At 38.4% G+C, this 87,203-nt stretch carries 87 protein-coding genes, 8 pseudogenes and 1 riboswitch (1 of these 96 running past the window's edge); of the genes and pseudogenes, 63 read left to right on the forward strand and 32 right to left on the reverse strand.

Annotated elements, in window-relative coordinates; all coding sequences use genetic code 11:
- On the forward strand, positions 1 to 4,647 hold the 3' portion of the coding sequence (locus IPU53_RS07365) for a GH92 family glycosyl hydrolase (protein WP_207449406.1). 576 nt of this gene lie to the left of the window's left edge; the window shows 4,647 of its 5,223 coding nt (coding positions 577–5,223); the start codon falls outside the window, past its left edge; the stop codon is at positions 4,645 to 4,647.
- 247 nt (positions 4,648 to 4,894) lie between these two features.
- Here IPU53_RS07365 and IPU53_RS07370 read toward each other — a convergent pair whose 3' ends face one another.
- Together IPU53_RS07370 and IPU53_RS07375 are read right to left on the reverse strand one after the other, a co-directional pair.
- Positions 4,895 to 5,332, reverse strand: coding sequence for a DUF6508 domain-containing protein (locus tag IPU53_RS07370; protein ID WP_207449408.1), 438 nt, complete (start codon positions 5,330 to 5,332; stop codon positions 4,895 to 4,897).
- A 108-nt stretch (positions 5,333 to 5,440) separates the two neighbouring features.
- Positions 5,441 to 6,306: pseudogene (locus IPU53_RS07375) on the reverse strand (SDR family oxidoreductase).
- A gap of 676 nt (positions 6,307 to 6,982) precedes the next feature.
- Here IPU53_RS07375 and IPU53_RS07380 point away from each other — a divergent pair.
- Complete coding sequence (locus tag IPU53_RS07380; RefSeq protein ID WP_207449410.1) at positions 6,983 to 7,516, forward strand: DinB family protein; 534 nt, start codon at positions 6,983 to 6,985, stop codon at positions 7,514 to 7,516.
- A gap of 135 nt (positions 7,517 to 7,651) precedes the next feature.
- The gene (locus IPU53_RS07385; protein ID WP_207449412.1) at positions 7,652 to 8,392 is read left to right on the forward strand and encodes an SDR family NAD(P)-dependent oxidoreductase; all 741 of its coding nucleotides are present in this window, start codon (positions 7,652 to 7,654) and stop codon (positions 8,390 to 8,392) included.
- A 232-nt stretch (positions 8,393 to 8,624) separates the two neighbouring features.
- Here IPU53_RS07385 and IPU53_RS07390 read toward each other — a convergent pair whose 3' ends face one another.
- Entirely contained in the window at positions 8,625 to 9,227 is a 603-nt protein-coding gene (locus tag IPU53_RS07390; protein ID WP_207449414.1) for a TetR/AcrR family transcriptional regulator, read from the reverse strand.
- Between the two features lie 147 nt (positions 9,228 to 9,374).
- Between IPU53_RS07390 and IPU53_RS07395 the strand changes: the two genes are divergently transcribed.
- The 3 genes from IPU53_RS07395 to IPU53_RS07405 all read left to right on the forward strand — a co-directional run bounded on the left by IPU53_RS07395 (position 9,375) and on the right by IPU53_RS07405 (position 12,699).
- Positions 9,375 to 10,283 (forward strand): ABC transporter ATP-binding protein, encoded by a 909-nt coding sequence (locus IPU53_RS07395; RefSeq protein WP_207449416.1) that lies wholly within the window; start codon positions 9,375 to 9,377, stop codon positions 10,281 to 10,283.
- Positions 10,283 to 11,881, forward strand: a complete 1,599-nt coding sequence (locus tag IPU53_RS07400; protein ID WP_207449418.1) for an ABC transporter permease — start codon at positions 10,283 to 10,285, stop codon at positions 11,879 to 11,881. The genes IPU53_RS07395 and IPU53_RS07400 overlap by 1 nt, the downstream gene beginning before the upstream one ends.
- 239 nt (positions 11,882 to 12,120) lie before the next feature.
- Positions 12,121 to 12,699 carry a hypothetical protein gene (locus IPU53_RS07405; RefSeq protein WP_207449420.1) on the forward strand — a complete coding sequence of 193 codons (579 nt, stop codon included), beginning with the start codon at positions 12,121 to 12,123 and terminating at the stop codon, positions 12,697 to 12,699.
- A 175-nt stretch (positions 12,700 to 12,874) separates the two neighbouring features.
- Here IPU53_RS07405 and IPU53_RS07410 read toward each other — a convergent pair whose 3' ends face one another.
- Entirely contained in the window at positions 12,875 to 14,359 is a 1,485-nt protein-coding gene (locus IPU53_RS07410; RefSeq protein WP_207449422.1) for an MDR family MFS transporter, read from the reverse strand.
- 452 nt (positions 14,360 to 14,811) lie between these two features.
- On the opposite strand from IPU53_RS07410, the gene IPU53_RS07415 reads away from it, so the two are divergent.
- The 3 genes from IPU53_RS07415 to IPU53_RS07425 all read left to right on the forward strand — a co-directional run bounded on the left by IPU53_RS07415 (position 14,812) and on the right by IPU53_RS07425 (position 17,486).
- Complete coding sequence (locus IPU53_RS07415; RefSeq protein WP_207449424.1) at positions 14,812 to 15,504, forward strand: AIM24 family protein; 693 nt, start codon at positions 14,812 to 14,814, stop codon at positions 15,502 to 15,504.
- A 497-nt stretch (positions 15,505 to 16,001) separates the two neighbouring features.
- Positions 16,002 to 16,178: an aspartyl-phosphate phosphatase Spo0E family protein gene (locus IPU53_RS07420; protein WP_313886455.1), complete on the forward strand. Its 177-nt coding sequence runs from the start codon at positions 16,002 to 16,004 to the stop codon at positions 16,176 to 16,178.
- Between the two features lie 126 nt (positions 16,179 to 16,304).
- Positions 16,305 to 17,486, forward strand: a complete 1,182-nt coding sequence (locus IPU53_RS07425; protein WP_207449426.1) for a Gfo/Idh/MocA family protein — start codon at positions 16,305 to 16,307, stop codon at positions 17,484 to 17,486.
- Positions 17,487 to 17,528: 42 nt separating this feature from the next.
- Here the strand turns inward: IPU53_RS07425 and IPU53_RS07430 are convergent, their stop codons facing one another.
- The 5 genes from IPU53_RS07430 to IPU53_RS07450 all read right to left on the reverse strand — a co-directional run bounded on the left by IPU53_RS07430 (position 17,529) and on the right by IPU53_RS07450 (position 23,204).
- Positions 17,529 to 18,371, reverse strand: coding sequence for an aldo/keto reductase (locus IPU53_RS07430; RefSeq protein ID WP_207449429.1), 843 nt, complete (start codon positions 18,369 to 18,371; stop codon positions 17,529 to 17,531).
- Positions 18,372 to 19,089: 718 nt separating this feature from the next.
- Complete coding sequence (locus tag IPU53_RS07435) at positions 19,090 to 19,905, reverse strand: nuclease-related domain-containing protein (protein ID WP_207449431.1); 816 nt, start codon at positions 19,903 to 19,905, stop codon at positions 19,090 to 19,092.
- A 236-nt stretch (positions 19,906 to 20,141) separates the two neighbouring features.
- The gene (locus IPU53_RS07440) at positions 20,142 to 21,155 is read right to left on the reverse strand and encodes an NAD(P)/FAD-dependent oxidoreductase (RefSeq protein WP_207449433.1); all 1,014 of its coding nucleotides are present in this window, start codon (positions 21,153 to 21,155) and stop codon (positions 20,142 to 20,144) included.
- A 16-nt stretch (positions 21,156 to 21,171) separates the two neighbouring features.
- Entirely contained in the window at positions 21,172 to 22,194 is a 1,023-nt protein-coding gene (locus tag IPU53_RS07445; protein WP_207449435.1) for a FecCD family ABC transporter permease, read from the reverse strand.
- Positions 22,191 to 23,204 carry a FecCD family ABC transporter permease gene (locus IPU53_RS07450; RefSeq protein WP_207449437.1) on the reverse strand — a complete coding sequence of 338 codons (1,014 nt, stop codon included), beginning with the start codon at positions 23,202 to 23,204 and terminating at the stop codon, positions 22,191 to 22,193. Before IPU53_RS07450 ends, IPU53_RS07445 begins: the two co-directional genes overlap by 4 nt.
- Before the next feature lie 108 nt (positions 23,205 to 23,312).
- Between IPU53_RS07450 and IPU53_RS07455 the strand changes: the two genes are divergently transcribed.
- The 5 genes from IPU53_RS07455 (at position 23,313) to IPU53_RS07475 (ending at position 27,301) form a co-directional block, all read left to right on the forward strand.
- Positions 23,313 to 24,287, forward strand: a complete 975-nt coding sequence (locus tag IPU53_RS07455) for an iron-hydroxamate ABC transporter substrate-binding protein (protein ID WP_207449439.1) — start codon at positions 23,313 to 23,315, stop codon at positions 24,285 to 24,287.
- Between the two features lie 109 nt (positions 24,288 to 24,396).
- Positions 24,397 to 25,215, forward strand: a complete 819-nt coding sequence (locus tag IPU53_RS07460) for an ABC transporter ATP-binding protein (RefSeq protein WP_207449441.1) — start codon at positions 24,397 to 24,399, stop codon at positions 25,213 to 25,215.
- A 186-nt stretch (positions 25,216 to 25,401) separates the two neighbouring features.
- Entirely contained in the window at positions 25,402 to 25,815 is a 414-nt protein-coding gene (locus IPU53_RS07465; RefSeq protein ID WP_207449443.1) for a DUF6157 family protein, read from the forward strand.
- A gap of 50 nt (positions 25,816 to 25,865) precedes the next feature.
- Positions 25,866 to 26,429 carry a DUF1697 domain-containing protein gene (locus tag IPU53_RS07470; protein ID WP_207449445.1) on the forward strand — a complete coding sequence of 188 codons (564 nt, stop codon included), beginning with the start codon at positions 25,866 to 25,868 and terminating at the stop codon, positions 26,427 to 26,429.
- A 53-nt stretch (positions 26,430 to 26,482) separates the two neighbouring features.
- Positions 26,483 to 27,301 (forward strand): alpha/beta hydrolase, encoded by an 819-nt coding sequence (locus tag IPU53_RS07475; RefSeq protein ID WP_207449447.1) that lies wholly within the window; start codon positions 26,483 to 26,485, stop codon positions 27,299 to 27,301.
- 67 nt (positions 27,302 to 27,368) lie between these two features.
- Here IPU53_RS07475 and IPU53_RS07480 read toward each other — a convergent pair whose 3' ends face one another.
- Complete coding sequence (locus tag IPU53_RS07480) at positions 27,369 to 28,217, reverse strand: alpha/beta hydrolase (protein WP_207449449.1); 849 nt, start codon at positions 28,215 to 28,217, stop codon at positions 27,369 to 27,371.
- A gap of 114 nt (positions 28,218 to 28,331) precedes the next feature.
- Between IPU53_RS07480 and IPU53_RS07485 the strand changes: the two genes are divergently transcribed.
- Complete coding sequence (locus IPU53_RS07485; RefSeq protein WP_242698123.1) at positions 28,332 to 28,841, forward strand: GNAT family N-acetyltransferase; 510 nt, start codon at positions 28,332 to 28,334, stop codon at positions 28,839 to 28,841.
- A 17-nt stretch (positions 28,842 to 28,858) separates the two neighbouring features.
- On the forward strand, positions 28,859 to 29,641 hold the full coding sequence (locus IPU53_RS07490; RefSeq protein ID WP_207449454.1) for a Cof-type HAD-IIB family hydrolase: 783 nt from the start codon (positions 28,859 to 28,861) through the stop codon (positions 29,639 to 29,641).
- 251 nt (positions 29,642 to 29,892) lie between these two features.
- Here the strand turns inward: IPU53_RS07490 and IPU53_RS07495 are convergent, their stop codons facing one another.
- From IPU53_RS07495 to IPU53_RS07500, 3 genes are read right to left on the reverse strand one after another with little or no spacing between them, the layout of a single operon-like run.
- The gene (locus tag IPU53_RS07495) at positions 29,893 to 30,360 is read right to left on the reverse strand and encodes a GyrI-like domain-containing protein (RefSeq protein WP_207449455.1); all 468 of its coding nucleotides are present in this window, start codon (positions 30,358 to 30,360) and stop codon (positions 29,893 to 29,895) included.
- Positions 30,361 to 30,413: 53 nt separating this feature from the next.
- Positions 30,414 to 30,650, reverse strand: coding sequence for a WYL domain-containing protein (locus IPU53_RS24855; RefSeq protein WP_396019920.1), 237 nt, complete (start codon positions 30,648 to 30,650; stop codon positions 30,414 to 30,416).
- A gap of 34 nt (positions 30,651 to 30,684) precedes the next feature.
- Positions 30,685 to 31,317 carry a helix-turn-helix transcriptional regulator gene (locus tag IPU53_RS07500; RefSeq protein WP_242698124.1) on the reverse strand — a complete coding sequence of 211 codons (633 nt, stop codon included), beginning with the start codon at positions 31,315 to 31,317 and terminating at the stop codon, positions 30,685 to 30,687.
- An 811-nt stretch (positions 31,318 to 32,128) separates the two neighbouring features.
- Here IPU53_RS07500 and IPU53_RS25595 point away from each other — a divergent pair.
- The 5 genes and pseudogenes from IPU53_RS25595 to IPU53_RS07520 all read left to right on the forward strand — a co-directional run.
- Positions 32,129 to 32,492 (forward strand): annotated as a pseudogene (locus IPU53_RS25595) (response regulator); the annotation flags it as partial.
- Positions 32,493 to 32,557: 65 nt separating this feature from the next.
- A pseudogene (locus IPU53_RS25600) lies at positions 32,558 to 32,812 on the forward strand (winged helix-turn-helix domain-containing protein); the annotation flags it as partial.
- Complete coding sequence (locus IPU53_RS07510) at positions 32,809 to 34,788, forward strand: sensor histidine kinase (protein WP_207449459.1); 1,980 nt, start codon at positions 32,809 to 32,811, stop codon at positions 34,786 to 34,788. The pseudogene IPU53_RS25600 and the gene IPU53_RS07510, both read left to right, overlap by 4 nt.
- Positions 34,789 to 34,936: 148 nt before the next feature.
- Positions 34,937 to 35,827: a polysaccharide deacetylase family protein gene (locus IPU53_RS07515; protein ID WP_396019921.1), complete on the forward strand. Its 891-nt coding sequence runs from the start codon at positions 34,937 to 34,939 to the stop codon at positions 35,825 to 35,827.
- 29 nt (positions 35,828 to 35,856) lie between these two features.
- Positions 35,857 to 36,540: an N-acetylmuramoyl-L-alanine amidase family protein gene (locus tag IPU53_RS07520; RefSeq protein WP_242698125.1), complete on the forward strand. Its 684-nt coding sequence runs from the start codon at positions 35,857 to 35,859 to the stop codon at positions 36,538 to 36,540.
- A 646-nt stretch (positions 36,541 to 37,186) separates the two neighbouring features.
- On the opposite strand, the gene IPU53_RS07525 is transcribed toward IPU53_RS07520, so the two are convergent.
- The 3 genes from IPU53_RS07525 to IPU53_RS07535 form a co-directional block, all read right to left on the reverse strand.
- Positions 37,187 to 37,672, reverse strand: a complete 486-nt coding sequence (locus tag IPU53_RS07525; protein ID WP_242698126.1) for an alpha/beta fold hydrolase — start codon at positions 37,670 to 37,672, stop codon at positions 37,187 to 37,189.
- A 231-nt stretch (positions 37,673 to 37,903) separates the two neighbouring features.
- Positions 37,904 to 38,191, reverse strand: coding sequence for a hypothetical protein (locus tag IPU53_RS07530; RefSeq protein WP_207449463.1), 288 nt, complete (start codon positions 38,189 to 38,191; stop codon positions 37,904 to 37,906).
- Complete coding sequence (locus IPU53_RS07535; protein ID WP_207449465.1) at positions 38,188 to 38,418, reverse strand: helix-turn-helix transcriptional regulator; 231 nt, start codon at positions 38,416 to 38,418, stop codon at positions 38,188 to 38,190. The genes IPU53_RS07530 and IPU53_RS07535 overlap by 4 nt, the downstream gene beginning before the upstream one ends.
- 99 nt (positions 38,419 to 38,517) lie before the next feature.
- Between IPU53_RS07535 and IPU53_RS07540 the strand changes: the two genes are divergently transcribed.
- Positions 38,518 to 39,777, forward strand: coding sequence for a serine hydrolase (locus IPU53_RS07540; protein WP_207449467.1), 1,260 nt, complete (start codon positions 38,518 to 38,520; stop codon positions 39,775 to 39,777).
- Between the two features lie 201 nt (positions 39,778 to 39,978).
- The gene (locus IPU53_RS07545) at positions 39,979 to 40,581 is read left to right on the forward strand and encodes a YdhK family protein (RefSeq protein WP_207449575.1); all 603 of its coding nucleotides are present in this window, start codon (positions 39,979 to 39,981) and stop codon (positions 40,579 to 40,581) included.
- A 367-nt stretch (positions 40,582 to 40,948) separates the two neighbouring features.
- Here the strand turns inward: IPU53_RS07545 and IPU53_RS07550 are convergent, their stop codons facing one another.
- Positions 40,949 to 41,932: a ketoacyl-ACP synthase III gene (locus IPU53_RS07550; RefSeq protein WP_207449469.1), complete on the reverse strand. Its 984-nt coding sequence runs from the start codon at positions 41,930 to 41,932 to the stop codon at positions 40,949 to 40,951.
- A 142-nt stretch (positions 41,933 to 42,074) separates the two neighbouring features.
- Between IPU53_RS07550 and IPU53_RS07555 the strand changes: the two genes are divergently transcribed.
- The 7 genes from IPU53_RS07555 to IPU53_RS07585 all read left to right on the forward strand — a co-directional run bounded on the left by IPU53_RS07555 (position 42,075) and on the right by IPU53_RS07585 (position 46,230).
- Complete coding sequence (locus IPU53_RS07555; protein ID WP_207449471.1) at positions 42,075 to 42,527, forward strand: GNAT family N-acetyltransferase; 453 nt, start codon at positions 42,075 to 42,077, stop codon at positions 42,525 to 42,527.
- A gap of 331 nt (positions 42,528 to 42,858) precedes the next feature.
- Positions 42,859 to 43,149: a CD3324 family protein gene (locus tag IPU53_RS07560; protein ID WP_207449473.1), complete on the forward strand. Its 291-nt coding sequence runs from the start codon at positions 42,859 to 42,861 to the stop codon at positions 43,147 to 43,149.
- 175 nt (positions 43,150 to 43,324) lie between these two features.
- Entirely contained in the window at positions 43,325 to 43,747 is a 423-nt protein-coding gene (gene fosM, locus IPU53_RS07565; RefSeq protein ID WP_207449475.1) for a FosM family fosfomycin resistance protein, read from the forward strand.
- An 85-nt stretch (positions 43,748 to 43,832) separates the two neighbouring features.
- A complete protein-coding gene (locus tag IPU53_RS07570) occupies positions 43,833 to 44,210 on the forward strand; it encodes a VOC family protein (RefSeq protein WP_207449477.1) in 378 nt (125 codons plus the stop codon).
- A gap of 189 nt (positions 44,211 to 44,399) precedes the next feature.
- Positions 44,400 to 44,951, forward strand: coding sequence for a GNAT family N-acetyltransferase (locus IPU53_RS25255; protein ID WP_313886456.1), 552 nt, complete (start codon positions 44,400 to 44,402; stop codon positions 44,949 to 44,951).
- Positions 44,952 to 45,130: 179 nt separating this feature from the next.
- The gene (locus IPU53_RS07580) at positions 45,131 to 45,661 is read left to right on the forward strand and encodes a hypothetical protein (protein ID WP_207449481.1); all 531 of its coding nucleotides are present in this window, start codon (positions 45,131 to 45,133) and stop codon (positions 45,659 to 45,661) included.
- A 158-nt stretch (positions 45,662 to 45,819) separates the two neighbouring features.
- Positions 45,820 to 46,230 (forward strand): GNAT family N-acetyltransferase, encoded by a 411-nt coding sequence (locus IPU53_RS07585; protein WP_207449483.1) that lies wholly within the window; start codon positions 45,820 to 45,822, stop codon positions 46,228 to 46,230.
- Positions 46,231 to 46,403: 173 nt separating this feature from the next.
- On the opposite strand, the gene IPU53_RS07590 is transcribed toward IPU53_RS07585, so the two are convergent.
- Positions 46,404 to 47,819 (reverse strand): PQQ-dependent sugar dehydrogenase, encoded by a 1,416-nt coding sequence (locus IPU53_RS07590; RefSeq protein WP_207449485.1) that lies wholly within the window; start codon positions 47,817 to 47,819, stop codon positions 46,404 to 46,406.
- Between the two features lie 222 nt (positions 47,820 to 48,041).
- Between IPU53_RS07590 and IPU53_RS07595 the strand changes: the two genes are divergently transcribed.
- From IPU53_RS07595 to IPU53_RS07620, 6 genes are all read left to right on the forward strand, one after another.
- Positions 48,042 to 48,620 (forward strand): hypothetical protein, encoded by a 579-nt coding sequence (locus IPU53_RS07595; RefSeq protein ID WP_207449487.1) that lies wholly within the window; start codon positions 48,042 to 48,044, stop codon positions 48,618 to 48,620.
- Positions 48,621 to 48,727: 107 nt separating this feature from the next.
- Entirely contained in the window at positions 48,728 to 49,111 is a 384-nt protein-coding gene (locus IPU53_RS07600) for a GNAT family N-acetyltransferase (RefSeq protein WP_207449489.1), read from the forward strand.
- Between the two features lie 103 nt (positions 49,112 to 49,214).
- Positions 49,215 to 49,673 (forward strand): GNAT family N-acetyltransferase, encoded by a 459-nt coding sequence (locus IPU53_RS07605; RefSeq protein WP_207449491.1) that lies wholly within the window; start codon positions 49,215 to 49,217, stop codon positions 49,671 to 49,673.
- Between the two features lie 34 nt (positions 49,674 to 49,707).
- Positions 49,708 to 50,583 (forward strand): phosphotransferase family protein, encoded by an 876-nt coding sequence (locus tag IPU53_RS07610; protein ID WP_207449493.1) that lies wholly within the window; start codon positions 49,708 to 49,710, stop codon positions 50,581 to 50,583.
- A 70-nt stretch (positions 50,584 to 50,653) separates the two neighbouring features.
- Positions 50,654 to 50,980 (forward strand): NUDIX hydrolase, encoded by a 327-nt coding sequence (locus tag IPU53_RS07615; RefSeq protein WP_207449495.1) that lies wholly within the window; start codon positions 50,654 to 50,656, stop codon positions 50,978 to 50,980.
- Positions 50,981 to 51,085: 105 nt separating this feature from the next.
- The gene (locus IPU53_RS07620; RefSeq protein ID WP_207449497.1) at positions 51,086 to 51,535 is read left to right on the forward strand and encodes a VOC family protein; all 450 of its coding nucleotides are present in this window, start codon (positions 51,086 to 51,088) and stop codon (positions 51,533 to 51,535) included.
- Positions 51,536 to 51,848: 313 nt separating this feature from the next.
- Here IPU53_RS07620 and IPU53_RS07625 read toward each other — a convergent pair whose 3' ends face one another.
- A complete protein-coding gene (locus IPU53_RS07625; RefSeq protein ID WP_207449499.1) occupies positions 51,849 to 52,490 on the reverse strand; it encodes a histidine phosphatase family protein in 642 nt (213 codons plus the stop codon).
- A 25-nt stretch (positions 52,491 to 52,515) separates the two neighbouring features.
- A complete protein-coding gene (locus tag IPU53_RS07630; protein ID WP_207449501.1) occupies positions 52,516 to 54,267 on the reverse strand; it encodes an alpha-glycosidase in 1,752 nt (583 codons plus the stop codon).
- Between the two features lie 302 nt (positions 54,268 to 54,569).
- Here IPU53_RS07630 and IPU53_RS07635 point away from each other — a divergent pair, with 302 nt between their 5' ends.
- Positions 54,570 to 55,874 carry an ABC transporter substrate-binding protein gene (locus IPU53_RS07635; protein WP_207449502.1) on the forward strand — a complete coding sequence of 435 codons (1,305 nt, stop codon included), beginning with the start codon at positions 54,570 to 54,572 and terminating at the stop codon, positions 55,872 to 55,874.
- 20 nt (positions 55,875 to 55,894) lie between these two features.
- Entirely contained in the window at positions 55,895 to 56,914 is a 1,020-nt protein-coding gene (locus tag IPU53_RS07640; protein WP_207449503.1) for a LacI family DNA-binding transcriptional regulator, read from the forward strand.
- A 273-nt stretch (positions 56,915 to 57,187) separates the two neighbouring features.
- Here IPU53_RS07640 and IPU53_RS07645 read toward each other — a convergent pair whose 3' ends face one another.
- Positions 57,188 to 59,818 carry a transglutaminase domain-containing protein gene (locus tag IPU53_RS07645; protein ID WP_207449504.1) on the reverse strand — a complete coding sequence of 877 codons (2,631 nt, stop codon included), beginning with the start codon at positions 59,816 to 59,818 and terminating at the stop codon, positions 57,188 to 57,190.
- Positions 59,815 to 60,825 (reverse strand): carbohydrate-binding family 9-like protein, encoded by a 1,011-nt coding sequence (locus tag IPU53_RS07650; RefSeq protein WP_207449577.1) that lies wholly within the window; start codon positions 60,823 to 60,825, stop codon positions 59,815 to 59,817. Before IPU53_RS07650 ends, IPU53_RS07645 begins: the two co-directional genes overlap by 4 nt.
- 377 nt (positions 60,826 to 61,202) lie before the next feature.
- On the opposite strand from IPU53_RS07650, the gene IPU53_RS07655 reads away from it, so the two are divergent.
- The 15 genes and pseudogenes from IPU53_RS07655 to IPU53_RS07720 all read left to right on the forward strand — a co-directional run bounded on the left by IPU53_RS07655 (position 61,203) and on the right by IPU53_RS07720 (position 70,698).
- Positions 61,203 to 61,895 (forward strand): class I SAM-dependent methyltransferase, encoded by a 693-nt coding sequence (locus tag IPU53_RS07655; RefSeq protein WP_207449505.1) that lies wholly within the window; start codon positions 61,203 to 61,205, stop codon positions 61,893 to 61,895.
- A gap of 51 nt (positions 61,896 to 61,946) precedes the next feature.
- Positions 61,947 to 62,144, forward strand: a pseudogene (locus IPU53_RS07660) (hypothetical protein); the annotation flags it as partial.
- 21 nt (positions 62,145 to 62,165) lie between these two features.
- Positions 62,166 to 62,624, forward strand: coding sequence for an NUDIX domain-containing protein (locus IPU53_RS07665; RefSeq protein ID WP_207449506.1), 459 nt, complete (start codon positions 62,166 to 62,168; stop codon positions 62,622 to 62,624).
- 85 nt (positions 62,625 to 62,709) lie between these two features.
- Positions 62,710 to 63,534, forward strand: a complete 825-nt coding sequence (locus IPU53_RS07670) for a metallophosphoesterase family protein (RefSeq protein WP_207449507.1) — start codon at positions 62,710 to 62,712, stop codon at positions 63,532 to 63,534.
- Between the two features lie 84 nt (positions 63,535 to 63,618).
- The gene (locus tag IPU53_RS07675) at positions 63,619 to 64,275 is read left to right on the forward strand and encodes a nucleotidyltransferase domain-containing protein (RefSeq protein WP_207449509.1); all 657 of its coding nucleotides are present in this window, start codon (positions 63,619 to 63,621) and stop codon (positions 64,273 to 64,275) included.
- 41 nt (positions 64,276 to 64,316) lie between these two features.
- Positions 64,317 to 64,454 (forward strand): hypothetical protein, encoded by a 138-nt coding sequence (locus IPU53_RS24865; protein WP_242698128.1) that lies wholly within the window; start codon positions 64,317 to 64,319, stop codon positions 64,452 to 64,454.
- Between the two features lies 1 nt (position 64,455).
- A complete protein-coding gene (locus IPU53_RS24870; RefSeq protein WP_242698129.1) occupies positions 64,456 to 64,647 on the forward strand; it encodes a GNAT family N-acetyltransferase in 192 nt (63 codons plus the stop codon).
- A 97-nt stretch (positions 64,648 to 64,744) separates the two neighbouring features.
- Positions 64,745 to 65,089 carry an ASCH domain-containing protein gene (locus IPU53_RS07685; RefSeq protein ID WP_207449511.1) on the forward strand — a complete coding sequence of 115 codons (345 nt, stop codon included), beginning with the start codon at positions 64,745 to 64,747 and terminating at the stop codon, positions 65,087 to 65,089.
- Positions 65,090 to 65,111: 22 nt separating this feature from the next.
- The gene (locus tag IPU53_RS07690) at positions 65,112 to 65,552 is read left to right on the forward strand and encodes a GNAT family N-acetyltransferase (protein WP_207449513.1); all 441 of its coding nucleotides are present in this window, start codon (positions 65,112 to 65,114) and stop codon (positions 65,550 to 65,552) included.
- 544 nt (positions 65,553 to 66,096) lie between these two features.
- The gene (locus IPU53_RS07695; RefSeq protein WP_207449515.1) at positions 66,097 to 66,432 is read left to right on the forward strand and encodes a hypothetical protein; all 336 of its coding nucleotides are present in this window, start codon (positions 66,097 to 66,099) and stop codon (positions 66,430 to 66,432) included.
- 205 nt (positions 66,433 to 66,637) lie between these two features.
- Positions 66,638 to 66,902, forward strand: a pseudogene (locus tag IPU53_RS07700) (dihydrofolate reductase); the annotation flags it as partial.
- Positions 66,903 to 67,029: 127 nt separating this feature from the next.
- A complete protein-coding gene (locus IPU53_RS07705) occupies positions 67,030 to 67,776 on the forward strand; it encodes a class I SAM-dependent methyltransferase (RefSeq protein ID WP_207449517.1) in 747 nt (248 codons plus the stop codon).
- 104 nt (positions 67,777 to 67,880) lie between these two features.
- Positions 67,881 to 69,257: a VanZ family protein gene (locus IPU53_RS07710; RefSeq protein WP_207449518.1), complete on the forward strand. Its 1,377-nt coding sequence runs from the start codon at positions 67,881 to 67,883 to the stop codon at positions 69,255 to 69,257.
- Between the two features lie 27 nt (positions 69,258 to 69,284).
- A complete protein-coding gene (locus tag IPU53_RS07715; RefSeq protein WP_207449519.1) occupies positions 69,285 to 70,118 on the forward strand; it encodes a class I SAM-dependent methyltransferase in 834 nt (277 codons plus the stop codon).
- A 22-nt stretch (positions 70,119 to 70,140) separates the two neighbouring features.
- Positions 70,141 to 70,698 carry an AAA family ATPase gene (locus tag IPU53_RS07720; RefSeq protein ID WP_207449520.1) on the forward strand — a complete coding sequence of 186 codons (558 nt, stop codon included), beginning with the start codon at positions 70,141 to 70,143 and terminating at the stop codon, positions 70,696 to 70,698.
- A 239-nt stretch (positions 70,699 to 70,937) separates the two neighbouring features.
- Here IPU53_RS07720 and IPU53_RS07725 read toward each other — a convergent pair whose 3' ends face one another.
- Complete coding sequence (locus IPU53_RS07725; RefSeq protein WP_313886457.1) at positions 70,938 to 71,642, reverse strand: class I SAM-dependent methyltransferase; 705 nt, start codon at positions 71,640 to 71,642, stop codon at positions 70,938 to 70,940.
- Between the two features lie 247 nt (positions 71,643 to 71,889).
- On the opposite strand from IPU53_RS07725, the gene IPU53_RS07730 reads away from it, so the two are divergent.
- Together IPU53_RS07730 and IPU53_RS07735 are read left to right on the forward strand one after the other, a co-directional pair.
- On the forward strand, positions 71,890 to 72,873 hold the full coding sequence (locus tag IPU53_RS07730; protein WP_207449521.1) for a nuclease-related domain-containing protein: 984 nt from the start codon (positions 71,890 to 71,892) through the stop codon (positions 72,871 to 72,873).
- Between the two features lie 320 nt (positions 72,874 to 73,193).
- Positions 73,194 to 74,306 carry an AbrB family transcriptional regulator gene (locus tag IPU53_RS07735; protein WP_207449522.1) on the forward strand — a complete coding sequence of 371 codons (1,113 nt, stop codon included), beginning with the start codon at positions 73,194 to 73,196 and terminating at the stop codon, positions 74,304 to 74,306.
- Between the two features lie 188 nt (positions 74,307 to 74,494).
- Here the strand turns inward: IPU53_RS07735 and IPU53_RS07740 are convergent, their stop codons facing one another.
- Positions 74,495 to 74,767, reverse strand: coding sequence for a DUF2277 domain-containing protein (locus IPU53_RS07740; RefSeq protein WP_207449523.1), 273 nt, complete (start codon positions 74,765 to 74,767; stop codon positions 74,495 to 74,497).
- 125 nt (positions 74,768 to 74,892) lie between these two features.
- Here IPU53_RS07740 and IPU53_RS07745 point away from each other — a divergent pair.
- A pseudogene (locus IPU53_RS07745) lies at positions 74,893 to 75,707 on the forward strand (class I tRNA ligase family protein); the annotation flags it as partial.
- A 42-nt stretch (positions 75,708 to 75,749) separates the two neighbouring features.
- Here IPU53_RS07745 and crcB (IPU53_RS07750) read toward each other — a convergent pair.
- From crcB (IPU53_RS07750) to IPU53_RS07760, 3 genes are all read right to left on the reverse strand, one after another.
- A complete protein-coding gene (gene crcB, locus IPU53_RS07750; RefSeq protein ID WP_242698130.1) occupies positions 75,750 to 76,109 on the reverse strand; it encodes a fluoride efflux transporter CrcB in 360 nt (119 codons plus the stop codon).
- Complete coding sequence (gene crcB / locus IPU53_RS07755) at positions 76,106 to 76,492, reverse strand: fluoride efflux transporter CrcB (RefSeq protein WP_207449527.1); 387 nt, start codon at positions 76,490 to 76,492, stop codon at positions 76,106 to 76,108. The genes crcB (IPU53_RS07750) and crcB (IPU53_RS07755) overlap by 4 nt, the downstream gene beginning before the upstream one ends.
- 57 nt (positions 76,493 to 76,549) lie before the next feature.
- Positions 76,550 to 76,608: riboswitch (Fluoride riboswitch) on the reverse strand.
- Between the two features lie 76 nt (positions 76,609 to 76,684).
- Positions 76,685 to 77,173: a hypothetical protein gene (locus IPU53_RS07760; RefSeq protein WP_207449529.1), complete on the reverse strand. Its 489-nt coding sequence runs from the start codon at positions 77,171 to 77,173 to the stop codon at positions 76,685 to 76,687.
- Between the two features lie 206 nt (positions 77,174 to 77,379).
- Here IPU53_RS07760 and IPU53_RS07765 point away from each other — a divergent pair, with 206 nt between their 5' ends.
- Positions 77,380 to 78,228 (forward strand): DUF72 domain-containing protein, encoded by an 849-nt coding sequence (locus IPU53_RS07765; RefSeq protein WP_207449531.1) that lies wholly within the window; start codon positions 77,380 to 77,382, stop codon positions 78,226 to 78,228.
- A 36-nt stretch (positions 78,229 to 78,264) separates the two neighbouring features.
- Here the strand turns inward: IPU53_RS07765 and IPU53_RS07770 are convergent, their stop codons facing one another.
- Together IPU53_RS07770 and IPU53_RS07775 are read right to left on the reverse strand one after the other, a co-directional pair.
- On the reverse strand, positions 78,265 to 78,744 hold the full coding sequence (locus IPU53_RS07770) for a GNAT family N-acetyltransferase (protein WP_242698131.1): 480 nt from the start codon (positions 78,742 to 78,744) through the stop codon (positions 78,265 to 78,267).
- A gap of 244 nt (positions 78,745 to 78,988) precedes the next feature.
- Complete coding sequence (locus tag IPU53_RS07775; protein ID WP_207449533.1) at positions 78,989 to 80,221, reverse strand: Bcr/CflA family efflux MFS transporter; 1,233 nt, start codon at positions 80,219 to 80,221, stop codon at positions 78,989 to 78,991.
- 191 nt (positions 80,222 to 80,412) lie between these two features.
- Here IPU53_RS07775 and IPU53_RS07780 point away from each other — a divergent pair.
- From IPU53_RS07780 to IPU53_RS07790, 3 genes and pseudogenes are all read left to right on the forward strand, one after another.
- Positions 80,413 to 81,202: pseudogene (locus IPU53_RS07780) on the forward strand (helix-turn-helix domain-containing protein).
- Positions 81,203 to 81,493: 291 nt separating this feature from the next.
- Positions 81,494 to 81,646 (forward strand): hypothetical protein, encoded by a 153-nt coding sequence (locus IPU53_RS07785; protein ID WP_207449535.1) that lies wholly within the window; start codon positions 81,494 to 81,496, stop codon positions 81,644 to 81,646.
- Positions 81,631 to 81,804 (forward strand): annotated as a pseudogene (locus IPU53_RS07790) (type I glutamate--ammonia ligase); the annotation flags it as partial. The gene IPU53_RS07785 and the pseudogene IPU53_RS07790, both read left to right, overlap by 16 nt.
- A gap of 161 nt (positions 81,805 to 81,965) precedes the next feature.
- On the opposite strand, the gene hisF reads toward IPU53_RS07790, so the two are convergent.
- From hisF to IPU53_RS07805, 3 genes are all read right to left on the reverse strand, one after another.
- The gene (gene hisF, locus IPU53_RS07795; protein ID WP_207449539.1) at positions 81,966 to 82,739 is read right to left on the reverse strand and encodes an imidazole glycerol phosphate synthase subunit HisF; all 774 of its coding nucleotides are present in this window, start codon (positions 82,737 to 82,739) and stop codon (positions 81,966 to 81,968) included.
- Between the two features lie 15 nt (positions 82,740 to 82,754).
- The gene (gene hisH, locus IPU53_RS07800; RefSeq protein ID WP_207449541.1) at positions 82,755 to 83,354 is read right to left on the reverse strand and encodes an imidazole glycerol phosphate synthase subunit HisH; all 600 of its coding nucleotides are present in this window, start codon (positions 83,352 to 83,354) and stop codon (positions 82,755 to 82,757) included.
- A 185-nt stretch (positions 83,355 to 83,539) separates the two neighbouring features.
- Entirely contained in the window at positions 83,540 to 84,310 is a 771-nt protein-coding gene (locus tag IPU53_RS07805; protein ID WP_207449543.1) for a MerR family transcriptional regulator, read from the reverse strand.
- Positions 84,311 to 84,435: 125 nt separating this feature from the next.
- Here IPU53_RS07805 and mutM point away from each other — a divergent pair, with 125 nt between their 5' ends.
- Genes mutM through IPU53_RS07820 form a run of 3 tightly spaced genes read left to right on the forward strand, consistent with a single transcriptional unit; the run spans position 84,436 to position 87,038 of the window.
- Entirely contained in the window at positions 84,436 to 85,245 is an 810-nt protein-coding gene (mutM, locus tag IPU53_RS07810; RefSeq protein WP_207449545.1) for a bifunctional DNA-formamidopyrimidine glycosylase/DNA-(apurinic or apyrimidinic site) lyase, read from the forward strand.
- A 17-nt stretch (positions 85,246 to 85,262) separates the two neighbouring features.
- Positions 85,263 to 86,105 (forward strand): deoxyribonuclease IV, encoded by an 843-nt coding sequence (locus tag IPU53_RS07815; protein ID WP_207449547.1) that lies wholly within the window; start codon positions 85,263 to 85,265, stop codon positions 86,103 to 86,105.
- Positions 86,106 to 86,159: 54 nt separating this feature from the next.
- Positions 86,160 to 87,038 carry a putative RNA methyltransferase gene (locus IPU53_RS07820; protein ID WP_242698132.1) on the forward strand — a complete coding sequence of 293 codons (879 nt, stop codon included), beginning with the start codon at positions 86,160 to 86,162 and terminating at the stop codon, positions 87,036 to 87,038.
- Positions 87,039 to 87,203 lie beyond the last annotated feature (165 nt).

Here is an 87,203-nt window from a genome sequence, read left to right on the forward strand (position 1 = left end):
CGACCTGAAGCACAAGGCAAGTCTAATACCTTATTTCCGAATCAGTGGAATTATCGTTTGTCAGACATCGGGAAGGTCGCATCTGGAAAAACAATTAAAAGAATTTTGGTGGCTTATGATAATCCGAACGGTCCAGGGGAATTTAAAGGTAGCATTGATGATATTAGCATCATAGGCCAACCAGAACAAAAAAACTACTCAAGCCCGATTGATTATGTAAATATCTTTAGGGGGACAAACAATAATAGAGAGTTTTCACGAGGTAACAACATCCCGGCAGTTGCGGTACCACATGGATTTAATTTCTGGATTCCAGTGACGGACGCAGGTGATAGGCGATGGATGTACAAATATCAGCAGGACAATAATGAAGATAATTTTCCCGAAATTCAAAGCTTTTTGCTTAGTCACTCTCCGAGTCCATGGGTAGGTGATGGTGATCGTCAGACATTTCAAATCATGCCTTCTGCTTCGGAAGCAGATCTGCCACCCTTAAATCGTGACAAACGAGCACTGCCCTTCAAGCATGAGAATGAAATCGCAAAACCTAATTATTACAGTGTGACCTTTGAAAATGGTATTCAAACGGAGATTACACCGACCAACCATGCAGCGATGTTCCATTTTACATTCAAGGAAGATGTTTCTGACTTGATTTTTGACAACTTCAACAATGATGGCGGCTTGACACTTGAAGCGGATAAACAACACATCCAAGGATACACAGATGTGGGTACGAAAACCCCAGGAGCAACGAGAATGTTCTTCTATGCAACATTTGATAAACCAGTCACGAAAAGTGGGAAATTAACTGGTGAAGATCGTGACAATGTTGCTGGTTACTTCCGTTTTGATACTTCAGGGAGTGATAAAACCATCACGATGAAAATTGGCACATCACTTATCAGCATGGATCAAGCGAAGAAAAACTTAAATCAAGAAATTCATCAGAACGACACGTTTGCATCAGTCAAAGAAAGAGCAAAGGAAGACTGGAACAGCCTATTGCAAAAAGTTGAAGTCGAAGGGGCGACAGATCAGGAACTCGTTACGTTGTACTCCAATTTGTATCGACTCTATCTCTATCCAAATATGTTGTATGAAAATACAGGAACAATGGAAAAACCTGTATATGAATACGCAAGCCCTTTCTCTGATCTGGATGGAAAACCAACGGAAACCAAAACCGGCGCGAAAATAGTCAAAGGAAAACCATATGTTAATAATGGTTTTTGGGATACGTATAGAACCGCATGGCCAGCCTATAGTTTATTGTCACCGGAAAAAACAGGTGAAATGATTGACGGTTTTCTTCAAGCATATGAACAAGGTGGTTGGATTCCAAGATGGTCTAGTCCTGGTCATGGAGGAGGAATGACGGGGACAAGTGCGGATGTCGCCTTTACGGATGCATATCTTAAAGGTGTTAGTAATTTTGATGTATCAAGCTTTTACGAAGCGGCAATCAAAGACGGATCCGTTGTAAGTCATAATCAGAAAACAGGAAGAAATGGTCTCGCGACATCGATTTTTAATGGTTACACAAGTACCGATATCGGTGAAGGGATGTCTTGGGCGATAGAAGGCTACCTTAATGATTTTGCGATCGCGTCTATTTCTAAGGAACTTGCTGAACAGACGGATGAAAATGATCCGAAATATGATCAATATATTACCAATTACAAGTACTTTATCAATCGAGCGCAAAACTATGTGAATATATTCAATCCGGAAGTGGAGTTTTTCATGGGGAAAGACTCTACGGGAAAGTGGAGAACGACTGCCGACAAATTTGACCCGAAAGATTGGTTAGGGGCAGATTATGTCGAAACGAACGCATGGGGCACGGCTTTCTCCGTTCCACAGGATGGGCAAGGGTTAGCTAATCTTTACGGTGGAAAAAAGGAGCTGGCGAAAAAGCTGGATACTTTTTTTGCGACTGAAGAGACAGCTTTACATCTCGGCGGGCGTGATAATCCCATTCACGAAATGAGAGAAGCCCGAGATGTACGAATGGGAATGTATGGTCATAGTAACCAAGGCGCTTATCACATCATCTATATGTATGATTATGCGGGTCAGCCTTGGAAAGCCCAGGCAAAGATTCGGGAAGTATTATCTCGGCTTTATGTTGGAAGTGAAATCGGTCAGGGGTATGTTGGTGATGATGACAACGGAGCAGCGTCTTCTTGGTATATCTTGAGTGCGGCGGGTTTTTATCCACTTCGTGCAGGTACATCTTCTTATGCAATCGGTGCTCCTTATTTTGAAAAAATGACGATTCATTTGGAAAATGGAAAAGACATTGTGATCAATGCACCTGAAGTCAGTGACACGAACAAATATATTCAAAGTTTGAAAGTGAATGGGAAACCATACAATTCATTGAGCATTGATCATAAGGATCTTGCCAATGGTGCAATATTAGAGTTTGAAATGGGACCTGAGCCATCTAAATGGGGTACTGGTAAAGATGCAGTTCCATCATCGATTACCCCAACGGCAGCGGATGGGTCGTCATTGCTGCCTGATCCAATGGTTGATTTGACTGATAGAGGGAGTGGGCAATCCTATGATAGTAGTGGAACGATAGCCAAAGCGCTTTTTGACAATTCATCCGATACATCACTAACTTTGAAGGGAAAGGATCCCTGGGTCCAATACAATTTTACAGATGAAGCCCAAAAGGCGTTAATGTACACGATTACTAGCTCTGCTGATGACTCGTCACAAGATCCGAAAAATTGGATATTAATCGGATCCAAAGACGGGGAAAGTTGGAGCATTCTTGATAAAAGAAACGATGAAAGCTTCAAATGGCGGCAGTATACCAAGCCGTTTACAATTCAGAACCCGGGTAATTATGCTTTTTACAGATTGATTATCAAGGGAAATGGCGGAGCAACGTCCACCACTGTAGCGGAACTTGAACTGCTTGGCCATAGGGATCTCGAAGCAAAATTTGCTCAAGTAGAGAAGGGTTATCAGGGATATGTAGAGTCCGGAGATATTAAAGGATCTGCTGAAAAACAGTTGTCCCAATCGTTGCACGAAGCACAAGACAATTTTAAAAATGATAAAAATAAGGAGGCTATCCAGCAATTAAAGGATTTTCTAAAACAAATGAAGGAAGCTAAAACTGGGGAAATCTCTGAAAAGGCGAAAACTCAATTAACGCCAGATATTCACGCATTGATCGAGTTGATATCAAATGTGACCATTCAACCACCTGAAGGTGATTGGGAGTATCATGAAGAGGTTGAAAAGATAACGGTATTCGAGATTTCCGACCTTGAAAGCGATGCAATTGAGCCCGGCGAGGATGCTATCGTAACCGCTTCTGTGAAAAATATCGGTTTAGTTGCAGGTGATGAGGAGATAAATTTTTATTTTGATGATAAGCTTGTCGATTCTGAGACAGTCAGCCTGAAACCAGGAGAGAGCAAAAAGGTGACGTTTACAGTTCACGATGTGTCACCAGGCGTGCATCAGATAAAAATGAATAATCAAACGACTACGCTAAAAGCTTTATACGCCGAAAACCCCGTATTGTCATTACATTTTGACGAGGACGGAGATACTGTTAAAGATTCCTCCCCATACGGATTAGAGGGTAAATTACATGGGAATATCTCACGAGTTCAAGGCCAATTCGGCAAGGCAGTGAAGCTTGATGGGGGATGGATTGAAATTCCCGACAATAGTTTATTAAATGGTGAGGATGCTTTTACCATCACTGCTTGGGTGAATCTGGAAAATCCCGAAGCCAACCAAAAGATTTTGGGTAAAACCACCACAAATGATGGGTATATGTTGGGCGTACAGGGTGGAAAGCTTTATCCAGAATTATGGGACGCTGGTGGTCATCATCATACCTTTGAAGATGGATCTATTCCAGCTAACCAATGGGTTCATATTGCCCTTACATGGGAAGCAGGTGGAAGATTCATAGGGTATGTTAACGGTGAAGAGGTTAAGAATGTGTCCGCAAGTTCCGATCCTGTTAAAGACAACAACAATCCGTTCATTATCGGCGGCGCACCGTGGGATACGGAAGCATTCCAGATGAAAGGGTTGATTGATGAAGTCCATATCTACAAAAGAGTGCTAGAATCGGATGAAATTCAACCGAATTTAAAAATTAATGTAATGATGAACGGTAAAACTCTTGAAAACGGAATAAAAGTACCCGATAGCACAACCGCAACATTCAGCTGGGAAGCACAAGATGATTTGGCTAAGGTATCTGCAACCTTTGATGGTGAGGTATATGAGGAAGGAGCTTCCATAGATTTGGCAGGAAAGACTGGAGAGCATACATTGGTTGTGACCGCTATTAACTCAGGAGGAATTAAGCAAAAAACCTATGTACTGAACGTGACGACAAGCGTATCCGACATGCAGACACTTGTTGAAAGATATGAAAAATCAGGGGCGATCAAAAATAAAGACGCTGCTCACGCATTGGATTTGCAATTGACAACAATAGAACAATTCGAGAAAAACGAGGCCACAGACAAAGTGCTGAAACACTTAAAAGGTTTTGAAGTATTAGTGGATGATCAGAAAAAGAACAAAGTGATTTCTGAAGATGCATACACCGCATTGAAGGCAGATGCTAATTATTTGAAGAAGAAATGGCAATAAAAAGATCAATACAAAGGAGCGCCTAAAACATTAAGAGGAGAAAAAATGTGGAATCATGATGAATGGTGATACGGATTTTCTTTGTTGGGTAGGAATTTTTAAATCGTAGCCTGTGGATAAATTGCAGGATGTTGTGGCTGATGCCTAGCCCATAAGTTGTAAGTTCATCGGCGAAGATATACGAACGCAGCTGATATTTTACGAAACAATCTAAGCCAATAAAAGTCAAAACTGGACTTTTATTGGCTTAGAATATTTGCTTGTCGTCATACCATATGACCAATGCATTTAAAATCGCTTCTAGCAAACCATTCTCGTACGCCTTTGCAATAGTTCCATCGCTAAATCGCTCGCTGCGCACGACAAATGTAGCTGCTCGGATCGCATCTGCGGTGCTCAGCTTGTTATTTGGCGAATAGCTTGGAAGCCCATGTTCCATCCAAAAGTACAAAGGGGTCACAGCGCCAATAGTAGATAATAGACTAATTGCTTTCTCCACTCGCTCACTATAAGCCGGATAGCTTAATGAATATGTTTGTTCAGAGAGAGACTTCGCACTAATCCATTTTACATCATGATCCTCAGCTTCCATCTCTTCTATAACAGAACGCAGCTGCTCCCAGGCATCAGTTTGGGTTCTATCTAGCTGGTTAATAAGTTGAATATCGTCGGGATTACCTTCCATAATTAGTCTCCTTTGTCAAAGAAAGTATGCTAGTTTGGTCTAGCACAGTATGCTAGGGGAGATCGGCATGGCGATTATTTAAGCTTCTTTAGCCCTCTTCCCAGCTGCTTAGGAATTAGTAGATTCCCCGCCATCTACATGTAATACTTGACCCGTTACTAATTGAGAATCGTCTGAAGCTAGATAGACAAATGTCGGTGCTAATTCGAATGGTTGGCCGATCCGATTAAATAGATTAGGTCCATGTAAGGAGTTAATATCAGAAGAAAAGCTTGCGGGAATAAGCGGTGTCCATATTCTCCCTGGCGCGATCGCATTTACACGAATATTTTGATTGGCAAGGCTTTTGGCTAGTGAACGTGTCCAGCCCACGATCGCTCCTTTGGTTGCCGAATAATCAATTAATAACGGTTCCCCTGCATATGTGACGACGGAAGTTGTGCCGATAATAGAGCTTCCTGGTTTTAAATAAGGCAAAGCCGCCTTGGTCATATAAAAATGAGAGTAAATATTTACTTTAAACGTTTCATCGAATTGCTCATCTGTAATATCAAGTAAACTATTTTGTTGAAATTGGACGCCTACATGATTACAGAGTATATCTAATTTGCCGAATGTACGAATCGTTTCTGTTACGACAGCCTTACAATGTTGCTTTTCCTTTAAATCTCCAGGCAGTAACAGACAGCGTTGACCAAGCTTCTCTATCCGTGCTTTTGTTCGATTGGCATCGTCATGTTCATCGAGATAGGCAATGGACACATCTGCCCCTTCTTTCGCAAAGGCGATAGCGGCTCAGCGCCCATCCCACTATCTCCCCCCGTTATTAAAGCAACCTTGTGCTTTAACTTTCCGCTTCCTTTATAATGTGGGTTTTCGATAATTGGTTTGGGGACCATTAAATCCTCATGTCCAGGTTGTCTAAGTTGTCGTTGTTCGGGATGACTTAACGGGACCTCTTCATATTTTGTTATTTTACCATAGTTTGGATAAAGGGGATAAGGGTCTGTTAGTTGATTGTCCGCAAACCACTTTTGATAAGCACGTAATTCTTGTAATTCTTCCTCTGTGATCCTATGTTTTTCGTTATCTCCATCCGTCCGCTTGTTAGGCAATTGTATAACCTCCCATTCATCTTTATCTTATGTACTGTATGATTGGGCGAACGTTTAGTGCGTGTCTAGATTTTCTCACATAGACTTGCTCCAATACATCCATTGATACGTAAGATACGAAAAAGGGGGTGACACCATTGCGTGTCATGTTCAATCCTGTCATAAAATGGCTGTTAGTCAATCAATCTAATGAAAAAGTAAGGATGGAGTATCTCCAATATAGCTGGCCGACGTCAGTGATAGCCAGAAGGCCACCTTATTACACAAATCCTCAGTATGAACCTTACTATCCGCTTGTTAAAGGGTGATTGCCTGGAAGATCCCCACTTCAAGTAAAAATATAAGTGGGGAACAACCTCTTAAAATACCGCTTGCTTAGAACATTTAGATGGAAGAATGGGAAGTAATTTTAAATGTACATAGTTTGTGTTTTACCTTACGGGTGTATAAAGCTTGCGTAAGCTTAATTAATGCTTAATAATTGAATGAGTGGTATTTTTTTCCAATAATATATTTCAAAAAAGTTGGTGAAGACATGACAGCAGAATTAAATAGTTTATTTTTAATTGATCAAGTGGATGACTTAAGCTTAGAGTTTAGTAAATTACTTTCAATGATGAATTATACGAGAGTTACAACACTCGAAGAAGTAAAACAATTGTCCAAAGAAGAACTAGATTTCCTTTATATGGATGATGCCAATTCGATTGGAATGCTATTGGCACATATGGTGGCTGTAGAAAAAGCGTATCAGATTGAAACATTTCATAACCGAGAAGTGACAGAGGAAGAAATTGCTGACTTAAATCCAGCTCTAGAATTAGGGGAAAAAGCTCGCGAACAGATTCATGGTAACAACATTAATTATTATATGAAGGAATTAACGGATACTCGAAAGCAAACAATTGAAACCTTTAAAACACTCCCAGACGAATGGCTATTTCAACAAACCCCATTTTGGTTTGATCAGCCAGCAAACAACTATTTTAAATGGTTCCATGTCTTCGAAGATGAATTGAACCATAGAGGACAAATAAGAATAATCAAAAAAATGATGGTAAAGCAATAAAAGTCCGGGGCCTGTCCCCCGCTGCGTTAATCATTTAACGCAGCGGGGGACAGGCCCCTTTACTTATTTGGAGAATTATAGTAAAATTCAATTGTGAAATATTTCACAATATGATCAAAGAGGGAGATGGTATAAATGGGGAAGCTTGTTGGAAAAGTAGCTATAATTACAGGTGGAGCTCGCGGAATGGGAGCTTCGCATGTTCGGCAATTTGTCAAAGAAGGGGCAAAAGTCGTTTTTACTGATATTTTAGTAGAAGAGGGAGAGGCATTAGCGAAAGAATTAGGGGATAATGCCAAGTTTATTAGACAAGATGTTACGAAAGCAAAAGATTGGGATCAAGTTGTAGCTGAAACGGAAGAGGCATTTGGTCCGATCAATATTCTTGTAAATAATGCTGGTATTGCTTTTCATAAATTGATTGAACAGATGACAGAAGAGGAATATAGAAAAGTGATGGACATTAACCAAGTATCTGTCTTTTTAGGAATGAAAGCAGTACTATCATCTATGCGCAAAACAGAAAATGGCTCGATTGTTAATATTTCCTCGATCAATGGTCTAAAAGGATCGGTTGCCGCTGTTGCTTATAGTGCTTCGAAGTTTGCGGTTCGAGGAATGAATAAATCAGCGGCTTTAGAATTTGCGCCATATGGCATCCGTGTTAACTCTGTTCACCCAGGGGCCATTGCCACACCGATGATTGTCCAAGAAGATAATAAAGAAATGGTTGAAGAATTCGCCCAAACCATTCCATTGAAACGAATTGCTAAACCAGAAGAAGTGACGAATATGGTTTTATTCTTGGCTTCTGATGATTCAAGTTATTGCACAGGATCAGAATTCGTTGTCGATGGTGGATCAACAACATTATAATTTTTACCCCGCATTAACAGGCCCCACTGATTAAAGTTTCACTATATAAATTCTAGAGAGGCTGATCAATTAGCTTTTCAATATAAGACAGGTGAAAAAATGAGCCATTTTCTTCACCTGTCTGTTGTTTTTCGCTAGCTATTCTCTCTCAAGCCAGAGAGTAAACTTTTCCAGGAACACAGCGAACTCTCTCTGTGTTTAGACACACCAGCGATTTTACTGACTGCGTCCTTCAATTTTCATCGTCCGGTTCAATTTGTTTTCCTACGATTCCATAGAAGAATAGTTTTGTTAGTTCTTCTGTCATGGGTAGAATATCTTTCGTTGTATCTTTGCGGCGTAGATAGTCTGTAAACATTTGGATATAAAGCAGGATGGCCTCATTTGAGATCGTTGGGTCGATGTAGCCTTGCTCCTTTCCTTCGCGGAATAGCCCGATAAAACGTGGCAATGCCTTTTCTGTAAACAGCTTTTCAATATAATTACTTCCATCCGTATATTCAGCCATAAAATGCTCAAAAAAATCTTCATTTAAATGGCTGGCTTCCTTTTTTTTACCAAAAATAATTTTTGTGATTTTTTCTTGGAAAGGAGCGTTGCTATAAAATAATTCTTCATATTCTGCCCAAACTTGATCGACATAAAAAATAATCACTTCGTGGATGAGCTGGTCCTTATTGCCAAAATAATTATAAATTGTGACTTGAGATACATTTGCCTTGCTCGCGATTTTAGCTATCGACACTTTTTGTACCCCATAGTTTTTAAATAATGCGAGAGTGGCTTTTAAAATGTCTCGCTTTTTTTGTTGTTTTCGTCGTTCGAATCCGTTCATTTCATTCACCTCCATCTTAGTTTAATAAAAATTTTGTAATATCACAATGAAAATAGTTCATAAACTATTGATGAATGTTTTGTTTTTGTATATTATGAAATGAAAGGCAACAAATATTTCATAATTAATTCGAAGGGAAGATGAAATATGGCTATATTAAAGACAATGAATTTGAAGAAGCGATTTGGAAAGTTTACAGCACTGGATGGTATTAACATCGAATTAAACGAAGGAGAGGTTTATGGTTTTATAGGACCAAATGGTGCTGGTAAGTCGACAACGATCCGGATACTTCTGGGGATTTTAAAAGCGACTACAGGTGAAGCGGAAATTTTTGGTAAAAATGTCTGGTCAGATGCTGTTGAAATACACAAACGACTTGCCTATGTTCCTGGAGATGTGAATCTATGGCCAAATTTAACCGGCGGAGAAGTGATTGATCTGTTTATTCAATTACGTGGAGGAAAGCATAAGAATAAACGTGAAGAATTGGTAAAAAAATTTGATCTTGATCCAACGAAGAAGTGCCGAACGTATTCAAAGGGGAATCGGCAAAAAGTGGCATTGATTTCGGCGTTTTCTTCAGATGCGGATTTATATATTTTAGATGAGCCCACTTCTGGCTTAGATCCACTAATGGAGCAGATTTTTCAAGAGTGTGTGCTGGAGGCTAAACAAGCTGGAAAAACTGTCTTACTTTCCAGCCATATTTTATCGGAGGTTGAGAGGTTGTGTGATCGGATTGGGATTATTCGTCAAGGGCAAATCATTGAAACAGGTTCTTTAACAGAATTACGACATTTAACGCGAACGCATTTGCTTGTTGAAACGAAACAGCCTGTTCCTTCTATCCATCAGTTCGATGGTGTGTATGATGTAGAAGAAAAAGGTCAGGTGCTCTCGTTTCAAGTAGACGCAGAAGTATTGAATGATGTTCTCCAGCATCTTAGTCAGTTTGCGATCGTCAAGTTAGAAAGCGCGCCTCCTACTTTGGAGGAAATGTTTATGCGCCATTATGAAAATCAAGGGAACAGAGGAGAAAAGGGGGTATTTTAATGGAGGACATTTTTAAAAATACAATTTCTCTTGCTAGGCTAATGATAAGCTTGGACCGACTGCGACTTCCTATGTGGCTATTAATGATCGCCATTTTTACTTGGATTGTTCCTCTAGCCTTTGATGATATGTATGCAACACAACAAGAAAGAGATGTTATGGCAGAAACGATGCGAAACCCTGCAATGACAGCCATGGTAGGGCCTGGTAATTTAGATCAGTATACAACAGGAGCTATGACGACACATCAAATGCTCCTATTAACAGCGGTCGTGGTCGGATTGATGAATATTTTGATTGTGATTCGTCACACAAGGGCTGATGAAGAAGATGGAAGGATCGAGCTGATTCGTTCCTTACCTGTTGGACGGCTAGCAAACGTTACTGCTGTAATGATCATCTTAATTGTAACCAATGTGTTTTTGATGCTTCTTTCTAGCTTTGGTTTATATGCCTTACAGATTGATAGCATGGGGTTGCAAGGGTCGTTGCTATATGGAGCGGCTTTGGGGGGAATAGGGCTTGTATTTGCTGGAGTTGCAGCTGTCTTTGCACAACTTTGTGAAAGTTCACGAGGGGCAACGGGTTATTCGATTGCTTTGCTCTTGTTCGCCTATCTTATTCGAGCAATGGGGGATGTGAGCAATGAAACATTATCATTGTTTTCCCCATTAGGCTGGGCTACACGAACAGAGGCGTTTACGTCGAATCTTTGGTGGCCTGTGTTGTTCATGCTTGGGTTATCGATTATACTCTTTATCTTGGCTCATTATTTGCATGCAATTCGAGATGTAGAAGCTGGATTCTTTCCAGCAAAACCAGGTAGGAAGCATGCATCGATTTTTTTACAAAGTCCTGCTGGTTTAGCGTTAAGATTGCAGCGCACAGGTACCATTGCTTGGGCTGTTGGAATGCTTGTAATGGGTGTGTCTTATGGATCTGTTTTTGGTGATTTAGAATCTTTTTTTGAAGGAAATGAAGTTTTTGAGCAATTACTTGCTGAGAAAGAGGGATATACGCTGACAGAACAGTTTATCCCGATGCTTATGATCGTGATGAGCTTACTTTCAACTGTCCCCCCACTTATGGCAATGCTGAAACTCAATCGGGAAGAGAAAAAGAATCGCTTGGAACATTTACTTAGTAGAGCTGTTTCACGGACTAACGTGATGGCAAGCTATCTGATCATTGCTTTGGTGAATGGTTTTATAATGCTTTCGCTTACGGCTATTGGTCTTTGGGCTGCTGGGAATGCAGTCATGGAAGAAGGCTTTAAATTTGCAACAATTTACGGAGCCGCACTTGTATACTTTCCGGCGCTGTGTGTGATGATTGGCCTTTCCGTATTGCTGATCGGTTTTCTACCTAAACTGACTAGCTTTATTTGGGGATATGTCATTTACTCCTTTTTAATCCTATACCTAGGTGGCTTATTCGACTTACCTAACTGGCTTGGGAAATTGTCTCCATATGGGTATATTCCGCAGCTTCCTGTTGAAGAAATGAAATGGTGGCCGATCTGTATGTTAACATTACTGGCTCTGATCTTGATGTTTTGTGGATTGATTGGTTATAAGAAGCGAGATATGAAAGGATGATCTAATTAATTGAAAAAGCAATTGGGGAGGTGCCATTTGCGTATGTACAGATGTTGCGCCCCCCAATTATGCGATAGGCGTAAAAACCCCTTTAGTCTCCATCTACTCCCTCTATATTTCAGTAAACTAGATAAAAAAAATGAAATTTGATAGCATGAATATGTTATTTATGGAACTATTAAGCTGATTTTGTCGTATAATGATTATACCTATTATTTACAGGGGTCAAGGAGGATACTATGGGGGGCAAAAATGTCTATATTCTTTTAACAGATACGGGGACTATACTTAATAGACTAATAAAATTATATACAAGGCAACCTTATAATCATGCATCTATTGGTTTTGATTTTAACTTAACTGAGGTTTATAGCTTTGGTAGGAAAACAGCTAATAATCCTTTTATGGCGGGGTTTGCAAAAGAAGATGTAAAAGAGAGGTTGTTTCGGGAAGCGGATTGTGTCGTTTATTCTATGGTTGTAACTGAGGAACAATGGATGAGAATGAACCGCTTCATACGAGATATTGAAGAACGGAAGGAAGAGTACCGTTATAATTTATTTGGCTTAATAGGGGTTATGCTTCGTATGCCAATCAAAAGGCGGAATGCTTTCTTTTGTTCACAGTTTGTTGCCTATGTCCTGAAGGAGTGTGATATTCTTCATTTTGACCAACCTATATCACTCATCGCACCGAATGACTTTCAAGAAATACCGACACTTAAACTAGTGTATCAGGGAAAACTAAGAGATTATCTTACTATGTTAATGAATGAAAGAAGCGTTGAATCTGTTCCGTTCATGTCTATTGAAATTTGAACTCCTTCCACTGAAAAGTGCAAACGGCTGCGGAGAAACTGTAATGAGGCAGTCTGATTGAACTCCCCATGATAAAAAAGCGATCCTTCTATGTAAGAGTAGACTCAGTATGTTGTCCCGAAGCGAACTTTTCAAAAGAACGGCTCTGATCAAAATAGATCAGAGCCGTTCTTGATTATCCTTCTTTTTGTGTTTCAAGCGGTGTTTCTTCTGGTTTGGCACGATATACAAATAGTGCTAAAAGAACGGCGACGATCGACATGGCAAACGCGATGAAATAGACAAGCTCTACACCTGTTACCATCGCTTCGTTAATGGTTGCAGGATCATTGGGATTTGGTGCATCTTGCAAAAAGTGAAGCTGTTTTGCATTCATAATACTGACAAAAACGGAAACGCCAATGGCACCGCCAACAGGCTGTAAAGTAGACATAACCGCAGTTCCGTGCGGGTATAGTCGTTTAGGCAGTTGATTCAAGCCGTTTGTTTCAGCTGGCATCATAATCGCAGAGACTGTCAACATTAATAAAATATATCCGACGATCACAATCCATAAAGGGGTATCTGTCGATAAGCGGCTCATCATAAACATCGTACCACTTAAGATAATTGTAGCTGGAATCATCAAGAGACGGGGGCCAACCTTATCAAAAAGAGCGCCCATAAAAGGTGACATGATGCCATTTAAAATACTTCCTGGTAATAAAATTAAACCAGCTGTTGCGGCCGTTAAAGCCAAGGGACCCTGCATATAGATAGGCAAAATAATCTCTGATGCAAACATGGACATAATAATAATTAAGAACATAATAACGGCATGCGTGTACATAGGATATTTAAATACTCGTAAATCCATAACCGGTTCTGCTAATTTTAATTGTCGCCATGAAAAAAGGACGATCCCCACGATTCCCACAATAATGAACGTATAGACAATAGGGGTGAAAAATCCTGCTTCACTTTCTCCTGCTGCACTGAAACCATAAATGACAGCCCCAAAGCCAATGGTTGAGAAAACAATGGAGAGAATATCAATTTTAGGCTTGGTTACTTCGGACACATTAATCAAGAATTTATAAGCAAAGGCAATTGAAAAAAGTGCAAAAGGAATAACAGTGATAAATAAAAAACGCCAACCTAAATATTCAACAATCACACCGGATAACGTTGGACCGATTGCAGGAGCAAACATCATCACTAAGCCGACCATCCCCATGATTTTCCCACGCTTATGTGGTGGATAAATGAGTAAAAACACATTAAAGATAATCGGCATTAATAAGCCAGTACCAACCGCTTGTATTAATCGTCCAACTAGTAAAATGGAGAAGTTTGGAGCGACAGCACTGATTGCTGTACCAATCGTGAAAACGATCATTGTCCCTAAAAACAATTGTCTTGTAGTAAACCATTGTAACAAGATAGCAGAGACAGGAATTACAACTCCCATCACAAGCATAAACCCTGTTGCCATCCATTGGACAGTTGGTAATGTGATGCTAAATTCTTTCATCAAGGTCGTTAAAGCAATATTTAATAATGTTTCATTTAAAATTGCAAAAAACGCCCCAATGATCAGTGAAACCATAATAGGCAGTGTTTTCACATTAGGATCATCTGCTAAGTATTCATATTTATTTAAATGATTATTTTTTTCCATCAAAAAACTCCTTCGTTCTAATTTTTACGAACAACTGCTTATGTTCAGAAGCAGACGGAAGGAGTGTATAGAAATGGACTTTTCACCAATATTTGATCAGAGTCGAATGAAAAGTTCTCTTTATTCACTTTTAAAGTAGACAAACTCTTTCCGAATCCTCTACCCACAAGTAGAGTTCTTTTCTATTCAATTAGGTTAAGAAAAATCGGAATGATAAGATTGTCATTTGAAAAACGCCTCCGTACAAAATAGTAGAGTTATCGTACCATCTCTTCTTAAGAATAGCAAGAGTTTTTGATGAAGAAAGCGGCTGAAAGGGGAAAGACGACCGTATTTTCCAAAATGGATTCTAACGGATGGCATTTGAACGTGTCTGTATCGAAAACAAACTTGATTGAAACAAAATAAGTTGTTGCTTCGTATATACAAAATAAAGGAAGGCTGTGAACATAATGACAAAATATTCTATCGAGGAATTTTTGAAACAAACAGAACAGGAAGACAAGGGAGAAGGGCTATTCGAATTAGAAACCCCTCGGTTGTTGGAGGTAAATTTAGAAAAGCAAGTGTGGGCAAAAACTGGCTCTATGGTCGCCTATGAAGGGAAAATAAAGTTTGTCCGTGAAGGTATACTAGAACATGGGCTTGGAAAAACGTTCAAAAAGGCGTTAACGGGTGAGGGAGCTTCCTTAATGAAAGCAACTGGACAGGGAAAATTATATCTAGCAGATCGGGGTAAAAAAGTGATTATTTTACATCTGCAAAATGATATCATTTTCGTTAATGGGAATGATTTATTAGCCTTTGAACCAAGTGTAAAATGGGATATCAAATTGATGAAGCGGATAGCAGGCATGATGGCTGGGGGATTATTCAATGTTCGGTGTGAAGGGACTGGGATGATTGCTATTACAACTCATTATGAGCCATTGACATTAAGAGTTACACCTGGAAAGCCTGTAATTACAGATCCCAACGCGACTGTTGCTTGGTCAGGAAATTTGCAACCAACCATTCAAACAGATATTAACTTCAAAACTTTTTTCGGAAGAGGAAGCGGTGAATCAATCCAAATGAAGTTCGAAGGAGAAGGATTTGTCGTTGTCCAACCGTATGAAGAGGTATTGATGGATCCGAATAGTTAGTTTGATGTAGAACTGGACTTGCCAGAAGAATAGTTATGAGAGAGCTTTTTAAAGATTAAATAGCTCTCTTTCCAGGGGGAGAAAATAAAAACGATTTTATGATATTCTGGTCATTATCAGCAAATCTCTATGATCGAGAGCAATCGTTCAACTAAAGAGCTTTATTCATAAATGTATGAGTACGAAAAATATTGGCTTAATAGGTCTAGTCTCAGTAAAATAGAATTATGGAGAAGTATTCATCTATAAATGAATTTCCATTTTGATAAAGAAAAACTTCATTCAGTGGAGTTTTTTCTCATCCTCATTGAACGAAGTTTACAGACTAGAAACCTTTTGCTTGAGCTTTTTTGTCTTTGTAACCTACGTCCTACGTGCCTGAACGAATCTGAGATTTGGCTACATTTGAGATCGTCACTATTATTATTCTTGTTTCCTCGAATTTTGAAGTGGAGATCTTATTACCAGTTCATTCAGGATAAAGTCTTTTTAAAAGAGTGGGGGGGTTTTTTATTAATCAGTTATATGAAGAAATAGAATTATTAAGGAGAAAGATGTATCAAAAATATGAGCAGGATCCAAATGACCCAGAAATTTTAATGATCTCGCAAATGCTGGACAAGCTTTTAAATGATTTACAGTCAAGACAAAACAGGGAGGAGCGGTCGTCCTGAGCATTTTCCTAGCTCGGCAGTTGCCTTTGTATTGTATGAAATGTTGAGAATTTATTTAAAAAATGAAATAATCGGTAAAATAATGACTGATCTATAGTAGAATGTATAGAAAGGAGGTTGATTTTTGTGAATCGAAAGGTTTCGATTGTGCTAGTTGGAGTAAGTGGGTATGGTCATACGTATTTGCGGGAGCTTTTGCAAAAGGAAAATAAGCAGATGTTTCTAGCAGGGGTGGTTGACATCTCTCCCGAAAGATCAAATTACTATCAAGAAATACAGGAAATGAGGATACCAATCTATACGTCTTTAGAAGAATTTTATGAAGACAATAAAGCAGATTTGGCGATCATTTCTACACCGATTCATTTACATAAAGAGCAATCTTGTTTGGCGATGGAGAATGGAAGCGATGTCTTATGTGAGAAACCGATTTCGACTAGTCTTGCCGATATTCAAAAAATGAAGGAAACCTCGGAAAAAACCGAGCGTTTTTTAGCCGTAGGCTTTAATTGGTCGTTTACGGATGTTGTACAACAATTAAAAAAGCAGATCTTGGACGGGGAATTTGGAGGAGCGAAAAGGTTTAAAAGCCTTACTTTATGGCCGCGGAATCAAGACTATTATAATCGTTCAGCTTGGGCGGGGAAAAAATGTAGTCCTAAAGGCAAAATCATTTTAGATAGTATTGCCAGTAATGCCACTGCGCATCATTTGCATCATATGCTATATTTAGCTGGGAATTCAATAGATCAGAGTGCTGATATAACTGAATTAACGGCTGAGCTTTATAGGGCGAATGAGATTGAAACATTTGATACATGTGCTGTAAAAATGAAGACGAAGGATGATATCGATATATTTTACTATGCTTCTCATGCAGTGAAGGAGGCGAAAGGGCCAAAATATGTATTAGAATTTGAAAGGGCTACCATTAGTTTTGATCAGGGAGGAGAAACAAGCGACATTGTTGTGCAATGGAATGATGGGAGAAAAATATCTTATGAGGATCCCTCTCATACACTAGCGAAACTAAAGGTATGCGTACAAGCAATCTTGAAGGGAGATCATAACATATTATGCGGAATTGAGGCTGCCACCCCACATGCAGAAGCGATTCAAGCGATGCATAAATCCGTTCCGGACATTCCCGAATTTCCTCCAGCCATAGTGCAATATAGCGAAAGCGAGAAGCTTATATCAGTTGAAGGGTTAGCAGATATATTAATAGAATGTTATGAAAAATGCAGCTTGCCTGTTGATTTGGATGTAAAATGGAGTCAACGAGGGAAGAGCATTCAAGTAGAATAGTAAAAAAGGCGATTTGCGGTGACAAATCGCCTAATTTATACGTTATTTTTCTTCATATACGACGGGATCTTGCCCATTTAACCTTCCATCCTCTTGAGTTAATGAAGCAATCAGTCTCATTTCTTCTTCATCTAAAGCAAAATCAAAAATCGAGATATTTTCCAATTGTCTGCTTGGAGAAGCGGATTTTGGAATTGGAATCGTCCCAAGCTGGTAATGCCAGCGTAAAATCACCTGTGACACCGTTTTGTCATGCTGGCCAGCGATTTTTTGTAAGATATGATTGTCCATGATATCTATTACACGCGCTAAAGGGCTCCATGATTCTGTTTGAATCGTTTGTTCTTGGTGCCAAGCCCGTTGTTTCTCTTGATTGAAAAAGGGATGTAGTTCAATTTGGTTAAGAGAAGGCTTCACACCTGTTTCTTGTTCTAATCGCTCGATATGATCAGGTAAGAAATTTGAGACTCCGATAGAACGAATAAGCCCCCATTTTTGCGCATCAATCAAGGCCTGCCACGCTTCTACATACTGATTCTGTTGTGGATTAGGCCAGTGAATCAAATACAAATCATAATAATCGAGTTGGGCACGATATAGAGATTCTTGGATTGCCTTCACAGCAGTATCATATGTATGATAACGGCCAGGCAGTTTGGAGGTAATGCGCAATTCTTCTCTCGAAATATCACTACGGCGAACAGCTTCCCCTACGGTACCCTCATTCTCATAATTGTACGCGCTGTCAATCAGGCGATAGCCACACTTGATCGCACTTTGGATTGCACGAACCCCTTCCGCGCCTTTCAAGTTATACGTCCCGAATCCAATAACTGGCAGTGTAATACCATCATGAAGCGTGACCTCTGGAATAAATTGACTCATATCAACACACTCCTGTCTATTTGTAGTTTAAGAGTAACATAGATGATGATTGATTTCATAAAGGAAGCCTCCTGTGCGAAATGGTAGTATCGTAAAAATGTCACAAGTGAGAAACCAGAATTCTTCATGTGCTTGATAAAATGCATACCACGAACATTAATGCAAAGTCCGACACCGCCCAATGAAACTTATAAACCGAGTTGCAAAGAGAGATTCTACGCACCAAAAGCAAATAATCAAAAAAAGTGGTTCATAGAAGGGGCTACGCACCAAAAAGCAGAGAAAATCCACTAGAATCGGTTCGTAGGAGGTTCTACGCACCAAAAAGTGAAGAAGATCCTCCGGAATCGGTTCATAGGGGGTTCTATGCACCAAAAAGTGAAGAAAACCCTCCGAAATCGGTTCATAGAAGGTTCTATGCACCAAAAAGCAGAGAAAATCCCCCAGAATCGGTGCATAGAAAGATTCTACGCACCCTGCTCCACTGTAAAATGAGTTCCTAAGATAATTCCATACCCAAACTCTAGTGGATCTTGCAAATGCGTTCATTGTAACTAAAGTTAGATGCATATACAAATGAGAGGCATCTCATGAAAACTCATACGATGATCTAGGATTCCTTTTTGTCAATATAGTATGCATGTCTTCCATATCCTTGCACACCAAGGTTTTTCCTGAGTGTCCTGCTTATAATTCTTTTTTCTGCAATTACCTGACACTACTCATAAATAATATGAGTAGTGATCTTTTTATCCGGAAAAACCAGCTTGAATTCGTCAACACTTCTTAATATCGCTAAATCAACTTTCTCCTCCGTACCACAATGTTCACATACGATATTCCTGCCTATCAACGAGGTGGCCGTAAGTGAATGACAGCCTGTGCACATAATACCTTTTCTTATTTGTTCAAAGGAATAGTTTGGTAAACGTTGATACGGAGATTTCTCTATATGATCTTTTAGGAACTTTTTCGCTAACAGTAGATGTTTTTCATTCGTTTTCGAATCAATTTTATCCAGATGCTTCTTAAAACGATTGATTTGGGTTGGAAGGATAATGGGCAGTTCGGGATCCGCCTGGTATAACGTAAATTCGGGATGATTAAACAGGACGTATTCTTTTACAGGAAGGTGAACGCCAGATTGTTGGAGAAGGCGCCGGAATAAGGAGACACAGCGGTTTAATTGCAGAATGGGATGATGAATTTCTTTTTTAGTCAAGGTATACCAAATATCAGAATCGATATAATAATCACCTTCATAATACTTTACTTCTATCAGATAAATCGTATTTTCAAAAATAAGGAGAACATCAATCTCAAAAAGGGTATTGTGATATTCCAAGAGTAGATTATGCAAAATCAAGCAGTCGGTGCGAAGATCTTTGAGAAGGTTAGCCAGTTTCTGCTCACCTTCATGGCCTTTTTTCAGATGGAGGTATTGTTGCTTCCATTCAGAGGAAAGTTTGAGGCGCTCGTTTAAGCAGTGAAGCAATTTCAGTAGCGAGGATTCTTGATAGGGTTTAATAATCATCTTCCACAACCTTTCTATTTTATTTCTCTTCATTTGTATGAAAGATTCCAAAAACTTTCAAGTTTAAGGGCATGTCCCAAAAGTTGAAAATCGCCAAAAAGGCTTCCTTGCTATGAGTCCTTCAACTGATGCTATTTCCACAGGTGTGTCACTGTTTTTGGCGATTTTCTTAACATTTACTCATATAAAAGAAGGAGATTTCTCGGTGTTGAAGACTTATTGGCAGCCCCTTACTTCTAATCCGTCTTGATCAAAGGTTCATAATGAGTAGAGTATAGATGGGTTAAAGGATCTTTAGGATGTATGTAAAGCTTGGCACTATTAACGGCAATTGGTCCTTCATTAAAACCCCCTGCAATCAGTGGTAATTTATTTTCGTATTGGGCGATATCTCCTACTGCAAAAACGCCTGGAATGGAGGTCGACATGGAGGAATTCACTACAATCCCTGCATCCGTTATGTCCATTCCCCACTCAGCGATAGGGCCAAGATCGATATGAAACCCATGGTTGACGAGGAGCTCGTCTACTTTCACCTCTTCAAAAGTGCTCTGTTCAGTATTTTGTATGATCACACTGGTTAGACGGCCATCCTTCCCTTTTAAGTCTGTTAGCTCATAAGGAGTCAAAACCTGTACACTGGAATTTTTCATTTTTGTTACATTGCTTTCAATCCCTTTAAAAGAAGATTTACGATAGATTAATGTAACCTTTTCAGCAATCGGTTCTAATTCATTGGCCCAATCGACCGCAGAATTCCCACCACCAGTAATCAAAACACGCTTCCCTTTAAAGCGATCAATATCATGGATCGAATAATGCAGACTTTCTTCTGCAAACTCTTTAGCGTGGGCAAGCTCTAACTCAACTGGCTTTAAGGAACCGAATCCTGTTGCCAAAATCACTGTTTTTGTATAATGTTTTTTCCCATTGTTGCTTGTTAAGATGAAATAACCATCCTCATGTTTCTGCCAATCCAATACCTGTTCTTCGAAGACAATCGTTGGATCAAATGTTTTTGCCTGTTCGATCAAGTTAGCAGTCAATTCATCACCTGATAGATGGGGCAATCCCCCAATATCACGAATAATTTTTTGTGGGTAAAAATAAGAAACCTTCCCACCTAGATAAGGTAAATATTCAATAATCTTCGTTTTTAATTCGCGCATGCCACTATAAAAAGCAGTAAATAACCCAACGGGTCCACCACCAATAATGGTTACATCATAAATATTATTTTGCTGAGTCATAAAAAAACCTCCAAGATTATTTCACTTTGATTAATAAATAGATAAAATAAGGGGCACTTAAAATCGAGACAACGATCCCGGCCGGAATCATTGTTGGGGTTAAAAGATTTTTCCCAATCAGATCCGCACCCATTAATAATAAGGCTCCCACTAATGTAGAAATCGGGATAATATATTGATGCAAAGGCCCGATTATTTTCCTAGCGATATGGGGAACCACTAAGCCTATAAATGCAATCGCTCCACCAGCCGCGACGGACGCCCCTGCGAGTGCAACGGCAATAAGTAGTAAAAATCGTCTATCTTTTTCAACATGAGATCCCAAACCAGCGGCTACATCATCCCCTAATGTAAAGACATTTAAAGTTTTTGCTTTTTGCCAGGCTAGCGGAATTAAGAGCAATATCCAAGGGAATAAAGCAAGAACAAATGCCCAGTTAGCATTCCAAATGTCTCCTGAGAGCCATACCGTTACCTGCCTATAATCTTGTGGATCCATCCGTAATTGTAAGATTGTAAGCAGGGCACCGAATCCAGCATTCACACCAATTCCAACCAAGACCAGCCGAGTAGGACTTACTCCTTTTTTCCAAGCAAGGAGATAAATCAAGACCGCTGCCACAATCGCACCAATTAAGGCGGCAAATGGCATAATAAAGATGGATAATGGATCAGATGCTGGAAGAAGGTTGCGGAAAAAATAGATAAATAGTACGACAGTAAGGCCTGCCCCTGTATTAATCCCGATGATTCCTGGGTCAGCCAATTCATTTTGCGTAATTCCTTGTAGTATCGTTCCTGACACGGCCAAGCCGGCCCCAATAAGTAAGCATAAGACTATTCCTGGTAACCGAAAGTCAAACAGAACGAGCTTTTGCTGATCTGTTCCCTGGTTAAAAATAGTTTGTATCACTTCGTTAGGGTTAATCTTAATCACACCAATACTTAAGCTGACAAAAATCATTATGAAAATAAGCAGGATTAGAAGGCTGATCATTAGCCAGAAAGTACGTTGTTTTTTTGATTGAGTTACATTCATTTTTTCTCCCCCTTGCTTCTTGCTAAATAAAGGAAGAACGGAACCCCTATTAGCGAAGTAATGGCCCCGACGGGTGTTTCAAAAGGTGCATTAATCATTCTCGATACTAAATCAGATAATATGACTAAAAGCCCGCCAAATAGAGCTGAAGAAGGAATAATCCAGCGATAATCAGCTCCCATTAAAAAACGTGTGATATGAGGGACAATCAGTCCAACAAAACCGATGGCACCGGCGACAGAGACAGAAACACCTGTGAGCATAAACACAGCCACTATGCCTAAAATCTTAATCAGCGCATTGTTTTGCCCCAATCCAACGGATACATCTTCACCTAAGCTAAGGACGGTCATTGACTTTGAGATGGAAAAAGCAAACAGTAAACCAATCACACCGAAAATGGCCAGCATTTGAACCGATGACCAGTTTGTCTTATCCAGCCCTCCAGCTAACCAAAACCCCATTTCTTTTTCTAGCTGAAAATGTAAGGAAAGAATGGAGGTAATCGAACGAAGCATCGTTCCGATCGCTACTCCGGCTAAGGCTAACTTCACAGGAGTCAATCCATTTGCTGAAGACGATCCAATCATAAATATAAGACTCACCGCAAGCGCCGCACCAATAAAAGAACTTAAAGTTAAGCTGAGACTTGAGGTAGAGGGGAAAAATGCCATAATGATCATTAACCCAAAAGCCGCTCCATCAGTTACCCCCATAATAGATGGAGAGGCTAAAGGATTTCGTGTCATTCCCTGCATAATCGCACCAGCAACGGCGAGAAACGCCCCAACTAAAGCAGCGGACAGTGCACGCGGTAAACGTAATTCTTGGATAATCTGGTGGGAAGAAAGTTCTGGATTAAATTGAAATATTGCGTTCCAAACTGTTCTTAGTTCAATTTCTGTAGAACCATAAGAGACAGATAATGCAGTGGATATAATAATTGCGCCTACTACTACTAAATTAATCGTTATTTTTAAAATATTTGAATGCTGAATAAACGAACGCATACGACTCTCCTCATTCTTTCTCCCGGGGGTTAAATATTTATTGACAACCTAATTGAAAGTGATTATCATTACCAGTAAATGTTATTATAGCATAAAGGGGATAAAGGGATGAATATATTATTAAAAAATAAATTTAGCTTTTTTATCATGTTTATCATGATATTTTTCATTATAGCCGGTTGTGGAAATACTGATTCTCAAAAAGAGTCAGAGAAATCGGGAGATAAGGCTCCCGTGGAGGAAAATAACAAAGAGATTACCTTGGATTCTGAAATGGGAGAAGTGACAATCCCATTAAATGCTGAAAAAGTGTTGGCACCTTTTCATGAAGATGCTTTATTGTCCATTGGTGTAACACCTGTAGCGAAATGGGCAATTGGCACATCGATACAAGATCATTTAGAGGATCAACTCGAAAATGTCCCGAAAATTGAATGGACACTTCCATTAGAACAAGTTCTCAGTTATCAACCTGATCTGATTATTTTAGAAAATACGCTGGACAGTTATGAGGGGACATATGAGGACTATCAGAAAATTGCCCCAACCTATGTCATGGATGAGGAAACAGTAGGTGATTGGCAAAAACAGATGGACCTATTTGGACAATTACTTGGGAAAGAAGATGCAGCCAAACAAGCCTTAAACGATTATGAAAAGAAAGTAGCCGAAGCGAAAACAGAAGTGCAAGATGCTATCGGTGATGAAACAGTTGCCGCCATTTGGGTGATTGGTGGAAAATACTTTGTATTTGAAAAAGATCGCCACAGTGCGAAAGTGCTCTACTCTGAATTGGGTGTTCACTATCCTGAGCTTGTAGATGAGCTAGGGGAAGCGAAACCACAGTGGGAGCCTCTATCACTTGAAAAATTATCGGAACTAGATGCAGATCATGTCTTCTTACTAGCAGCTGAAGGAGAAGAAGGTCTTGATGTACTGGAAAATAGTAAAGTTTGGAACAGCATCCCAGCAGTAAAAAATGACCGGGTGTATGTATTGAATGCAGCTGATAGTTGGACAAATAAGGGATTGATTGCATCAACCAAAACCGTTGATACATTTCTAGAAACGTTGAAAAAATAAAAGGTGTTGAACAAAGAAATCTATAGTAAAATAGATGAAGTGCATATATTTTAGGTGCGGAAACGGTGTTCATGGCAATTTTAGTAAAGTCCTGGAAGGGGTGATCTTAGTGGAAACTTTATCAGCACATGATTTAACGCTTGGATTTGGAGACAGCATTATTATAGATAGTCTAGATATCGAAATACCAAAAGGGAAAATTACGGTATTGATTGGTCAGAATGGTTGTGGCAAATCTACTTTATTGCGATCTCTAGCCCGTTTGTTAAAACCACAGCAAGGTCAAATAATGCTAGATGGAAAGGAAATTGCAAAATTAAGAACGAAGGATATTGCCAAAAAACTAGCTATCTTACCGCAAGGTCCAGTAACTCCTGAGGGCTTAACTGTCTATGAACTCGTAAAGCAGGGAAGACATCCTTATCGCCAATGGATGAAACAATGGTCACAGCAAGATGAAGAAGCTGTTCAACATGCGCTTACATCGACAAACATGAGTGAATTAGCGGATCAATCTGTTGATTCATTATCAGGGGGCCAACGGCAACGAGCATGGATTGCTCTTACATTAGCCCAACAAACGGAGACTATTTTATTGGATGAGCCGACAACCTATTTAGATATGGCTCATCAAGTCGATGTTCTTGACCTCCTTTTTGAATTGAATGAAAATGAAAATAGAACGATTGTGATGGTGCTACATGATCTAAATTTAGCTAGTCGTTATGCAGATTATATTGTGGCTTTAAAAGATAAAACAATTTTCGCTCATGGGAAACCGGAGGAAATTATTACACCTGAGCTAGTGAGAACAGTCTTTGACATGAAATGTCAGATTGCTTGTGATCCGATATTCGGAACGCCCCTTTGTATTCCATTTGGAAAAGGACGTTGTCTCTTTGCAAATGAACAAAAAGCGACATCTTAAGAATTAAATGGTAAGGCATCTAAAAACTTGGAGACGAGTATTTTTAGATGCTTTTTTGTGCAAAAAATGATCCGCTTTAAAAAATAAATACTCAAGGGAAGGGCTTTCATGTACAATGGAAGCAGGCATTCGGATTGCTTAGTTGGCAAACATGAATATTGACTATTAAATATGAGGAGGATGTTTATGAGTTATCAAAATACATTCATTACCATATCTGAGGATTCCGGCGTTACGGAGCCGATTGTGCCTGTTCCAAGAAACAACAAACCAACGATTGCATCGATTGAATATGATTTAATGGAGGATCATCCCTACGAATACACGGAAGCAGATGTCCAATTTAAAACGTATTTGATTAAAAATCAAGTTGATTCAGACAAACTTGATGAATTACGCGAACAATTTTTTGCCAAATCGAAAGCTTGTTTTAGGGCATCTCCATTAGTGAAAAAATATGGTTGGGGAATTCATTATGATCACGAAGGAAAAATCGCTATTTATGGGGTAAATAGTGCAGAGTATCAGCGATTTTTACATAATGATCAAATTCAAAAACGAAAAGGAATGCGTTCGCAAAGAAAGAGCAAATCCTCGTAGATGCTACACAGAAGATCAGTGTTAAACAAAATAAATGGAAGGGGAATAACATGCCAGTATACATTGCATTTCTCCGAGGAATTAATGTTGGGGGACACCGAAAAATTAAAATGAAAGAATTACGTGCCTCACTAGAGAAGATAGGGCTTGCTCATGTCCAGACATATATCCAGAGTGGCAATGTCCTGTTTGAATCAAATGAGAAAGAGGATTGGTTGCGTCAAGAAATAGAGCGAAGGATTTTTGATGACTTCGGTTTTTCAATCAATGTGATTATAAGAACAGCAACAGGACTAGAGGCAATTATAGCCGACTTACCTTTTTCTGAGGATGTCGTTTTAAAGGCGAGGGCCTCCGCGGCAGGAGAAATACTTTATGTTGCCCTCCTCCTCCATGCCCCTTTGCAGGAAAAAGTAGAGAGATTAAATGGTTATAAAAACGCTGGGGAGGATTATCAAGTGGAGGGTCAAGAGATTTATTTTTTATTTGGAAACGGTGCACGAAATTCCAAGCTGGCTGACCAAATGCAGAGCTTGGGTGTGCCTACCACAGTTCGCAATTGGAAAACGCTAAATAAATTAGTCGAAATGGCCGCCGCGAGAAAGAGTGTGTAGGATCAGAAAACCGTCCATAATTTTTATGAAAATGGATAGTTAGGAGCGAGAAGATGAGAGTACCGGAGTTTGATTTTCCTGTGATTGAGAAAACGTTTAAGAGCATCGGAACTAGAGATGTAAAGTTATATATATTTGAGCCGTCAGAGGCGAAGAAAAAGCGAGCAGCGATTCTTTTTTTCATCGGAGGTAGTTTTAAAAAGAATCCGCAATCACCAGCTGTTTTTCAACAGCAAGCTAATTATTTTGCCTCACTTGGTATGGTCGCGATCTGTGTGGATTATCGGGCTGGCCATGACGTGGGTTTTACGCCGAAACATGCGATTGCGGATGCGAAGTCTTCAGTCCGTTGGGTGCGTCAACATGCGGACGAATTGGGCGTCGATCCAGAAAAAATTGTCATGTGCGGTGCATCCGCAGGCGGCTATGTCAGTGTTTCTTCAATCATGTTTGATCATGTAAATGATGACCCCGATTATCATCAGCAGAGTCGTGATCATATCCCTAATGCGCTGATCATCTTTGGAGCTGGCATGGACGGAATAGATATTATGAAAAGGAGATATCCAGAAATATTGGATCAAGCCATTGAAATATCTCCGTTGCACCATATTAAAAAGGGATTACCGCCCACTTTATGGATGTGTGGCACGGAGGAGGATACCCCAGCGATTCCTCACGGTCTCTATGTACAAAATAAATTATTTGTCGAGCGCATGGTGGAATCTGGAAATAAAATCCATTTCGAAGAATATGAAGGAATGGAGCACGGATTTTTTAAATACGGCCGACATAATAACAAATATTTTCACCAAACGAATGCGAGGATGGCAGCTTTTTTAAGGGGGATGGGATTTATAAATCAAGCATAAAAAAATCTAGGAATTGCATGTTTATCCTGCTCCCATTAAGTAAAAGTGGGTTGGCTCTTGACTTTAATTATAAACGGGGAGTTAACCATGTCATAACATTTTCCAATGCATGCTCGCAATGGTTTGCGTCCCAATGTCGATGAAGCCCATCTTCATACATGATATATTTTTTATCCTGAATGGAAATGGAATCCAAAAAGCGTAAGATTGAATCAGGATGGACAATTGGATCCTGTTGGTCATAAAGACATAAAAGTGGAAAACGGAATTTCTCAATATCTAATAACGCGTGAACTCCATTATGAGTTAATTCAGTTAACCAACGCGGGGTGTATTCTGAAGTAAATAGTGGATCCTCGATTAATTCTAGATCAGGCTCTGGGAAAAGATGCTCTAAACTGCGAACTTTTTTTAGGATTCCCATCCACTTGAAAGGTTGGATCGATAAATTAGGAGAAATCCAAGAACAAAATTCCACTGTTTTTTTTATTAATAGTGGCAGCTGAAATCGGATCCCTAATGCAGGAGCTGATAAGATAAATCCTTTTGCTTTGTGGGGATACATTTGACCGTAGCGAATAGCAATGAGCCCTCCTAAGCTATGCCCGAAAATAAATAATGGGGCGGAAGGATATTGGACCTGAAAGGATTCAATTAATTGATTTAAGTCATCTAGGTAATCTGTAAATTTATTAACATGTCCACGAGGACCACCAGATTTTCCAAAACCTCGTAAATCCGGCGCAAGTACGCCGAGTTGGTGCTCCATACATATTTCACCAATATGGGAATAACGCCCCGAATGCTCACCAGCTCCATGAATCAACATTATAAATCCACGTGATTCTTTGGGGAGCCAACCACGGTAAAATAAATTCACACCATCGTATCCAGAAACATGACCGCTGATATACATCTTGAACACCTCCAGAAATCTATACATGTTATGGTACCCGCTATTTTTATTTTTACACTTACTCGTTCTGTAGATTTATGCACTTGTGCAATCACTTCATAAAGGAGGATGAGTATGGACGTTACCTTATCACTTATTCCATACGAAGATAAAACGATATTACAGAATTTAATGCAATTATATAGATATGATAGTAGTGAATTTGATGGTCATGTGTTAAATGACCACGGTTTATATTTATATAAGTATTTAGATCATCAATGGACAGACGATTATCGCCGCCCATACTTGGTCAAGGTTGATGGTGAAATAGCGGGATTTGCGCTTGTTAGTCTTGATGTTCCAAAAGAATTCATGAAATTAAGTACCGCTGAAAAAAGCAATGTAATCAGTGATTTTTTTATTATGAGGAAATTTAGAAGGTTAGGTGTTGGGCAAAAGGTTGCTAACTCCTTGTTCCAACAATATCGGGGAGTATGGGAGATTAGACAGACAGCAGGAAATAAAGTTGCTCAAAGGTTTTGGGCAAAATTGATTCATGATTATACGGATGGACACATACAGAAAGAAGAGTTCGTGCAAAATGATTGTTGGCATGGTCCGGTTATTGTTTTTCAAAGTTAGAATAGAAGGGGGATTTCATGTATAAATTAGTGGCTTTGGATTTGGATGGGACATTGCTTAATCGAGATGGAAATATCTCTGAGCGGAATATACAAGCGATTTATAAGGCAGAAGATTTAGGGGTTCAGATTGTGTTAGCGACAGGCAGATATTATATGCAAACGAAACGGATTTTGGATCAATTGGATTTTAAGGGGATTTTGGTATCAAATGATGGAACAGCTACCATTAATACTGTAAATCAAGCACTCATTGGCGAGTATTCTTTTTCTATGGAGGATATCGCCCCACTTATCCATTATTGCCGCCGTCATCACATTCATTTTTCCCTGTGTACAGCTTTTGATGTGTATGTGGAATGGCTGGAAGACTCTCAAGAACAACAATATCAGGTATATGAAATCACTCCTACTATTCATCGTGATGTTTTATCTATTAAGGAAAAAATTATGAAATGTACAATTGGCGATCAAAATAAAGTAGGTGGATGGCAGGAGATTCCTTTGCCAGTTCCTGGACGACTCAGAAAGAGGATTGATTTAGAATTTCATAGAGAATACGTTCATGCCCAATCAAATAAAACAAAAGCGCTCATCCATCTCTTAGATTCCCTTGAAATAAAGCAATCAGAAATGATGGCAATCGGCGATTATTACAATGACTTGGGTATGATTGAGTTCGCAGGTTTAGGAATTGCGATGGGAAATGCCCCTGACGATATAAAAGCGCTCGCCAATGATGTCACCTTATCCAATGATGAAGATGGCGTATTTCACGCATTTTCGAAATATATATTTTAGAATTAGTTTTTGCGAAATATGCTCAAAAAAAATCATTTTATGTATTTGAGAACCCTTATGTTCATCTTGGGAAAACCTATTTTCCCACATAGTTTTGGATTGAAAGAAAGACATAGGGGATAAATTTATTAGAGATCAGAGCCATCTGTTGATTCTTAGCGTGAGAGAGTGTAGATAGAAAGAGAGTTCCATTTCTTAAATCCCGATTTAAAGGCATCGGCATTCACCCCACAAAGTAAATGCCGACAGTTTTATTTCTTAATCGCAATATAAATCTCTACTTGCGCATTCTCAGGATCTGCACATCGCCCGTCATACACTTCAAAATCTCCTGTATAAGTTCTCTTGATACTGTTCTTTTCACAGTAGTGCCAAATTTCCTGCCAAAGTGCGCCAACGATTTTCGCGATGGGGCCTTTTTCAGAAGTAAAGACAAGATATTGAGAAGTAGGAATCGTTTTTACGACCCATTCATCTGACTTTGTGGCCTTGTCCACTTTGAGCCCGATCGTCATCTGATATGTGCCATTTACATCTACAGCATAATCCGAATACACGCCATATACAGTATGATCCAAGGCAGGAATTTGCGTTGAAACCTGCTCTTGATAAAATCGATCCCATAAGGCAGGGATTTTTGCCTGAACGGTCCTTTCATTTGCATTGGACGTCTCTACAGAAATTCCCATCACTCTGAATGCCTTCTTCTGTTTGATCATAATTTTCACCACCTTTAGCCTTACTATAACGATCTAAACCTGACAACAGTCTGTCAGGTTTTATACATCTTAAAAACATTTCTTGCCTGCTGCTGGATAATCTCCCTGATATGCATCGGTTCAAGCACTTCGATTTTGTCAGAAAAGCTTAATAGAAAGCTGTATAGCCATTGGTTCTCTGGTAGTTGCAGGGTGACAATTTGTTTTTCCGCATCCACTGCTTCTACACCAAACATTTCCTCCATTTTTTCATAGATGTCTGCCTGATAAGTGAGTTTTAAGATAATCATTTTGTGATCATACCAATCTTTATCCCAAGGAAGCTTAGATACATCGACCCTCTTTTCGCTGAAACGTCTGCTTGTTCCACTGCAAATCTTTTATTCTTGCTAGTTTAAATAAGCGAAAAGCTTGTCGCTGTAAACAATAACTGTACACATACCAGGAACGACCTTTTTGCACTAGCGTATGAGGTTCAATGATTCGGGGGATGACGGTTCTATTTCCGTATACAATCTCTACACATGTGTTGTTTTCAATGGCTGTTTTTAAAAAGGTTCGTTTTTGTTTAAGGTGTTCGTCTTGCCCCCATGGACTATCATCGATAAAAAGGTAATCCTCTGTAGCCTCTTTGCCCACAATATGGCGGATTTTTTCCAAAACGGTTTTGGCGCTAGGATCCTCATAGGCTGTAAGCAGACTTTTTAAGGCAACGGATAGAGAGGTGAGCTCCTCTTCTTTTAAAAAATGTTTGTCGATCCGGTAATTCTCGATTAAACTGATGCCACCATTCGCCCCTTGATAGCTAACGATAGGAATTCCTGCACTACTTAATGTATCAATATCACGATAAACCGTCCGAACAGAAATAGCCAATTCCTCTGCTAATTCTTGGGCGGTTACTTTTTTTCGATCAAGTAAAAGCATGATCATACGTAAAAGCCGATCAAGTTTCATATCAATCTCCTCATACAATGAATTTTGTAAGCCAAGCCCCTGGAAAGAAATAACTGAGCAAGGATAGTTCTCAATAAACGTGAGGTCATCATCATTAGGGGCTCTAGCACCAGGTAATCGAACAGCGTAAGCAAGTGTCTCAATTGAATGAATTATAAAAATAAATAGCTCATAAAAAGATTAATTATTTCGAAAAAAGTTCCAATATCAACATTTACTTTGTACTTTCTTTCTATATTACCATAACGACCGATTGATCGAATTTGCAAACCTCAATATCTTAGCATGATGTTAGAAAATATACTATTAGCACTCTATTATTTGCTCAATATGGAGGTGTTGCTCATATCTTTCAAAAATGAAGGAGATTACCGAGAAGGATGGAAAAGAAAAATTGGCTTGTTTCATAGCGATTAGTTTAGCTGATTTTGATGATTACGGCATTCTCCTCTCACACAAAAACAGATTTGCTACAGCTATAATTTATAAATAGCGATGTAGAGCTCGATCAAAAATGCACACGATCCCACCTGAAGACACGAAAGATCTGAAGCTAGAAGGATCGAACTGTTGAGCAGGAAGAAAAGGCTCCTGTATCTAAGATGTATTGACAAAATGCAATCTGAATATGAGAAAGTGGTTTTAATCAATTACGAGATCCTTGCAACAATCCTAGAGGGGAGAGAGTGGTTTACATTTCTTCGATTGGGGACCAATCGGTTATTTGAAAAGATTTATATAATGGTTTGTCTTTATCTAATCTTTACATTGTTTTGATATACTTAAACGAATAACAATGGAGGATAAAGCGATGAATGAAACCATTCTGATTGTTGAGGATGAACAAATTCTAAGAGAAGTGCTTAAAGACTATTTTTTAAATGAAAATTTCCATGTGCTGGAAGCAAATGATGGGAAAAAGGCATTGCAATTATTTGACAGCGAAAGGGTGGATTTGATTATTTTAGATATTATGCTGCCCAAATTAGATGGCTGGTCTGTTTGCAGGCGGATTCGAAAAACGGCGGATGTTCCCATTATTATCCTAACCGCACGTGTTGAGGAAGAAGATACATTATTAGGCTTTGAACTTGGGGCAGATGATTATGTGACGAAACCATATAGTCCAGCTATATTATTGGCACGGGCCAAACGATTATTGCAAAGCCGTCAACAAAAGAGCGCTGTAGAAGAACAACAGGTAAAACCTGCGAATGGCATTTCCATTAATATGGCTGCCAGATCAGTGCTAGTTGATGATCAAAGCATCAATCTTACACATACAGAATTTGAAATTCTTTCCTACTTAATGCAAAACGAAGGAATTGTGATTACTAGGGAACAATTAATTATCAAGGTTTGGGGTTATGAATATGCCGGTGATGACCGCACTATTAATACGCATATACGGAATATCCGAACTAAGCTTGGTGATAAGGCAGATGCGATCAAAACTATTGTGCGCTTAGGTTATAAATTTGAGGCGACTGTATGAGAAGTAAAATTGTTTTCAAACTGTTTACTCTGACAACTTTGCTTTGCGTCTTTATCTTAACGACTGTTTTTATCGGTCAAACGATTTTCTTCAAGCAATATTATGCCCATCAAAAAGTCACTGATATTCAGGCGGCCATGGATCGTTATGCAGACGATTACCTGCAAAACAAGGAAGACAAATATGTTCAAAAAAAACTAGAACAGGATTTTTATCAAAAACATAATACATGGATTACGACATTGGATCAATATGGAAATTTAAAAAATGCGGATGATTTTTATGTGGAAATTCAGTCAGAGCGAGCGAATGACGAAGCTTTTGCAGATAAAACAATCCGTATCCCTCTCTACTATTTGCTGGATTTTGAAGATGCTTTATCAGATGATCTCCTTCTTGAGCCAGATGTACGCATTGGTATATACGGGATTAAGAAAGGATCGATAGTCATCCCTTATGTCATCGGCCATTTAGGAAGATTTGTGCCTAATTCGCTAGGAACGATCGGAGCTTTGGATCCATATGAGCTGGAACAGGAACAAGAAAATGTAACCTACTGGGAGAATAAGCAGTTGAAAAAAGCAGCAGGAGAATATCTCAGCAAGCGGATCGGACAGAATTCTTCAAAACATACGCAGGAAACAGATCTTCTCTTTCCAAATGAATCTAGTTCACAGTCGCCAGCCGTTTTAAGGGAAGAGTCAAAAGTGGTGCAAGCTAAACCAGTAGAACCGGCAAGTTCACAACAAGATATTGTTCAATTGATTGGAACGGTTACAGCTGTACAGCTTCCAAATCGAAGTGAAGGATCGAATGCTATTTACACAAACACTCTATTTATGGATAAAATCAAAGATTTTCAAGCCTCTCTTCTGTTGAAACAAAATCCAACAATGGACCAATCCATTCAAGTGGAGGACATTGAGCAAAATAATATTCAGTACAAAATATTAATCAAGCCCTTGTCAATCGATGGTCACAGATCCTATCTAATTGCAATGACATCACTGCAGCCAGTAGATGAGGCTGTGCAAATGGTAAAGGAGTATTATGTTTATTTAATCGTTTTCGTGATGCTTCTCGTTTTATTAGCATCCTTTTATTATTCGAAAAAAATTGCTAGTCCACTACTGAAAATTAATCAAACGGCGAAAAAAATGGCTAACTTGGACTTCTCTGAAAGTGTCACTGTGAAATCAAGGGATGAATTGGGGACATTATCGGAAAACATCAATACCCTTTCGGACACATTACACAAACATATTAAGCAGCTGCAGCAGGATATTGAAAAAGAAAAGCAGCTAGAGAACACAAGAAAAGAATTTATTTCAGGTGTCTCGCATGAGCTTAAAACACCGTTAAGTATTATGAAAAGCACGATTTCCATTTTACAAGATGATGTGGCCAAGCATAAAAGGGGGTATTATTTTCAGGCACTGGAGAAGGAAGTTGACAAGATGGATCGGCTCATTGCCGATATGCTTGAATTGGCCAAATATGAATCAGGTACTTATCAAATGAAAGTGGAATCCTTCTATATCGATGAAATGATCGAACGGGTTTGTGCCCCTCTTTCCATAGAGGCCGCCAAGAATCAGGTGACACTTAGACCGGTGCTACAGCCGTTTGAAGTGATAGCAAATGAACATCGGATTGAGCAGGTGATCACGAATTTCTTAACCAATGCGATCCGTCATACACCAGCAGCTGGTATCGTGACTATTTCGGTAAAGGATAAAGAGAATCAAGTGAAAATTTGTGTAGAAAACACAGGCGAACCGATTCTTATGGAACGATTGGAAAAAATTTGGGATCGATTTTACCGCGGAGATACTTCTCGAGATCGCTCAAAAGGTGAAACAGGTTTGGGACTAGCCATTTCCAAAAATATTCTTGAACTCCATGGAAGTAAATTTGGGGTAGAGAATACAGAAACAGGCGTATTGTTTTATTTTTATTTAAGAAAAAACAAATAGAAGTTTACTCAGAGTAAAAGCTATTAGGTCATGGTTAAACCCATGACCTAATAGCTTTTTCTTTATCCAAAATTTATCTCAACTTCATTTTATCTATATCTCGCATGTTTAATCTAGTAATAGAGATAAAAGAGGGGAGTTGAAACATATGCAACAACAGTCTAGTTGGGAGAAAAGAAGAATAAGAGTCTTATTAAAAATATGTCTATTGTTTTTTTTAGTAGTTTCCTGTGTTTGGGTGATAGATTACTTCATAAAAGCTGCATCTCCCATTGACAAGACAGAGGATAAGAAAATAATGGCCGAAACGTTTGAAGAAACTAGTCCTTCACCACGAAAAACCGAAGAAAAAATGAAAGAAGAAGCAAATAAGCAAAAGGAAGAGGAGATAGAAAGAAGGAAAGAAGAGTCAAAGGATAAGAAAAACGAGAAAATGGTCTACTTAACTTTTGACGATGGTCCAAGTAAATGGACCGGAAATTTTCTTGATGTTTTAAAGGACCATGGAATTCAAGCAACCTTTTTCATGCAGGGAAGCCATTTAAAGCAACCATCCTTTCAGTCTGATGTGAAACGAGCGATTGAGGAAGGCCATTATGTTGGCGCCCATAGTATGACACATGATTATGACCAATTATACAAAAATCAGCAGTTTGTCCCAGAAATGCAGGAAACATTGGCGTTAATCCACGAGATTACAGGAACGAGCCCTCATTTAGTTCGTCCTCCTTATGGGTCTATTCCTGGGTTGAATGATGAACTTATTCATCATCAAGTCATTGAGGCAGGCTTGAAAATTTGGGATTGGACAATTGACTCCCAAGATTGGAATTATCCCAATGACCCAGAGAAGATTATGAACATCATAAAATCGACTACAACAGAAAATATTGAAGTTGTCCTTATGCACGAAAAGGAACAAACTTTGAAGCTGTTACCGCAAATTATTGCTTTTTTCAAAGAGCAGGGCTATGAGTTTGGGGTCTACAGCGATCAACATCATTTTCCCAATAATTTTTTATCAGATTCTCGTTTATAAAAATGGACCGACCTAGAAAGGAAGTTTCTATGAAAAAATGGAAAGGACTCGTCTTGCCCATGTTCTTGCTTATAGTCTTTGCGGCGATTCATGTATTTGAATTTGAGGGAAATAATGAAAAAATCTGCGGGGAGGAAAGCAATAAAACGATAAAAGCCGAAAAAACATTGGCTTTGGCAGGACGAAGAATTGTACTTGATCCTGGGCATGGTGGCAATGATATTGGAGCCAGCGGCCAAAATGGTACGCTTGAGAAGCAAGTTACGTTAGAGACAGCGAATAAAATTAAGACTACACTAGAGCAGGCTGGCGCAGAGGTTCTAATGACACGCGATGATGACGAATATGTCGAGCTTGAAGAGCGGGGAGAGTTGGCAGCAGAAAATCAAGCAGATTTATTTGTAAGTATCCATTATGACGCATTTGAGACAAATGATGTGGAAGGGATGACATCCTATTATTATCATAACCGTGATAAAAAACTAGCGGAATGCATCCATCAGTACATATTTATAGAGGATATTCACGCCCGTAATCGCGGTGTCTCTTATGGAGATTATTATGTATTAAGAGAAAACAAAGTACCTGCGGTGTTGCTCGAACTTGGATATATATCCAATGCTGAGGACGAAGCCCGAATCAATTCAGCCGCTTTTCAAGAGAAAGTCGCTACAGGAATTGTAGATGGAATTAAAGCTTTTTTTGACAGATAGGATACAGAGTTACATCTTGGATTACGGTCAATCTTAACCTTTATCGTGCTCGTCCCGGCGCTGAATTTTCTAAATCGGTAACGAAGCCCCGTGATCGCCTCTGGTCAAAGCCCTTTCTCAAATTATCGAATGTTTGAAAAACTTTTTAGACGATTCGACTTTTCGTTATCCCCTTTTTACTAAATGAATGAGAAAAGACCGATTCCTCTCACTAAATGCTTGTCAATTCAGTGAGAGGAAGTCTGCTTAGAAAAAAAGAAATAGGTTTTAATAACTATCTTTATAAAGACAGTCGAAATCATAAGAAAACCCCAATATAATGAGCGAGGTGTAAAATTTTAACAGATTAATAGTTAGAAAGAGGAGTGACAACATGGTTGAAGGTGCTGAAAAAAATGGTATGAATAAACGAGGGTAGCTGTACTATTTCTAATCTTTTTATGGCCTGAGGGTCTTTTTTATGTGGAGATTTACTGATTGGAAAAAAACATCAAAACGGTTGTGACAGTGGTGGTTTCCGCTTATTTTGTGATATGGATCGTTGTCGGTATTTTAATGTTTACTTTTGTGTTTAATGCTATTTCTGAGTAGAGCAAATATACTGAAACAAATCCATTCGGCGATGAGGAAGAATTCGATAGCAGTATTATAGGTGATGATCAAGAGGATCAAACAGAATGGGATTCGACTGAAGGCACTGATGATATGGGAGAGGTAGGAAGTGATGATCCTGTAGATTAAAACCTATTACTTTATCCTTGTATTCTTGGATAAAGGATTGAGCAATATAACCTCCCGCTGACTGTCCCACTAAAATTATTTTTTCTATATTCTCTTGTTTGAGTATAGTTAACAGCTCTTTATTTACATGTGTGAAAGTGAAATCTTCATATGGTCTTGATTTCCCATGCAAAGGATAATCCCAAGTTATCAATTTATATTCAGAGGATAAATGCTTAATTTGTTTATCAAAGAGGGTATGATCAGCTGTTAATCCATGGCAGAATACAATCGCAACTTTCTGTGGGGAAATTCGTTCATTCGTCCAGTAATAGACCTTCCCATTTGATGATTGTATATGTCTTTCCATCGTTGCATTATTAAAAACTCGATCAAAAAAGTTTTTATTCATATTCCACCTCATTGACCAAATCGGTTAATAAAATGATACACCGATTGACCGTTCTTGAGAAGGTGGTTATTTCATCAGAATAATCCATACGATGAGGTCCTTAAAAAGTATAGAGGTTGATTAGTCGTAAAAACCGAAGCCATTCAGACACATAAACTATACTGTTTGCATTAACAAAATGAAACTAAGGAATTGTGATTGAATGGAAGCATGCGAAAGGGACACTACCTCTTATAACTTGTGCTTATACACCATAATGACAGCCCCTTGTACAATGAAGATAACAAGCACCATGATCCAGATCCAATAGCGATAAGTTTCATAAGATATTCCAACAAAATCTTGAATAAGCTGAAGTATGAGCCAGCCTATTGGCAAGATTGGCATTGAGATCATATACGATTTGCTTAAAACTAGCGCCCCACGTTCATCTTTTCCTTCTTCACCCCAAGTGAATTTTAGGATGATATAAAGACTCACTAAGAAAATCGGCACTAATATAATTCCTAACCAATTCATTCTACTTCCTCCTTCACATATTGAAATACATCCGTTACTTCTTTTTCAAATAGAGCAGCAATCTCAAAAGCCAGTTTTAAAGATGGATTGTATTTGTTTTTTTCAAGAGAAACAATCGTCTGTCTACTTACTCCCAGCATTTCTGCGACTTCTTTTTGTGACCACTTTTTCTCCGCACGGAGCACAGCAAGACGGTTTTTAATCGCTCCAGATGACCTCAACACCATAATGACCACCTCTTCCTATTTTTAGTGTAACATATTTTTGACTTATAGTAAAAAATATATTACACTATCATCATCTTATTAGAAAGTAGGCGATTTTTTATGAGCTTATTTCAATATCTTATACTTTTGGCAATCGCGCTAATTGCAATATTGCCTTTATTCAAAAAAGAGCAACGAACACCTTATATGATTTTCCGGGCCGCAGCAACCTTGCTTGTAGTCCTTGTTGGTATATTTCTTTCTTTGTTTTTCTCTGATTTAGGCTATCTCTTATTTCTTGCGATTGTTTTGATTATACTGCTTCTTGAAAAATGGTTTTATACAACAAAGCTCGGAATTGCCTTACTTATCGTATTACTCGCAGGGATTGGCGTAGGAGGTTACTATTTCTTTTATAGCAATCCTGATATTGTAGCAGGCTATCTAGAAGAAACAGACACTACTTCTCTTTATTTAGCCGTTGATGGGGAAGTGCTGATTGACACTGCACCCAGTCAGGAGCGACCACTTGCAAGTACAGTCAAAATTATGGTTGCAGCTGCTTATGCTGAACAAGTTGCGGAGGGGAAGCTTGATCCTGAAATGCTTGTTCCATTAGATAAGCTAGATTCCTTTTATATTCCCAACTCAGATGGAGGTGCACATCCAGCTTGGCTTGAATCTGTAGAAAATAATATTACAGATGGAAAAATTCAGCTTCATGATGTTGTGAAAGGCATGATAGCTTACAGTTCCAATGCAAATACTGAATATTTACTTGGTTTAATTGGATTTGAGTCGATCGATGAACGAATGGAAGCGTGGGGAATGCTTGGTGAACAGGAAACGATTGTTCCGTTAGTTTCTTCCTTGCTACTTTTTGATGATTTAGGTGAAGAAGCGGAAAATCTTAGCCATGCTGAATTAAGAGAGGAATCTATCGCCCTTCAGGCTGAGCTAGAATCTGGAGCTAGGGCAGTTCCTGATTCCTTTGATATGCCTCTTACTTTGCAGCGTATTTGGTCAGATTCTGTGACTAGTGCAAGTGCAGCTTCTTATGGACATTTTCTGAGGGACGTGCATACAGGGGAATGGGGAAGCCCAGAAGCAAATACTATACTACGCGATTTGCTTGAAACTGCATACATGCTTGGAGGTGCGGATTATATTGGGGGAAAAGGTGGATCAACTGGATTTGTGCTAAACCAGGCATTGTATGCTAAGTTGAACTCTGGAGAAGAAATCGAGCTTGTTTTCTTTATTGATGACCTTAATACATTTCAGCAACAACGCGCAAATCGATCAAGTAATGATTTTTTAATTGAGGTATTTACCAACGAAAGTTATCGTAACGAACTTGTGAAGCGTTTTGGTGGATAAAACATGTTTTCTTTTCAAATCTCTCCTTACTATACACAATTATGATGAATACGTCGTTTTGCTGACACTGTATCCACGATCGAGTAGAGTAGCGCCTCTTCTCCTCTATTAGGTTTAACGAGAAGATAGGAGGGAATAATGAATTTTAGGATACATGAATGCGAAATTTTAACTCTATATGAAAGAGGTAGACTATTCATCATGTCTAAACATCGATATATTTTAAGCATTAATGTCGCGATGATGCTGGCTTTAGGAGCTTGCGGACAAGATACGAACCAGGATACAGCGAGAAAAGATGAGGGACAGATGTCTCCTCAAGAGGAGACAAGTAAAGAGGCGAATGCAAGTCATGATTCGATGCAGCATTCGAACTCAGGAGAGATTCCAGAAGAATTAAAAGAAGCGCAAGACCCCAAATACAAGGTTGGGAGTCAGGCTATAGTTGAAACGGACCATATGAAAGGAATGAAGGGGGCAGAAGCGACCATTGTCGGGGCATATAATACGATTGCTTATGTTGTCACGTACACACCAACAAATGGTGGAGAGCAAGTGAAGGATCATAAATGGGTCATACAGGAAGAAATCGCGGATGCCGGTCAGGATCCATTGAGTCCCGGTACAGAAGTTACCCTTGAGGCGGATCATATGGAAGGAATGAAAGGGGCAACAGCAGAGATTGAATCCTTTGAACAAACAACCGTTTATATGATTGATTATAAACCTACAACAGGTGGAGAAGTAGTCAAAAATCATAAATGGGTAACAGAAAGTGAACTTGGACCAGTTCGTGGGTCTTAGGGCAGGTATACTGAGGCCAAATGACATGTATAAAGCAGGAGGGAATCACTTTCTCTCCTGCTTTATCCCGAATTAACTGGCAGTAAGACCCCCACTTCAAGAATTCGAGGTGAAAACGAGAATTGTAAGTGGGGGACAACTGCCAGTAAATACCCGATTGGTTCGGGCCTGCAGGACGCAGGTCACAAAGGCGTTGCAACAGGATGTTGCGAATTTAGCCTTTGATCCTTAACATTCAGTGGGGGATGAAAAACCCCCCCACTGAATGAAGTTTCACTTTATCTGGATAATAGAACAAAAAGAGCTAGAATTATTTCCCGAGCAATAAGGACATAAGTCGAATATTGTCTAACCCTTTATAAGAAGATTATAGGTTCCATTTTAGGACAATACCTAAATGCGTTAGTCCTCCACCGAAGCCATACAGCATCAAGGTATCACCGTTTTGTACTTTTCCATTTTCAATCCCGAGCTGCAAGGCTAATGGAATTGAAGCCGAAGATGTATTACCGAAATATTTTACACTTGTTAAGGTTTTTTCAATCGAAAGTCCTGATTTTTCGCAAATGGATTCGATCATTCGCAGATTGGCACTATGAGGGATGAACCAATCGACATTGTTAAACGTCAAATCTGCTTTCTTAATCAAAGTATCCATGCCAGTTGGGATAGTGCGCACAGCCCACTTATACACTTCTCGCCCATTTTGAACCATCTTTCCTGAGGTGTTTAACGCTGTGTTGTTCATTGTTGGAGCAAGTGTTGTCCGATAAACATGAATGCCGCCGGTTCCATCTGTTCCCATATGGCTTGCAAGGAAGCTTGGATTCTCTGGATCATACTCAACAAGCATGGCTGCGGCTCCGTCGCCAAGTAAGATACAAGTAGAGCGATCTTGATAATCCGTTATTTTCGATAAAGTTTCTGTTGCTACCACTAAAATCTTTTTATGTGCCTCAGCAGTGATCAAATTATTGGCTACATGTAAAGCATAGGTGAAGCCTGCACAGGTTGCGTTGAGATCAAATGCGCCTGCACAAGGAATTTGGTAATGTGCTTGAATTTGGCAAGCGACACTTGGAAAACCATAGTCAGGAGTTGTCGTGGCCACAATAATGCCATCCACATCATCCAAATCTTTGTGATAATTTTTCATTAAACGATCAATCGCCTGAAATGCTAAAGTTGAAGCAAACTCATTCTCTCCAGCAATCCTGCGTTCTTTCATTCCAGTTCTTTGAACGATCCATTCATCATTCGTCTCCACCATTTTTTCCAAATCTTCATTACGCAATCTTTTTTCAGGTACAGCCGTTCCAATCGCCGTTACCCGTGCTTTGAATTGAACCATCAAATCACATCCTTATTGTTTTGTTTATTATAACACCTAGTGTTAGTACCTGGTATAAAAAATAAATGATTTCTTTATTTCTTTTTTCAATATGATAATATGAAAGTAAAATGGGCTTCGGCTGATAATGGGAGGACCTAAAGTGCAAATAAGGATGTTAATGAAACAGGAGAAACCACCAATGCCACTACTTTTATTGGCAGATCCTTCTAGAAAGCTTGTTGAGGCCTATTTGCAAAGGGGCCAATGCTTTATCGCGCAAGAAAAGGAACGGATTATTGGTGTCTATGTATTATTGCCAACAAGACCTGAAACAATCGAGTTAGTCAATCTTGCTGTCGATGAAAATTATCAAGGGAGAGGCATTGGAAAACAGTTGGTCTTTCATGCGATCGAAGAAGCAAGCCGACTTGGTTTTAAAACAATTGAGGTTGGCACTGGAAATTCAGGTGTTGATCAGCTTGCCCTTTACCAAAAATGTGGGTTTAGAATAACAGGAATTGATAAGGATTTCTTTCTACGGCATTATTCGGAAAAAATTTTTGAAAATGGCATACAAGTGATCGATATGGTTCGATTAGCTCAGGATTTGTGAAAGAGAAAATAGTGGAAACAATAATTATAATCGTTTTTTCCCTTGTTCAGAGGGGTGGATCTATGAGTTAATAAGGATGTCGGACCGATAGAATTTTTTCGGAAAGGAGGCTGATTGAAGTTGATCACAAAATATGAGGTGATTTCCGCTTAGCGGAAATCGCAAAACATGAGGCCGCATTTATATTGCGGTCTCCTTTTCTTTCCAGATCTAATGTATACTAAAAGTGAAAAGGTTTACTAAAATAAAACCAAATGAAAGGAGTTTTATTGATGAATGAGAAAATAATGCATGATCGACACATACATCTTAAAAGGAAGGATGTTCTTGCTTGTCATATAAAAATGGAAAAGAGGTGCTTCCCCCTCATTTGTTGAAGGAACTTCAGAAATATATTCAAGGAGAGCTTATTTATATTCCGAAGCAAACCAATCAGCGGGTAGGATGGGGAGAAGCCAACGGATCACGTCTCGCCCTAGCCAAAAGAAACGAAGAAATCTACCGATTGTATAGGGAAGGTCAGTCATTCGAGGAACTGGAACAAACCTATAATTTATCGATGGATAGTATTCGCAAAATTGTCTATAAAACACGTGAGCTTTATAGTGAAGTGCAACAATAAATATGAGCGATTAAATCTGAAGGCACTACCATTCATCTGAAATGGTGGTGCTATTTTATTTTAGCTTTTGAAAATTTCGTTAATTATTGAAATGATATTAAAATAAACAAAATTCTTGATATAATAGAAAAGAATTTTATAAAAAGAAAGAGATATGAAAGAGGGGGAAATAAAGATGACGATCACAGGTATTAATCATTTATTATTTTCCGTTTCGAATTTAGAAACATCGATTGATTTTTATCAGAAAGTATTTGGGGCCAAATTGTTAGTGAAAGGAAGAAATACTGCATACTTTGACTTAAACGGCATGTGGCTTGCACTTAATGTAGAAAAAGACATTCCTCGTCATGAAATTAACGAATCATACACACATATTGCCTTTTCGATTAAAGAGGAAGAATACGATAGCGTGTATGGAAAATTACTTGAATTAAATGTAAATATTTTAACGAGTCGTCCAAGAGATGAAAGAGATAAGAACTCGATTTATTTTACCGACCCGGATGGGCATAAATTTGAGTTTCACACAGGTACTTTGCAAGATCGATTGGATTATTACAAACAGGAAAAAAAGCATATGGAATTTTTTGATTAATGATTACTTAAAATATTCGGGGGAGAGCAGTCTTTATTTTAGAAAAAAAGGAATTCAAAGAAATTTAGAATAGGAGATGATCTAAATGGAGAAAACAGCCATAAAAAATCAAATGAACAGTGTTTTTGTTCATGTAACAAATTTGAAAGCATCGACTAAATGGTATTGCGAATTATTAGCGCTACAGGTTGATTTAGATAAAGTAGAGTCACCGGTATTTAACGTGCCCGTAGTCGGAACCACCTCTTTAACATTAGATGATCATGCCTTTGATCCCGATTTCCAGCACAAACCTAGCTTAAGTCCGATTTTTAATTTTTACGCGTCAGATATTGACGAAGCATATTATTGGGTTGAAGAAAAAGACATTGAAATTGTACGAGAAATTGAGAGAGCAGGCGGTACAGCCTGGTTTAACATCAAAGATCCAGATGGAAATATTGTAATGATTTGTGATTGTTGAATATGGGTGGGACGTGTATTTATTTAACGAGAAGAAGATAATCTAGAATTTGACCTAAATTGCATGATCAATGATCTTAACGGAGAAAAGGACAGTATTGTTTTTGTTGAGGCCAAGGAAATTCCCGGGCGCAGACCATTTCCCAGGAATGCTCGTTATTTTGAAATTGTGTCTATGGGGAAATCGATTGTGGTATCAGCTACCCCGGAACGGTTATTGATAGCCAAAGCAATGATGCAAGGCAAGGACAGGGATAGCATATTTTCTTTACCCTTCATTAGGGGTCTTTACATACATTATTTACCTGACCTGAAAGGAATAAATCCAATCTTACCAACGGAAAATTTCACTTTTTTATTAGTTGAGGAAGATGGAGTAGCGAATTTGCTTGAAAAAACAGACTTTCACAATGCTATTATTTATGATACGAATCTTCCTTGGCAAACAGGTATGGCGATGCTTGCAAAGAAAGACGGTGAAATTGTTGGTGTCGCGGGAGCAAGCAAAACCTGCGAAAAGTTGTGGCAAATAGGTATCGATATATTACCCGAATATCGCAATTTGGGATTGGCTGGTTATCTTGTAAATAAGTTAACTTTTGCCATATTGGAACGTGGAGATGTACCGTCGTATGACGTAATCGCAAGCAATCTTGCTTCACAAAAAGTGGCCCAAAGATCAGGCTATTTTCCTGCATGGATATCTGATTGGCGATGCAATTTTGATGGATTAGAGGCTTAATTGTTTCATCTTGTCTCAAGCTAACGTAGGAATACAAAGAAGCTGCCTTAGAGGAGAGATTTCAATATTTTCAGTCTTATGGATGGCTATTAGTGAATGCGGTTAAAATGAAAGGACGGCATACAATGAATATTGATTTTATCATTTTGCATGGCTCACCTGGATGAGGAAAAACAACGATGGCAAGAAAACTTCATAAATATTATAAATCTCCATATTTCGAATTTGGCTGGATTCCTGAATTCAGGAGTCTAACACCATCAACGAATATATCTCAGAAACAGGAGGAACAATTATCTTTCGAGAACCTTATAATGGTAGCAAAAAATTACAACAGACATGGATATAAAAACGTCATTCTAACGGATTTAGATGACGTAAGAATGATCGATATACCAAATGTGTTTGCTAATTATAACTATGTCATCATCACGCTTTACGTTGATTGGGATGAAGTCATTAAACATAGAATTATGACAAGGGATAATGGTAATCAATTTGAGGAGTGGGAGCAATCTGTAAAAACGAATGTATTAATACAACAACGACAAAAATTGCCCAATGAGTACCGAATATTAAATTCACGAGATGACACCGAAATGACATTTACAAAGATTAAAGACATTTTGGAACTTCATATTCCTGCTGATTCAAATGATATTTCTTACATATCGCGGAATGATTTTTTTAGTTATATTTCGGAAAAATAGTTTTATTGGTGGTGGCGTTCCTTTAATCAGGACCTATCTTTTTCTTTTTGAAGTAGTCGGAGGTAGTAATTTTTACTGAAGGACAGGTTTTTTTAGAAAGAGACCTTTGAATTCAATAGTAGTATAATATCAGTCATTATATTCTGAGGTGATTATGAATGGAGTGGCATAAAGATAGCTATATGATTAGTGATGATAGCAATCTAATCGATTTAGAATCAGTCGCACAATTACTTTCATCAACATCTTGGGCTTCAAATCGAACAAAAGAAACAATCATAAAAAGTATTCATAACTCTATTACATTTGGTTTATATGAAGGGGATAAGCAAATCGGTTTTGCAAGAGTCATTACTGACAAAGCCGTATTTTCTTGGATTTTAGATGTTGTAATTGATGAGAATTACAGAAGGAAAGGGTTAGGTTATTGGCTGATGGAATGTATTATAAAACATCCAGAAATTAAACATACAAAATTTGCTCTTGCCACTTTAGATGCTCATGATTTTTATAAAAAATTTCAGTTTGTAGACAATCAATTCCTGACAAGAAATTCGGTAAATCTTTAATGAGATGAAAATACTATATAAAAAAACCACTACAAAACCCGGACCAGTAAGAACGTTTCATGAAAGTTTGGTAAACCCATAATGCTTAGGGAAAGTTAGAAAAGGCAACATTATTAGATCAGTTGCCTTCCTTTCTTCTGGGAGTGACATTGTTCTACTTTTTATGGTTATGATTATGGAGCAACTTCAAACACAGTGCCTTGGTTAAAATCGGTTACTTTCATAGAGCCATGCACACCTAAATATAATTTAGTTTGATTGAGGTTTGCTCCCAGACTAACATAATAAGCAGAATGATCTCCAAAATTATAATCTGTTTCAATCATCCCAAAATCACTAGATTTATAATCTCCTCTAACCTTAGTATAAGCCAGCACACCTTGACGCAGAGTTTGAGATTTTTCTCTACGTGCAAGGTCAGTAAAGACAACGCTTCCCGTTAAAGTCGGGATTCCATTTCCCTTATAGGCTTGCACCCCTGTAAGTGCCATGCCTTCAAACTTATCAGAGCGGGGGTCTTCATGGAAATAACTAGTTAAAGGCTGAATTCTCCTAACTGACGTTTTAATCGCTTCATTGTAAAAAGCAATAGTTTTCTCATCCAAGTTTGCATTTTTAGAGCAGCTCCTAATAATCGAAGTAGGAAATTCACCTTCCCATCCCCTCCAGCCCAAGTTAATCAATCCCGTTTGGTCTAATTTAGTGTTTTTTAATGAAGTATGAATAAGTTGAGTAACTGGTATTGGTTTATATTGAACGAATGAATAAATAGACTCTACCAATGCCTGCCCGACATTTCCAACATATTTAATATACTGATTATAGAATCTTTGGAAGGAAATCCCTGGCATATTCCGAACTCCTTTGGCCATTACTGTCAGTGTTTCTTGAATAGGTATAGGAAGTTCATTAAAACGAGTAACAACAGGGGGATTTGAGATATTAGTAATTTTTTTTACATCAATCTCAATTATTTTTCCGGCGATTTCCATATTATCTTGGCTTAAATTAAATGGATCATAACCTGATCCTCCATCTCCGGTTGTTAAAACAAGTTTCCCTGTTTCGGGAGAAAAGTTTAAACTATTGACACCATTATGATTGGAAAATGGTCTTCTTAAATTAAGTAATGTCCGTCTTTTAAGTGATTGACCATTCGATTGTAAAATCCATTCTTCCACTGTATCAATATGATCATAGTGAGTTTCTCTGTTGAGCCACCTCAGATTTAAAGTATCGGGATTACAAGGGTCGGGTTCAAAGGATTCCGAAAGAGCGCCTTGACCCTGTGTTCCAGCTACTGAATAATGAAGATAAAATAAGCCGTTATAATAAAAATCAGGGTGAAATGCAAGTCCGATTAATCCTCGCTCATCATATCCACCACTAGAATCCCCAAGTTTTATGACTTGTGAACGAATATCTAAAAAATTTCTTATCTCCCCGTTTCCTAAATAAAAGATCTCTCCTACTTGGGTTGCAATAAATAATCTTTCAACTGAATCCCCGGGAAGCGTTGTTGTTTTTAATACAGTAGGCAAATTTAATCTACTCATAATGGGGCGTAGACGAACCTTAACCTTTTTCAATTAACTTCACACTCCTTCCATCTATAAAAATATGATGAGGACTTCTCTATTAGTACGGAAAGTTTAACTGTGGAAGTTTGCCTATGTAATATCCTTCAGTTATTCAGGAAAATAATGAAATGCCCCCATCTTGAATCAGTATTTGTAAAGGAAAGTTTATGTTGAGCAATTTAATGCATAAACAGCCTTCTGACTGCATTTATCTATTACAGGAGGTGTTAGATGCGATCATTTTCCAAAAAAGAACAGTCTAGTGTTGTCGGAGATGAGTTAACCTCAACGATGGATAGTTTTTCTAAGACAATGCGACTTGTAGCCGGAGCGCTATTAGGTTCACTTGCTTTTATTCTTCAATCCGCGGGGGTTTTCGCTGGTGTTGGTTATATACTTAGCATATTGAGCACTGGTCCTCTTGTGCTAGCTAGTATATTGTCACTAAGATTAGGGGTGATGACTTATTTCGTAACGATATTTCTTTTAGCGATGTTCCAGCCGAGTGAGCTATTCGTGTTTCCATGTACTACAGGATTATTAGGACTCAGTTTAGGCATGGGGCTTAAGTGTTTGAAGAGAAGCGTTTTGATTGTTACATTTTCAGCATTATGTTTGACAATAGGTATAAGCATTTTATTATATGGGATTAAATTTCCTATATTGGGACCGGCAATAACAGCTCAGTTTAGTAGTGTAGTTATTTTTGGGGTTTTTGCCTTTTCCTTATTGTATAGCTGGATTTGGCAGATACTAAGTACTTCTGCTATTAAACTACTAAATAAAATTTTATCACGACGCTCATTTTAGCAGAAATAAGGCTAAAGTCGCGCCTGATCAGTTTTGGATTGGATAATAATCAATTACTTTATTAAATTTATATGATGATCGTTAATCATCCATAATTTGATAGCTATATGATTAGTGATGATAGCAATCTAATCGATTTAGAATCAGTCGCACAACTGCTTTCGTCAACATATTGGGCTTCAAAGCGAACAAAAGAAACAATCATAAAAAGTATTCATAACTCAATGACATTTGGTTTATACGAAGGTGATAAGCAAATCGGATTTGCAAGAGTCATTAGTGACAAAGCCGTATTTTCTTGGATTTTAGATGTTGTAATTGAAGAAAATTATAGAAGAAATGGGATTGGACAGTGGTTAATGGAATGTATATTAAATCATCCAGAGATTAAACATACAAAATTTGCTCTTGCCACTTTAGATGCTAATGACTTTTATAAAAAATTTCAGTTTGTAGACAATCAATTCCTGACAAGAGCGCGATTGAATTAAGAAGCGTTTTTAAGCCAAAGGGTACGAGATATTAAAATACTTATATAAAAACACTTCAGAATCGGAAAGCTTGATAAACCAATAATCCTGAGGGGGGAATACAGTGGAAATTGCAAAAGTTACATCACTCGAACAGTATGATTTGGATACACTCATAGATGATAGCTTATCTGAAGGATATAAATTTATAAATAGATTAGTAGATGAATATAAAGCAGGGAGTAACAGATTTGATAAAAAGGGTGAAGCACTTTATATTGCAATATTAGGCGGCGAAGTGGTCGGCATTGGAGGCCTTAATATTGATCCATATCTTAGCCTTCCTGATGTAGGACGAGTAAGACATCTATATGTTTTGCAGAAGTGCAGAGGTAATCGTGTTGGAAAAAAACTTATAAACAAAATAATCGATGAAGCAAGAAAGCATTTTCGAACACTAAGATTATCAGCGACTGATAATCCAGTTGCCAATAATTTGTATATAACATGCGGCTTTTCAGAAGTAGAAGATGTTTATAAAGCTAGTCATATATTGGAAATATCAAAAGCTGATACCAAGTGATGGGTGTGTAGCAGAGTAAGGGGGGTTTTAGTAAATGATTAGAAACCATATTGAAAACATTCAACGGGTCTATCCTGACCTTTCTATTGAGGAATTTTATCCCAATGACATAGGGCAAAATAACGACGTGTTTATGGTAAACGAATCTTTGGTATTTAGGTTTCCCAAATATAAAAAAGGAATAATGTGTTTGAGAAGAGAAACAGAAATTTTGAAGTACATTAAAAATATAGTTTCCATTCCTATTCCTAACCCAATTTATCAATCTTTTGAAGAGATGGAACCGCAAAAAGTCTTTACTGGCTATAAACTAATAGATGGTGTTCCTATGTGGAGAGAAAGTTTAGAGGGTGTTAAAAGTGTTGAGGTAATTAAAAGATTAGCATCACAATTGGTCTCTTTCCTCTCAGAAATCCATTCTGTTTCAAAAGAGAAAGCAAGTAGAGATTTAAATCTAAAGATCAATAATCCTCAAGAAGAAATGTCGATCCTCTATGATAAAATTCAAACTAAATTATTTCCTTATATCAGACAAGAAGCCCAGAAAGAAATAACAAAATCTTTTAAGACTTTTCTTAATGGGGAGGCGTGTGCAAATATAGAAATAACCCTTATTCATGGAGATTTCGGAGCATCGAATATCTTATGGAATCCAGACACAAGAAAGGTTTCAGGGATAATCGATTTTGGTGGTTCTTATTTAGGAGATCCAGCGTATGACTTTGCTGGGATACTATCCAGTTATGGTAAAGATTTTTTTGATATATGTATGAATCTTTATCCTAATGGAGATCAAATTCGTGAGCGTGTAGAGTTTTATAAAAGTACATTTGCATTACAAGAAGCGTTGCATGGTTTTGAGAATCAGGATAGTCAAGCTTTCGAAAGTGGGATCAAGGATTATAAATAGATGATAGAACGTAGCCTTCCTATCTAGTAATGAGCAGAATGAAATTTAACCGAAAAGAGGGAAAATGCTTATGAGAGATAGAGGTTCGGTAGTATTGATAAAAGATAAAAAGGTTGGATTGATTAAAAGGGTTAGGGAAGATTCCATATATTATGTTTTTCCAGGTGGTGGAATTGAGGAAGGAGAAACACCTGAAAGAGAGGCTTTAGAGGAATTAGGGGTGAAAGTGAAAGTTAATGAGTGCATTGCGGGAACACAATACTTTTTTAAGACAGAGATCATTGGTGAAGTATTTGGCACTGGAAAAGGTGAAGAATATACAGATGAAAATAGAGATAGGGGTACATATATACCAACATGGATAAAAATTGAAAAGTTATCAGCTATTGACGTCTAATAAAACTGAAAACAATTTTATTTGAAAAAATTAACTCAAAACGAAGTATCCCTTTTTGAAAAAGAGAATAGATATACACTTTATGGTCAAAGGAGAGTGTAGGATATGCAGAACAAAAAAACGAATAATGCGGATGTGATCGGATACTGTTGCATGAGATTCCCAGTCTCTGATTTAAAAAAGTCGGTAGATTTTTATTGCAATGTCTTGGGCTATAAATTGAATTCGGCAGATTTTCAGTTTGGAGAGGCACATATTGCATTAAAGAAGGAAAATGGTCCGGGAATATTTTTGATGGAAACCAAACAGGAAGATGTTACACAATTAAAATTTGTATTTCCTCGTTCCTTTTTTATCACAGACAGCACGGGACAGGTGACAATGGTTGAGTTATTAACGAATGATTTGCTCGCTTTGCATGAACGAATTAAACAAGCTGGGGGGCATGTTGATAAAGAACCTGTATTTATGAAAGATTTTGGTTATTTCACCTTTTATGATCCGGATGGGCACTATATTCGGGCGGTCGAAGAGAGAGGTGTGCATTCAAATTGAAACAAAAAATGAGATCAACACACAAACAGGGGCTAACTGAGCCTGAGGATAAATTCCTATAGTGAGTATGGAATAGCAAAAGTTTCTCAACTCCATCATCTCAAAAATTCGAGATTCTTAAGCAGGAAGTGCAAAACATTAAAAGACATATATATCGATTAAAGAATTAAATAGAGTGACAAGAATAAAAATCTCACATTCCCTAATGAAGTGTGAGATTTTCATATTATTTAAACGTCATCAGCCGCAGCCTAAAGGAGTATTCAAAACTAACACCAATCGTGTCGCAATTGCTGCTTGTTCATAGAGCATTTTAGTTAAGAAGTGATTCCTCACTCAAATGCTCTGTCGATCCATAAGCAAATGTCCATTTATCATTTGAACGTACATATTTGTTTAGCGCGCACATTTTGAAATTAAAGCCATCCAATGGTTCAGGATACATTAAAGCTTTTGCACCCGATTCCGCAGATGCCCAATGACCGACAACTAAAATGGTGCCATCGTAATTCTCCATGATTGCATCCAATGTTTTTTTCACTCGATTTAATACATCTACCTCATAATCAATTTCAGGATATGTCGGACGAACAAGTGATTCATAATTAGGGTTTACATTTGGAAATATAGACAATGCTTCTTCTTTGGATATGGTTTCAGGATAGTCAGGAAACCAATCCTGATTAAGATGTTCTATAAATCCATGCTCTATATTAAAGGATTTATCTAATTTTTCCGCAACTTCTTGTGCTGTTTGCAGTGTTCGAAAAAAAGGTGAGCAAAAAATATAGTCTACATTCTCCTTCTTTAAAAATTCCCCAGTCTCTTCCGCTTGAATAATGCCGCGATGTGATAAAGGGATATCCTTCTTTCTTTTCAAGTAATGCCGACAATATTTATTATCATCAACATCAAGTCTGATACCATGTCGCAAAAATATAATTTCATTTACCATGTTGAACACCTCTTATTAGCTGTAATTATTTATTTGAAACTTCTAATATAGCAAATCCCTTTGCACGCAGATCTACCATTTCATGATGCAGCTTATTTCCAGTCCATAAGTCTATTGTTTGCCCCCTGAAAGGAGCAGGTAATGGAAAGGATTCTACTTTTTCGGCTAGATTAAAAATCACTAACACTTTTGTCTCTTCCGTTTCTTTGATAAACGCAAAGCAATTTGAATTCGGCTCCCCAGACAAAAAGCGGAGATTTCCTTTATTTGCCAGTAAAGGCTGCTTTTTGCGGAGGGCAATTAATTTCTTAATATGCTCCAATAGATGCTGGTCTTGTTTGTCACTCTCCCAAATCATACATTTTCTACAGCCGGGGTCTTTGCCTCCATCAATGCCAATTTCATCTCCATAATAAATGCAAGGTGTGCCAATAAAGGTTAAAAGGAATGTGAAAATTTGTTGCACCTTTTGTTTGTCTCCGGCACACTCATGCAAAACCCGGGGTGTATCATGGCTTCCAACTAAGTTGAATGCGTTTGCGTTTATAGGGGAAGGATACTTATGAATCACCGACGTCATATTCTCAACAAAATGATTACAGTCAATGGTTTCTTTGGCAAATAAGTCAAGAATATTCCGGGTAAAAGGATAATTCATAACAGCATCAAACTGATCTCCGCGTAGCCACGGCATTGCATCATGCCATATTTCACCGAGTATATATAAATCAGGTTTTATTCCTTTAACAGAACTGTGAAAATCCTTCCAAAATGTATGATCTACTTCATTTGCTACATCAAGTCTCCAGCCATCAATATCAAATTCTTCAACCCAATAGCGTCCTACACGTAACAAGTAATCTTTTACCTCTTCGTTTTGTGTATTTAACTTCGGCATAAAAGGTGTGAAGGCAAAAGTATCATAATTAGGCATTGGCTCAGTAGACAATGGGAAGTCCCTAATATGAAACCAATTTTTGTACTTAGAGGCTTGTCCTTTTTCAATCACATCTTGAAATTGTGGGAAATAAAAGCCTGAATGATTGAAAACAGCATCAAGCATCACCTTTATCCCATTATCATGGCAAACTTGTACCAATTGTTTCAACGTTTCTTTGTCACCGAATTGTGGGTCAATCTCTAAATAATCGATGGTGTCATACTTATGATTGGAATAAGCTGTGAAGATTGGAGTAAAATAGATCCCTGTGATCCCAAGTTCCTTTAAGTAGGAAATATGATCAATTACGCCCTGTAAATCTCCACCAAAAAAGTTATCAGCCTTTGGCTCACAACTTCCCCATGCAAGTGTTCCTTTGGGATCGTTTTCAAGGTTCCCGTTGGCAAATCGTTCAGGAAAAATCTGATACCATACTGTTTCCTTTACCCATTCAGGTGCTTGAAACGTATCGGAAGTATGAACGAAGGGTATTGCAAAGTAGAATGCCGTATCCTTAGGTTCTTGTTCCGAAAATCCGCCTTCTCCAAAATAAACCTTTTTTTCTCTATCGCTAAGCTCAAAACCATAACGAAGCCGGCGATAAGGAGGTTTAATGACTACTTGCCAATAATCAAAAAACTGGTCTGTACCCGTTTTTTTCATCCTCAAGTTTTGATTCTGCCATTTTTTGTTAGACCAATTGTAGGGATCTCCATAAATGATTTGGACGGTTTTACAATCGCCTTTTTGGGTTTGAATCATAATATTTACACTACCATCAATGCAAACGTATGCATAATTATCAACTGGCCTATGTATAACAGAAGACTTATTCACTTCATCATTCCCTCCTTATGAATAATCTCTATTCGACTATAATGTAGACTATATGTGAGATGGTTGTCAACAAAAAATTAGAAAGATTTGTAATTTTTTGTTGACAAATTGCTAAATAGAGTATAATTTATAGATGATTTAGTGAAAACGTTTGCGCAAACGTATTATCATTGTGTTATTAAGATGGGCGATAAGAAGGAGCTGATTATAAGGCCTTTCGTAGCCCGACAAGATTATTTTATAAATAAGCTAAAAATAGCAAAAACAATGTTTAAATACACTATAATAGGAGTGAGTGAACGATGAAACGTTGGATAAGCGGGATAGTTTACTTGTTTGTATTTTCTTTACTGATGGTTGCTTGTAGTCCGAAATCAACGGAACAAGCAGCGGAACAAGAAAATGGAGAGAAAAAGCAAGAACCAGTAACTGTAACCATGTCAGCATCCCATGTTAATGGGGAATGGTTAGAGGAAATGAAGGAAAAGGTTGAAGAGAAATTCCCTCATATTACGCTTGAATTAGTCGATGTACCATCTGTGAATGATGAAGAATTTGCGGATCTGATATATAAAGGCGCAGTTCCAGATATTCTTTCGGTCAGGGAACAGCGCAGAGATTTTGCAAAAATAAGAGAATATGAGTTAGAATATGATTTTGAAGAGATAATCGAAGCAAAAGGCTTTGACTTATCTGTTTATGATGAATCTATTATTGATAGTTTACGAAATGCGACACCAACTGGAGGCATTGTAGGCTTACCCTATCAATCCAATTATTTTTCCATTAATTACAATAAAGATATCTTTGACCGTTTTGGGATTCCATACCCTGATGAGCCAATGACATGGTCTGAGGTTATAAATCTGGCAAATAATATGACGCGAGAAGTCGATGGTGTGCAATATCATGGGCTCACAATGAATTCATATCTCGCTTGGTTTATGTTCACCCAGTTTGAAGAGAACTTAATTGATCCAGATACGAATGACGTTAATGTCATCAATTCAGCAGCGATGAAGGACATCTTTGACATGCTCGATGACTATGCCTCGATTCCAGGTAATGTGCCAGATGGGGAATGGGGTGGAGTTTTTGAAGAGGGCAATGTAGCAATGGAGGTGAATTGGGCGAGAAATTATGATGTTGAAGAGGGGATTCCAGGAGTAACCTTTGATTTTGCCCCATTTCCTGCATGGGATGCCAATCCAGGTGTTGGTGTTGAACCAAATGTCTCTTCATGGATGATCATGGATACGTCAGAACATAAAGACGAGGCGTTTGATGTGATCGCCTATCTCACCTCTGCTGAAGTTCGTCTTTCCTATATCCGGAAGGGGGCGGTTCCTGCGCTTGCAGACCCAGAAATTAAAGAACAATTTATGGCAGATATTGAGAACTCGGAAGATTATAATCTAGCTGCGCTAGAAGAACTCACACCATCAAGTGGACCACCTAAAATTAGCCTTTTTGAAAATGAAGCTCCCCTTCGCGAATTAATGGAAAAGTATGTAATTGAAAAACGGGGGACAGATGTGAATTCGTATTTACGTGATGTTGAGAAGGAGTTAGAAAATTATGTTATTGATGAAGAGGGAAAGGAATAAAACTTGAAAGCAGGGGTAACATGTCAATAACCATAAAAGACGTAGCCAAGCGTGCAAATGTTGCTCCCTCTACTGTTTCAAGAGTCATTGCTGATAATCCAAGAATTAGTGATGTAACGAAAAGGAAAGTAAGAAAAGCAATGAAGGAACTTGGGTACCATCCTAACCTGATTGCGAGAAGTCTGGCTAATAAATCAACTAGTGTAATTGGCATAGTGATGCCGGAATCCGCTGATGTTATTTTTCAAAATCCTTTCTTCCCAAGTGTATTGCAAGGGTTGAGTGAAAGCGCTCATGAAAAGAAATATGCTCTGCAGATGACAACAGGAAAGACGAAGGACGAAATTTTTGATGAAGTTGTCCAGATTGTTCAAGGTAGACGAGTTGATGGTCTTGTGTTATTAAATTCTCATGTAGAAGACCGTTTAATGTCTTATTTAATGAATGATGATTTTCCCTTTGTTGTGATTGGAAAACCATATAAGCATGAGGAGCGGATTATCCATATTGATAATGATAATTTTCGCGCAGCTAAGGAGGTAACAGAGTATTTGTTAAGCTTGCATCACGAAAGGATCGCTTTTATCGGTGGACATCGGGATCTAGTCGTCACAGTGGATCGACTTCTTGGCTATGTAAAGGCATTAAGAGAGGCAGGGATTGAGCTGCATGATTCTTATATTGTTCATGCAGAATTCTTAGAAGAAGGTGGAAGAGAAGCAATTGTTGAATTTTCGAAGCTAGACAAGCCACCTACTGCATTAGTTGTAACAGATGATTTAATGACGCTCGGAGTCTTGCATACACTTGATGAAATGGGCATTTCCGTCCCAGAAGAGATGTCGATTGCTAGTTTTAATAACGTCTTTCTCGCCCAAATCACACACCCGCCGTTAACTTCGGTGGATATTAATATATTTTCATTAGGCTATGAAGCCGTCAAAAATCTCATTTTAAAAATTGAAAATCCTAAAGAGCCAGTTAAAAGAATTATCATTCCCCATCAACTGGTTTTGCGCTCATCCTGCGCACCGCTTTAAAAGAATTACTTGAAAAGACCATTTTTAGTAGAAAACTAGAGATGGTCTTTTCTTTTATACTAAAATGCTGATAACAGTAGGATCCCCATTAAGTAGAAATCTAATTTGATCATTATGTAATAAAGATATGGAAAATAAAAAGGTATGAGCTTGACACATTCTAATATAGAAATTGTTAAATTCGATGAGCCCTTAGAAGCAATATCTCAGTCAATCAAACCAAGCATTAAGTCAATCCGAAGCAGGAGAGTTCTACTTCGGATTGACTTATGTTTATTCTGATATTTGTTTGTAAATATCGATTGCTTCTTTTGAGATACCTAGTTTATAACCCTCTGAAATATGACGAATTTGCAGATTCTCATCGACTACATATACAATCGGCCATTCGTTTCCAACCTTTTTGTCTTCTGATATTGCCTGTCCAATTACATTTAAAGTCTCTTCGCTGGTAGTCTCTTTTAACAGCACCATGTTGCTTGGCAAATCACCTGCGGCCTGAAGTTGTTGGGCTGTTCCCCATTTTTCTTCTCGAACGAAGCCGTTTATTTGGACATCGAGTGCTTCCCATTCAGCTTTCATTTCTCTAAGCTCTCGGAGTAAGTGTTTCGATGGTTCACGGTCTGGTTCAAGCCAAACAAAGATGGTTCCTTTTGCACCGATATTTTGAACTCCATTTAGCATGATGCCATCCACTGATTCTGCTTGATAATCCAAATTTGTCTCAGCAATTACAGGAACATCATACACATGCTTAGGAAATTGTAACGGTACAGTCGTTTCTGCGTTCGCCTTTACTTGAAAATAGCGGAAGCGAATAAGCGCTGTGCCGTCATTTAAGCGGATACTGGTTGTCAGACGATAATATCCTGTGGGTAAAGTCAATTTCTGCTGCTCAGCTTCATCAAATTTGAAAAATAAGGATTGATAGCTCCCTTTTTCAAAACGAGCAATCGTAATATTTTCCCCATACTTGATTGGTTCTGCCGTATGTTCATCTTTCTCCCATAAAACGAATCCAATTTGATCCGAGATATCAGCAGGGGTAGGATCGATTGTACTATTACGGAATTTTACATTTTTCCATAATCCGTCCACCATATATTGTGGACGCTTATCACTTGGTTCAAGCCGTGCTGGAATGCCAATCGTTCTTGCGAGCGCGACAAATAGTATATTCCGAGAAAGTGTGTCTCCTTTTTTCAATTTGAAGCTTCCAACAGGTGTAGCTGAGCCGCGAAAATAATTGACTCCCTCGACGATTTCGAATTCCCGATCTAAAAAATCTACCAAGAAAGGTGGGTGATCTAGTGCAGCTTCAACATTTTCTACTCCAAATTTTTTTAGGAAATAGGAACGATAAGATGTCAACATTTCAAAGTCCACACGTGGTCGTAAAACATACTGAGCAAAAATTTCATCATCAAGTTCAGGAAGTATGCTATCTTTAATGATCATTGCTTGGATTAGATGGTCAGCTAATGTTGGACGAAATGTATCTGTTAAGTCTTTTTCGTTTAGAACTTCTAGAAGCCGCAAGCTCCATTCCTTGTATGGCTTAGAATACTCTTTAAGAAAGGCCGCTATTTCATGACTGTTTCCACGCGCTTTTTTTAGGACCTCCCATACTCTTGTTTTCGGTAAAGAGCACTCATCGGCAAGTTTATGGGCATCTTCCTCTGTTAAAAAGGTTGCTTCATAGCTCGCGCGAATATTAGCCCCATTTTTTACTCGATCATTATGTTTTTGTCTTTCCGCTGCTGTCACTTTCGTACTAGCATCATCTGTTGGCTCGGAAGGAGGGACCATTTTGAACTCTACTTCAGTATCAATCGGAATCTCCTTCGTTAGGGAAATCGTGATTCCGTCGGTTGCTTTGACAGCACATTTGCCAAAGCCCCATCCTTTAACACCATAGGCAGAAATATACACATCGCCAAGACCGAGCGTTAGCGAAACGGTTCCCTGTTCATCCGTTTCCTTTACAAGGATATTTCTTAATCCACCAAAATTAAATATTTGAAATTGTACTTTGGCTTGTGTAGGTTGTCCTTCTTCATCTGTGATCCGCACTTGTATCGTTTTCGTTTCGGCATAGAGATTGGTTAGATTAAGCTCAGAATACCACGGATGGGCTAAAGTAATTTCCTCGGGACCATTATAGTTGGCGCCCACTTTAGTATGAATCAACATAGCGCGTTTTGCTGGATTTTCAAACCAGCCCTGATTTAATTTTGGTTCAGGCTCACAAGCACCAAAGAAATACCATTTTCCGTCTGCCCAAGCTTCTACCCAAGCGTGATTGGAATCAGAATGAGCCCATAGTGGCGTATACACTTGTCTAGCTGGAATGCCAATGCTTCTAAGTGCTGCAACTGCAAGGGTGGATTGTTCCCCGCATCTTCCTAAAGCTGTACGTACCAATGTAAGTGGCGACACGGTTCGTGGGTCATTACCAATATAATTCGCTTTCTCATGACACCAATGATTGGTCTCTAAAATCGCATCCGCCATTGATAAATCTTGGACACGAGGATAAATTTCATCAAAAAAGATTCCTCGTGTATCTTCAATATTCTCGTTATTGATTCTATAAGGAAGAATAAAATGCAGAAAAAGTGAAGCTGGCACACTTTCCCCCCAAGGTACAACACTTTGAATATGGAAAGCTTCTCTTACATGATTTAATAATAGTGTGCCATCATAATCAGCTAAATCATTTAACGGCATGTATGCAAGCAAATATTTTAATGCGAGTTCCTCATCTACTGTCTGCGCTTCGTTTAAGATAGCGAACAATTCATTTTCTTTCCCTTTCGCCAATTCCCTTTTGTAACGAAATTTTTCTTCCATTTGCAATATAGTTTTATCATCTAATGTCATCAAACGTGTTTGCTGACTCATTTTGCCGACTCCTCCCATATCTTTCCATCTTCACGAATATAGATTCTCTTTTGTTCATCTGTACTTTTGACAGAGGCAATGAATGTGCGTGAAGTGGTTTCAATCTCCCAATCAACAGGCAGCTGCTGTTGTAATTCGTCACTAATATCGCTGGTAAAAGACTCATGTTCAGCGTAATAATTTCTCTGCCAATAATAAATTTTCCGCAGTTGCCACTTTTTTTCTTCATCCTCTGGAATCAGCGGAAGTGGTTGATTTTCTGTATCCGTAAAGAAAACATATCCCCATAATTCTGGATAATGCATATTGATCACACCTTGAGGGGACCAGACCCAGTTGTCCTCAGGATATGGTTTAGCTGTTTCAGGATTAATTTTTTTCACATACTGTCCATTTTCCACTTCAACTTGCCACTGGACACGCGAGAAGTTGACTCGCCAAAATTCTCCTGATTTTGGTGGACGTCCATCGCGTGCGCATTCTTTTAATATCTTCCATGGCATAGCAACTTCCACAGTCCACTTATGGTTCTTTTCCATTTGGTCAGGAGCATTGAGCTCACCATCAATGTGAACGGCTGTTTTCATGCCTGAAATGTCCCAGCCATTCACAGAAGGCCCTCCATCACGATAAGGTTTGATTAATAAAAGATCCCAAACCGTATTAAGAGCATTGATTTCAAATTCATAATAATGATGGGTATCGCCATCAGGGTCGATGAAAATCTCGAAATCGTTATCATGAAAGATAACAGAATCCCTCTCTGTCAATGTTGCCCAGATTTCATCTTCTATTAATTCTGCTCCAAAGTAAAAATATTCATCATCCCATAGCATTTTGACACGTGTTTGCTTATGGGGAAGGGGGTTCATTTCTCCTTCAATATCAACGAAATCTTCACTCCAAGGAGCTTGTTCCCAAAAAGGTTTATCAAGCCTTACATCTAGTTCAGGTTTTTCAGACGTTTTTTGACAAAGATATCGATTTGGTGAATAAGTTTGAATCATAGGTTCTGGTATAGCACTTTTCAATACAACACACCCTTTTTAAAATATAGCAATCGTTCTCTTTTCTAGTATAAAGGACATGGAACAGATAGCTAGGATTCCATCTTCTTTATGGTATAACATTATGGAGAGTTAGTGGAAGTATTTTGCAAAAAAAATAGAAGTCAAAAAAGCATAGAATAGTAGGCGATGTTGCTGCGGGAGATTTTGTTTTTAAGTGATCTTTAAGCAAATTCAGGTTAAGTTTTTGACTTCCCTAGGTTATGATAGAGTTAAGGTTTTGATAGCGCTTAAAACATGGCAATTGAAACACCATCGACTTAACTATCCGAGAGGAGGTTAATAATGAAACCAAAACTACGAACGGAAGCGATTACATGGCGTGGAAATCAAGAGCAGATTCAATTTTTGGTCCAATGGAGCTCGCTAAAGAAGGTTACAAGGTAACATTAACTGATTTAACTCCAAAATTAGTTGAAGTTGCTGAAAATAAAGCGAAAGAGTTTGATTTAGAAGGACAGTTTAACGGTTTTTATGCTGCTGATGCTAGAGAACTTAAAATGATTGAGGACGAACAATTTGACTCATCATTAATGCTTGGTCCAATGTATCATCTGCAAGAAGAGAATGACCGTATTATGGCAGTTAAAGAGTTAAATAGAGTGACAAAAAAGAACGGGCTTTTTTTTGTTGCCTTTATGCCTAGAATAAGATTCACTCTTACTTCGCTTTTATCTTCAAAGAATTGGAAACCAAACGATAACATGGATGCAATTCTTCAATTTTCTCAATCAGGATGCTTTAATCATGCAGACGAAGGACGTTTTACAGGAGCGTATTACTTTAATATTGAAGACATCAATCCTTTTATGGAAGCCCAGGGGTTTGAAACTTTAAATCTAATTGCTTCCAACCCAGCTTCCATATTAGCCACCGATAGTTGGAATTACTGGAGAGAGAAAGGTGAACAAGAAATTGAAAAAATAATTGATTTAATTAAGGAAAAAGCAACAGATCCATATATTTTAGGTGTTTCTTCCCATTTGCTCTATATTGGCAGGAAAAAGTAATACCTGCTATTATTTCGTAAAAATAATGGACAACGGGCAGTAATCAGCAATATAGAGGGAGATCGCTTATCAGATATAAAAGCAGCGAAAGATAATGGTCTTGTTTCAATAGGCTGCAATTTTGATTTTGCCTGCGAAGACGAACTCTCTCAAGCTGATATTGTGATTAATGATTTGATTGAGCTGTTATCCATAACAACTAGGTTAATGGGAATGAAGGCTCATGATATTATAAAATATAAAAAATGACATGAATGGGAGGGGAAGTCTGTGACAATATTGGTTAGTAACAAGGGGCATATATTTCTTGATTTTTTAAGAATAAGTGAAAAAGATATTGATAAAAATGTGATTGGTGCCCCTTTAACTCATTCGTTGGTTGTGGCGAAACATAATGAAAAGTATCTTTTGATGTTCAATAAATGGTGGAAACATTGGGAATTACCTGGTGGAATCATTGATGATGGTGAAACAGCAAGAGAATGTGCGGCTAGAGAATTAATGGAAGAAACAAATCAATCGATTGAAACTTTGACGTTTAAAGGCTTAATGAAATTTCAATTAAAACCGGACGATAGACTGGAGTATGGGGCGTTATTTAGTGGTGAGTTAATAGATCTAAATCCTTTTATAGATAACGATGAAGCAGAACAAATTATGCTTTGGGATAAGGTTACGGATATTGGTACAGTAGATGAAATTGATGAAAAGCTACTTGAATATTATTAGAGGGAGTTGAGTGAATACTAGCTAGTTCTCATACTTATAGTACTGATTATTTCAGTTTAAAATTATACTAAGAGGTTGAGAGGCAATGAAAATAATTTATGCTTCAGATATACATAGCAATAAGGACTTCTATTATCAAATTTATGACCTTATAAATAATGTTCAGGCAGATGCATTTATTTTAGGCGGGGATTTATTTGCCTATTCAACTTTACATGAAGAACAATTAACTTTTATGGAGGTCTTTCTAATCCCTTTTTTCAAATCAATCAACATTCCTGTTTCCTTAATTGCAGGGAACACTGATTTATATTCTGTATTTAAAGAATTGAGAAATCGCTTAAATGAAGAACAGTATCAATTTTTGAGCAATAAGCCACACAAAATCGGTTCGAGAATACCGATTTTCGGTTTTCCAATAATTACACCAAGCCCTTTTAAATTAAAAAACTACTTTGAAAGGCGGGATCTTGCAAATGATCATGTGATATGCGAATCCAGCTATATTGTAAATCAGACCGGAGAATTTCAAAAAGTATCAAGGGATTTTTTGAATGCCTTACCAAGTATTGAAGAGGAGATAAATACCTTTTCTGTTGCTGAAGCAATATGGGTTACCCATGTTCCACCAAGTGGCGGTGTATTAGATTTGCTTAGAAATAAACAAACTGCTGGAAGCAAAGCGATAAGACAAAAAATAATGAAAGAAAAGCCCATTCTTTCCTTACATGGACATATTCATGAATCCCCGAGGATGTCAGGAAAATGGTATGAGGAGATAGGAGAAACACTTTCAATAAATCCTGGACAGGGTAATGAATTACACGCTGTGATAATCGACATTGATTCTACCACAATGAATGTTAAACATACTGTTTTTGGAGAGATATCAAAACCCTTACTCCAATAAAGAGAACTTTAGTCACACCGTTAAGTTAAGTGCACGTAATATAAAGATGAGAATATTCGAATTGAATAAAAAATGAGGTGCAGGATGGAAGTTATATCCAGTGTGAGAACATTTCTAGACGATGCAAATTTCAAATGGGCTATATGTGGTGGGTATGCTATTGAATTGTTTATTGGGAAAAATACAAGAGCGCACATGGATGTTGATATTCTTGCGTTTTGGGAAGATCGACCAAATATCATTACGTTTATGATAAATAAAGGTTGGAGAGTTTTTGAAGCTTGTGGCGGCGGAAAGGTAATTGAACTATTCGATGCTTCTGGAAGTCAAATGAAACGAAATTTATTTTGTATTCCAGACAATAACACTAGGTGTGCTTTACAACCAACAAATGAAATCAATGTATATCAATTTTCAATTAAAACTAATGAACAAATAGATTTAGATTATATAGAATTTCTATTTAATCAGAAGGACGAAAATTATTTTTACTATGTGAATGACGTTTCTATAAAACGATCTTTGGATGATGCATTTCTCAAAAAAGAGGGAATTCAATATCTGTCTCCAGAAATTGTTTTATTATATAAATCAACCTATTTAAACTCAATAGATGCAACTAAGCATAAACACGATTTTAAAACATCCTTGCCTCTTTTATCCATAGAACAAAAACAATGGTTAAAAAGATCACTTCAAATATGTCAACCTGATACTCACGAATGGATTTCTAAACTATAAAACAAGCCACAGTAAATAATATTGAGGTACTAACATCACTTATGGAACAACTTGGTTATCCTACTACAATTGAAAGTATGAAGGCACGAATGAATCATATTGAAGCGAGTCCCGAGTACCATACATTATTAGCTTCATATGATGGAGAAGTAATTGGAATGATCAGGCTATTATTATGAGATGGATGGCTTCTATATTCGTATTGTTGCTTTTGTGGTGGATTCCAATTATCGTGGTAAAGGGATAGGGAAAAAACTTTTAGCAGAAGCAGAAAGCTGGGCAAGAAGAATTGGGGCTACTGGAATTGGATTAAATAGCGGAAACAGACCCGAAAGATTTAATGCTAAATTATATAAGAGTATGGATATATAGAAAAAAGTATTGGTTTTGCAAAAAGTCTGATCTAGAACTTTTTTCAAGGAAATAACGAGGATGCTTTGCTTTAGATAAACGAACAGGAGTGAAGGTAATGGAACACAAGATGGGACTTTATGAAACACCTTTTAATTCCATGAAGTCAGGCAGAAAAACGGTGGAAGTAAGGTTATACGATGATAAAAGGAGAAAACTAAACATAGGGGATACGATAAAGTTTACAAAACTTCCAGATAGTCATGAGACGTTAGGGGTTGAAGTGGTCAAATTAAGGCAGTATCCAACATTTAAAGAAATGTACGAAAGCATCGCTGCAAGTGATTTTGATGCTGTTGGTGATACAGTTGCCAAAATGGTTAATCAGACTTATAAAATATATACTCCAGAAAAGGAGAAGGAGTGGGGGACTGTGGCCATCACAATAAGATTACTAGATTAAGTGAAATCTCTATCAAGGAGGGATGGCTTTGAAGTGTGTAAATATTGTTGGCTTTCCTGATCAGCAGTTACTTAATCAGATTCTAAGTCTGCATGAAACAATTTTCAAGGATTCTGACATGTTCATGAAGAAGGCGAAAGATAAACCGAAACTTCTTTTTACAATCGGATTTAAAGAAGGAGAAGTGGTAGGATATAAAATTGGGTATGAACTAAATTCGGACACTTTTTATAGTTGGCTTGGAGGCGTTGATGAACACCATAGAAGCCAGGGGATTGCTTCTAAACTAATGAAGGAACAACATTTGTACATAAAAGATAAAGGCTATAAGATCGTCCAAACTAAGACAAAAAATAAATGGCGCAACATGCTTATTTTGAATATAAAATATGGCTTTGATGTAGTTGGTATAGATACAGCTAAACCAAGTGATCCGAAAATTATCCTTGAAAAAGCTTTATAGTAATCGAACATACCAATCTTTAGAATTTTAAATTAGTAAATTTGAAAAGTTCGGTATAGGTGTTAGACATTCCCTATTTTAGAAAAACATAGCACTGTCTAAATAGGTTTAAACAACTTTCTGAAGTAGGAGGTATGGAAATGGATAGCCTGTGCTCAAATGTTTAAGCACAGGTTCTTCGCTATGCCTTCTTTTTATGTGTGAGGAATAGGCTTGGGATGAAGATGAACGCAAGGATAATGGCGGATACTAAGAATCCGGCATGGTAACCTTTTAAACCATTGATAATCGTATGTTAAATTTAAGTAAATTATGTGAGTCAGCATTACATGATTTTTTCGTGGTGATGTCGAAAAATGTCGAAAATTATATTTGACTGCAATTAGCGAAATATGTAAGATTTTATCTAGGTCTATCTTCCTGTTTTACCTGCGTTTTATTCTCCGATAAATGAAAGCCTATTCATTCCATGAAAAACTCTACAATTTTTCTACAAACGCACATTTCCTAAGTTTAAATATATTTTAAAGGAGGAGTTATATCAGTGGGCCACGATATCTATTCATATAATCAAAGAGGGGAAATATTGCAGCATGTACGTTTCACTGCTGGAGATATTTATGCCCCTTGGTTCTACGATTTGTTTGATGCCCATCAATATAATGGGGGAGTGAGTGGCATCGGCGCAACTCTTAACCTATCATCTACACAAGTAGAGGAAGCTTTAAAAAGATTTATGCAAATAGCGGATCACGCCTTTTTATATGAGAATAGCAAAGGGGAGATCTTTGATTGGCAACAGAAATCAATTTTAACATTTATCGAAACCTGCCTAAAAATTGCCCGTGAAGAAGGCGAGGTAGAAGTAACCTTTGCCTAATAGATAATCCTCTCATCGATCCAATGTCAAGCAATGATTAAGGGTAAAAGGGAGAAAATAAACATATAGGTTGGAAGATAGACTTGCCTCAAAAACGTTTCTTCATACATAAAATGTTATACTGAAAATAAAGGTTTTCATCGTACAGTGAATATAGATAGTAAAATAGCAATTCAGAAATGATTAACAAGGGTGTGAGGTTTTTATGAATATGTCTCTTATTGTGGCAATGGATAAAAATAGAGTGATTGGTAAGGACAATGAAGGACAATGATATACCGTGGAGGATTCCAAATGATTGGGAATATGTAAAAAACACTACACAAGGACATCCAATCATACTAGGTAGAAAGAACTTTGATTCCATTGGAAGGGCTTTACCTGGTAGAAGAAATATCATTCTAACGAGAAACAAGGAATTCAGCGACGATGATTGTGAGATCGCGTATTCAGTCAAGGATGTTTTGAAATCCTTATCACTATTATTTCCATGTTTATGAAAGAATCTTATAACAATAAAAAGTAGTAGATTACTACCGTTTAAGAGTGAGACAAACGAGTTTTTTCGCTATCTTAATAACAGGAGTTGCATAATCGATGAAACAAAATAAATATGATGATCCAAATTTCTTTTCTGCATATGAACAAATGCCACGGTCAGTGAAAGGTCTTGAGGGGGCTGGAGAATGGCATATAGTAAAAGAGTTAATTGGGGATCTAAAAGATAAAAATGTCCTTGATTTAGGTTGTGGCTTTGGTTGGCATTGCCGATATGCTCGTGAGCAGCAAGCACGAGCTGTAACAGGGGTAGATATATCCAAAAAAATGATTGAAAGAGCCCGTGAAATGACAAATGATCCTGCCATTTCTTATATAAGAGCGTCCATTGAAGATATCGATTTTTCCGACGCTCAATTTGATATTGTCTTTAGCTCACTGGCTTTTCATTATATTCAGTCGTTCCAAACAATCTGTGAAAAAGTTTATGAATGCTTAGTCCCTGGAGGAAGTTTCGTTTTCTCGGTGGAACATCCCATTTTTACTTCTCGAAATGAACAAGATTGGTATTATGATGACCAGGGAAATCGTCTGCATTGGCCTGTTGACCACTATCAATCAGAAGGAGTACGGGAAACAAACTTCTTGAATGAGAGTGTGACAAAATACCATCGTACCATTTCAACCTATATGAACGATTTAATTTCATCAGGCTTTATGATAAAAGCAGTGAAAGAATCCGTTCCTGCTGATGACATGTTAAATGACCCCGAAATGAAAGATGAAACCCGCAGACCGATGTTTTTAATGATCGCTGCAGAAAAAAACATAGTTGATCCATCATAGTGAGATCAGGATACATATTCTATCAGGCGCAAAATAGTGCACCTGATTGGTAATACATAAGAGAAGTGAAAAGAACCAGATGAAAGAATAAAAGGAGATAGAAAATGAGGTTACAAGAAATCATCGGAATTATTAAAGGGAATTTTACTTTAGCTTTAGCTGCGGTCATAGTTTTAGGGATTTTCTTTTTTCTTGGGTATGTCATTGTCTATAGAAAACTTTTGGGTGGGAAGAAACGTCTTTCGAAAAAACAGCTGCTTCTTACAAGTTTATTTATAGGCTATTTTATTATGGTGATGGGTGTGACTTTCCTCAATAGAGGTTCAACCTATTCCGGTGGGGTGAATTTAGCCTTTTTTAGTTCATACCAAGAGGCTTGGAATAGTTTTAGTGTTAGGGAATGGCAGTTTTTGTATTTAAACATCTTGATGTTTGTGCCGTTTGGAATCCTCCTTCCGCTATGGCATGCTCGCTTTCGAAGAGCGAGGTGGACGATTGGGATGGCGGCGATATTTACACTTTTCATTGAAACTTTTCAACTTTTAACAGGATTTGGTATTTTTGAGTTGGATGATCTATTTAATAATCTGTTGGGTGCAATTATTGGTTATGGGGTCATTATGGCCATCCTGACGCTCAAAGACAGGGGAATCAAGCACTCTTTATTATATTTATCCCCTCTATTACTAGTGGCCCTCCTATCTGCTAGTATATTTGCCTATTACTATACGAAGGAATTTGGAAACCTTATCATTATGCCAAATTATAAGATAAATATGGCTAGTGCCACGATCACGAATGATGTGCAGTTGGACGATCAAAGAAAAAATGTTCCGATTTATAAGGCACCAAGCTATACAAAGGCTTCTGGGGAGGAATTTGCTGTAGGTTTTTTCGAGAGAAAGCAGCTTGATACAGAGGATATAGAGGTTATATCATATCCAGATGATGCTGTGTATCGGATTGAGGGGTATGATATATGGTTTGAATTTTTAGATGGAAGTTACCGTTATACAGACTTCTCCAGCTTTGATGCAGCACCAAAAGATACGGATGAAAAAACATTAAAAGCAAGCGTAACAGCATTCGGGATAGATATCCCCGAGGATGCCGATTTTCAAAAAGTCGATACAGGCATATATGAATGGACGGCAGATAAAATAGTCAACGGGAATCAACTTATAGATGGTGTTTTAAATGTACAATACTATCATGATGATACATTGAAGAGTATTGACAATCAGTTAATCACTTATGACAAGGTAAAGGACGTCCAAATAAAAAGTGAACAAGAAGCATATGATGAAATTTTAGCCGGAAAATTTAAATATTCTTCTGAGAATAATAGGATCGAAACCTTACATATTGATCAAGTAGAAATCAGCTATTATTTGGATTCCAAAGGCTATTATCAACCAGTATATACCTTTCAAAGTATAATCGACGGCAGGGAAATGACGATCTATATTCCGGGGATATGAAAGGTTTTGTAAAGGAGGTTTAAGCAAATGAATCAATTTAACTCTACTTATAATATTTCTCGTTCCAATATTGGGGTCGAGGATGAGGTTGATAGACTTCGAGTGCAAGCGTTGATGAGCTGGGAAAAAGAATTTAGAAACCTTAAGTGGTTTGGCTTATCTGATGGGATGAAAGTGTTAGAAGTTGGTTGTGGACCTGGATTTGCAACCGAGAAGCTTGTGGAGCACTTACCAAAAAGTGAAATTTCAGCATTAGATATTGATGATAGCTTGTTAGCAAAAGCAAAACAACGATTAAATAAGATAACTGATAGAGATATTGAAATTATCCAAGCTTCTGTGTATGATACAGGACTTCAAGATAATGGCTATGATTTTGTTATTGCACGCTTAGTTTTTCTACATCTTTTCGAGCCTAAGAAAGCGGCTTTAGAAATATTTAGAGTATTAAAACCAGGAGGCAAACTCGTGATCATGGATGTAGATGATGGCATCTTTGGCATTATTGAACCAACAATGGAGAATTTCCGTTCAGTGATCGATAAGCTTATTGCGATGCAAGGGGAAGCAGGGGGAAATCGTGAAATTGGACGTAGTTTACCGCGAATACTTGAATCATCGGGATTTTGTAATGTTGAAATGGATGCCATCTCTGTACATAGTGATTTAGTTGGCGTAGAGTTGGTTAAAGAGCAATTTAATCCCAAGAGATTCGAAGCATTTTATAAAAAAGGCTCCCTCTCTAAAAGTGACTTTCAAAGCATTGAAAAAGCATTTGAAAATTTGCAGGATAATCCTGATTCCTTTGCGATGATGATTTTTTTTATGGCTTGCGGCACGAAGCCTATATCAGGTACTTAAATCGGATTAGGAGGGGTTCTCATTGAAATTTGTTCTGTTATTCGGTCCCCAAGCTGTTGGGAAAATGACAGTAGGGCAAGAGTTAGCAAAAATCACGGAGTTGAAATTATTTCATAATCATATGACGATTGATTTACTTGAGCCTTTTTTCGGGTTTAGTGCGGAAATGTGGAGATTATCGACCTTATTCCGTGAAGAGGTATTTAAAACATTTTCCCAAAGTGACCAATATGGTATGATCTTTACATTTGTATGGGCCTTCAACAAAAAAGAGGATTGGGAAGCTGTAGAAAAAATTTGCACTATCTTTCGTGCTGAAGGTGCTGAAATATACTTCGTTGAGCTAGAAGCAAATGTAGAAGAAAGGCTAAAACGGAATCAAACACCGAATCGACTTGAACAAAAACCAACGAAACGAAATATCAAACAATCGGAAGAAAACTTATTGAGCAGCATGGACACGCTGCGGTTAAATTCCGAAGCTGGGGAAATAAAAGAAGAACATTATTTGCGAATTGATAATACAGAACTAAGCGCTGTAGAAATTGCTGAGATGATTAAACATCGATTTCGCTTATAAATCGATCCATATGTATTTTGACATGAATCCTGATGCTTGCCGGGAAAGATTGGTTAAATTCATTCTTTCACTTGTTGGTGAGTGAGATTTTATGAGTTAATAAGGATGTCGGACCGATAGAAATTCGGAAAGGAGGCTGGTAACAGTGAACACAAAATATGAGGTGATTTCCGCTTAGCGGAAGTCGAAACGCAGGGGCCGCATTGATGGCGGCCTCTTTACATTTTTATTCGCTGTAATTATTTTATCCCGAGACGCATGCGATAGCTAAAGAGGATGTCTTGGATTTCGCCACCGAAAGCTTGTTGCACATGGTGTTGGAAGGCGGTGATCGCATCGTGAAGGTCATTAGCACCTAATTTTAGTGCCGTCTGCAGTCCCCCTTGGCTTAAAGCAATATTGGCATAGCGAGTCGCATCACACTGTTCCCAACGGTGAAATACAATTTCTTTAGAAAAAGAAAAAAGCTGAGAGTCACAAATTTGTTGAAGATGTTCATCTTTATTCCATTTAAACGCTAATTGTTTGGTGGGTGCAAGTTCGGTCACACGAGATTCAGCAAGCGCAATTAGTGCTTGATAATGTTCTTCTATCTCCTTTGTAAAAGATGGTGGCCAGTCACAATCATAGGCGGCAAAGACTCCACCAACGCGCAGAACACGAGCAAATTCACGCAATGTGGGTTGTGGGTCCATCCAATGAAAGGATTGGGAACAGGTGAGAATATCGACGGAATCAGCATCCATATCTAACTGATCAGACAGCCCCTTCACAAATCGAAGATTATTGGGTTCCTCCTGGGCTCGCCAATGAGCGAGGGCCGCTTCACGCATATCATCATTCGGTTCCACCCCAATAATATCCTTCGCTTGATCTAACCAGATGAAAGATGATAATCCGGTTCCACAACCGACATCCATCACGCGATTAGGTTCTTGAGCCACATACCTCGTTAATATTTTGACAATATCATTTGGAGGGACGGGACGAGTTTGATCATAAAGCTGGCTGTAGCCTAAAAAAGCGCTCGATATTATTCGTACGAATATCCTGCATATGTTTCTCATCCTTTCTTTTTCTCATACATCGTTGATATGGTTATAGCACAGTAGGATTTAGAACATATATTAAGGCTAAACTTGTACTTTTCAACTATTGAAGTACAATCTATTATAAAAGAGGTGTGATCACTTGATACAAAAAGAAAGAGCAATTCCTATTAAAATCTTAATTTTGGAGGCGATACTCAGAAGAATTTCAGAAACCCATCCAGCTAGAGCTCAATTGGCTGAAGAGTTGGGCAAACGTTATGCGGGATATCGAGGAGAACAGATTTTAGATTATTATACGAAACATCTTCCACTGCAGAAACACCACTTTATCTTTCACGATCTTCGTTTGCCCATTTCCAATCAGGCCTGGTTCCAAATGGACACGCTGGTTTTATCCCCATGTTACATACTTATTCTAGAAGGAAAACATATGGCTGGAAAATTACACTTGGAACCGCAACAATTAATCAGAGAACTACCTAATGTAGAAGAATCATTTCCTAACCCGATTATCCAAATAAAGAATCAACAATACTTTTTAAAAGTATTATTGGAAAAACACTCCTTTGCTTTCCCCTCAAGCGATGCCTTCGTTGTTATCACCAATCCAAAATCGATTATTTTACCCAATCCTGATTACGAGGAAGTAGCGGACAAAGTCATTCGCCCGCAAATGTTAAGATTTTGCTTTGAACAGATGGAGAAAAAATATAACAAGGTAATTTGGAGCGATAATGATTTAAGTGAAATTTCACAACGTCTGCTACAATTGCATAAACCTGATGAACCAGACCTGTTAAATCAGTACGGCATAAGGAAAGATGAATTGATTCAAGGAATTTACTGTGAGGACTGCAAACAATTTTCGATTAAAAGAATAAATCGCAACTGGAGATGTCAGATGTGTCATAGAAAAGATGAGAAGGCATTTATTAGAACACTTCTTGATTATCGTTTATTAAGGGGAGATACAATTTCAAATCGAGAATTTCGAGCGTTTTCCCATGTTTCTTCTATCCATATTGCATCCAAAATGCTCACATCTTTAAATTTGCCAGCTAGAGGTGAACGGAAAAACCGACATTACGAACTATCTTTAGATAATTTGCTTAGTTTGCTCTAGAAGGCTTGGTTAACTCCTCAAACTCCCGTAAAACTCACCAACGGCTAATAAATCGAGTGCGACAGCTAAGAAGAGGGCATCAACGGCTAATAACAGGTAGCCGATTGCTAATAAATGTATTGCAATCGCTAATAAAAACCCTGTGATGGCTAATAAATTTTATCCCGTTGCAACTACCCGCAAACCTTTAAAACGTCATTTAAATATAAATGCTGTATAGTAGGAGATAAGAATTTGTAGTAGATAGTTGCCGATCGGTCTTGCAGGCATATGTTGCAGGACTTTTATAAGGGCAGTTGAAAGAAGGGTTACCATTTTATATGCAATTTAAAAAACTTATTTTTACATTTCTGATCGCCGCTATTGGCGGAGTCGTATTCCAATTTCTCAAAATCCCTGTACCATGGTTATTGGGGCCAATGATATCTGTATTTCTTGCGATTAATCTACTTCGGTGGCCTTTGCTATGGCCTGGTTCACTGCGCAATACAGGTATGATCATTGTTGGCTACACAATTGGTCTATCCATGACTGGCACTGCTCTGCACGAAATGGGGCGGCAAATTCCATACATGCTTTTCATGACGATTTTATTACTGGTGTTTTGTGCAGGGATTGCCTATGTTGTTTCTAAGATTTCTGACAGTGATTATCGAACCGCCTTATTAGCGAGTATACCAGGTGGACTTTCACAAGTTTTAATTTTGGCAGAAGAAACGAAGGGAATTCATCTCGGAGTAGTAACGATCACACAGGTGATTCGTCTGATGATCATTATTATTGCAACGCCTTTGATTGTGATGCTTCCGTTTTTTCGCGATCCGGCTGATGCTCTAGTCACCACTGAATCTGCGCTTCCACCTGATATAGTTGGAAGTTGGGCAGGTTTATTTCCACATTTGCCACTCTTTGCAATCGTATGTATTGTTTTTGCTTTTTTGTGTATCAGAATTAAAATGCCAACTGCTTATTTAATTGGCCCTGCGATCGGTACAGCAATCTTGCAAGCAACTGGCATAGTGGGTCCAGTTTTGCCTTCTGCTCTGCTCAATATCGCGCAATTGCTGATCGGGACATATGTTGGCCTGCTTTTGAAACCGCAGGATATGCCGCATACCTTCAAAACCTTTGCGATTGCGATTGGGAGTGGCTTGTTGCTAGTGGTGGGTGGGATTGGTTTGGGGTTATTACTCACGCTCATTCAACCAATTTCAAAGGCTACTGGGTTGTTAAGTTTAGCTCCTGGAGGAATGGATCAAATGGGTATCATTGCCCATGCTATTCATGCTGATTTATATATTGTTTCCGGGTATCAACTTTTCCGTACGTTTTTCATCTTTTTTGCTGTTCCTCCATTAGTAAAATGGTTGTTTACGAGAATGGAAAGGCGAAAAGGGAGAAGACAAGCGGGAAGCTTAGAAAAAAATGCTTGATATTTGGAAGTACTATCACCAATATATTATCCTAATAAAGGAATTTCTTAGCTGTTGGATAACTTGTGTGACGTGACGGTTGATCTCTACCACCACGAGCGATCCAACAGCTTACTTTTAGCCGATTTTACTATAAAGTGAACTAAAGCCAGGCAACGAAAGTCTCTTGGCTCAAATTTTTACTTGTCTTAGCTCTTTCCAAATCTTTTTTCATTTCTAACGCGGGCCCGTTCTGCTTCGATCTCGCGATCACGAGGCGTGGCGCTGGTAACGAGCGAGTTTAGTAGCTGTTCCGTATTATGGGCAATGTTTTCAACCGCATTATGAAAAGCTTGTTCGTTTACTTTAGAGGGTTTTTGATAACCTGAGACCTTGCGGACAAATTGTAGGGCAGCTGCTTGAATTTCGTCCTTTGTAGCTGGAGGATCATAGTTAAATAACGGCTTAATGTTTCGACACATGAGGAATCATCCTTTCTTTCGAAGTATTTTTAAAATAATTGTATCATAATTTTTTAAATCTAAAGAGTCGTGGCAATATGTAAAACTGTTTTTTTATACAAAAAATGCTTTTTTCGTTTTCTAGTCGATTTCAACAAGCGTTAGAAGCGTTGGTGAGGCAAGCGAAACGAGATAATCGTTGGCGAGAAAATGCAGTGGATTTAACGGCGAGATATTTAAAAGAAGGAGTGCTAGATCGCACTGTAACACGGGATTTGCCCAATGGTATTGATGTACCTGTACCAGAATTTGCTCATAAGAAGATCTATGTATGGATAGAGGCTGTTGCAGGTATCTAACGGCAAGTCAGGAATGGGTAAGGCAGAAAGGCGAAAAACTTGAGGAGTGGTGGAAGGAAGATACTATTGCCTATTATGTTCATGGAAAGGATAATATCCCTTTTCATACGATTATTTGGCCATCCATTCTCCTAGGGTTGAAGCAATCTCCTATACCCACTCACATCATTTCGAATGAATATTTAACGCTAGAGAAACGGAAACTTTCTACAAGTCAAAATTGGGCCGTATGGGCTCCCTATATTTTAGAGCATTACCATCCAGATTCGATTCGTTATTTTTTAACGATTAATGCACCTGAGAATCGCGATACCGATTTTTCCTGGCGAGAATTTATCTATAGCCATAACGGGGAGTTGCTCGGTGCATTTGGAAATTTTGTTAACCGCACATTGAAATTTTTGGAAAAGTTTTTTGAAAGTTGCGTTCCGCAAGGCAGGGTGAACGAACCGATTCAAACGGAGACCGAGCGTTTATATCAACAGGTTGGAGAACTGATTGAAACAGGTCATTTTAAAAAGGCGTTAGAGCTTATTTTTGATTATATCCGTCAAGCCAATAAGTATTTTGATCAGGAACAGCCTTGGCTCCAGATGAAACAAGCTGGATTGGCTGAATAAATGACCGATTTACACATCACGGGTCTACAGTCTGCCGATTAGTATTCCAATAAAAGCTAGGAAAATTCCGAACGTGTAGCTAAGGCCAAGATAGAGCACAAGGGTTTTCCATTTTTTCTCCGCATGAAGTTGGATATTTTCTAATTTGAATGTGGAAAAGGTGGTAAAAGCGCCTAAAAAACCTATTCCCAAAAGGAGTTGTAGTGAATGCTCAAGATTTGCTCCAATGATTAGGCCAAGCAAAAAGGAGCCTACCAAATTTACAATGAGTGTAGCGAGTGGAAAAGAAGAGGCATCCTTTCTTTTGATCCTATTGCTTACCCAAAAGCGAGCGATGGCACCAAAGAAACCTCCGGCTGCTACCAAACAGAAGGATAGCGTCATACACTCATCCTCCTTTGGCGAGAACCGAAACGATAACCAAACCATGAAAATAGTAAGCCACCCCATACACTGAGCAGGAGATAAAGCAAGGCAATTCCCCATTTAGCATCAATCATTAATTCTACCGTTTCCACACTAAAGGTAGAAAAGGTAGTGAAGGAACCAATCAATCCTGTCCCAATGGATGGAATCATGACAGGATTGAGAAATTTCAAACGTGGTAATGAGAGGGTGAGCCAACCTAAAATAAAACTCCCTAACATATTTGTTAAAAAGGTCGCTATGGGAAAATCATAGAACCACACATGTTGAAAGGATAGACCGATGGCATAGCGCAAACAAGCTCCAACCATGCCAGCTATACCCACCGCAGTATATTTCATTGCGATTCACCTCTATCAAAAGGATTCATTAAAATAAAACAGACTCCACCAGAGAACTTTCTGGTAGGAGTCATCAGCGTTCCGCAGTTTCGGTGAACTCCATCACCTATAAGATATGTCAGTATTGTATCAAAAAATCAAAATTAAGGCGAACATCCCTAAAAAATGTGGCCAACTTAGTTTGAGTGGAAGTCAAATCCATTTTGAATAAGCTGCTGTTTTATCTTCTAAATTTCCTTCCTTTTCGTCTTTAAAGGATAATCGTATTTTTCTAGTGGGATCTTGCTTTGGACCAAGAAAAGTGGCCTCATTGATTTCGCCCCATGTATAACTATCTTTTGTAAAGGGATTCTTTTTAAATGTAATTTGATGGGTAGAAATAAGTGTGTACCGTGTTAAAGCATAATAGCTTATAAAGATAGAGATGATTAAGAAAGAGATTCCTACAAGATTCCACACCTTCTTTTCAAAAATCATCCCAATAAAAAATATGATTAAGCATCCTACAGCGATAAACATAAAAGTGTTAGAAAGAAAAGGGGTTAAAACTAAAAAGGTATCTCCATGTTTAAATATTAAGTGGTGGATAAAATTTGGGCCAACTCCCCCGATAACTATCCAGAAGATAAAGCTTATGATCAATAAAATTACCCAATAGATTTTTTCTACCTTCTGTAACATTATTCTCACATCCTCATTTTCAAAATCAGGATTTTGCTGATGAATTCAGCATGGTGATATGGAACTGAACATAACTGGTACATTTTGATACTCTGCCTTTTAATCGGTATACCATATATTTTGAATAGAATGAATTTGACTTCGATTATTTTTTAAATTCAAACGCATCTACTCAATATGGTAAAATAATGGAAGGAGGGATAGACTTGATTTATATCGGTGTCACGGGCTGGGGGGATCATGATAGCTTGTATCCAGCACAGATGAAAGCGAAAGATAAATTAGCGGAATATAGTAGTCATTTTCCAGTGGTCGAAGTGGATGCTTCTTTTTACGCGGTCCAGCCTATCCGGAATGCGGAAAAATGGGTGAGAGAAACACCGGACAACTTTCGATTTGTCGTAAAGGCTTATCAGGGAATGACAGGGCATCAACGTGGAGAAGAGCCTCCTTTTGAAACCAAAGAAGAGATGTTTCAAGCGTTTAAGGAATCCTTACACCCTTATCAAGAGGCAAACAAATTAGCAATGGTTTTATTTCAGTTTCCTCCTTGGTTTGATTGCAAAAAGGAAAATGTACAATATTTGCGTTATTGTAAGCAGGAGATGGGTGATCTACCCGTCGCACTAGAATTTCGCAATCAATCGTGGTTCACCCCTACCTATCGAAACAATACATTGAGTTTTATGGAACAAGAAGGATGGATTCATGCGATTACTGATGAGCCACAGGCTGGTATTGGGTCGATTCCGATTGTACCAGTTGTGACAGATCAAGATTTGACGCTCGTTCGCATGCATGGTCGGAATATTCATGGTTGGAATAAACCAAACGATGCAAACTGGCGGGAAGTTCGCTATTTATATAAATATAATCAAGACGAGCTGTTAGAATGGAAAAAACGGGTCTTACAATTGCAAGACTCGTCTAAGGAGATTATTGTCTTATTTAATAATAACTCGGGCGGGGATGCAGCAGGGAATGCTAAGGAGTTTCAAAAAATGTTAGACATTGACTATGAGGGGTTGGCTCCTAGACAGATGAACTTGTTTTAAACAGATATCGAAAACATAAGCAGTCTTCTTATAAACTTAATCAGAGTCTGGTCCGACCAATTTGATCATAATAAGAAACGGCATATCGTTTGCCTTAAATAATGTCACGGCTTGAAATCCTAAATGTTTATAAAGCTTAATCGCTCGCTTGTTGAACCCTGCTACAGTTAAGCGGAAAGCTTTGGGCTGCTGTTGCTTTTGCAGATATTGAAGGGTAAAGGTAAGGAATTCTCGCCCAAAGCCCTGCCCCGTCCATTCCGGTTTTATGCCGAGACCGATGTCGATGAGTTTATTCATGTCAGGGTAAACGCCTGCTTCATGTCCTGAATGAATTTGGGCAAAGCCTCCTGTACAAAAAAAGCCAATTAATTCATCCTCTTTAAAAACACAGAAATAGTGAAGAAGTTCCTCTAATTCCTCTTCATCTCCCTCTAAGTTATAAAGCTCGTAAGGTGCTTCATATTTCCATTGCATAATCTCCCGTGCATACGCTTCATTCATCCTTTTAATATACATGGCGGCTCTCCCCCTTTTTAAAAGATAATCGAGCTTTTCGTTTGGTTTTATCCCGATGCAACCGTCCCTAGGTCACTTCAGAACATAGAGATGTCCTAGCACCCCGATTAGTCTCGCTAATCACCAATGAGAGATAAAGGTCCACTGATGCAGTTTCGTTTTATTATGAGATGTTTTTTTAAAATTGTCTAGATGAAAAAACGAAAATGAGACCAATGGGCCTATTAACACGAAATGGAGGGAATCATCCCTCCACTGTCTCCATATTCTTCGTGTGAATTGTACGGTGCTCCTTCGTTAATCGGAAGAAAGCAATCAGGCCGATCAAGGATGTGACAAATAAGATCGTGCCCATTGGGATAGCTGTTGCTTCATTGATCCCGACAAGGGGAGAGACGATCGAACCAAGTAATAATGGCAGCATCCCTAACACAGCACTGGCACTTCCAGCCCGATGTCCTTGTTTTTCCATTGCTAACGTAAAAGTACTGGTTGTAATCATGCCCATTGTTGTCATGTAGATAAAAATACAGACAACAAGACTGATAAGTGGTCCTTTTATAACCGTCATGATCAGTAAAAGACTCGTTGCAGATACGGCGATAATGACAGCTGTACGGAGCAGTTTTCTTTCGTGAATGATGCCACTAAAACGACCAATGATAAAACTCCCCATAATAATCGCCAATCCATTGATTCCAAACAGAATACTAAAAACTTGCGGAGAAACTCCATAGATTCCTTGGTAAACAAAGGGCGTACCAGATACATAGGCAAAACTTCCACCATGGATAAACCCAACGGTTAGAGCGTAACCCATAAAGGATCGATCCTTGAATAAACTTAATACAGTTCCAACGGATTCCTTCGCTGAGCTTGGTAAACGTTTTTCAGGAGGTAAAGTTTCCTTCAAACGACTAGCAATCAGGAGAACAATACAAATTCCAAGGAAGCTTAGAAAATAGAAAATCGTATGCCAGCTTGCGAAAGGTAAAAGTAAGATTGCGCCACCTGTCATCGGAGCAATCATCGGTGCTGCGGCATTGATAACCATTAATAGGGCAAAGAATTTGGTCAATTCTCTCCCTGTAAAGACATCGCGAACAACGGCACGTGATAGAACAAGCCCGGCAGAAGCAGTTAACCCTTGCAATAATCGTGCGATGACTAGGGTTGTAATATTAGGGGACATAGCACATAGAAGAGAAGAAAGGACAAACAAAGAAATTGAAATCAATAATGGAGTCCTTCTCCCTTTAGCATCACTAATCGGTCCAATAAAAATTTGTCCAACCGCAAATCCAATTAAACAAGTTGTTAAACTAAGCTGAACAAGCGATGCATTCGCCCCGAGGTCACTAGCAATATCGGGAAAACTTGGTAAATACATATCAATATTCAGAGGGCCTAATATACCTAAACTACTAAGAAGTAAAACCAATCCAAACCGTTCTTTTCCTGTTGGATTATGGAGCATAACGCAAAACACCCTTCTACTATGAACTGCAAATAGAGATAGTATACAGGAGAAAGGTGGACGTTGTCTAAACATAATAATCGAAGGACAGTCAATGAATGTGCATATTCTCTATCGCCTGCATGGAAATTGCGTTTTTGGTATAATAATGTCCTGTATAAGTAACTCGTTTCTAACTAAGGGGGAATTCAATGTTATCGATCAATCCTGAGCAATATATTCTCAAGCCTGCCTTTGCGACGATTAAATGTGAACCCCAGTGGAAATGGAGAAAAAGAGATAAACCAATGCCTAATTACGATCTTTTTTTATGTATGGAGCGGGGAAGGGGAAGTTGTTCTTAATGGGAAATCATTTCCAGTTGAAAAGGGACATTGTTTTCTGTTTCGTCCAGGTGATGAAACAACGGCTACACATAATCCTCAAAACCCACTCGTGTTGACATATATACATTTTGATGTGCTTGAAACTCCTCAAATGATTCCTTCTCCTCATCGGGTTCTATCTGATACAATCAGTTTTGAAGCTTTGTTGGCACAATATGTTCGCTTGTTTCTTGTAAAATGTTTTGGTGCTGAAGTTGAAGCCAAGCTTATTTTGAAACAATCAATCATTCACTTATTGCGAGAAGAAAGAGAAAATGTCGCTCAGATCACGAATACAAGTAATCGATTTATCGAAACGATTCATGAAATAGCTAATTATATTCAACAGCATCCTGGTGAACCTCATACGGTCGCAAGTTTGGCTGCTCGTGCTAATCTTTTACAAAAATACTTTTCACAAAAGTTTAAACAAATCATTGGTCAGACGGTGAAGTCCTACATTATCCAATCTCGCATTAAACGTGCCGAGCATTTACTACATTACGAAGGAATGACTGTAACAGAAGCGGCTTATACGCTTGGCTACAACGACCTCCATTTTTTCAGCCGTCAATTTAAAAAATATACGGGAAAAAATCCATCAGATATTCGTTAATCCATTTCATGTTCCTTCATAATCATTATGGTCGATACCTAAATTCATAAATCCGTTAGTGAAAAAGCCGACATCACTCCTATGTGGTGTTGGCTTTTTTCAGGCATCAACGGGAAAAAAGTGCAAATCTTTCTCCTATAATTCTAAATCATTTAAAAATCTTGGATGCTACCATAAAGATACGAAATAAAGAGAGGAGGATGCAAATGAAGAAGTCGGATAATCAACGTGGATTATATAATCCCCAATTTGAACATGATGCATGTGGTATTGCCCTATTAGCAGATATTAATGGAAAAAAAATCTCATAGGCTGATCAATCAAGCATTAACTGCTCTTGAGAGGCTAGATCATCGTGGCGGTCGAGGTGCTGATCAACGATTAGGTGATGGAGCAGGGATTTTGACACAAATTCCCCATCAACTATTATGCCAGCTAGTCTAGGTCAAGCTTTAGTGGCATTACAAGCGGATGAAGTTATGGTCCACTCTTTAGGCGACCATCTACTGGAAAACTTTGTGGAAGCCAAGCAAATTGAGTGGGATATGTTCCGTACGCAGGTTCACCCGTGGGAACGAGAACAATATATGACGCAGTATTAGTAATTAAGTGAGAAAGTGTGGTTGTTGGCTGGGCTTATTGTGATAGTCAATAGCGCCAACAGGGGAAAAGAGCAATCGAAGGCTCAAGGTAGAAAAACTGCACCTCCAATTGTTAGATGGTCTAACAATTGGAGATGCTGTTCACTCCTTGGGTCTTTGCACTATACTCGTATGGGAATATTAGCTTTCTGTAAATAGGACTTGATTTCTGTTACGGTCAGTTCTTGATAATGTAATAAAGAAGCAACTAAAGCTGCATCTGCATGCCCGTTTACAAACACATCTTGTATATGAGAGACATGGCCTGCTCCTCCTGATGCAATAACGGGAATATGTACTGCTTCCGTAAGTGCCTTCATCAATTCGATATCATAGCCGTTTTTCATCCCATCCCTATCGATACTTGTACAAACAATCTCACCAGCTCCAAGCTCTTCTGCTCGTTGCGCCCATTCAATCGCATCCAGTCCACTTGTTTGATGGGCAGAATGGGTATACACTTCCCAACGTAGCATCTGATTATCTTCACTTTTTATTGGCTTTGCATCCAGAGCTAGTACGACGCATTGTTTGCCAAAGATATCAGCTGCTTCACTTAGTAATTCTGGGCGATTGACAGCTGCTGTATTGACACCAACCTTATCTGCCCCAGCTCTGAGTACTTGTTTAAAGTCATCGATGGAGCGGATTCCTCCGACAACAGAAAAGGGGATATAGACATTTTCGGCTACTCGACGGATCCAATCATATCTAACGTCATGCTGATGTAAGGAAGCAGTCGTGTCTAGATAAAGAATCTCATCTGCTCCTTGTTCAGCGTATTTCTGCCCTAGTTCCGCAGGATCGCCAATAACCGTTGGGTTGCGAAATTGCACATATTTAACAGCTTGCTCATTCGCCACATCAATAGCTGGAATGATTCGTTTTTTTAACATAGAAAAGAGTCCCCCTTAGAAGTGTTCGCAAAAATTTTGTAGAAGTGTTAATCCGGCTTCAGCGCTTTTTTCTGGATGAAATTGTACACCGACAACATGGTCTTTGCCAATAATTGAGCAAAAGTTATGTCCATAATCTGTTGTCCCAATCTTATCCGTTTCTCGAGCTGGAGAAACGAAGAAAGAATGAACAAAGTAAAAGTCAGTTCGATCTGGAATTTGCCGAAAAATAGGATGCTGCTTAACCTGATACACTTCATTCCACCCCATATGGGGGACTTTAACCTTTTTTTGAAAGGGGAGGACATCCCCAGGAAAAACCGATAAGCATTCTGTTTTATTTTCCTTACTATATTCCATTAGTAACTGCATACCTAGGCAAATACCGAGAAAAGGGATATCGTTATCAATGCTTGCTTGAATCGGCTGATGGAGTCCTTTTAATTGAATGATCTTCATCGCTTGCTTGGCATTTCCGACACCAGGAAAGATTAGCTTATCTACTCCTCTGAATTCAGAAGCCTCACTGATCAATCTTGTTTGGTAACCTAATTTCTTTATTGCCTTCTCAACACTATGTAAATTGCCGGCTCCATAATCAATAATCCCAATCATATTTTCCCTCCAAGAACTATTTTAGCATAGTACCATTATACCTTTAATACGCTAATACAGTAAAGGGATAATTAAAAAAATAGTTATTCCTTATAATGGAGGGAAGTTGAAATTGTCCCCTTTCAATTCATACATAAAGTATTGAAAGGGGACTGCCAGTGAAGGGGGGAATGGTACATAGCTGTCTAATCATTTTTATTTTTTTTCAGAAAAACCTGTATCGCATCGCGAAGAAGTTCAGCAGCTCCATCACCGATTTTGTCATAATAGGTTTGAAAACGTTCATCCGCTACATACATTTCTGCAAGTCCAGCATGGGCCTCTTCTGAATAGGTCGACCAGGAATACATAAGCCACTCTTTATGTTTTGCTGCAGCTTGTTGTGCTAAATGAGAGTGTGGATCACCTAGAGTGAGTGCTTGCTTTAAAAGTTCCAAAAGTTCCTTTTCTAGTGATTGCATAGCGTTGTAGTCTTCCTCTGTCATACCGCGTAATTTAGCATTGGATGCATCAATCGTTTGCTCCCCATACTTTTTGCGAATCTCTTCTCCGTATTTTTCCTCATTTTCCTGAATCATTTTTTCTTTAAAAGCGCTGAATTTTTCTTCATTCGTCATTGAATAATCTCCTTTCTCATGGGCAATTGTTTTTTCAAGCGTTTGGATCAACTTGTCTATATGGCTCCTTTTATTCACAAGCCGAGCGTAGTGTTGCTGTAAGGCCTCTGTTTGATCAAATTGTGGGTCATTCATAATGGATACGATCGTGTCTAAATCAACATCCAATTCGCGAAAAAAACGAATTTGTTGTAAACGATCAATTTCCTCTTGTCCGTATATACGATAGCCGGAGCTATTGATTCTCGCTGGCTTTAGCAAATTAACTTCATCGTAATAGCGCAAGGTCCGTGTGCTCACACCAGCTAATTTTGCTAATTTGCTAATCGAGTATTCCATTCTGTTCACCTCCTGTTGATTTCATCATAAACGTTTACGTAACGTTAAAGTCAAGAAAAAATTTCCTCATTTTTTTCTCCGGTTGAGGAATAATGAGGAGATATACTGAAAATGGAGGATTACATATGCCAGAATTACCAGAAATGGAAAATTATAAGCATTTATTACAAGATAAAATTCAAGAGGAGAAAATCACTGCGGTGGCGATTCAACGTGAAAAATCGATCAATCTGCCAACAGAGCTATTTATCGAAAAAGTGTCGAATCAACAGATTAAAGGGGTTAGCCGTCGAGCTAAATATTTGATTTTCCATTTGCAAAATGGTGATCATTTGCTGCTGCATCTCATGCTTGGTGGCTGGTTATTTTACGGGAAAACGGATGAAAAGCCAAATCGCACCGTCCAAGTACAATTAAGTTTTGGTGATCAGCATCTATATTTTATCGGGCTACGATTAGGGTATCTGCATAGTCTATCGACTGAGCAGCTGGAGGAAGAGCTAGAACCGCTTGGACCAGAACCGCTTAATCCGAATTTCTCTCTTGATACTTTTCTAGTGCTACTTCAAGCAAAAAAAGGCGCCTTGAAAACTGCGTTGATCGATCAGAAATTTATCGCAGGAATTGGCAATCGCTATTCAGATGAAATCCTCTGGCATGCCGGGTTGTTGCCAGAGAGAAAAGCGACTGAACTGGATCAAGCACAAATGGTTCGTTTGTTTCAATCAATCCAAACGATTTTACGGCAGGGGATCCAATTAGGAGGATATATGGATGAACCCTTTTATCAAGGTGATCCAAAAACAGGGGGTGCAAAAGAAAAAATGTATGTACATAATCGTGAAGGGAAGGCTTGTCCACGTTGCGGTAAGTCGATCGTAAAAACAGAAATTTCTTCACGAAACACCTTTTATTGTCCAAATTGCCAAAAGTAAAAAAGGAGGAAGTGTGAATGAAATTTGGATGCCATCTTTCGATTAAACAAGGCTATATAGGAGCGGCTAAGCAGGCAGTTGCAATGAATGCAGCAGCTTTTCAATATTTCCCTAAGAATCCGCGTAGTCTTGGTATCAAAAACTTTAGTAAGGAAGATACAGAACTGTGTAAAATCTTTTGTAAAGAAAACGGCTTGATATCTGTCAGTCACTCACCTTATCCAAGTCATTTAGTTCCCCATAGTCAACAAAAGCGGCAAAATGTGATCGCTTCCTTGTTGAATGATCTGGAAATCGCGGATGCTTGCGGTTCAGTAGGTGTTGTCGTTCATTTTGGCAAGCCGCTTAATCGTGCTGATCCACTCAAAAGCTACCAATTGATGATAGAAATGCTGGATGACATTCTTCAACAATGGGATGGAGAAGCGAAACTTTTAATCGAAAATAATGCGAGCGTGCCTGAAAGCATGGGAACGACCCTAGAGGAGCTTGTCCAAGTCCGGACACTTAGTCAATATCCGGAAAAAATTGGCTTTTGTCTCGATACTTGTCATGCTTTTGCCTCGGGATTATGGACAGGTAAGAATTGGCAGGAGATGTTGGATAAGGGACTAGCCATCGGTTACTTTGAAGAACTAGAAGTGATTCATCTCAATAATTCCAAATATCCAACCCGCCTCGGCAAAGACCGACATGCCCCGATTTTTGGCGGTGGTTTTATCAAGGAAGAGCAATTTGAACAGCTGATCAAAACCCCGCAGTTGCAAGATATCCCTTTTATTTTAGAAACACCAAAGGAAGAATGCCCGCACGAACAAGAGATCCAACAACTACAGGAAAAATGGGGAGATGTGGAATAAAGCGTCCATTTATACTAAACTGAAGAGAGGAAAAGAGATGGAGGAGTGGCTTGATTGAAAAAAAGTAAAAAAATTCAGAGTGCGGAGCATGTGTCTGCACTGGTCTCAGCCTTCAAATGTCCAATTTGTGGTTCTTCCATGGAGGTTGAGGGGCTTAAGAGTCTTGTGTGTACGCGGCATCATACATTTGATTTTGCCAAACAGGGGTATCTTTATTTATTGCCACATCCTGTTAAAAGTCAATATGAAACAGATTTATTTGCAGCAAGACAGAAGATTATTATGGAAAGTGATCTATATACCTCCATCCATCAGGTGATTGCTCGACTGATTCAAACATATATCGATGTACCGGATACTCTCATGATTGATTTAGGGTGCGGAGAAGGCTCGCATTTACAAAAAGTTCTGGATGAATCAATGGGTTTACAGCTGAATGGGATCGGTCTTGATATTTCCAAAGAAGGGGTCAGCATGGCAGCGAAACAGTATGAACAACCGATTTGGTTAGTCGGAGATTTGGCCCATTTGCCGTTAGCGGATCACTCGGTCCATATCATCCTTAATATTTTGTCCCCTTCCAATTATCAGGAATTTAAAAGAGTTTTAAGCCAAAATGGACTCGTGATAAAGGTTGTCCCCCGTGCTGATTATTTAAAAGAATTACGTGAAGCCTTGTTTGTACAGGAGGAAAAGAGGGAGTACAGCAACGAAGATACAATCTCCTTATTTCAAAAGCACTTTCACGTTGTGGAGAAGATTCGTTTCCATGAGACAAAGAAGCTTACGAAGAATGAGCTAGAAAATTTGGTAAGGATGACCCCGCTCTCATGGTCAGCAGATCCCCATTTTAAGGAAGCATTCATGGAACACTCATTCCGTAATATCACAATTGATTTAGATATTTTGGTAGGAAAGCATATCGGTGAATAATGTGTTTCATTTGTTATAGTATGTACAATCATGATTCACTAAAAGAGGGTGAGACATAACTAAAATGGTAGCCTTCAAAGACGAACAATGTTTTGCCTTAGTGGAGGAAATATACGTAGACTCATGCGGGAGCAAAGGCCTCGGTGAGATCCCGGAGTGCGATAG

This window comes from Bacillus sp. SD088, assembly GCF_017355205.1.
Classification (GTDB): Bacteria; Bacillota; Bacilli; order Bacillales; family Bacillaceae_C; genus Lederbergia.

Excerpts from the sequence above, each read along its gene's own strand:
- IPU53_RS07595 (WP_207449487.1), top strand. The coding sequence starts at position 48,042 with ATGCGATCATTTTCCAAAAAAGAACAGTCTAGTGTTGTCGGAGATGAG.
- IPU53_RS07465 (WP_207449443.1), top strand. The coding sequence starts at position 25,402 with ATGAGTTATCAAAATACATTCATTACCATATCTGAGGATTCCGGCGTT.
- IPU53_RS07430 (WP_207449429.1), bottom strand. The coding sequence starts at position 18,371 with ATGAGTCAATTTATTCCAGAGGTCACGCTTCATGATGGTATTACACTG.
- IPU53_RS07370 (WP_207449408.1), bottom strand. The coding sequence starts at position 5,332 with ATGGAAGGTAATCCCGACGATATTCAACTTATTAACCAGCTAGATAGA.
- IPU53_RS07510 (WP_207449459.1), top strand. The coding sequence starts at position 32,809 with ATGAGAAGTAAAATTGTTTTCAAACTGTTTACTCTGACAACTTTGCTT.
- IPU53_RS07625 (WP_207449499.1), bottom strand. The coding sequence starts at position 52,490 with ATGGTAAATGAAATTATATTTTTGCGACATGGTATCAGACTTGATGTT.
- IPU53_RS07520 (WP_242698125.1), top strand. The coding sequence starts at position 35,857 with ATGAAAAAATGGAAAGGACTCGTCTTGCCCATGTTCTTGCTTATAGTC.
- IPU53_RS07525 (WP_242698126.1), bottom strand. The coding sequence starts at position 37,672 with ATGAATAAAAACTTTTTTGATCGAGTTTTTAATAATGCAACGATGGAA.
- IPU53_RS07570 (WP_207449477.1), top strand. The coding sequence starts at position 43,833 with ATGGAGAAAACAGCCATAAAAAATCAAATGAACAGTGTTTTTGTTCAT.
- IPU53_RS07580 (WP_207449481.1), top strand. The coding sequence starts at position 45,131 with ATGGCAAGAAAACTTCATAAATATTATAAATCTCCATATTTCGAATTT.
- IPU53_RS07540 (WP_207449467.1), top strand. The coding sequence starts at position 38,518 with ATGAGCTTATTTCAATATCTTATACTTTTGGCAATCGCGCTAATTGCA.
- IPU53_RS07620 (WP_207449497.1), top strand. The coding sequence starts at position 51,086 with ATGCAGAACAAAAAAACGAATAATGCGGATGTGATCGGATACTGTTGC.
- IPU53_RS07530 (WP_207449463.1), bottom strand. The coding sequence starts at position 38,191 with ATGAATTGGTTAGGAATTATATTAGTGCCGATTTTCTTAGTGAGTCTT.
- IPU53_RS07450 (WP_207449437.1), bottom strand. The coding sequence starts at position 23,204 with ATGCGTTCGTTTATTCAGCATTCAAATATTTTAAAAATAACGATTAAT.
- IPU53_RS07470 (WP_207449445.1), top strand. The coding sequence starts at position 25,866 with ATGCCAGTATACATTGCATTTCTCCGAGGAATTAATGTTGGGGGACAC.
- IPU53_RS07415 (WP_207449424.1), top strand. The coding sequence starts at position 14,812 with ATGACAAAATATTCTATCGAGGAATTTTTGAAACAAACAGAACAGGAA.
- IPU53_RS07610 (WP_207449493.1), top strand. The coding sequence starts at position 49,708 with ATGATTAGAAACCATATTGAAAACATTCAACGGGTCTATCCTGACCTT.
- IPU53_RS07710 (WP_207449518.1), top strand. The coding sequence starts at position 67,881 with ATGAGGTTACAAGAAATCATCGGAATTATTAAAGGGAATTTTACTTTA.
- IPU53_RS07705 (WP_207449517.1), top strand. The coding sequence starts at position 67,030 with ATGAAACAAAATAAATATGATGATCCAAATTTCTTTTCTGCATATGAA.
- IPU53_RS07650 (WP_207449577.1), bottom strand. The coding sequence starts at position 60,825 with ATGATTCAAACTTATTCACCAAATCGATATCTTTGTCAAAAAACGTCT.
- IPU53_RS24870 (WP_242698129.1), top strand. The coding sequence starts at position 64,456 with ATGGATGGCTTCTATATTCGTATTGTTGCTTTTGTGGTGGATTCCAAT.
- IPU53_RS07400 (WP_207449418.1), top strand. The coding sequence starts at position 10,283 with ATGGAGGACATTTTTAAAAATACAATTTCTCTTGCTAGGCTAATGATA.
- IPU53_RS07775 (WP_207449533.1), bottom strand. The coding sequence starts at position 80,221 with ATGCTCCATAATCCAACAGGAAAAGAACGGTTTGGATTGGTTTTACTT.
- IPU53_RS07690 (WP_207449513.1), top strand. The coding sequence starts at position 65,112 with ATGGCTTTGAAGTGTGTAAATATTGTTGGCTTTCCTGATCAGCAGTTA.
- hisH (WP_207449541.1), bottom strand. The coding sequence starts at position 83,354 with ATGATTGGGATTATTGATTATGGAGCCGGCAATTTACATAGTGTTGAG.
- IPU53_RS07640 (WP_207449503.1), top strand. The coding sequence starts at position 55,895 with ATGTCAATAACCATAAAAGACGTAGCCAAGCGTGCAAATGTTGCTCCC.
- IPU53_RS07500 (WP_242698124.1), bottom strand. The coding sequence starts at position 31,317 with ATGAAACTTGATCGGCTTTTACGTATGATCATGCTTTTACTTGATCGA.
- IPU53_RS07480 (WP_207449449.1), bottom strand. The coding sequence starts at position 28,217 with ATGTATATCAGCGGTCATGTTTCTGGATACGATGGTGTGAATTTATTT.
- IPU53_RS07475 (WP_207449447.1), top strand. The coding sequence starts at position 26,483 with ATGAGAGTACCGGAGTTTGATTTTCCTGTGATTGAGAAAACGTTTAAG.
- IPU53_RS07445 (WP_207449435.1), bottom strand. The coding sequence starts at position 22,194 with ATGAATGTAACTCAATCAAAAAAACAACGTACTTTCTGGCTAATGATC.
- IPU53_RS07735 (WP_207449522.1), top strand. The coding sequence starts at position 73,194 with ATGCAATTTAAAAAACTTATTTTTACATTTCTGATCGCCGCTATTGGC.
- hisF (WP_207449539.1), bottom strand. The coding sequence starts at position 82,739 with ATGTTAAAAAAACGAATCATTCCAGCTATTGATGTGGCGAATGAGCAA.
- IPU53_RS07550 (WP_207449469.1), bottom strand. The coding sequence starts at position 41,932 with ATGGTTCAATTCAAAGCACGGGTAACGGCGATTGGAACGGCTGTACCT.
- IPU53_RS07670 (WP_207449507.1), top strand. The coding sequence starts at position 62,710 with ATGAAAATAATTTATGCTTCAGATATACATAGCAATAAGGACTTCTAT.
- mutM (WP_207449545.1), top strand. The coding sequence starts at position 84,436 with ATGCCAGAATTACCAGAAATGGAAAATTATAAGCATTTATTACAAGAT.
- IPU53_RS07685 (WP_207449511.1), top strand. The coding sequence starts at position 64,745 with ATGGAACACAAGATGGGACTTTATGAAACACCTTTTAATTCCATGAAG.
- IPU53_RS07715 (WP_207449519.1), top strand. The coding sequence starts at position 69,285 with ATGAATCAATTTAACTCTACTTATAATATTTCTCGTTCCAATATTGGG.
- IPU53_RS07395 (WP_207449416.1), top strand. The coding sequence starts at position 9,375 with ATGGCTATATTAAAGACAATGAATTTGAAGAAGCGATTTGGAAAGTTT.
- IPU53_RS07675 (WP_207449509.1), top strand. The coding sequence starts at position 63,619 with ATGGAAGTTATATCCAGTGTGAGAACATTTCTAGACGATGCAAATTTC.
- crcB (WP_207449527.1), bottom strand. The coding sequence starts at position 76,492 with ATGAAATATACTGCGGTGGGTATAGCTGGCATGGTTGGAGCTTGTTTG.
- IPU53_RS07435 (WP_207449431.1), bottom strand. The coding sequence starts at position 19,905 with ATGATTATTAAACCCTATCAAGAATCCTCGCTACTGAAATTGCTTCAC.
- fosM (WP_207449475.1), top strand. The coding sequence starts at position 43,325 with ATGACGATCACAGGTATTAATCATTTATTATTTTCCGTTTCGAATTTA.
- IPU53_RS07600 (WP_207449489.1), top strand. The coding sequence starts at position 48,728 with ATGATTAGTGATGATAGCAATCTAATCGATTTAGAATCAGTCGCACAA.
- IPU53_RS07380 (WP_207449410.1), top strand. The coding sequence starts at position 6,983 with ATGACAGCAGAATTAAATAGTTTATTTTTAATTGATCAAGTGGATGAC.
- IPU53_RS07485 (WP_242698123.1), top strand. The coding sequence starts at position 28,332 with ATGGACGTTACCTTATCACTTATTCCATACGAAGATAAAACGATATTA.
- IPU53_RS07635 (WP_207449502.1), top strand. The coding sequence starts at position 54,570 with ATGAAACGTTGGATAAGCGGGATAGTTTACTTGTTTGTATTTTCTTTA.
- crcB (WP_242698130.1), bottom strand. The coding sequence starts at position 76,109 with ATGACGCTATCCTTCTGTTTGGTAGCAGCCGGAGGTTTCTTTGGTGCC.
- IPU53_RS07440 (WP_207449433.1), bottom strand. The coding sequence starts at position 21,155 with ATGACTCAGCAAAATAATATTTATGATGTAACCATTATTGGTGGTGGA.
- IPU53_RS07740 (WP_207449523.1), bottom strand. The coding sequence starts at position 74,767 with ATGTGTCGAAACATTAAGCCGTTATTTAACTATGATCCTCCAGCTACA.
- IPU53_RS07585 (WP_207449483.1), top strand. The coding sequence starts at position 45,820 with ATGGAGTGGCATAAAGATAGCTATATGATTAGTGATGATAGCAATCTA.
- IPU53_RS07615 (WP_207449495.1), top strand. The coding sequence starts at position 50,654 with ATGAGAGATAGAGGTTCGGTAGTATTGATAAAAGATAAAAAGGTTGGA.
- IPU53_RS07785 (WP_207449535.1), top strand. The coding sequence starts at position 81,494 with ATGGAAAAAAAATCTCATAGGCTGATCAATCAAGCATTAACTGCTCTT.
- IPU53_RS07815 (WP_207449547.1), top strand. The coding sequence starts at position 85,263 with ATGAAATTTGGATGCCATCTTTCGATTAAACAAGGCTATATAGGAGCG.
- IPU53_RS07545 (WP_207449575.1), top strand. The coding sequence starts at position 39,979 with ATGTCTAAACATCGATATATTTTAAGCATTAATGTCGCGATGATGCTG.
- IPU53_RS07535 (WP_207449465.1), bottom strand. The coding sequence starts at position 38,418 with ATGGTGTTGAGGTCATCTGGAGCGATTAAAAACCGTCTTGCTGTGCTC.
- IPU53_RS07515 (WP_396019921.1), top strand. The coding sequence starts at position 34,937 with ATGCAACAACAGTCTAGTTGGGAGAAAAGAAGAATAAGAGTCTTATTA.
- IPU53_RS24855 (WP_396019920.1), bottom strand. The coding sequence starts at position 30,650 with ATGATTATCTTAAAACTCACTTATCAGGCAGACATCTATGAAAAAATG.
- IPU53_RS07655 (WP_207449505.1), top strand. The coding sequence starts at position 61,203 with ATGGCGTGGAAATCAAGAGCAGATTCAATTTTTGGTCCAATGGAGCTC.
- IPU53_RS07490 (WP_207449454.1), top strand. The coding sequence starts at position 28,859 with ATGTATAAATTAGTGGCTTTGGATTTGGATGGGACATTGCTTAATCGA.
- IPU53_RS07760 (WP_207449529.1), bottom strand. The coding sequence starts at position 77,173 with ATGTTACAGAAGGTAGAAAAAATCTATTGGGTAATTTTATTGATCATA.
- IPU53_RS07645 (WP_207449504.1), bottom strand. The coding sequence starts at position 59,818 with ATGAGTCAGCAAACACGTTTGATGACATTAGATGATAAAACTATATTG.
- IPU53_RS07390 (WP_207449414.1), bottom strand. The coding sequence starts at position 9,227 with ATGAACGGATTCGAACGACGAAAACAACAAAAAAAGCGAGACATTTTA.
- IPU53_RS24865 (WP_242698128.1), top strand. The coding sequence starts at position 64,317 with ATGGAACAACTTGGTTATCCTACTACAATTGAAAGTATGAAGGCACGA.
- IPU53_RS07495 (WP_207449455.1), bottom strand. The coding sequence starts at position 30,360 with ATGATCAAACAGAAGAAGGCATTCAGAGTGATGGGAATTTCTGTAGAG.
- IPU53_RS07770 (WP_242698131.1), bottom strand. The coding sequence starts at position 78,744 with ATGTATATTAAAAGGATGAATGAAGCGTATGCACGGGAGATTATGCAA.
- IPU53_RS07385 (WP_207449412.1), top strand. The coding sequence starts at position 7,652 with ATGGGGAAGCTTGTTGGAAAAGTAGCTATAATTACAGGTGGAGCTCGC.
- IPU53_RS07805 (WP_207449543.1), bottom strand. The coding sequence starts at position 84,310 with ATGGAATACTCGATTAGCAAATTAGCAAAATTAGCTGGTGTGAGCACA.
- IPU53_RS07455 (WP_207449439.1), top strand. The coding sequence starts at position 23,313 with ATGAATATATTATTAAAAAATAAATTTAGCTTTTTTATCATGTTTATC.
- IPU53_RS07410 (WP_207449422.1), bottom strand. The coding sequence starts at position 14,359 with ATGGAAAAAAATAATCATTTAAATAAATATGAATACTTAGCAGATGAT.
- IPU53_RS07405 (WP_207449420.1), top strand. The coding sequence starts at position 12,121 with ATGGGGGGCAAAAATGTCTATATTCTTTTAACAGATACGGGGACTATA.